Genomic DNA, 114551 nt, shown 5'->3' on the forward strand with positions numbered 1-114551 from the left:
CCCCCCCCCCCCCCCCCCCCCCCCCCCCCCCGCCCCCCCCCCCCCCCCCCCCCCCCCCCCCCCCCCCCCCCCCCCCCCCCCCCCCCCCCCCCCCCCCCCCCCCCCCCCCCCGAGCCCGAGATTGCGGATGTCCTTCACGAAGGGCGCATCGCGCAACGCGTGCGCGGCGCTTTCGAACTTTTCGGCCTTCGACGCCGCGCGCTCGAACAGCTTGTCGCGCCGATACAGATCGAGCGTCGCGATGGCCGCGGCAGTCGCAACCGGGTGCGCTGAATACGTATAGCCGTGGAACAGTTCGATGGCGTTAGCGGCGCCCGCGTTGACGACCGTGTCGTGCACGTTGCGATGCGCGGCCACAGCGCCCATCGGAATGGTCGCGTTGTTGATCGCCTTGGCCATCGTGATGAGATCGGGCGTCACGCCGAAGTACTCGCTCGCCGTCGCCTTGCCCAGACGCCCGAAGCCGGTGATGACCTCATCGAAAATCAGAAGAATGCCGTATTTCGTGCAGATCTCGCGCAGCTTCTGCAAGTAGCCCTGCGGCGGCACGAGCACGCCCGTGGAACCGGCGAGCGGCTCGACGATCACGGCCGCGATCGTCGACGGATCGTGCAGCGCGACGATGCGTTCCAGATCCTCGGCAAGATGCTCGCCCCATGTGGGCTGCCCTTTCGTGAACGCGTTGTGCGCGAGATCGTGTGTATGCGGCAGATGATCGACCGACGGCAACAGCGCGCCCGAGAACGTCTTGCGATTCGGCGCGATGCCGCCGACCGAAATCCCCCCGAAGCCGACGCCGTGATAGCCGCGTTCCCGGCCGATGAGTCGCGTGCGCTGGCCTTCGCCGCGCGCGCGATGATAGGCGAGCGCGATCTTGAGCGCCGTATCGACCGACTCCGAGCCCGAGTTGGTGAAGAAGATGCGGTCGAGTCCTTCGGGCATCAGATCGGCAACCCTGGTCGCGGCTTCGAATGCGAGCGGGTGACCCATCTGGAAGGTCGGCGCGAAGTCGAGCGTCGAAAGCGCCTTATGCACCGCATCGACGATCTCGTCCCGGCAATGGCCTGCGTTCACGCACCAGAGGCCCGCCGTGCCGTCGAGCACTTCGCGGCCGTCGGTCGAGCGGTAATACATGCCCTTCGCACTTTCGAGCAGGCGCGGCGCGGCCTTGAACTGGCGATTGGCGGTGAACGGCATCCAGAACGACGAAAGGTCATCGATGACGGGGCGAGCATTCATGGCGGGTCTCCTCCTCGGAAAGAACGGTCACTGCACTGTATTCCTCGGCAAAATTGCACGGCATAGACAGTTGAATCACTGCGCTGCCAACTGTGCTGGCAAAATGCTGCGGACTGTATTGGTTGGCGCGCGTCGGCCGCGCTATTCTCGAATCCATGATCGAACTCAAGCTGGAGCGCGGCACGCGGCAGGCGCCGACGCTCGTCGAACAACTTGTGCACGCGTTTTCCACGGCGATCGAAGAGCAGACGCTGCGCGCGGGCGCGCTCCTGCCGTCGGTGCGGCGTCTCGCCGAGGCTGAAAGCCTCAGCACGTTCACGGTGACGGAGGCGTACGGCAGGCTCGTATCGATGGGCCTCGTCACCGCGCGGCGCGGCTCGGGCTATCGCGTGGCCGCGCGCGGGCGCAGCGAACGCGTGCAGGCGGTCGCCTGGCAGCCGCCGAGCCTCACCGCGACGTGGCTTCTCTCGGACGTATTCGCCGATCATTCGGTGCCGATCAAATCAGGCTGCGGCTGGCTGCCTAACGAATGGGTCAACGAGAGCGGCCTGCAACATGCGCTGCGCGCGGTGAGTCGCGTGCCGGCGGCGCGCATCGCGGATTACGGGCATCCGTATGGCTTCGCACCGCTGCGCGAGCGGATCGCGGAGCAGATGGACCGTCACGGCCTGCCGGTCGATGCCGCGACGAACGTGCTGTTGACGGCGGGCGCGACGCAGGCGCTCGATCTCATCGTGCGCACGTTATTGCGTCCGGGCGATGCGGTCGTCGTCGAAGATCCGGGCTACTGCAATCTGCTGCAGATTCTGCGGCTCGCCGGTCTTAAGGTGCATGGCGTGCCGCGCACGGCCGCGGGCATCGATACAGACGTGTTCGAGCGCATCGTCGTCGAGCATCGGCCGAAAGCGGTGTTCCTCAACACGACCTTGCAGAATCCGACGGGCGCGACGTTCGGCATGGCGTCGGCGTTTCGTCTGATGCAGATCGCGGAACGCCACGGCCTGTGGGTCGTCGAGGACGATGTGAACCGCGAGCTCGCGCCGCCCGGCGCGCCCTTGCTCGCGGCGATGGAAGGGCTGAGCCGCGTGCTGTACGTCGGCGGTTTCGCGAAAACGATCACGCCCGCGCTGCGCTGCGGCTATGTCGTCGCTGAACGCGATGTGTTGCGCGAACTGGCGCGCACGAAGATGGCCGTGGGCCTGACGTCATCGGAGGCGACGGAGCGCATCGTCGAGAAAGTGCTGACGGAAGGGCGCTATGCGCGGCATGTGGAATTCGTCGTGGAAAAGCTGAAAGACGCGCATGCGCTCGTGGAGGAGCGCATGGACGCATTGGGCGTCGAGCTGTTCCGGCGTCCGCGTGCGGGACTTTTCGTGTGGGGTGCGTTGCCGATCGATCCCGCAGACGGAAGCGCAGTCGCAACGCGCGCGTTGCAGCACGGCATATGGCTCGCGCCCGGTTCTTATTTCCGTCCCGATGATGCAGAAAGCGCGTGCTTTCGTTTCAACGTCCCGTATTCTCTGGATGATGCGCTTTGGACTTTTCTGGATAAAGCGATTAAGGGTTTTTAGAAGCGGACACGGCGAATCGAATCATCATGTCCGCCCGATTGATCTTATTGCGCGGCTTGAGAAGAAGCCGATGCGGAAACCTGTCCCCGTTGAATCTGTGCGGTGCGTTCCGTATTGCCGAAATCACTGCGACCTTGCGCGGCTTCTTCCGCCGCGAACGTTTGCGCGCTGACGCCACGCTGTGAAGCAGGCGCGCCGGTATCGGGACGATAATGCGGCGCCGGGCCATAGCCGCTTGCGAATGCCGAACCGGCGAAAAGAGAACTCAATGCAATAGCAAAGCCCACTACGAGTCGCTTGTTCACGAGATTGCTCCGTCGAAAATAAGGATGCAGTTGTCTGACAGTAACAACTGCAATCGGAGAGGCGCGTTGTTCGCTACAAAACGCTCCCGACATGCGAACGGAGTGTAGAAGGACTGAGCTGTTTTTTAATCGCACGAAAAGCCAATTGAGTTTTCGCCGATCTCAAACAATGGGATTACGCGGCGGCCAAGCTATGCATTTGCCTGGCCCGCGACGCCGCAAGCTGCGCCCGCAAATGTTCGCAGACATCTTTTCGGCGCACTGCATTGAGCGGATCGCACAGTCGAATGGTGAGTGTCGACGCCTGCGGACGCAGCGCGGGCGGATCATCCGCGTCGGTGTCGGGGGCTTCCCACAGTACGACCGTGAAAGTGCCATCCGAGACTTGCACGACCTGAAAGCGCGCTATATCGATCTTCGTCAGTTCGTGCGATTCGATCGACTGATGCATGGCGTCCTCGGCATTGTCGGCGTGTGTATCTGGATAGACGCAAGCACCATGCCGACGCCAGAAACTTTATGGGCGCGCGGCGCTTGCCGCGCATCCTTCGATTCTTCCGCTCGTTCCTGAATAAAGCTCAAACCGATGACGAGACGCCCGACGCCGGCGCCGCGTCCGCATTGTCCTGCTCAGGCACGGTCGCGGCACTCGGTGCCGCTTTCGCAGCGCGTTTGCGCGGCGCGCTGCGCTTCGCGTCCGCGTTGGCCGCAGACGCTTTTTTCGCAGCAGGCGCCGCAGTTTTTTTCTTCGCCGCCGGCGTGCTCGTTTGCGCTGTCGTGGCTTTCTTCGCAGGCTTTTTAACCGCCGCTTTCTTGCTGGCCGCCTCGGGTTTGACCGGCTTCTCCGCGCCTTCCGCGTCGATCAGAAACTTGCTGCGATCCTTCACGCCGGCTATCCACGCAGGCGGGCGCGCCCAGCCGCTCCATGTTTCGCCCGTCTTCGGATTGCGGTACTTCGCGGGCAGCTTGCCTTTCTTTGCGAGCTTCGTCATCGCTTCGTGGCGACCCGCCGGCGCGGGTAAGGCCACGTGCGGCTTCGCGGCGCGTTTGACCTTCCTGCCGTGCCGGTCGATATCCGCGGTCGTGAGGCCGTGCCTGTCCATCATCGCGCGAATATCGTCGAGCACGGCTTGCGCGCGCTTCGCGATCAATTGCTCGGCCTGCGCCTGCAGCTTCTTCAGTTTCGCCTGCATCTGCTTGAGTGTCGCCATCGCTGTCTCCTCTTTCGTTGCTTGTGGGTTGTTGGGGAGGCGCTAATCGGCGCCCATTCTCGTTTCGTCGACGAACTTCTCGGTTGCATCGTCGATGCGGCGCGACCTGCGTCCCGCAGGACCGTGAACATAAACGGCCTTGACGTTCGCGGATGCGTCCGGCGCGGGCGGCGGCGTCATCAGGTAGCGAGCCTCGCGCGCATGATCGGCCAGTTGCAGGCGCGGATCGAATACCGAGTTGAAGCGCCACAGCATGCGCACGAAATTCGTCTGTCCATGCATCAGCAAGTGCATGGCCTGACCCGCCGCGCCGCGCAATGCGGCCCAGCCCATGTGCTTGCGATTGAGTACTTGCTGCGTGCGCACGAGCTCCGCATAGAACTCGGGCAATGGCAGGCGCGTCGGCAAGACCGAATGCTGAATGTCGTAGAGCCGGTAATCGAGGCTGGTGAGACGCCGCTGTTCGCGCAGCCAGATCTCCGTGCCGGGGTAGGGCGTGTTGACGCTGATGTTCACGATCTCAGGAATATCGAGGCACCATTGCCGCACGGTTTCGAAGCGTTCACGGTCCCATTCGGGATCGGCGATGAGATTGAGCGCGACGGTAATGCCCAGCGAGCGCGCGAATTCGAGCGCTTCGAAATTCTTGTCGAGCGTGATGCGCTTGCGAAACGCTTTCAGTCCTTCGGCGTCGATCGCTTCCATGCCGATAAACATGTACTGCAAACCGAGCGTGCGCCAGAAACGGAAGACGTCCTTGTTGCGCAGGAGCACGTCGCCGCGCGTTTCGAGGTAGTACTTCTTGCGGATGCCGTGCCGCTCGATTGCACGGCCGATCTCCATGCCGTGCTCCGCGTGCACGAACGCGACATCGTCGACGATGAACACGCCCGGCTCGCGTATCGACGCAAGTTCCTTTGCAATGATCTCGGGACTGCGCGAACGATAACTTCGGCCATAGAAAGTCCACGCGCTGCAGAAGGTGCAGTCCCACGGACAGCCGCGTGCGAATTCAATCGATGCGCACGGGTCCAGCGTGCCGATGAAATATTTGCGCCGATGCCGCAGCAGATCGCGCGCGGGCAGCACGTCGTCGAGGCTTTCGACGAAGCGCGGCGGCGGCCCCGAGCCGTCGGTCGTGACCGCGCCGGGAACCGCGAGCAGGTCGCTCTTCGTCGCGGCCGCCTGAAGCAGAGCATTCACCGATGCCTCGCCTTCGCCCTTGAGCACGCAATCGATCGCGCCTTCGGCATGACGCAGGATGTCGCTTGCGGTGAACGATGCGCTATGTCCCCCGACGAACACGAAACAATCGGGCAGCAGCGTCTTCACCGTCCTGGCGAGATCGATGATTTCGGGGATGTTGGCGAGATAGTTGCCGGAGAAGCAGAGCGCGTCGGGGCGCCATGCGCGCACGAGGCGGTCGAAGTCGCGGTGCGTTTCGACTTGCAGATCGATCAGGCGCACATCGTGTCCTGCCTGACGCACGGCCGCCGCCACGGTTTCGAGTCCGAGCGGCTCGAGTCGGAGGAACACGCGGGTGTACATCAGGCCGCTGGGATGAACGGCGAGCACTTTCATGGACTCTCCTCGCGGGAACGAATCACATCGTGCGGATCACATCTCCATTCGGGCGCGGCCTCGTTGTCGGTGTTGGGGCCGTTGTTCCATTCTCAGCCTTCGGAAAAGGAATGCGAAGGCGGTATTCATTCTACTGTCGGCTCGTGCGCAGTGCTCGCTTGCGTGCCGATGCTCATAACTTGATCGCAACGAACGCGGCGGTCTCGTAAGGCACGGTGACTTCATGCTTGCCGCTGAGCTCGGGTTGAGATTCGATCAGCTTGCGCACCGCTGCATCGATTTCGGCGCGCGCTGCTTCAGGCAGTGACGCAATGAAGCTCGTCGAGCGGACGCGACGCACGATCACATCTTCGGGCGAACCCGTATGGCCGAGCGAGAAATGCGTATCGACGAGCGGACCGAAGCCTTCATGCGGAAATGCGTTGCGCCATGCGCCCGTGTAATAGCGCGGGGCGTCGCCTTCGTATCGGTTGACGATGGCATCGAGCTTCGCGACCCACGGCACGCGCGCATCGCGCAGATTCCACACGAGGCCGAGGCGGCCGCCCGGCTTCAGCACGCGATGAATTTCGTCGAGCGCGGCGCGGCTTGCAAACCAGTGAAACGACTGCGCACACACGACCGCATCGACCGATGCGTTCCCGAGCGGCATCGATTGCGCGGTGCCGGCAAGCGCCTCGACATCGGGCAGCGCGGCCGCGAGCCTGACGCGCATCGAATCGACCGGTTCGACCGCGATCACGCGCGCGCCCGTCTGCAGGAGACGCGGCGTGAACTTTCCGGTGCCCGCGCCGAGATCGACGACGCTCGCGCCGGGTTTCAGCCCGAGCGTATCGGTGAGCCAGCCCGCGAGTGCCGGCGGATAGTCGGGCCGCCCGAGCACGTAGCTATCCGCGTTGGCCGTATAGCCTTGCACGGCTGCGCGATGCACAGTCGATCGATCGTTCGCGGGCTGCGTCATCGTCGTTAACTCACGTTATTCGCCGTAGATATCGAAGTCGAAGTACTTCCGCTCGATGCGCTTGTAGGTGCCGTCCTTGATCATCGCGGCGATGGCGCCGTCGAGCTTTTCCTTCAGGTCGGTGTCTTCCTTGCGCAAGCCGATGGCCGTGCCGGGCCCGAAGATCGCGCTGTCTTCCAGTGCGCCGCCCGCGAAGCCGTAGGGCTTGCCGCGCGGCGTCTCGAGAAAGCCGCGTTCGGCCTGTACGGCATTTTGCAGCGACGCGTCGAGGCGGCCGGCGAGCAGATCCTGATAGACCTGATCCTGATCCGCATAGGACACGACCTTCACGCCCTTCGCGCCCCAATGCGCCTTCGCGTACGTTTCCTGCATCGAGCCTTGCTCGACGCCGACCGTCTTGCCCGCAAGCGAATCCGCCGTCGGCTGGATGTTCGAATCGCGTCTGGCGACGAGGCGCGTGGGCACATGAAAGAGCTTGCTGGAGAACGCGATCTGCTTGACGCGCGCGGGTGTCATCGACATCGTGGAGAGCACGCCGTCGAACTTGCGCGATTTGAGGCCGGGAATCATGCCGTCGAATGCATTTTCGACCCACACGCATTTCGCGTTGAGACGCCGGCAGAGTTCATTGCCGACATCGATGTCGAAGCCGACCAGCGTGCCGTCTGGTGCTTTCGATTCGAAAGGCGGATAACTTGCATCGACACCGAAGCGGATAGTCGACCATTCTTTTGCATGCACTCCGATCGACACGGCCAGCATCGAACCCAACAACACCGTCAACAGCCTCTTCACGATAGTCCCTTCTTTCCATGAGTATTTGAGCGGAGGCGGCTTTAAGCCGCCGCTGACGATTATAGAGGCGTGCGTGCAGCGCAAAAAAGAAAAACGGCCGCGAAGAGGTCGCGGCCGTTCGAAGCGAAAGTTATAGCGTTGTTGTCAGCGCTTATCCTGCACGCACTTCGACGCGGCGCGGACGGGCTTCCTCGCGACGCGGAATCGTCAGCCTGAGGACGCCGTTGGTGAGATTCGCGTCGATCTTCGTCGTGTCGAAGTCGTCGCTCACCGTGAAGGCGCGTGCGAAACGCGGTGCGCGCAATTCAGCATGATGCACACGCACCGCGCCTTGCACGGGCAGCTCCGCTTCGGCTTCGATGGTGAGGCGGGCATCGTGCACCTTGACGTCGAGCTTCTCGCGCGACACGCCGGGAAGATCGGCCCAGAGCGTGATGCCGTGGCTATCCTCGACGATATCGACCGCCGGCGTCACCGTTGCGCGGCGCACCGCGTCTTCGTTCTTGCGCGCCACTTCGTTCGTGCCTTGCGGGGCGACTTGCGTATTATCGGTCATGATGTTTTCCCTCTTACTGAATGGTGATCGCGCGCGGCTTCGACGCTTCGCGCTTGCCGATGGTGATGGACAGCGTGCCGTTCTCATAGCGCGCTTCGACCTTGTCGGCGTCCGCATTTTGCGGCAACTCGATCACGCGGCGGAAACTGCCGTTGAAGCGTTCTTTTGCATAAGTGCGGGCGCCTTCCACTGTTGCTTGCGCCTTGCGCTCGCCACTGATGGTGAGCGTGCCTTTGTCGACGGTCACATCGAGCGAAGCGGGCTCGACGCCCGGCGCAAACGCGACGATGTGAATCGCATCATCCGTGCTGCCGATGTTCAGACGAGGGAAAGCATCCGCACGGCTCGAACGAATGCTGGAAGGAAGATTGCCGAAGAGCGAGGACACCTGCCGTTGCATGCGATCCAGCTCCGAAAAAACGTCGCCGCCAAAATAAAAGTCACTCATGGTCCAGTCTCCGATATGCGGCCCAACGTGGCCGGCAGCAGGAAGTTGAAACGACAGCGCGGTTATCGCTGCCTGTGCATTCAAAGTAGGAGCGAAGGCTATCGTTTCAATACCGGAGCGCTATGTTTCCAGTGCAATTTTTTTTCGCGTGGCGGCTCTTGAAAGGCGTCGAAGTGTTCTTATTTCGATCCGAATGCGCGCTTCAGTTTGACGCCAGATCGCCCTGGTAGTAGCCGGCGAAACGTGCGAACTGTCGTTCGGCATCAGTGATATCCACCCCTTCCTTGAGCACCGCGCTCGAAAACCCCGTCCGCTCCATTTGCACGAGTTGATCGATCAACACGTCGCCGGTTGCGCGCAAGTCCCCTTCGAAACCCAGACGCCGACGCAGCAGATAAGCCTGGCTATAAGCGCGCCCGTCGGTGAAGTGCGGAAAGTGCAGTTCGATGCGATCTATCTCCGCGAAACGATCTTTCAGCGATCGGGGATCGTCGTCGTTTGCGAGGATCGCGACACGTTCGTTCGTATCCGCGTCGCGATCCTGATGCGCGAGAATGCGCATGCGTCGAATGTCGTTCATGCCGTCTCCTCGTCGTTCGTTCGGGCTGCATGGGCTGCGGCCTTGAAGGGTTCGAGGCCTACTCGGCGCACGGTGTCGATGAAGCGCTCATGGCGCTCGCGCGTGTCGCGATAAGTCGTGAGAATCGCCTCGATCACATCCGGCACTTCGGCTGCGCTGAACGACGGGCCGATCACCTTGCCGGGCTGCGCCGTGCCGCTCGCCGCGCTGCCGTCCGATCCGCCGAGGGTGAGCTGATACCACTCGCGTCCGTCCTTGTCGACGCCGAGCACGCCGATATGCCCGCTGTGATGATGCCCGCACGAGTTGATGCAGCCGCTGATATGCAGATCGATTTCGCCGATATCGTCGAGCTCGTCGAGATCTTCATAGCGCTCGGTAATCGCCTGCGCGATCGGCAGTGAACGAGCATTCGCGAGCGCGCAGAAGTCGCCGCCGGGACACGCGATCATGTCGGTGAGAAGCTGCACGTTCGCGCTCGCCAAGCCCGCTTCGCGCGCGGCTTGCCATAGCGCGAATAGCTCGTTTGCACGCACCCAAGGCAGCACGACATTCTGCGTGTGCGTGACGCGCGCTTCGCCTGCCGAGAAGCGATCGGCGAGATTCGCGACGATGTCGAGCTGGTCCGCGCTCGCATCGCCCGGTGCTTGCAACAGCCGCTTGAACGACAGCGTCACGATGCGCAGCGCGGGGTCCTTATGCCGCGCCACGTTGCGTTGCAGCCAGCGCGCGAAGAGCGGATGGGCGTCCGGGTCGATGTCATCGAACGTTGTAAGCGGCGCATTCAACGCGGGCGGCACGAACGACGCACTCACGCGGTCGAGTTCCGTCTGCGAGATGAGATGCGGCGCGCCGTCGTGCTCGACGATCTGCCGGAACTCTTCGTCGACATCGTCGATATAGCGCTGGCCCTCGGCTTTCATCAGAATCTTGATCCGCGCCTTGTACTTGTTATCGCGGCGTCCGTAGCGGTTATACACGCGCACGATCGCCTCGATGTAGTTCATGATGTGCCGCCACGCCAGAAACTCCCGCATCAACGTGGCGATGACCGGCGTGCGCCCCATGCCGCCGCCCGCGCTCACGCGAAAGCCGAGCTCGCCGCTATCGTTGCGCACGAGTTGCAGGCCGACGTCGTGCCACGCGGTCGCCGCACGATCCTCGCTCGCACCCGTGATCGCAATCTTGAACTTGCGCGGCAGAAAGGCGAATTCGGGATGCAGCGTCGTCCATTGCCGCATGATCTCGGCGAACGGACGCGGATCGGCCACTTCGTCGGGCGCGACGCCCGCGCGTTCATCGCAGGAAATGTTGCGAATGCAATTACCGCTCGTCTGAATACCGTGCATGTCGACGGTGGCGAGCAGGTCCATCACGTCGGCGGATTTGTCGAGCGGGATCCAGTTGAATTGCACGTTGGTGCGCGTCGTGAAGTGCGCGCAATGCGTCGGCAGGCGTTCGGTCCCGAGCTTGCGCTGAGCCTCGCTGGCGGCGCGATAGACTTCGGGATCGGGATTGTCGTATTCGCGGGCGATGCGCGCGAGCATCCGCAATTGCGCGCTCGACAGCTCGCCGTAGGGCACGGCCACGCGCAGCATCGGCGCATGGCGCTGCACGTACCATCCGTTTTGCAGGCGCAGCGGACGGAACGCATCTTCGCTCAGACGGCCGTCCTGCCAGCGCTCGAGCTGATCGCGGAACTGCGAGGCGCGGCTCCTCACGAAGGATTTGTCGAACTCGGTGTATTGGTACATGGAAGCAGCGGCATGGCGGAAAGAAGGCCAACGATAGAGGGCGTCGCCGCATTCCGAAAGCAGCAGTTGCGATGAATTCGACGGTAGCAGTCAATGCCACGCGCCGTTCTGCTACCGCCGAATACACCGCATCTGCTGCTGTTTTTCACATGACGCGGCGCGCAACATCGATGCATGAAAGATCGATTCGGACCCACGTGAAGGAGCCGCTCATGGAACTCTTGAAGATGATGCGCATCGTGTTTTGGAGCTTTTTCGGCGTGCGCAAGCGCGCGTCGCACAACGCCGATTTCGCGCATGTGAAGCTGCCGCTCTTGCCGGTCATCGCCGTGATGCTCGCGGGCGCGTTCGGTTTGACGCTGCTGACGGTCGCGAAGCTCGCCACGGGCATCGCGCACTGATTGCGCGGCGCGCAGCGCGTCCCGCTCTTACAATGGCGATCGGATGATTGCCATGAGCGAGGATCGGGACCATGAAAGTATGCGTATATGGCGCGGGCGCCATCGGTGGATGGATCGGCGTGAAGCTCGCGCAGGCGGGCTGCGATGTCGGCGTGGTCGCACGCGGCGCGACGCTCGACGCGTTGAAGAAAGAAGGGCTGCGGCTCGTCGAGACCGATGCGACGCATACGGTGAAGGTCGCGGCAAGCGCCGAACCCACGGATCTCGGCGCGCAGGATCTCGTCATCGTGGCGGTGAAGGCGCCCGCGATGGAATCCGTCGCCATGCATATCGCGCCGCTGCTTTCAAGCGACACGACCGTGCTGACCGCGATGAACGGCGTGCCCTGGTGGTTCTGCGACGGTCTCGGCGAGCCTTTCGCGGGCAAGCGCCTCTCGTCGGTCGATCCGCACGGCACGATCGCCGCGGCGATTCCAGGCGCGCAGACGGTCGGCTGCGTCGTGCATGCTAGCTGCTTCGTCGAAGCGCCGGGCGTCATCCGGCATCGTCAGGGCAGAGGCCTGATTCTCGGCGAAGCGACGGGCGCGCCCACCGCACGCACCGAATCGCTCGTGTCGCTCTTCTCGAAGGCCGGCTTCGACGCCACGCTCTCCACGCAGATTCAACGCGACGTCTGGTTCAAGCTGTGGGGCAACATGACGATGAACCCCATCAGCGCGATCACCGGCGCGACCACCGACCGCATCCTGAGCGACGATCTCGTGCGCGGCTTCGTGACGAACGTCATGCTCGAAGCGAAGGAGATCGGCGCGCGCTTCGGCATTCCCATCGACCAGGATCCGGAAGATCGTCACGCCGTCACGCTCAAGCTCGGCGCGATGAAAACGTCGATGTTGCAGGACGTCGAGGCAGGCAAGGCGGTCGAGCTCGATGCGCTTGTCGCCTCGGTGCGCGAGCTGGGCGCGATAACCGGCGTGCAGACGCCGTTCACCGATGCCCTGCTGGGCCTCGCGCGCCTGCACGCGCGCACGCTGGGCCTCTATCCGGCGGCGTGAGCCTTTACGCCACGACGATACGCAGCGGGTCCGCGGCCGCGAACGCTTCGGCCCGCTCCGCGCTCGGCGGATAAATCCACTCGGTGTTGATGCGCGTCTTCAGTTCCTTTGCCTGCGCGCCAGACATCTTCACTTCACGCTCCCAGCCTTCCGTATAGACCGCGCCCCACGGTCCCAGATCGAGACACGTCACGTATTTCGGCTGGCTGTAGGGGATCGGCGCTTCGCCCAGCAGGTCCGCTGCAACATTGTGGCCCGCCGATCGGCCGAGGTTCATCGCGTGCTGACAGGACATCATCGCGTGATTGCCGTCGTCGTCGGTGGCGGCGTAGGCGACGTCGCCCGTGGCATAGACCGTGTCGACACCCAGCACGCGCAGATTGCGATCCACATGCAGACGCCCCAGCGCGTCGCGCTCGGCGGGAATGTGCGCGGTCAGCGCGCTCGCGCGCACGCCGGCGGTCCAGATCACCGTGCTCGCTTCGATGCGCTCGCCTTCGGACGTGATGAGGCCGTCCGCATCGACCGATGTCACCGCCGCGCCGAGCCGCCACTGCACGCCGAGCGCCTCGAGCGCCTCGACGATGACCGGACGCGGACCCGCGCCCAGGTCCGGACCGATTTCCTTGTCGCGCTCGACAATGATGACCCGCACCTTCGCGTTCTCGCCGAGCGCCGCGCGCAGGCGCGCGGGCATTTCCGCCGCCGTTTCGATGCCCGTGAAGCCGCCGCCGGCGACGACCACCGTGTTGCGCGCGAGCGTGTCGGGCTGCGTCGCGAGGGCCTTGATATGCGCTTCGAGCGCGGCGGCTTCATCGACCTGATCGACGCTGAACGCGTGCTTTGCAAGCCCCGGAATCTGCGGGCGGAACAGGCGGCTGCCCGTCGCCAGAACGAGTCGGTCGTAGTTTATCGACGACGGCGTGCCGTGCGCGCCGAGCACGTCGACTTCGGAGCGCTCGACGTGAATGCGCTCCACCGTACCCTGAATGAATCTCACGCCCGTGGACGCGAAAATGTCCAGAAGCGGCGCCTTCATGCCCGCTGCATTTTCTTCATACAGACGCGGACGCACGTGCAGATGCGGCTCCGGCGCGACCAGCACGACTTCGATATCTGTGCGGCCGTGCTGATCGATAAGGCGCGCGGCGGACAGGGCGCTCCACATGCCGGCGAAGCCGGCTCCGACTACCAGAATGCGCTTGGACATTTCGATGCTCCGTGGATTTCGATATTGGGGTCGTTCGACGGACGGTTATCGTCGTCATCGATTAACTGCGATTTTATGAGTCGTAGTTAATCGAGGCAAGAAAATTTTCCGGCGCGTGTCAAAATGTCTCAGGTTAGAGGATCGGAATTCGAGGTAAGCGAGTTCCAGACATCAGAACGTTGATCTGGGACAAGGCAAGGCGCAGTTGGAAAGCGGAAAAGCCGCGAAAGCCGAAGGAGTCCGCCGTCGCGCTAAGCTAAAGGCACGCAACGAAACGTCAGAGGAAGGTCATGGATCAGCACGACCAGCAAGAAGGCACAAGCGAACTCGTCCGGATGCGCGACATGCTGCGCGAGTTCGTCAGCGAGCGGGACTGGAGCCGCTTTCACTCGCCGAAAAACCTCGCGGCGGCGTTGTCCGTCGAGGCGAGCGAATTGCTTGAACCGTTCACGTGGCTCGCCAGCGGCGACAAGGCCGAGCTCGACGAAGCGAAGCTACGAGCGATCCGTCACGAAATGGCGGACGTGCTCGCTTATCTCGTGATGCTCGCGGACTCGCTCGATGTCGATTTGCATCGGGCGCTGATCGAGAAAATGGCGCTGAACCGGTCGAAGTATCCGGTACACAAAGTAAAGGGCGACGCGCGCAAATACACCGAGTACGACGAGTGAGCGGCCTTCGCGAAAGCTTCTGGCGCGCAACGCGCCCGGGCGGTTAAGCTTGGGTTCGCCCCGTTCCCCTGGAGGATTGTTGATGGACTTTTCGCTCTCGCCCGAACTCATCGATCTGCAGGCGCGCGTGCGCGCTTTCATCGCGGAAGAAATCATGCCCTTCGAGCGCGATCCGCGTTGCACGCCGCATGGCCCGAACGAGGCGCTGCGCGCCGAGCTGGTCGCGAAAGGGCGCAAGGCGGGGCTGTTGTCGAGTCACGTTTCGCCTGAATTCGGCGGCCTCGGCCTGAATCACGTCGCCAAGGCCATTCTGTTCGAAGAAGCGGGTTATTCGCCGCTCGGCCCTGTCGCACTGAACATTGCTGCGCCCGACGAAGGGAACATGCATCTGCTCGAGGCTATCGCCACGCCGCAGCAGAAGGAACGCTGGCTGCGTCCGCTGGCTGCGGGCGAGATCCGCTCGTGTTTCTGCATGACCGAACCGCCGCCGGGCGCGGGCGCCGATCCCGCGATGCTGCAGACCACGGCGGCGCAGGACGGCGACGAATACGTGATCGATGGACGAAAGTGGTTCATCACGGGCGCAGAAGGCGCGGCGGTCGCGATCATCATGGCGAAATTCGCCGACGGCCCAGCGACGATGTTCCTCGCCGATATGTCGAGCCCGGGCATCGTCATCGAACGTGCGATGGATTCGCTCGACACGTGCTTTCCCGGTGGCCACGGCGTCGTGCGCTTCGAGGGCTTGCGCGTGCCGAAAGCGAACGTACTGGGCGAGCCGGGTGAAGGGTTTCGTTATGCGCAAGTGCGGCTCTCGCCCGCGCGTCTCACGCACTGCATGCGCTGGCTCGGCGCCGCGCGGCGCGCGCACGATGTCGCGACGGCGTATGCGCGGCAGCGTCAGGCGTTCGGCCGTGTGTTGGGCGAGCACGAAGGCGTCGGCTTCATGCTCGCGGACAACGAAATGGATCTGCACGTGACGCGCCTCGCCATCTGGCACTGCGCATGGGTGCTCGATCAGGGCGTGCTCGGCAAGCACGAGTCGAGCATCGCGAAGGTGGTGTCATCGGAGGCGCTGTGGCGCGTCGTCGACCGCTCGGTGCAGGTGCTCGGCGGTCAGGGCGTCACGCATGAAACCGTCGTCGCGCGGATTTTCGCGGACATGCGCGCGTTCCGGATCTACGACGGTCCGTCGGAAGTGCATCGCTGGAGCATCGCGCGGCGCATTCTGCGCGGGCAAAAGCCGCGCCCCGAATCCGCCTGACGAATGCGGCTCACTGCACCGTGTTTTCGCCGCGAGCCTGGCGCTGCGCGATGATGCGGCTCGCGCGCAACGCATTGTCGGGATAATTCAGCCAGTCATTCGGATCGTAGCCGGCCGAGCGCCAGAGCAGGAAATCCTGCTGGACCTGCGCGCGGGTTTTCGGCGCGTTCGGATCACTGGTTTGCGCCTGCGGTTGCGCGAGCGCGGAGGCCGCGCAGCACAACGCTAGCGCGCCGACGATGAAACGGGGGATGGATGACATGACAGAACCCTCACACCGCATGACACGGCGATTTCATTCTAGGTGACACGACGCTAACGTGCAGGGCACCGTTCTGGTGACGCCCCATACATGACGGTTCGCGTACGGCTGCGTGATATCCGATATGTCGTGTATTGACGATGCGCCCTATACTCGATCTTTCCGGGCACGGACTTCCCGGCGCAAAAACCGAGCCGCCGCCCGAGCCGATTAATACAAGACGACAAGGCCGCAGTCATGAGCACTTCGAGCGTCGCCGTGACCAGCAGTTTTCCGGAGATGGATGAACTGAAGGCGATTCGCATCGCGGGCGGCGCGCGCTTCGCGTGGCGCACGATCGGCGAAGTGCAGGCGCGCCGTCAATCGTTTCCAATTTTGACCGCGTCGATCGGCTCGGACGATCCGCAAGCGCCCGCGATCGGCTTTTTCGGCGGCGTGCACGGGCTGGAATGCATCGGCACGCAGCTCGTCCTCGAATACATGCGTGCGCTTTTGCGCCGCCTCGAATGGGATGAGACGCTGCATCATCAGTTGCGCGCGATCCGTCTCGTCTTCATGCCGATCGTCAATCCCGGCGGCATGTTCGCGCGCACGCGCGCGAATCCGAACGGCGTCGACCTGATGCGCAACGCGCCGCAAAGCGCCGAGGGACGCGTGCCGTTTCTCGCGGGCGGCCAGCGCATCGGGCCGTGGCTGCCGTGGTATCGCGGGCCTCTCGACGGTCGCATGGAAGTGGAGAGCGCGGCGCTGCTTTCCGTCGTCGAGGAGCAACTGATGTCGCGGCCGCTCAGTTTCGCGCTCGATTGTCATTCGGGTTTCGGCTGGGACGACAGCATCTGGTTTCCCTACGCGCGCACCGAGCGCCAGATGGCGCATCTGCCGGAAATGTTCCTGCTGAAGACGATGTTCGAGGCGTCGTATCCGCATCACGGCTACGCATTCGAGCCGCAGAGCCATCAATACCTGTTGCACGGCGACCTGTGGGATTTCGCGTATGACCGCTCCCGCGCGCCCAGCATTTTTCTGCCGATGACGCTCGAACTCGGCTCGTGGCGCTGGATTCGCAAGAATCCGATGCAGCTGTTCTCGCGCCTCGGCATCTTCAATCCGATCAAGGCGCATCGCACGCGGCGCGTGCTGCGGCGCCATCCGAACTTCTTCGATTTCCTCACGCGCGCCGCGTTCTCGTCGCGGCGGTGGCTGCCGAGCGGCGAATGCCGCGAGGACGTGCTGCGGCGCGCGCGCGAGCACTGGCAGCGCACGGGCGCATCATGAGCGATTGGGTGCTCCTGCGCGGTCTCACGCGCGAAGCGCGTCACTGGGGCGCGTTCGATGAAGCGCTCGTCGCACATGGGGTCGTCGGCGCGGGCGAGCGTGTCGTGTGTGTCGATTTGCCGGGCAATGGCGCCGAACATGCACATACGGCGCCGGTTTCCGTCGTCGCGATGATGGACTTCGTGCGCGAGCGCGCCGTGGCGCTGAAGGTGCGCCTGCCGTGCCGCGTGCTCGCGATGTCGCTCGGCGGGATGGTCGCGACCGCGTGGGCCGAACGACATGCGGACGAGATCGAGCGGCTCGTGCTCATCAACACCAGCATGCGCCCGTTCGCGCGCCTGCCCGAACGCCTGCGTCCCGCCGCATGGCCGATGCTCGCCCGCATCGCGATCACATGGACGCAGCCCGAACGATGCGAGGCGATGATTCTCGTGCTCACATGCAATCGCAACGACATGCGCGACGCGGATATCGCGCGCTGGGCATGGCTGCGGCGCACGCATGGCGCGAGCGCGGCGGGCGCGCTGCGTCAACTTGCGGCGGCTGCGCGATTTCGCGCGGGTGACGAACGGCCGCAATGTCCGGTGCTGCTGCTGTCGTCGGCGGCTGACCGGCTCGTCGATCCGGTATGCTCTGCGCGCATCGCGAAACAATGGCGCGCGCCGCACCGGGTGCATCCGTGGGCCGGCCACGACCTGCCGCACGACGATGCCGACTGGACGTGCAACGCGATCGCCGTATGGCTCGGCGAGCATGAACGCACGCGTGACATTCGCGCGGCAAGCGCATGATTTCGACAATCAAGACCCCATGAAACCGCCCATCGTCAATCTCGATACGCTCGATCCTCAACCGCTGCCGCCCGAGTTCGCGCCGACCGGCGCCGCCGCCGAACGCTATGCGCCGCGCATCGCGCGTATCGGCGGCATGCTCGGCGCGAGGAAGCTCGGCTATAGCCTCATCGTGCTCGAACCGGGCAAGCGTGCGTTTCCGTTGCATCATCATCGCGTGAACGAGGAGATGTTTTTCGTCATCGAAGGCGAGGGCGAAGTGCGTGTCGGCCAAGAGACGCATGCGATTCGCGCGGGCGATGTCATCGCCTGTCCGCCGGGCGATTCCGAAACGGCGCATCAGATCGTCAACACGGGCGCGCAGGCGTTGCGCTACCTTGCGATCAGCACGATGCAATCGCCTGAAGTGGTCGAATATCCGGACACGGGCCGCCAGGCCGTGCTGGTCGCGGATGAACCCGGCGTGAAAGGCCTGCGCGCGGTTTTTCGCGCCAGCGATTCGCTCGGTTACTGGGACGGCGAGTGAATGCCGCATACGCCGCCTCCTCGATGAGTACTGCACGCAACGATCGGCACTTCCGCGCTAAATCCCGTTACTGCCTCTAAAGCATGTGCGATTCCGGCCACGCTTAGGGAAAGCTCGTGTTGCAACGCAGCATCGCATTGCGTATGCTGTTCCTGGCGGGGGCATGAGTCTCCGCTTTCATCGAGACATCGACACGAACAATCAAACGCCGGAAAACACAGAGCGTTCATCGGGCAGGACCGGTAAGCATTACGGATCTCCGCCTGAAGGAGCCGCACATATGGAACTGACCACATCGTCGAAACCGACTCTGCATATCTTCCAACAGGAAGGCGGGTGGCATTGGGGCATCACCGTCGAACGGGCGGCGGGAGGCGGAATGAAGGTCGTTGCGTATAGCGACGAAGGCTTCGATTCCGAGGAAGCAGCGCGCGAGGACGGCGAGCACGTCTTGCGCTCGGAAGACTGGCGTTCGCGCCAGAGTTTCAGCCGTAGCGAACGGCGTCAAGGGTGTACCTGATCGGGGCGAAACACGTTCGCCTCGATGTTCCCCCGCCGTTCTGTCCATCCCACGTTGTATCCATCCCTCGCTGCATCTTTCCCCTGCATCAGAAACGCGCGACACTGAATGCACCTGCATTTCGAGAAGACGTGCCATATGTCGTCCGTTCCCTGTCCGTCTCACGCCACGCCTGACGATCCTCGCTTCGCCATACGCCGCATGACAGCGCGCCATGCCGCCATCGCACTCGACTGGGCCGCGACCGAAGGATGGAATCCGGGCCTCGACGACGCCCGCGCTTTCTTCGCCGCCGACCCGCAGGGCTTCTTCGTGGGCACATGGGACGGCGTGCCGGTCGGCTGCATCTCCGCGGTCGCATACGGCGATGCCTTCGGTTTCATCGGCCTGTATATCGTGTGTCCGCAATGGCGCGGCAAGGGCTTCGGCATGCGCTTGTGGAACGAAGGCATGCGCTATCTCGGCGCGCGCAACATCGGGCTCGATGGCGTGCTCGCGCAGCAGCCGAACTATCGCAAATCAGGCTTCGTGCTCGCGTATCGCAACGTGCGCTACGAGGGCGTCGCGCCGGCGCATGAAGAGCCGGTCGATGGCGTGACGATCGTCGACGCGCCCGCCGTGCCTTTCGATAGCCTGCTCGACTACGACACGCGCATGTTTGCGTGCGAGCGTGCGGCGTTCCTGCGCGCGTGGCTGTCCCAGCCGAAAAAAGACGCACGCGCTCTCGTCGCGCTCGATGGCGACGCGATATGCGGGCTCGCCGTGATACGGCGTTGCGGCGCGGGGCACAAGATCGGTCCGCTCTTCGCCGACGATCTCACGACTGCGCGCGCGCTCTATCGCGCACTCGTGTCCGCGCTGCCGGGCGAAACCGTGTTTCTCGACGTGCCCGAGAGCAATCCTGCGGCGGTTGCGCTCGCCGTCGAGCACGACATGAAGAGCGTCTTCGAAACGGCGCGCATGTACACGCGCGCGGCCCCGAGCGTGCCGCTTGCGAATGTTTTCGGCGTGACGACTTTCGAACTCGGCTGAAAACCCGACGACCGCGATCAGGCAGGCGGCGTGCCCTCGTGGAAGAAGGTCTTCAACTGCGAACGCAGCTCGGGCGAGTCGGTGTGCTGATGCACGGCGACCGCGTGCTGCACGGCCGCTTCCATCAGTTCCTCCTCGGAGTCGGCGGAAAGAGCGATGCTGCACTTCACATCGCTCGGGCATTCGCGGCAATCGATGTACTTGCGTGTCATGGCATCCTCCTCGCATGAGACGCTGATCAAAGTATAGGCGGCGTGCCGGCGTTTGCACGCGCGCGCGCACTCCGGTAACGTGTGACGTCTGTGCCACTCGCGAGACCGCGCATGAGCCACGATCATCCTCATCATCACGAACACGAACCCCACGGCAGCGCGTTGCCGGAGATGGACTTGCGCGTGCGCGCGCTCGAATCGCTGCTGGTCGAGAAGGGCTATGTCGATCCGCAGGCGCTCGACGTCTTCGTCGAGACTTACGAGCACAAGGTCGGCCCGCGCAACGGCGCGCGCGTCGTTGCGAAGGCGTGGCGCGATCCGGCGTTTCGCACGTGGCTGCTCGACGACGCCACCGCCGCCATCGCGTCGCTTGGCTACACCGGGCGGCAAGGCGAGCACATGGTCGCGCTCGAGAACACGGAGAACGTACATAACATGGTGGTTTGCACGCTGTGCTCGTGCTATCCGTGGTCCGTGCTCGGGCTGCCGCCTGTCTGGTACAAGTCGGCGCCATATCGCTCGCGCGCGGTGATCGATCCGCGCGGCGTGCTGAAGGATTTCGGCGTCGAATTGCCTGAACATGTCGAGTTGCGCGTGTGGGATTCGACCGCCGAAGTGCGCTATCTCGTCGTGCCGATGCAACCCGCCGGCACGGATGATCTCGACGAAGACGCGCTCGCCGATCTCGTCACGCGCGATTCGATGATCGGCACGGGCCTCGCGCTTGCGCCATCGCGGGCAACGGGAGCATCGGCATGAACGCGGCGCACGATATGGGCGGCATGCAGGCGTTCGGTCCTGTTGAAATCGATGCCTGCGACGCGCCGGGCGCATCGCCTTTTCATGCGGAGTGGGAGCGGCGGGTTCTGGCCGTCACGCTCGCGATGGGCGCAACGGGCCAATGGAACATCGACACGTCGCGGGCCGCGCGCGAAAGCCTTCCGCCCGCGCAATATCTCGGCAGCAGCTATTACGAAATCTGGTTCGAGGGCTTGAAGAAGCTGCTGATGGCAAAAGGACTCGCGAGCGCGGACGAAATCGCGAGCGGCCGTTCGCACTGTGCCGCGAAGCCGAACGTGCGCGTGCTGAAGGCCGCGGACGTGAGCGCGGCGCTGTTGCGCGGCGCGCCGGTCGAGCGGCCGGCGACATCGCCCGCGCGCTTTGCCGTCGGCGATGAAGTTCGCACGAAGCTGATGAATCCGCCGACGCACACGCGTCTGCCGCGCTATTGCCGGGGCAAGCCCGGGCGCATCGTCGCGGTGCGCGGCACGCACGTCTTTCCCGATGAAAACGCGCTCGGCCACGGCGAGCATCCGCAGTGGCTCTATACCGTGCGTTTCGATGCGAAAGCATTGTGGGGACCGGACACGACTGCGTCCTCGGTGTGTGTCGATTGCTGGGAACCTTATCTCGATGCCGCGCGCGCGTGACATGACCTCGAACGAACCCAAGCTGCAGGCGTTGCGCGCCGTTTTGCCCGAATTGCCTTTCGATGACAACGGCCCGGTGTTTCGCGCACCGTGGGAAGCGCAGGCCTTCGCGATGACGCTCGCGCTGTACGAGCGCGGCGTGTTCACGTGGAAGGAGTGGGCGCACGCGTTGAGTGTCGCGATCAGGGACGCGCAGGCGGCGGGCGATCCCGACCACGGCGATACCTACTACACGCACTGGCTGAGCGCGCTCGAACGCCTCACGGCCGAGAAGGGCTGCGTGAGCGAGGAGACGCTCGCACGCCGGCGTGTCGAATGGGACGAGGCCGCGCGCGCGACGCCGCACGGCCAGCCGATCGTTCTGAAGCGCACGCAGGGACTGCCGCCCGCGACGCTCGACGCGTATCGCGCGGCGATCTATCGCATCGCAGTGCAGCCGGGCATCGACATGAAAGTCGGTGTCGCGAATGCAGGGGCGGCGTCGTTGCTGGCGAAACATGATGTCGCGAGCGCGGTGTTCGTCACGGCGTCCAATCCGTTCGGCCAGGTGCTCGCGCCCGAAGAAAACGCGGCGCGCCAGCGCAGGCTGATCGAGCGCGTCGGGCAGTCGAGGTTGCGCGCGCTGCCGGGCGAAGGCATCGATCCGACGAACGAGTGGGTGGCCGAATCGAGCCTCTTCGTGCTCGGCGCGACGCACGAGACCGCCGATGCGCTGATGACCGAGTTCGCGCAAAACGCCGTCGTGTACGTCGATCGCGCGGGCCTGCCGCAATTGCTGCTGCATCCGTACTTTCGCTGAAACCCATCCACGAGGAGAAACTCATGCCGCTCGTTCGCATCGATCTGCAAAAAGGCAAGGACAGCGCGTATCGCACCGCCATCGGCGACGTGGTGTACGACGCGATGCGCACGACGCTCGACGTGCCCGAGAACGATCGCTTTCAGATCGTCGCCGAGCATGGTGCGGGGGATTTCATCGTCGATCGCACGTATCTCGGCATCAGCCGCACCGATGATTGCGTCGTGATTCAGGTCACGCTCAACGAAGGGCGCGATGTCGTGAAGAAAAGCGCGTTTTACAAGGCCGTCGCCGATGGCCTGCACGAACGCCTGAAACTTCGGCGCGAGGACGTATTCATCAGTCTCGTCGAGGTGAAGAAGGAGAACTGGTCCTTCGGCAACGGCGAGGCGCAGTACGCACCGAAATGACCGAAGCGACGATTCCCTTCGGCATTGCGCCGGTGCCGCTTCCCGCCGACACGCCCGCGGACGTGCACGTGTGGCGGGTTCAGATCGACTTCTCGGTGCCGATCGACGGCGCGCCCTACGCCGTGATGAACGCGAGCGAGCGCGCTCGCGCCGCGCGCTTTTTGCGTCATGCGGATGCCGCGCGTTTCGGCGCGGTGCGCTGCGCGTTGCGGCATGTACTCGCCGCCGCAACGGGCGGGGATGCCGCAGGCCTCGTGTTCGACGCCGACGACCGGGGCCGCCCGTTTCTCGCGCAACCGGACGCACCGGATTTCAACGTGTCGCACTCGGGCGCGTATGGCCTGATCGCGGTATCGCGGGCAAGGCGGGTGGGCACCGACATCGAAGAAGCCCGCGCGACGTTTCAATGGCGCGAGCTGGCGCCCGCCGTGCTGGCGGATTCGGATCGCCGCGAAATCGACGCACTGCCCGACGAGTCCGCCCGAAGCGCTGCCTTCTTCGACTGCTGGACGGCCAAGGAGGCGGTGCTGAAGGCGCACGGCGACGGCATCGGCGGCGGGGCGATCGCGATGGACCGTTTCCCGGTGCTGCCGCGCGATGGCGTTCGCTATGCGCTCACGCGCGATGCGGGCGTGTTCGAAGCGGTTGCGCTGCATGCGCCTGCCGGGTACGCCGCCGCGCTCGCCTGGTCATATTGATGCGATGCAGCGATGCTCACGCCACTCTGGCGCGCGCGAGGTCGCGATGGGTGAGATAGAGCCGCAAGTCGAATTCAATCTGATGGTAGCCCGGCTGCATCAGCTCGCACAGCCGGTAGAAGGCCTTGTTGTGATCGCTTTCCTTCAGATGCGCGAGTTCATGCACGACGATCATCCGAAGAAACTCGGGCGCGGTGTCCCTGAAGAGCGATGCGATGCGGATTTCCTTTTTCGCCTTGAGCTTCGTGCCCTGCACACGCGAGATCGCGGTGTGCAGGCCGAGCGCGTGACGGAGCACGTCGAGCTTGCTGTCGTAGAAGACCTTGTCGATCGCGGGCGCGACGCGCAGAAATTCCTGCTTCAGGCCCGAGCAATACTCATACAGCGCGCGATCGGACTGCACCGCGTGCTTGTTCGGATAGCGCGCATCGAGATAAGCGCCCAGTTGTTGCTGGGCGATCAGTCGGCGCACCTTGTCCTGTAGCGTGTTCGGGTAGGCGCTCAGGTATTTCAGGTGTTGCATGACGGCCGGATTGGAATAGATACGTTCAATGCCTGATGCGCAGGCGGGCGTGGGACGCCTGGGGCACCGTCCGCAGCGTGATTGCGCAGCAATCTAGCAATCATTTTAGTCAACCCGGCGCCGCCTCGCCGCCGATGTGATCACAACCGTGTTTCGACGCGCGCAATTCCGTAAGTTTATGTTTCAGCCCGGCTCCGGATGCGCCCGCCGTGCGAACATGCGCGCTCTTTCGGTACGGGCGACAAAGGCAGGCTTTTTTCATGGCATCGAGCAAGGCGCATCACGCGACCGGATGGGCGGCGGGCATCATCGCGGCGGCGGTCGTGCTGCATCCGGCAAGAGCGGCAGCGGGCGCGCATATGGTGTCGGGCGTGCTTGCGCTGCTGGCCGGTGTCGTCGGCGCCACTGCGCCCGACTGGCTCGAAGTCGCATGGTGGACGCGCGCGCGCAAACTCTGGATCACGCATCGCACGCTCACGCACTGGGGCGTCGGCTGGGCCGCGCTTCTCGTGCTGTCCTATCACTTTCTCGGGCGGCATCCGGCCGCGCCCATCGCGTTCGGCTTCGCGTGCGGCGGCCTCATGCACCTCTTCGCGGACTGGCCGAATCCACTCGGCGTGCCGTGGATCGTCGCGCGCCATTCGCTCAATCTGTGGACGAGCGGGCATTGCGATCTGATCATCGTGGCGGGTGCGTGGGCTGCGGCGCTTTTTGTCGTCGACGATGTCTGGTTTGATCATGTCTATGGGCGCATGCTGTTGGACTATGGCCGCATGCTGCTGAATGCGCTGCATACCTGACACGACATCGCGAGGAGTCACATTCCCATGCAATCGAAATACACGCGCAATCGCTTCTTTCTCTTCTTCGTTGCGTTGATCGCGATGCTCGCGCTCGACGGCTGCGCGGGCTTTTTCAACCGCGACGCGATGCGCGTCTCCGTCGCGGGCATCGAGCCGCTCGAAGGCCAGGGACTCGAAATGCGCTTCGCCGTGAAGCTGCGCGTGCAGAACCCGAACGATGCGCCGATCGACTTCGACGGCGTCGCGCTCGATCTCGACCTCAACGGCCGCGCGTTCGCGAGCGGCGTGAGCGATCAGCGCGGAACGGTGCCGCGTTTCGGCGAGACGATCGTGTCTGTGCCGGTGACCGTTTCGGCGTTTTCGGTCGCGCGCCAGGCGTTCGGCTTCGCGAACGGCGACACGGTCAGCAAGGTTTCGTATGCGGTGCGCGGCAAGCTCGCGGGCGGCGCGTTCGGCGGCGCGCGCTTCGCCGACAGCGGCTACGTCGATCTTCCGGGACTGGGCGCGTCCGGCTACTAGGACGCCTGCGCTTCCCGCGGATCGTAGGGCACGACGCGATCCGCCTCGCTGGCATCGTTGCGGGCGATCACGGCGCGAGCAGGCTCGGTCGCACTCAGATTGACCGGCTGATGCGGCACGCCCGGCGGAATGAACACGAAGTCGCCCGGCTCGTTGATGACCGATTCCGCCAGTCCCGGCCCATAGCGCGTCTCGATGCGTCCTTCCAGTATGTAGATGCCCGTCTCGTAGCCCACGTGGACATGCGGCTCGCCACGGCCGCCCGGCGGTACGACGACGAGATGCATCGCGAGGCCGCGCGTGCCGGCCGTCGCCGCCGACAATCCGATGAAATAAGGCAGATGCTGAACCGTCGCGAGCTTTTCCTGCGGCCGCACCGTGACGACCGTTTGCTGTGCTGTCTCTTGCCTCGTGACCTGCATGGCGATTCCTCCGTCGGCTGATGCGCCGCTATCGACGATAGCCGAAAGCCGCTGTCGCGCAAAGATCATGCGGCGCGGCTAAGGTACGGCCATGCGCGCACCGTCTTTGTGCAACCGCACATGCCCGACCCGGGGCCAAAGGCGCCGGGCGGCGCATAATCTCCTTGATTGATTCGAAGAGCGTGCCGCAACCGCATCGCAACCGAAAGCCTCGGGAGGACACCATGCTGGTCAAGAACGAAGCGCGGGTCGAACAGCTCATCAACGATCTTCTGGACTTCGCGCGAGGACGATTGCCGGAGTCGTCCTTCAAGGTCATCGAGCCGCTGCTTCGCTATTACTACGAGCAGGTCGATGTCGAGGATATCGCGAGCCGCGACGTCGCCGATCTCTACGGCGCGGCGATGGCGCACTGGCAGACGGCGCAGAAGTTCGTGCCCGGGCGCGAGGTGCTGCGCGTCTACAACCCGAATCTGGAACAGCACGGCTGGCACTCGGACCACACGGTCGTCGAGATCGTCAACGACGACATGCCGTTTCTCGTCGACTCGGTGACGATGGAGCTCAACCGCCTCGGTCTCGCGCTGCATTCGGCGATTCATCCGGTGTTTCGCGTCTGGCGCTCCGGCAAGGGCGCGCATGCGGGCGATATCGAGCGCATCGGCCAGGGCCACGCCGAAGCGGGCGATGGCAATTCCGAGCTCGAATCGTTCATCCATTTCGAAGTGGACCGCTGCGGCGACGGCGAGCGTCTCGAGGAAGTGCGCGACAACATCGCGCGCGTGCTGGGCGATGTGCGCGCGGCGGTCGAGGACTGGCCGAAGGTGGTCGATGCGGCGCGCGTCGCGATCGGCGATCTGAAGATGCGCGACACGACGCCGGACGGCATCGAGTCCCGCGCATTCCTCGAATGGATGGTCGCGGATCATTTCACCTTCCTCGGCTGCCGCGATTACGAGCTTGTCGAGCACGAAGGCGGTCCCGCGTTGCGCGGCGTGGCGGGCTCCGGCCTGGGCATACTGCGCGAGACCTTGCGCGAGCCTTCGGCGGGCGACGTGACGCCGCTGCCGCCGGGCGCGGCCGCGATCATCGAAGGCGCGGCGCCGATCTTTCTGACAAAGGCCAATTCGCGCGCGACGGTGCATCGCCCGGGCTATCTCGACTATGTCGGCGTGAAGCGCACGTCGCCCGATGGCAAGGTGACCGGCGAGCGGCGGTTTCTCGGTTTGTATACGTCGACCGCGTATCTCGTGCCGACGTCCGAAATCCCGATCGTGCGCCGCAAATGCGCGAACATCGTGCGGCGCGCGGGCTTCCTCGAGAAAGGTCATCTGGCGAAGTCGCTCATTTCCGTGCTGGAGCAGTATCCGCGCGACGAGCTTTTCCAGGCCGATGAAGACGTGCTCTTCGATATCGCGATCGGCGTGCTGCGTTTGCAGGAACATCAGCGCACGCGCCTATTCGTGCGGCGCGACCGCTTCGACCGTTTCGTGTCGTGCCTCGTCTTCGTGCCGCGCGACAAGTTCAACACCGACTTGCGCCGCCGCATCAGCAAAGTGCTGCTGGAGGCGTTCAATGGCAAGAGCATCGAGTTCACGCCGCTTCTGTCCGAATCGCCGCTCGCGCGGATTCATATCGTCGTGCGCGCCGACCGGGGCGCGATGCCGGAAGTCGATACGCGCGAACTCGAAGCACGCATCGTGCAGGTCGCGCGCCGCTGGCAGGACGATCTCGCCGATGCGCTCATCGACAGTCACGGCGAGGAGGCGGGCAATCGTCTGTTGCAGCGCTATGCCGATTCGTTTCCCGCCGGTTATCGCGAGGACTATCCGGCGCGCACGGCGGTGCGCGACATCGAACTGATCGAGGCGACGCACACGCGGCCCGGCGGCTTGTCGATGAGTCTGTACCGGCCGATCGAAGCCGGGCGCCGCGCATTCCGTTTCAAGGTCTATCGCGTAGGCGACCCGATCGCGCTGTCGCACAGCCTGCCGATGCTCGAACATCTCGGCGTGCGTGTCGATGAAGAGCGTCCGTATCTGATCGAGCCGACCGGTGCGCCCCACGCATGGGTCCACGATTTCGGGCTCGAATTGCAGGACGACGTCGAGTTCGATATCGACCGTGTGAAGCCGCTCTTCGAAAACGCGTTCGCGAGTGTGTGGTCGGGCGAGATCGAGAACGACGACTACAACCGTCTCGTGCTGCGCGCGCAGTTCGGCGCGCGCGACGTGACCATCATGCGGGCGTATGCGAAGTATCTGCGGCAAGTCGGCTCGACTTTCAGCGATGCGTATATCGAGCGCGCGCTGATCGGCAATCCGTTGATCGCGAAGAAGCTGCTGCAACTTTTCATGGTGCGTTTCGATCCTGCGCGCGGCGGGTCGGCCGAGGATCGCGACAAGGCCGCGCAACGCGTGCTCGCCGATATCGAGGCGGCGCTCGACCAGGTGCCGAACCTCGATGAAGACCGCATCCTGCGTCAGTTCCTCGGCGTCATCACGGCGACGGTGCGCACGAACCACTTCCATCGCGATTCGAACGGCCAGCCGCGTCCGTATGTGTCGTTCAAGCTCGATCCGTCGAAGGTGCCGGGCCTGCCCGAGCCCAAGCCGATGTTCGAGATCTGGGTCTATGCGCCGCGCGTCGAGGGCGTGCATCTGCGCGGCGGACGCGTCGCGCGTGGCGGGCTGCGCTGGTCGGACAGGCGTGAGGACTTCCGCACAGAAGTGCTGGGCCTCATGAAAGCGCAGATGGTGAAGAACACGGTGATCGTGCCGGTCGGATCGAAAGGCGGCTTCGTCGTGAAGAATCCGCCGCCCGCGACGGACCGCGAAGCGTTTCTGAACGAGGGCGTCGCGTGCTATCAGATGTTCCTGCGCGGCCTGCTCGATGTGACCGACAACCGCACGCCCGATGGCGTCGTGCCGCCGCCGGACGTCGTGCGCCACGATCCCGACGATCCGTATCTCGTCGTCGCCGCGGACAAGGGCACGGCGACGTTCTCGGACTACGCGAACGCGATCGCGCGAGAATACGGCTTCTGGCTCGACGACGCGTTCGCGTCCGGCGGCTCGGTCGGTTACGACCACAAGAAAATGGGCATCACCGCGCGCGGCGCGTGGGAATCGGTGAAGCGCCATTTCCGCGAGATGAACTTCGATACCCAGTCGACGGATTTCACCGTGGTCGGCGTCGGCGACATGTCCGGCGACGTGTTCGGCAACGGCATGCTGCTGTCGCGTCATATCAGATTGATCGCGGCGTTCGATCATCGGCATGTGTTTCTCGATCCGACGCCCGATGCGGCGACGAGCTTCGAGGAGCGCGCGCGTCTTTTCGCGCTGCCGCGTTCCAGTTGGGCCGATTACGATGCCGCGCTGATCTCGACGGGCGGCGGCGTCTATCCGCGCACGGCGAAGTCGATTCCGATCTCGCCGCAAGTGCAGGCGGCGCTCGGCATCAGCGCATCGGTGCTCGCGCCGAACGAACTCATCCGCGCGATCCTGCTTGCCGAAGCGGATCTGCTCTACAACGGCGGCGTGGGCACGTATGTGAAATCGAGCGCGGAGACGCATCAGCAAGTCGGCGACCGCACCAATGACGCCGTGCGCGTGAACGGCGCGGAGCTGCGCGTGAAGGTCGTCGCGGAAGGCGGCAATCTCGGACTCACGCAACTGGGGCGCATCGAATTCGCGCAGCGCGGCGGGCGCATCAACACGGATGCGATCGACAATTCCGCCGGCGTCGATTGCTCGGATCACGAGGTCAACATCAAGATCCTGCTCGGCCTCGTCGTCGCGGATGGCGAGATGACCGAGAAGCAACGCAACGCGCTGCTCGCCGAGATGACCGATGAAGTCGGCCTGCTCGTGCTGAAGGACAACTACGCGCAGACGCAGGCGCTCTCGATCGCGAAGCGTCACGAAGCCGAGACGCTCGATGCCGAGGCGCGCATGATGCGCTTCCTCGAACGCGCGGGCCGCCTGAAGCGCAGGATCGAGTTCCTGCCTTCGGATGACGAAATCGCCGAGCGCGCTGCGGCGAAGTCGGGACTGACATCGCCCGAGCGCGCGGTGCTGCTCGCATACGGAAAGATGTGGCTCTACGACGAACTGCTCGAATCGAGCGTGCCGGAAGACGCGCTCGTCGCGGACATGCTGCCCGATTATTTCCCGAAGCCCCTGCAGCAGCGCTATAGCGAGACGATGCAGCGCCATCCGTTGAAGCGCGAAATCCTCGCGACGCATCTGACCAATGCGCTCGTCAATCGCGTGGGCTGCACGTTCGTGCATCGGCTGATGGAGGAGACCGATGCGTGCCCGAGCGATATCGTGCGCGCGGCATTGATGGTGCGTGACGTATTCGATCTCGACGATCTGTGGCGCAGCATCGACGGGCTCGACAATATCGTCGCGGACGAAGTGCAGGCACGCATGTTCGTGGATGTCGTGCGTCTGCTCGACGATACGTCGCTCTGGTTCCTGCGGCATCTGAAGCACAACGGGTCGGGCGCCCACGAAGCGCGAGGCCTGCTCGCGCGCTGCCGGGAGGCGGCGCAGCGGCTCGCGCCGCAACTGCCCGCGCTCCTGCCCGCGCCGCAGCTCGACGCGTGGTATGCGCGCCGGCGCGAACTGGAAGATGCGGGCGTCGAGAGCAGCCTCGCGGCGCGCGTGGCGAGCGGCGAGATCGCGACGGCGGTGCTCGACAGCGCCGAAGTGGCGGCGTGCTCGGAGCGCAGTCTCGAACTCGTCGCGAGCGTGTACTTCGGCATCGGCACGCTGCTCGACTATCGCGGCATCGCCGAACGGGCGATGGCGTTGCCGATCGCGACGCACTGGGACCTGCTCGCGCGCGCGGCGGCGCTGGAAGAGCTCGCGCGCCTGAAGCGCGCGCTGACCGTGAGCGCGCTCGAACAATCGCGCGGCATCGATGCGCCCGATGTGATCGTCGAGAGCTGGCGTGCGAAGCGGCAGGACGCGCTGGATCGCTATACGCGGCTGCTGGCGGAACTGCGCGCGAGCGGCGGGGCGAGTCTTTCGATGTTGCTGGTGGTGGTGCGGGAGATGGCGGTGCTGGAGCGGGCCTGACCCATGGCAGGCACGACGGCGATGGCGGCGCAATCGCCGCCATCGCCGCCATCGCCGCTCAGTTTTAGGAATTCTCTTTCTTTTCGAATGTCCGGAATTGCCAAATAATCACCGGTTTTTGAAATCGCCTGATCAAAGACAGGGGATTTCGATTTCCGACGTTGAAAAGGCAATTAATGAATTTCACAAAAGGACAATTGACGATCGTCATCGCGTCCGTTGCGGCGATATTGGGCGGATGCGCGAACGAAGCGTCGCGCACGCTGGCGGTACCCGAACTGGCGAGCGCCCAGAAGCCTTCGCAGGCAAAGCCGTTCCGGTGTCCATCGGCAAGTTCGACAATCAATCGAGCTACATGCGCGGCGTGTTCTCGGACGGCGTCGATCGCCTCGGGGGTCAGGCGAAGACCATTCTCGTCACTTCCTTGCAGCGCAGCCGCCGCTTTGCCGTGCTGGATCGCGACAATCTCGCCGAAACGAAACTGGAAGCCGGCTTCGCAAACAAGGCCCAGTCGATCCGGGGCGCGAACTATGTCATCACCGGCAACGTGACGGAGTTCGGCCGCAAGGAAGTCGGCGATCGCGAGTTGTTCGGTCTTCTCGGACAAGGAAAAACGCAGGTGGCCTATGCGAAGGTCAGTCTGAATATCGTCGATACGGCCACCTCCGAGGTGGTGACGTCGAGCCAGGGCGCGGGCGAGTACAGCCTGTCGACCCGTGAAGTGATCGGCTTCGGCGGAACCTCGAGTTACGACTCCACGCTGAGCGGCAAGGTGCTCGATCTCGCCATCGGCGAGGCGGTCAATCGTCTGGCCGAGCAAGTCGATGCGGGCGCGCTGCAAACCGCGAAGTAATCTCCTCACTCATATCCGAAGAACATGATCTCGAAGAACAACAAACTGACCGCGCTCGCGCTGCCGGTCGCGGCGGCGTGCGCGCTGCTGACGGGGTGCGCAACGCAGACCGCGCCGCTCTATCAATGGGACGGCTATCAGCCTCAAGTCTACGAATACTTCAAGGGGCAAAAGGGCGCGGCCGAACAGATCGCGGCGCTCGAGGCTTCGCGCGAGAAAACCCTGGCGCAGAACAAAGCGTTGCCGCCCGGCTTTCGCGCCCACCTGGGCATGCTGTACGCGAGCGTCGGCAAAGGCGCCGAGGCTCGCCAGCAATTGACGGAAGAAAAGGAACGCTTCCCCGAATCCTCCGCGTACATGGATTTCCTGTTGAGCAAACTTCAGTAAGCGCCCACTATGACCTTCCTTATTTCCCGCAAACTCGTCGCGGTCGTATCGGTATTGCTGATGCTGTCCGCGTGCGCTTCACATTCTCCGAGCCAGACCGACCACGCGGCATTTCGCAGCAACAAGCCGCGCTCGGTTCTCGTTCTGCCGCCGCTCAACGATACGAACGACGTCAACGCGACATACGGCATGTTGTCCCAGATGACGATGCCGCTCGCCGAAGGCGGTTACTACGTGGTGCCGGTCGCCGAAATGGAGGAAACCTTCAGGCGCAACGGCCTGACGACTGCCAACGACATTCAGAATGTCGCGCCCGAGAAGTTGCGCAGTATCTTCGGCGCGGACGCGGCGTTGTACACGAAGATCACCGATTACGGCTCGTCCTATCGGGTCATCGCGAACAGGACCGTGGTCGCGGCGCAAGCCAAACTGGTCGATCTGCGCTCGGGCGACCTGCTCTGGAGCGGCTCGGCGACGGCGAACGGCAGCGAGGTCGGCGGCGACTTCAGCGTAGGCTCGGGCCTCGTCGGCGCGCTCGTGCAGAACGCCGTCAAGCACGTCGTCAATGTCACCACCGACAAGGCATGGAGCGTCGCGGGACTGACCAGCCAGCGCCTGCTGGCAACGGGCGGAACGAACGGCATGCTGTATGGCCCGCGCTCGCCGAAGTACGATTCGAACTGATCGACACGTAATGGATGAGCGAAAACGCGCCGATTCGTCGGCGCGTTTTTTTTGGGCTGTTAAACCGTGGCTTCCTTAAAAATATCCTTAAATAAGGAATACACATAAAACGAATGAAGCGCTGCATTCGCTCTTCGATCTGATCGGCAACTTTGTCCGATACATGCTAGATCGCATGCATGAATTCACTGGTCGGGCACTTTACATTGCGTAACCCGAGGCATTAAATCAACGAGCGGTCGAAGCGTGCGCTTGCCGCGATCCATTCCCGTTCTCGTGGTCACCGGTGTGCAACCGATCGACACGCCACGCGCGATCCGATGGCGGGTTTCTTGCGCTTTCGCGTACCAACTGGCAGGGTCGGAAACGTCGCAGCGCTTTACTCAGCAGCGAGGTCTCACAATGGTCAACATCTCAGGCGAAGCGATCGATACCTTGAAGGCGTCGGTGAGAGGCAGGATCATCTCACCGGCCGAAGCCGACTACGACGAAGCACGCAAGGTCTGGAATGCAACGATCGACAGGCGTCCCGCGCTCATCATGCGTTGCGCGGGCACGGCCGACGTGATCGCCGCACTCTCGTTCGCGCGCGACAACGGCCTGCTGGTCTCGATTCGCGGCGGATCGCACAACATCGCGGGCAGCGCAGTCAGCGACGACGCCTTGATGATCGATCTCTCCGCGCTGAAATCCGTGCGTATCGATCCGCAAGCGAAACGCGCGTATGTCGAGCCGGGCGCGCTGCTCTCCGACTTCGATCACGAAGCACAGGCATTCGGTCTCGCGACGCCGCTCGGCATCAACTCGACGACGGGCGTCGCGGGTCTCACGCTCGGTGGCGGCTTCGGCTGGATCAGCCGCAAGTTCGGCGTGACGGTCGACAATCTCGTCGCGGCGGAGATCGTCACGGCGGACGGCACATGGCGGCGCGTGAGCGCGGACAGCGATCCCGATCTCTTCTGGGCATTGCGCGGCGGCGGCGGCAACTTCGGCGTCGTGACGCTGTTCGAATATCAGTTGCACGAAGTCGGTCCGCAGATTTACGGCGGCCTCGTCGTGTATCCGCTCGAACAGGCGGATCAAGTGCTGCCGAAGTATCGCGAGTTCGTGGCGCAGAGCCCCGACGACCTGACCGTGTGGGCCGTGCTGCGTCTCGCGCCGCCGTTGCCGTTCCTGCCCGAAGACGCGCATGGCAAACCGGTCGTCGTGCTGGCGAGTTGCTATGTCGGGCCGGTCGAAAACGGTGAAAGGGCGCTCGCGCCCGTGCGCAGCTTCGGCACGCCCTACGGCGAGCATCTCGGGGTCATGCCGTTCGCCGCATGGCAGAAGGCCTTCGATCCGCTGCTGACGCCCGGCGAGCGCAACTACTGGAAGTCACACAACTTCGCGAGCCTGAACGATGAAACGTTCGACATCCTGACGAATGCGGTGAAATCGCTTCCGTCGGGGCAATGCGAGGTTTTCATCGGTGCGATGGGCGGACAGACGAACCGCGTTCCCGTCGATGCAACGGCGTACGCGAATCGCGATTCGATCTATACCATCAACATTCACGGGCGCTGGAGCGATGCCGCCGACGACGAGAAGTGCACGAAATGGGCGCGCGACATGTTCGCGGCGATGACGCCGCACGCACTCGGCAGCGTCTACGTGAATTTCATGACGGGCGAAGAAGGCGATCGTGTAAAGGCGGCGTATGGCCCGAACTACGAGCGGCTTGCTGAAGTGAAGCGCCGTTACGATCCGGACAACGTGTTCCGCAGCAATCAGAACATCATGCCCGCGGCGTGACGCGCGGCGCGCCGTTTCTTTGCGGGAAACGGCGTGCCACGAGCAATGTTCAGGGCCGGTCCAGATGACGGCCGATACCGCGCGTGTCCGTGCCCGACACGTCGCTATTGACTTCCTCGTAGACGAGCTTGAGCGTTTCGCCGCTCAGATGGTTTCGCAACAAGCCGAGAAACCTCGGCTCGACCGCGAGGCGCAGGCGATCGAATCGTTGATGCAGGCGGCTTCGTTCGAGATACTCTGCGACGGTCCTCGCGAATTTTTCCCGGTCGCTTTCTGCCGTTTCCGCCACGCGCGCAGCCGTATTCCGGAGGTCCTCGACTTGCCGCAGGTCCAGCTTCAATCCTTGCGTCTCGAAGATCCGGGCCCGGCTGCCATCGGCGGCAAGAACCCAGGTGATGGCGGTCATGATGCTCCTCCTGTTCGCCAGCCCAAGCAGGCTCCCGCCATTGTGCGCCTAAACGCCGTGTAACGGCTTCGTTCTCGCGCCGCATTCGCTTTCGCGGCGCAGCATAACGTGCGCGACTACGCTTCAGCGCAGCATCGAACCGCTCGCCGCAAAGCGCGAGTGAAACGAAAATGCCTGGTCGAGACGATGCGGCGTGTGCCCACCGAGCGCTGCTGCATCGCGGTAATAGTCGCGCAACAGCTCGCGATAAAGCGGGTGCGCGCAGTTCTGGATCACGCTCATGGCGCGTTCGCGTGGCGCGAGGCCGGTGAGATTGGCAAGCCCGCGCTCGGTCACGACGATATCGACATCGTGCTCGTTGTGATCGCAATGGGGCACCATCGGCACGATGCTCGAAATGCGTCCGTCCTTCGCGACGGATTTCGTTGCGAACACGGCGTAGGCCGCATTGCGCGCGAAATCGCCCGAGCCGCCGATGCCGTTCATCATGTGCGTGCCGCCGACGTGCGTCGAATTCACGTTGCCGTAGATGTCGGCTTCGAGCGCCGTGTTGATCGCGATGAGACCGAGACGCCGGATGACTTCAGGATGATTGCTCACTTCCTGCGGCCGCAACACGAGCCGTTCGCGATAGCGTTCGATATCGCCGAACACCTTTTTCTGCCGCTCTGCGGACAGCGTGACCGACGCGCCCGATGCAAACGCGGCCTTGCCGGAATCGAGCAGATCGAAGGTCGAGTCCTGCAGCACTTCGGAATAGATCGTCAATGCTTCGAACGGCGACGCCGCGAATCCCGACAGCACCGCATTCGCGATCGTGCCGATGCCCGCCTGCAATGGCGGCAATTGTTTCGGCAAGCGCCCGCGCGAGACTTCATGCTGGACGAACTCGATCAGATGCCCGGCGATCAAAGCGGTGTCTTCGTCGGCGGGCAATACGGTGGACGCGCTGTCGGGCGTGTCGGTGATGACGATGGCGGCGATCTTGTCGAGTGGAATCTCGATGGCCGCGGCGCCGATTCTGTCCTGCGGGCTTACGATCGGAAGCGGCTCGCGCTGCGGCCGGCGCTCGGGAATCCAGATGTCGTGCAGGCCTTCGAGCGCGGCCGGCTGCGCCAGATTGATCTCGACGATCACGCGTTCGGCAAGAATTGCGAAGCTCGCGGAATTGCCGACGGAAGTCGTCGGCACGATGCCGCCCGTCTCCGTGATCGCGGCGGCTTCGATGATCGCGAGATCGAGCTTGCCGAGGCGATTCGCGCGCAGCAGCTCGACCGTTTCGGACAGGTGCTGGTCGACGAACATCACCTCGCCGCGGTTGATCGCGCGGCGCAACGTGGTATCGACCTGAAACGGCAGGCGGCGCGCGAGCACGCCGGCTTCGGTGAGGATGCGATCGGTGTCATGTCCGAGCGACGCGCCCGTCATGAGCGTGATGCGCAACGGTTCATTGTCCTCGCGCGCGCGCCGCGCGATTTCGAGCGGCACGGCCTTCGCGTCGCCTGCGCGCGTGAAGCCGCTTGCGCCGACGATCATGCCGTCGCGCACGAGTCGGGCCGCTTCGGCGGCCGAGGTGATCTTCCCGCGCAATGCGGCACAGCGAATACGGTCTTCGTACATCGACGTCTATCTTCCAGAGCTTCGTTTAACCGAAGGCGATTATAGGTAGCGCGCTTTACTGTTGAAATCGCAACGTTGAAAGACATTGTTCCAATGCCGTGTCACTTTGCGCTTGGTCTAGTCGGATGCACGTACGAGCGTTTCAACCCGCCGTAGCGGTGCGGCAAATCAGCGCGCCGACGTTGAACCGACTCCACTATAGGGCGCGCGATGCCGTGAATTAATCGCTTCGCCAGGAAGGCACCTTTTCATGCGATGGAACGAAAGGCGCATCGGAATCGACAAGCGCGGTGCGGATGAAGTGCAGGCACGCGAGCACGCGCTGCATGCCGTTGCGCGCATCGCGGTCGGCGCGCGCGAATTCGAGCATGCTCTGCGCGATCAGGATCGACGCTGCGACCGAACCGATCGCGCGACGCAGCGTCGCGCTGTCGGGCGTGCGAAACAGCACGGCGATATCGCGCAACACGCGCGCGAGCGAGGTGATCCACGCGATGCGCAGTGCATCGGGAAAACGCTGTGCATGCAGCGCACGCGCTTCGTGCCGCAAGTCGATCGTCGCTTGCCCGACTTCGAGCGTGACGAGCATCCATGAGAGCGCATGTCGATGCTCGCGCGAGCGCCGCGTGAGCACGCCGCGCAACTGCGACATCAGATCGTGCGTGCCCGAGTGAAAGCGCTCGGCGAGCCCCGCGAGCTTGCCTTCGCACGCGAGCGCGGCCTGCGCACGCAGCTCCGCGAGCGTCTTGCCGACGAGCCACGGCGTGCGCGGCGGCACGATGATCGCGCATGCGATGGCCGCCGCGAGCATCGCGACGAGCACCGCGAGGCCGTTGTTGAGCAGTAGTGCCGGATCGTAGACGATGCGGTTGTCGGGCGCGGCGAGCAGGCAGAAGAACACGCAAAAGCCGATGCCGTATCCGGCGGTGGCGGCGCGCATCGCGAGAAATGCGCCTGCCGCGAGCGGCGCCGCAAGCATCGCGCACAGAAGCGGGAAGCCATCGATGGCGGGGTACACGTGACATAGATACACGTAGCCCGTGACCATCGCGAGCGCCACGCCAGCGGCCATCTGCGCGATGAACTTCGACGGCCGCGCCGATGCCGACGACAATGCGCAGGCCAGCGTCGCACCGATCACGGCATAGCCGCCGCTCGGCCACGCCGTGACGATCCAGAACCACGCGGTCGCGGCGATCACGATGCCGGTGCGCATGAACGTCGCGGCAAGTACGAAGCCGTTGGTTTTTGCTTCATATCGCGAGGCGGAGCGATCTTTCAGGCGCTCGCCGTTTGCGATCGATACATAACGGATCGTATCGGCGATGAAGCGGTACAAAAGCTCCGCCGACGTCGTGAAGTCGAGTTGTGTCGCATCGTCGGTGTGTGCAAGGCGGCGCTGCGCATCGCGCAGGCGCGTCGGCAGCGTCGTCTTGTAGCGTTGCAGATGCACGTCCGGCGATGCGCGTTCGAAGAGGCGCGCGAGTTCTTCGAGGAAGGGCATGAGTGCGTCGTGTGCGCATCGCGTATCGTCGTTGGCGTGCAGGCGCCTGATCGACTGATCGAGTGCATGCAGGCGCGCGCACGCATCCATGAAGGCGCTGTTCAGTCGCGCGAGCTTGCCGTTGTGCTGGCGCATCGTAGGCGACTCGTATGCAGCGAAGCCGCGCGTCGCTTCGAAGCCTACGATCTCATCGACGAAATCCGCGAAACGGCGATCTCGCGCGCGGCGCGAGAGACGGCCGCACAGTACGTCGGCCGCGAATCGAGCGAACTGCGCGTGACGCGCATCGAGCGAGCGCATGAGCGTTGCGCTGGCATGGCGCGGAAAGACGAGCGCGCTCACCACGCTCGAACACACGATGCCGAGCATGACTTCCGCGCCGCGCGTGAGCGTCGCGATCAGCAGGCCGTTCGGATCGGTGACGGCGGGAACGCCGATCAGCGCGGCGGTATAGCCCGCGAGAACGAAGCCGTACCAGCGGAACTGGCGGTAGCGCACCGCGAGCGCGGTGCAGGACGCGGCCCATATCGTCAGCGCGAGCGCATAGAGTTCCGCCTGTTGCACGAACACCGCGCCCAGAACGAGTGCGGCGAGCATGCCGAGCATCGTGCCCGCGAAACGATAGACGCTCTTTGCGAGCACCATGCCGGAGAAGGGCTGCATCAACACGAAGGTAGTCGTCATCGCGACGCGCGGCTGCGCCAATTCCAGACGCATTGCGATGCCCATCGCAATGAACGCGGCAAGCAGCGTCTTCGCGAGATGCAGCCAGACATGTCCATCCGTAGCGAACCAGTCGCGCGTCGACAAGCGTGCTTCCAGAAACGACATGCGGTCCGCCGATATGCCCCTGCTCATGAAGGCGCCGATTGTAGGCAAGGTGCCTTGCCGGATTAATGTGGGAATCAGGGAACATTCTTTCCTGATTCGACAACAATCGTTCGCGCGCGAAGGCGGACAATAGCGCCTTCGATGTCATTGTTACGGTTTGATGGATACCCTACAGAACATGCGGGTCTTCACCCGCGTGATCGAAGCCGGCAGCTTTACGGCTGCCGCACAGTCGATGAACTCGACAACGGGCGCAATGTCACGCGCCGTCTCCGAACTCGAAGACCATTTGCGCACGCGCCTCATGAACCGCTCGACGCGGCGTCTCGCGCTCACGTCGGCGGGCGAGCGCTATCTGAAGCGCGTGCGGCAGATTCTCGCGGACATCGACGGCGCCGAAGAAGAAGCGAGCTGCGCGCATGAACATCCGTCGGGCACGCTGCGCATGTTCAGCTTCGCGAGCGTCGGACAGCATTACATCCTGCCTGCCATCGCCCGATATCGCGCGCTGTATCCCGATGTGAAAGTCGAGCTCACGCTGTCGCAGCGCATGCCTGATCTCTTCGAAGGCAGCAGCGACGTGGCCGTCGTGTCGGCGGGTGCGTTGTCGGACTCGGAAGTCATCTCGCACAAGCTGGGCGCGACCTTCAGCATTCTGTGCGCGTCGCCCGGCTATATCGCCTCGCGTGGCGCGCCGCAGGTATCGGCCGATCTCGCGCAGCACGATTGCCTCACCTTGCAGACGCCCGCGTTTCCCGCGCGCGAATGGACGCTCGAAGGGCCCGAGGGCCGCGAGACGTTGCAGATCAGCGGCACGGTGCAGGTGAACATCGCGGAATCGCTCGTGGTCGCGATCCGCGAAGGCATGGGCATCGGCATGTTGCCGCTCTATGCGGCGATCGAGGGCCTGCGCGATGGCTCGCTCGTGCGCGTGTTGCCGCATCACACGTTGCAGCGCACGAATCTCTATGCGCTCTATGCGTCGCGCAAGTTCGTCGATGCGAAGACGCGCACGTGGGTCGAGTTTCTGCGCGCGCATCTGCCGGACGTGATCGCGCGCGACGAAGCCTTGCTCGCGGAGGTCGGGCGGACGTCTTCGAACGTGCTGCGCGTGGCGTGATTCACGTATCGCTCCACATGCGCAGCAGGTTGTGATAGCAGCCGACGAGCGAGCGCTTGGCGGCTTCGTCGCCGTTGGTCGCGTTCAGGCGTTGAATGGAATTGTCGAGATCGAAGAGCAGCGCGCGTTGAGCGTCGTCGCGCACGAGGCTTTGCGCCCAGAAGAAGCTCGATACCCGCGCGCCCCGCGTGACGGGCCGCACCTGATGAAGACTCGTCGCGGGATAGACGATCGCATGGCCCGCGGGCAGCTTCACTTCCTGAACGCCATAGGTATCTTCGATGATGAGCTCGCCGCCGTCATACTCGTCGGGCGGCGTGAGAAACAGCGTGACGGACACATCGGTGCGCACGCGCGCGCCATGGCCGGGCACGATGCGGATCGCGCCATCGACATGACTGCCGAAATGCATGCCGCCTTCATAGCGATTGAAGAGCGGCGGATAAACGCGATTGGGCAGCACCGCGCTGATGAAAAGCGGATGGCGTTCGAGCGCGCCGACGATCGCATCGCCCATTTCGAGTGCGATCGGCGAGCCTTCCGCAATCTGCATGTTGCGCTTGACCGGCGCGCCCTGATAGCCCGCGGTCGCGCGGCCATCGACCCATGCGTCGCTGACTTCGAGGCGCGCGCGCATCGTGGCCGCGTCTTCAGGGCTCAGCACGTTCGGTATCGAGAGGATCATTGTTATTGCCTTCGCGACCGCGCGCCGCGTATCACGGCGCGCTCGCATTCACATCAACGGAAGCGGTAATTCAACGTCGCGATGAACGTGCGGCCAAGACCCGGCACCGCGCGTCCGCCGTCGGACGGAATCAGGGCGTCGTAGTACTTCTTGTCGAACATGTTCTGCACGTTGAACTGGATATCGTAGCGCTTCTGATGATACGCGGCCATCACGTCCCAGCGCACGTAGCCGCCCACCTGGACCAGATTGTTGTTTGCCGCATAGCGCGACGACACATACGACGGCCCGCCGCCCACCTGCCATGCGGGCGTGAAATCATACGTGGTCCACAGCGTGAGCATGTGATGCGGCGTGTTGGCGAGCTGGTTGCCCGTGGTGCCGTCGAAGGCCTTCTGCACCGTGCCGTCCATGTACGTGTAGCCGCCGAACATCTGCCATTGACGCGTGATGTGGCCCGCAACGCCCAGTTGATAACCCCGCACGCGCACGTCGCCGTCGAGCGTGTATTCGCCGGTCGATGTCAGCGTGCGCGCGTTGGTCTTGTCGATGTTGAAGAGCGATTGCGTGATCGACAGTCCGCCGTTCAACAGATCCCACTTCGAACCGATTTCATACGAGCGGTTGTGTTCCGGCGGCGTGTTCTGCTGGCCGTTGGTGAGCGTGAGCGCCTCCAGCGACGGATTGAACGACGTGCCGTACGACACGTAGTACGACTGCCAGTCCGTCGGCTGCCACACGACGCCGGTGCGCACGCCCGTGAAGTAGTTCGTCTGGGTCGCATAGCCCGGCGCGTTGATCGAGTTGTTGATGGCTGCTTCGTAGCGGTCCCAGCGCACGCCGCCGATCCACTTCCAGTGCTCGCCGATCGAGATCGTGTCGTTCAAATAGACGCCGATGCCGTTCGCGCTCGACTCCGCGAGATTGGTCGCCACCTCGCGATAGTTCGACGGACGCGGCACGTAGGCGGGATCGACGAGCGGCACGATCGCGAGCGTGTTCGACGGCAGGCCCGGCGTGGTCGCCGTGAAGCTCTGGTTGCTGTACGTTTCGTGGCTGAGATCGACGCCCGCGAGCATGTCGTGCTTGAGAAAGCCCGTCGCGAACTTGCCCTGGATGTCGGTCGTGTTGTAGACCGAGTGATCGTTGATGTTGCGGTCCTTGCCCTGCAATCGCACGAAGAGCGACGACAGCGGCAGCGTCGTGTAGTTGCCGTTCGAGAGCGCGGGCGATGTGCCAAGCGGCCCCGTCAGCACGGCCGCGGGATTGGTCGCGCGCGCCTCGGTGCTGTAGTGGCTGAACTGTGTCTGGTTGCGCAGCGTGAACATGTTGTCGAAGCGATGCTCCACGCGCGCGTTCACCGTCTGCACGTCCTGGATGGTGCGGTCGTCGGTGAAGCCGTAGAACGTCTTCGTGTCGACGGGCGCCGGGTGGCCGTTCAACGGCGGAATGCCGTAGTCGGGCTGATCGCGGTTGTGCTGGATCAGCGCGGAGAGCGTCACTTGCGTCGGCGTGCCGATACCGAACTTCACCTCGGGCGCGATGCCGAAGTCCTTGTTGATCATCTCGTCGCGCGTCGAGCCGAGCGACTGGCCGAACGCGTTGACGCGGAACGCGGAAGTGTCCGTCATCGGCTGGTTGATGTCGACCGTCGTGCGATAGCGATCATGCGTGCCCGCTTGCAGCGAGACATCGGCGCGCGGTTTCAGGTTCGGCTGCTTGCTGACCTGATTGATCACGCCGCCCGTCGAGCCGCGCCCGAAGTACAGCGACGACGGGCCGTACAGCACGTCGATCGATTCGAGGTTGAAGGTGTCGCGATAGTACTGGCCGCGATCGCGGAAACCGTCGAGATAAATGTCCGTGCGCGCCGAGAACCCGCGCAGATTGATGTTGTTGCCGATCTGACCGCCTTCGGCCGCGCCGAGCGTGACGCCCGGCACGTTGCGCAGCGCATCGGAGAACGAGCTGACCGCCTGCGAGTTCAGCACCGCCTTCGGCACCACGACGACGTCCTGCGGAATGTCGCGCAGCGCAGTCGGCACCTTGGCGCCGACGCTCGACATTTCCGGCTGAAAATCCGGCGTGTCGGCCTGGCCCGTTACTTTGACGGCCGGCAGGGCAGCGGTTTCAGGGGCGGTGACGGCCGAAGCGTCTTGGGGCGGTGCCGCTTGCGCGACTTGCGACGACGGAGCGTTCTGCGGTGCGGCTTGCGGTGCGGTTTGGGCGTACAGCGGCGCGGCCATGGGCGCCGCGACAATAGTTACCAATGCCGCGGCAAGCGGCGTCTTTCTCAACATGTCGTTTCCCCGATGCTTGTTAGTGATATCCGAATCGGCAGCGAAGCGGGTTTTCGCGTGCCGATGTTCGATCGAACCGAGATCGAAGCGCAGCGGCGAGGCCGGCGGGCAAGGACCGGCGCGCCCTGTGAACGCTGTCGCGACGGGCGTCATTGAATGTGCCGGACATCGCGATTCGGTTAAATGCGAATCAGTATCATTACACGTCTTAGAAACATTTGGAAAGAAACACTTATAGACAACAGGCTTTTTTGCCGGCGTCCGTGACGTTCCGACAACGAAAAAATGTGTGGAAGATGCCGGTTTTCGCGTTGAGTGATAAGCCTGCGAACGCCGGTGGATAAGGGTTTCGAGTAGAGAAGCGGGCGCGCATGGCGCCGGATTCGACCCAACCCGGTTGCGGGTAAAAGTGGCGGTGGCTTTTTTACCGTGCCGCGACGCTTAATGCATCGACAAGGCGATTCGCGTAAGCGTCAGAACCCCGGCGACGGCGGATGTGACGAGCGCGTAAGGACCATGCGTCAATTGCTGCTTCAGGAAGTCGATGCACACGCGGATCTTCGCGGAATGCGACGAGCGCGCCGACGTCACCGCCCACACATCCGCGCGCTGCCGGTAAGCCGGCAGGACGGGCACGAGCCTGCCGTCCTGCAGGCTGGCGGCGACGTCCCAGATCGAACCCATCACGATGCCGAAGCCGTCCTTGGCCCATTGCCGCACGATGTCGCTGTGGTTCGAGGCGATCGGCCCGGTCACCTTCACGCTTTCTTCGCCATTGGGTCCGGAAAGACGCCAGACGCCGAAGCGCTGATCGCGTCCGCGAAACAGCAGGCAGTCGTGCTGCGCGAGCTCGGCGAGCGTCTTCGGCGCGCCGCGCCGTTCGAGGTACGCGGGCGCGGCGGCGAGCACGCGAAAGCTGTCGACGATCTTGTGCGCGATGAGATGCGGCTCCACGACCTCGCCGACGCGAATGTCGATATCGAAGCTCTCGCCGATGAGATCGACGCGCCGGTCGAGCAGTTCCAGCCAGATCTCCAGCCCCGGATGACGCTGCCTGAGCAACGTAAGCGCAGGCGATACGTGCTCGCGTCCGAGCCGCAGACTCGTGCCGATGCGCAGCAGGCCGCGCGGATCGTCGAATCCGGCGAAGGCATCGGCCATGCCTTGCACGTCGTCGATGATCTTTTGCGCCCATTGAAAGGCCGCTTCGCCGTCGCTCGTGATCGAGACGCGGCGCGTCGTGCGCGTGAGGAGCCTGACGCCGAGGCTCGTCTCCAGCATCGCGATGCGCTTGCTGACGTGCGCGGGCGAGATGCCGGTCTCGGTGGCCGCGGCGATGAAACTCGAGCGGCGCGCGACGATGCAGAACAACTGCAGGTCGCGCAGAAACTGGTCGTTGTTCGCGATGAGGGCGCTTTGTGTTTTCATTCGGCTGATTCCGCTGGCGCGCTGCGCTTGCGGCAGCAGGTTCACGCCTGGACGCAAGCGCAGCGCGCGCAAGAACATCAGTTCGACAGCGACAGATACGGCGAGCTGAACGCCTGCGGCGGGAACGCCGGCTGCGCGACGCTCTGACGCGTGAAGCTGTAGCGCACATACACCGCGGCGAGCCACTCGCGATACTGATAGGCGTTGCCGAACGATGCCGTCGCCCCGAAAGCGAGTTGCGGCGCAAGCTGGTATTCGCCCGTCGCACTGAGCGAGTACGACACGCCCGTCTTGCTCTGGCCGGGATAGACCGCGAGCGCGTCCGGCGTGGCGCCCGAGCTTGCGGCGCGCGCCTGATACGTCGCGTTCGTCGGAAAATAGTTCGACTCGTCCTGACGATAATGCTGCACGCCGATCGAGCCCTTCAGATCGTAGGTGAAGAGCCCCGTACGCCCCGCGTATTCGACCGGGAAGTTCAGGATCACGTACTGCTGCGGGCTGAAGTAGCCGCCTTGCCCATACGTGAAGTACGACAGGTTCTTGTCGTAATGCATGAGCGTCGTGTTCGCGCCGACGGTCAGCGTCTGGTCCGCGTCCTTCAAAAGGCGCGTATAGATGCCGCCGCCGCCTTTCACCGCGTTGTTGGTCGCGACCTGGTTGCCGTCGAGAAACTGATACGCCGCGTTCAGATAGACGCCGCTCGTGCCGTCGTCCCAGCCGAGGTCGGCGCGTGCGCCCGTCGATGTCACGCCGCCCCATTCGAGGCCGGCGCCCTGATCGCGCGCGCCCGCGTAGGAGAGCAGGCTGTCGGTCACGGCGCGGCGGGCGACGGCGAGCGAGTACGACACCTTGTCGCTAATCGCGTTCTGATACTGCAGTCCGCCGACGACATTGGTCTCGCGAAAGCCGAGCGGCGTCGTGCCCACATCGCCCTTGAAGTTGCGATTCTCATAGCCGAGCGAGAGGCCGACGCCCGTCGCCGTCTGCGATCCGTAGTTGTTCGTCGGCGGATTGGCTGTCGCGCCCAGACCCGATCCGAAGCGCGCGAGGGTGTTCGGCTGGCTGCTCGCGGTGCCGGCATCCAGCGTGACGGGCGTTGCGCGCACGATCACGTGTCCGTTGCCCGCCTTGATGCGGCCTTCGATGGGCGCTTCGATATCGGTCAGATTGGAGAGGCCGTCCTCGCCGTCGCGGCTGCGGAAGATGAGACCGCCCGAGACCGTGCTCGCCTGCTCGCGGTTGATCTGCGCGAGTTCTTCGGCGACGCCCGCCGTCTGCGAATTCGCGAGCGGCACGGGAACGCCGCCCGCGCTCATCGTCGCGGCGGCGGCGGCGCGCTGTGCGGGCTGCGCCTGCGACGGGTAATACGGCTGCGCGTAGCCTGCCGGCGGCTGCGGGATATACGGCTGCTGCGCGTACTGTTGCGGCGGCGGCGCGTAATAGGGCTGCTGGCCATATGGCGCCTGCGCGTACTGTTGCGGCTGCGGCGGCGCGCCGTATGCGTAGGGATCGGCGGGACGCGCGGGCGTCGTCTTGCGCGATGACGTCTGCTTCTTCTTCGTCGTGCCGGCTGCGGCCGGCGGCGCGTAGGCGTTCGACTGCGCCTCGCGCGCGCCGGGCGACATCGGCCAGGGCGCCGTGTACGGGTCCTGGGCGGCGTAGGGCGCCTGCTGCGGATAAGGCTGCTGCTGCGAATACCCCGGCTGTTGATACGGCTGCTGCGGATACGGCTGATACGCAGGCCGCTCCTGATACCCCTGCGCCGGATACGCACCGGGCGTCCCCGCATCCTGTCCCGGATAAGGCTGCAACGGCGCGCCCGATTGCCCCGAGCCGTACATGTCCGGGCCGTATCCGCCGCTCGGCGCCGAACGCGGCACGGCATTGGGCATCGTCGCCGGAGCGGAGGAAGGTGCCATATAAGGTGTCGTATAAGGCGCGGGCTGAGGAGGCGGCAGATAGGTCGGCACGGGCTGCGAATAACTCTGAGGAAGGGCCTGACGATAAGACGCGCCCGATGCGAGCGCCGGATTCGACGCCGTATCGACGGCCGTCTTGCCTTCGAACGGGTTGGTGCCGGGCAGCGGATTCGAGCCGATGCGGCTCATCGCGGTTTCCCAGCCGGGCGGAACATTGCCGCGACCCTGAGCGGACGCGACCGGCGCCGGCGTATTGGCGGCGATGAGCGAACGCTGCAGGAACTGCGCGGCGAGATCGAGCTTGCCTTGCGCGCGATACATCCGGCCGATCGCGGCGAGCACGCCCGGATCGTTCGGCGCGGCCTGATACGCCTGGTTCGCGTAGGTCTCGGCCAGCTTGAAATCGCGCACGCCGCTCGCGGCGGACATCGCGGCCGTCTGCAGGCCGATATCCTCGGGACGGCGCGACAGCGCATTCTGATAACAGGAGAGCGCGTTGCGGTCATCGCCCGCCGACGTGTACATGCGTCCGAGCGCCGCTTGCAGATCGGCGTTGTCGGGCATCGCGGCGAGCCACGGCGCGATCACGTCGTAGGCGGCGGCGAGATCGCCTTGCCTGCGCACGGCATCCGCTTGCGCCACGACGATCCCCACGTTCAGATTGTTGAAGTCCGCGCGCTGCTGCGTGGTGAGCGGCATCGACTGAAGCCGGCGCATCACGGAGCCGAGTTCGGCTTGCTGCTGCGTCGCCGACAGGATCCCCGCGTATTGCAGCAACAGGCCGGTGTCGTTCGGCGCACTGGCCATTGCCCCGCGCACGAGCGAAAGCGCCCGCCCCGGATCGCCCGTCTTGACATACGCCGATGCCACCGCGCCCATCAGTTCGGCGTTGCCCGCCGCGACCGGCTCGGCATGGCGCAGGATCGCGAAGGCCTGCTGGCGCTGGCCCGCGGCGGCGGTGCGCGTCGCGAGTTCGGCTTGCTGTTGCACCCACAGGCGATGCTGCAACGCGGTCATCGCGGGCGTGCGCTGCGCGACGGGAATGCGGTCGAGTTGAGCGAGCCCGGCCGACCAGTCCTGCGTTTCGGCGGAGAGCAACGCGCTCGCGTAGAGCGCGTCGGTCATGTCGGGATGCGTGGCGAGCAGGCCGTCCATCATGCTGCGCGCATTGCCGAGCGCGCCCTGACGCACATAGATGCGCGCGAGGTCGAGCCGCAGCCAAGGATCGTCGGGATTGTTGAGCAGTGCGTCTTCGAAGAGGCTGCGCGCCGCCCCGAGATCGCCACGCGCTTCGGCGGCGCGCGCCTGCGCGGCCTGCGCTTCACCGCGCAGCTTGTTGATGCCGCCGGCCTTGGCCTGCTGCTCCGCGTTCAGGCGATTGGCGAATTCGAGCGCCTCATCGCCTCGACCTTGCGCGGCCAGTGCGCCGACGAGCCCGCGGATCGCATCGGGATTGTCGGCCTGACGGCGCAGCGCCATGCGATACGCCTGTTCCGCGCCACGCGGATCGCCGTTTGCGAGCAGCATTTCGCCGAGCAGCACCTGTGCGGTGACATCGGATGGATCGGCCGCGATCGCGCGCTCGAAGAGCGCCTTCGCCTGCGCGATCTGGCCGTTGCTGCGCGCGCCGATCGCATCGCTCGTATAGGTCCAGTAGGTCGCGCTCGTGAGCGCGTCCTTCCAGCGCGCCGGATTGCCGGCCCGCGACGCACGTTCGAGATACGTGCGCGCTTGCGCGAAACGTTCCTGCTTCAGGGCCGCGACGCCCATGCCGCCTAGCGCGTCGGCATCGTTCGGGTCGCTCGCGAGCACCGACGAAAAGCGTGCGCGCGCCGTCACGAGATCGCCGCGATCGAGCGCGGTAAAGCCCTCCGCGACGGTGCGCCCGCGCGCATCGACCGCGGCGCCCGCCTGCGCGCGCTCGCGGGCGGACTTGTCCTGCTGAACCATCGAATCGAAGCGCGCTTTCACGGCGGCGTCGTCCGGCGAGACTTGCAGATAAGCCTGATAAAGCGGTGCATCCGATGCGCGCGCGCCGAGCCACAGGAGCGCCTGCCGCCAGCTCTTTTTCGCCTCCGCGCCGACGGCGCTATCGCCCGACAGCTTCGCGAGCCGTGCGATGCCGTCGCGCCGCGTCGAATCGCGATAAGTCAGATGCTGCGCATACGCGAGCTGATAGCGCGGATCGTCGGGATTCTGGCGCGCCAGTTGTTCGAGGCCGCGGCGCGCTTCGTCCCAGCCTTGCGGCGTGGCGGCGAGCGCCTGGTAGTACTCGAGCTGAAGCTCGGGCGTCGCGGGCTTGCCTTCGATCGCGCGCTTGTATTCCTGCACGGCCGATGCGCTCTGTCCGCTCTGCGCGAGACGCCGCGCGTCGTTGACGGTCTGATCGCGCGAGCTGGTTTCGCCCAGACGTCGGCCGAGCTCGTCGATGTTCGGATAGTTCGGCGCGACCTGGCGCAACTGCGCGAGATACTGTTGCGCGCCGCTGCCGTCCTTGCGGTCGGCGAGCACCATGCCCATGCCGAAGAGCGCGTCGGGCTGTTTGGGATTGATGCGCAGCACCTTCTGCCACGCCTGCTCCGCGAGGTCGCCGCGCCGGTGCGCCTGCCAGTATTTGCCCTGATCGATGAGCACCGTGAGCGGATCGGTCGCGGCGGCCTGCGCGAAGGCCATCGACGGCGCGGCGCAAAGCAGCGCCGCGATGACGCGTTTTCGAGCCCGGATCAGCATGCGCTTCTCCAGTTCGGCAAGAGACGGCCGTTTTCATCGAAGCGGTAGCGCCCGTCGATGAACCCGCCGCCGAACAGACCGAGCACGCGGTCGTAATAGACCGGTTCGCGTCCCGCACCCGGCGGCGCGACCAGCGCGTCGAGATGAGTGCGCGCGAGGCCCAGACCGCGCTCGTCGTTCAATGCCTTGAAGTAAGGCGCGAGCGCGCCCCAGTACGACAGCGGACCTTCGTCGCTCGCCGCGCCGCTGATGGTCGATACTTTCTCCGGCGGGAAACCCGTCTGCGCGACGCTCTGGCGCATGCCGCCAAGCGCATCGAGCCATGGGCGCGCAAGCGGATCGCTCGCCGACGCCATGCCGGCCCACAGATAGACGCGGATCGCGTCGTAGCTGCCGACATCGCCGTTCTTCGGATCGACGACGAACTGGCCGTTCTGGTAAGCCGCCCAGTCCGGCGCGTAGCCCCGCGGCGACGTGACCCTGATCATCTTCGCGGCGTTTTGCGCGAGCTTCGTCCACGGGCCGTCGGGCATTTCATGCGCGAGGCCGCGCAAGAGCGGCAGCGGCAGATAGCTCGGATTCAGGCGCGTGACATCGCCGGTGCGAAAGCCTTGCGGCCCCGGCAGGAGCATCGGGCCGAGGCCGGGCAGATCGACGATCTCCTGCTTCACGATCTGCGTCGCGAGCGCATAGGCGAGCTTCGTGTACATCGGCTCCTTCCACAGCCGGCCGGCCTGGAAGAGGTCGTAGGCGATCCACAGATCCGAGTCGGAGGCCGGGTTCGGATCCATCACGCCGAACGAGCCGTCCTGTTTCTTGCCCCATTGCCAGGCGGGCAGGCGCAGGCTGTTGGAATCGAACTGATTGGCCGACAGATTCGTGCGCGTCCAGCCGAGCAGACGGTCGAAGGTCGCGCGGTCGTTCGCGACGAGCGCGAAGAACATCGCATACGACTGGCCTTCGGACGTGGTTTGCAGCGCACCGGTCGAGCGGTCGATCACGCGGCCATCGGCCTGCACGACACGCTCGACGAAGAGGCGATACGCGGGCCAGCCGCATTGCTGCGCCGCCTGCGTGCTTGCCGCGGACGCGGCGATGACTGCACCAGCGAAGAACCTGGCGGTGGATACCCGCATATCAATCCCTCAGGCGCCGTGCGGCGATCGAGCGCAACGCACGGTAGAACAGGGCGGCGATGATGAGCGCGGCCAACAGCCCGCCGAGCACCAGCAAAAGCGGATGCGACGACAACGCCCAGCGCATGTAGTGCATCGGCGAGAGATGACCGATGTAGTACGCCTCGCCGTTCGACGTGACCGTCACCGTGCGGCCGTGGATCACGGCCATCGCGCCCTGAATCGAAGGCAGCAGGTCGTTGTCGAGCAGGGCCGCGGATAGATCGGCATCGGACTGGCCGGCCGCGCTGATGAGCGCCACCGCGCTGCGCCCGCTTTTCAGGGGCGATTCGAAGCCGGTCAGGAGCGCGTCGCCGTTGGAACTCACGAGCGAGAGATCCGCGCGCGCGGGCGAGCGTTCCGGGCCTTGCTCGCCATGCCACCAGTCGACGAGCTTGAACGCGACATCGGAAAGCTGGAAGGTGCGCGCGTCGCCGTCACCGGAAAACGGCATCTGCCTGGCCCAGCGCTGCAGGAGCGGCTGGCGTCCCGGCGAGCCGAGGATCAGCAGATCCTTGTCGGCGAAACGGTCGACGTCGTTCGCGCTCGTCACGGTGACGCCCGTCACCGGATAGCCCGTCGATGCGCCCATGCGGCCCATCTCCAGCAGATACAGGCTGTAATCGGCCGAGTTCGGCTCGTTCGGCAGCACGACCGCCGTCTGCGAGAGATCGGCGAGGCGCGTGAACGGAAAGCCGCCGTTCGCGAACGCGGCGAGATCGGGCAGCGCCATGTAGTGCGGGAAGCCGGACAGATCGATGGTCGAATTCGGATCCACCGCGCCGACGACGTTATCCAGCACGCGCCCCTGGCATTCGCCGGTCTTCGGGATGTCGTAGTAGAAGTGCAGGCGCAGTTGCGCACGCGGCGTGATGAGCAGCGGCGGCAGATAGATGTCGCGGCGCGCGGCGACGGTCTTGTCGGGCAGCACGCGGCTGAAATACTGGCCGAGATCGAACGTCGATGTCGACACCGCCGGAATGCGCAGCGACTGCACGAAGCCATCGTTCACGCTGATATTGAGCGACGAGCGGTCCGGCGCCGGACGCACCGTGTAGCGATAGCCGAGCTCCACCGGCACGCCCTTCGTCTGCCACATGAAGAGATCGGGCGGCACGCGCAGGTTGATGCGCACCGCGTCCGCGTCGTAGCCGTGGGCGGTCAGGTCGCGCGCTTCCGCGAGCTCGCCGAAGCGCACCGGACGATCGGACGGCAGCCAGTTCGGCGCGTCGTACGGGCGGCGCGGTTGCAGGTCGTTGAACTGCGTGATCGTCGCGCTGGTGCCTGACAGCGTGTTCTGGCCGACGCCGAGCGCCTTGGCGGCCGTCTTCAGTTCGTTGTCGTCGCGCCCGAGCACGAGCAGGAGGCGGCCACGCGCGTTCGCGTCGCGCTCGACGAGCGCGATGGTCGGACCGGAGACCGGCGGAATATCGACGCCCGCGACTTTCGCATCGCCGACGGCGAAGACAACGGCATTGCCCGACAGCGGCACGTTGTCGGTCTGCGCCGGAAAGATCGCGCCGCGATAGCCCGCGAGCGAGCCGAAGTATGAGGCGACCATGCCGGCCGATTCCAGCGCGGCCAGACTCGGCTTGCCCGCGAAAACGAAGGGCAGTTCGAGGCGGCGCACGTCGCGGCGGTCGAAGAACGGTTGCGGCAGCGCGGCGAGATCGGGTTTGTTGGCGATCGACGCATACGTGAGATCGAGCGAGCTCGCGTTGCTCACCGTCGCCCAGAGCGTCGAGCTCGACGGGTCCTCGCACTGCTGCGTGTAGTGCCCGATCAACTGCACGTTGAGGTGATTGAACTCCGTGATGAAGCGCGGATCGATCGCCACGTCGCGCGCGACCAGCATGCCGGCCTGATCGCGCGGCACCGGCAGCGTCGCCGCCACTTCGCCGTTGATGAGCACCTTCAGTTGGGAGGTCGAGGGCAAGAGCGACGGCGAATAGCTGTAGATCAGATGCAGGATCGCGCCGGTCACGACTTCGTCGCCACGCACCGAGAACGCGATGCCGTTCTGGCCGTCGGTGCCGCGCAGCTGCAACGGATCGAGCGCGCCGTAATCAGCGAAGGTGAGCGTCTGGCGGCGTCCGCCGGGCACGAGCGTGCCGGGGTCGGCGGTCGTCGGGATGCGCGAGGTGAGCGGCTTGTCGGGCTTGCCGGAGAACGCGGGAACGGGCATCGCGAGCGCCGGCTGCTGGATCGCGGCGGGGTTGTACACCACCGCCGGACTCGGCGCGGGCACGGCGCCGACGCCGGTCGCCTGCTGCGTGGCCGGCGGGACGCTCCCGGAAGCCGCGTTCGGCGCGACCGCAGCCGACGCGACCGGGGCCGCGAATGCCGTCTGCAAGGCCATCAAAACGGCCAGTGCGCGGCCCAGCGGTTTTTCGCAAAAACGCGGCGCGCGCTCGCCCGTTTCGTTTTCAACGCGCAACTTCGACATGCCCGTGCCCATTATTGGTCTTTGGTTTTCAGCTTCTTCACATCGACCGGGCGCTTGTTCATCCAGGTACGAAGGTCGCTGTACAAATGCTCGAACAATCCCGCGATGCCGCGCGTGCCCACCAGCAGCACATGCGACAGGCCGCGCAGCGGCGTATCCGGGCGGCGTCCCTCGGACCAGCCGGTCCAGGCGTCCGCGCGCGCGAAAGTCGTCTTCACGAAGTCGTATTCCTGCTCGCGCGTGAGTTGCGAGAATCGCAGGCCGACGCGGCCCGGCTCCGTATAGCCGACCGTCGCCGGAAACGCGTACTCCTCGTCGCCGCGAAAGAGCGAGACGGTCACGCGCTCGTGCATCGGCACTTCGAGCTTGCTCGGCAGCGCGACGCCCACGCCGCCTTCCGAATAGTCGATCGTCTCGCACGCGAGCGTGCGGCCGGTCGAGAACTTGAGCATCACGGGCATCTTCATCGTCACGCGATGTGTCGCGCGCACCTGCTTGCGCTCGCTCGCCGCCGCCACCGACGCGCCGAGAATCAGCATGTTGTAGACCGTCCAGCAGAGGTTGAGGATGGTCGTGTTCACTTCGCTGCGGATGTGCCAGTACATGACGATATGCACGACGCCCGCGATGAAGCCGAGCAGGTTCAGCAGCAGCAGAAACAGGTACGGCCGCGAGATGTACCAGTCGAAGTAGTCCTTCGCGATCTGGCCGCCCTTGGCCGTCACGTTGAACTTGCCGAGCTTCGGGTTGATGACCGCGAGGAGCGTGGGCGCGGTGATGTACGACGCAAGCACCGACTCATACACTTCGGCCCAGAACGAGTGGCGGAAGCTGCGCTGCATGCGCGAATTGGTGATGCTCGCGTGCATCATGTGCGGCAGCGCGAAGATCGCAATGGTGCTCGCCGCCGCTTCGATCACGTGCGCGCCGAAGAACAGATACGACAAGGGCGCGGTGAGGAACACGAGACGCGGCACGCCGTAGAAGAAGTGCAGCATCCCGTTCAGATAACAGAGCCGCTGGCCGATCTTCAGGCCCTTGCCGGTGAGCGGATTGTCGATACGGAAGATCTGCGTCATGCCGCGCGCCCAGCGGATGCGCTGGCCGATATGTCCCGAGAGGCTTTCGGTCGCGAGCCCCGCGGCCTGGGGAATCGCGAGATAAGCGGTCGTATAGCCGAGCCGATGCAGCTTGAGCGCGGTATGCGCGTCCTCCGTTACGGTCTCGACCGCAATACCGCCGATCTCTTCCACCATCGAGCGGCGCAGCACGGCGCACGAGCCGCAGAAGAAGGTCGCGTTCCAGAGATCGTTGCCGTCCTGAACGAGGCCGTAGAACAGCTCGCCTTCGTTCGGCACCTTGCGGAACGTGCCGAGATTGCGCTCGAACGGATCGGGCGAGAAGAAGTGGTGCGGCGTCTGCAGCATCGACAGCAGCTTGTCGCGCAGAAACCAGCCGAGGCAGATCTGCAGGAAGGAGCGCGTCGGAATGTGGTCGCAGTCGAAGATCGCGAGGAATTCGCCCTTCGTGATCTTCAGCGCCTCGTTGATGTTGCCGGCCTTCGCATGACGATTGTGCGTGCGGATTGTCCAGTTGACGCCGACTTCCTCGCAGAACGTCTTGAACTCGGGACGGCGGCCGTCGTCGAGCACGTGGATCGCGAGCTTGTCCGACGGATAGTCGAGCGCGAGCGCCGCGTAGATCGTCGGCTTCACGACCGAGAGCGGCTCGTTGTAGGTCGGGATGAAGACATCGACGGTCGGCCACTGGCTGCGGTCCGCGGGCAGCGGCAGCGGCTTTCTCTTCAGCGGCCACGCGGTCTGGAAGTAGCCGAGCAGCAGCACGAGCGTCGCGTAGACTTCGGCCGCGACGAGCAAGAGGCCCCACGCGGCGTCGAGCGGGCGTTCCCAGTAGGTCGTTTCGGTGAGACGCCAGAACATGTAGCGGCCCGACGCGACGATCGACAGCATGATCATCACGAGCGTCGCGTACTGGCCTTGCAGGCGGCGAAAACCGAGCGCGCAAAGGAAGCAGATCGTGGCGAACGCAAGCTGCTGGCCGAACGCGAGCGGCACCGTGACGACGAAATACAGCGCGAACGCCGCGAAGACCGTGAGGAGAGTCACGACGATGCGGCTGCCCCAGATGCCCGCATCGACGAAACGTTCGAGGCGCGAGGTCGCGACGCTGACCTCGGTTTCGGGCGAGGGGATCTTGGCGGAACTCATGCGAGCTTCCTCGACGAGGCGGCCATCGCATCGATGGCGGAGAGAAGCCAGTCGCCGCACGCGCGCAGATCGGCGGCGGCCTGCGAAAGCGGATCGTAATGGATGAGCGTCGTGTCGCACGCGAGCGATTCCGAGACGCCTTCGTCCTGATGGATCACGCCTGGGAACATCTTCGTGCCGAGCATGTTGCGCAGCACCTTCAGCACGTCCTTGCTCAACTGGCGCGACTGATCGACCTGATTCACGACATAGCCCTGGCCGGCGAAATCCGGGCGCGGTGCGGCGTAGGCATCGACCATGCGCTCCATGCCGGGAATCGCGGCATAGGACGCGGCATCCGCGAGCACGACGTTCAGCGCGAAGTTCGCCGCTGTCAGCGCGGTGCGCGTATAGACCGACGAGCCCGGCGGCGTGTCGACGATCACGATGTCGCTGGCGTCGAGCGCGAGCGACTGCAGCGAGTGGGCGAGCCACGCGGGATCACTGTCGACGAGCGCCTCGAAGCGGCGGCGGTCGTCCTCGATCACGGCGCCGTAGGGCAGCACGGTCACGCCGTCGACGCCGTCGAACATCACCGTTTGCCACGGATCGCCGGCGAGCGTCGCGCGCGAAATGCCGTCGATGCTGTCGAGCGGAATGCCGAAATGCAGGCGCAGCGCGTTTTGCGGATCGAGATCGAGCACGATCACGCGGCGGTTGCGCGCGGCGAGCACCGAAGCGAGATTCGCGGCGAGCGTCGTTTTGCCGACGCCGCCCTTCGCGGAAACTACCGTGATGACTTTCATGAGCGTGAGTGGCGGCGTGCCTGAGCGGCGTGGCCGGTGCCTGCGCGCGTGTTCGAGGATTCTTCGCCCTGGGGACGGGCGCGGCGCAGACGCTCGAACACGGCGTCGAGCGAGCCCGCGGGCGCGCTCGGGACGTGCTGCGTCGGTTGCCCGAAGAGCTTGCCGAGGATCGAATGCGGCGCGGCGGGCGTGGGTTCGGGGGCGGGCACTGTCCGCGGAGAGGGCGTGCGGCGCGCGAGAAAGTTCGAGCCGAGCGTGGCGGACGCGCCCGGGCGTTCCGTCACGACCGTGCCGGCGTCATCCGCCACGGCCTTCGATTCGACAGGCGCGGCGAAAGTCTGTACGGGCGGCACGCTCGCTGCGGGTGCGTCCGCCGAATCCGCAATCGTTCCGGTTTCGTTCGACGCCGATTCGCCGGGCACCGAAAAACGCAACGCGCTCAGCGACTCGGCGGCGGGCGGATTGACGGGCGGAATCGTGCGGCGAAGGGGCCGCGTGAAGAGCGATTGCCTGCCCCGATGAATCGGCGTCGGCTTTTCGGCCGGCTCGACGGACGGTTCAGTCGCACGCGGCCGCGCAATGTTCGGTTGCGCGTCGCGGCGCGGCGCGATCTCGGGGATCGCCGGTTGCGCGAAGTCGAGCGTGGCGAGCAGCGGCCAGCGGGTGCGAGCCGTCCTGGCCTCGTTCTCTCGTCCGATTTCCTGGTAGTCGCCTGCATTGCCGCCGAAATGATCGAACAGCTTCTCGATGTCGCGCGAAGTATTCATGATGCCGCTTCCTCGTCGTGCCAATTCTTGATGCCTGGCCGATGCTGCTTGTCTGGAGCCGCCCGTTGGGCCGCTTGGTGCCGCCGCATCGAGGCGGCGGTCGGATTGCGCTGAAGACGTTTCAGGCCGCGACGCGCGCGAGCCTGAATTCGATGGCCGCGTCGTCGCCGAACTCGCTTGCCTGCCGGATCGCGAGTCCCTGCGCGCCGAGCGCGGCGAGCCACTGTTGATACGCTCCTTCGAGAAACGCGGGCGTCCACGCGAGCGCGCTTTCGCCGAAGGCAGGCAGCGGCGCGCAGTAATGGACGATGCTCAGATAGTCGCGTTCATCGGACAGTTCGACGAAGCCCCAGTCGGTGTCGTGCCACAGGGCGTTGAGCGTGTCGGCGAGCGCCGCTGTCGAATCGCAGGGCGGCAGCGGCCGCGCCTCGGCGAACCGGCTGCCCACGCGATGCATCAACTGACGCAATTCATTGCGCCCGATCTGCGCTTCGAATTCGTCTGCAAGGGCGGCCAGCAGGCCTCGCCATTGCCGGGAAATCTGACTGTCCAACAGGTAATCGAAAATAGCGGCCATGTTCTGGTTCGGCAGGGCGCGAGCCACAGCGCGTGATTGATCAGTCTTGTTTACACCCTCGCAAGCTATCCCATTAACCCGCGAGCATTGATCCGGACGCTTGTCCAGGCGCTATTACATGTCTGAACTTACTTCAATGCGATTGTTTTCGCCAGTGGAAAGACTAGCAGCGGATTGCTTCGTCGGATTGGGCGAACAGGACGTGGCGAAAGGCTCAAATCGGGCGTTCGGCGCGAGTGCGACTGGACGAAATATCGACACGTCTGCACGTCTCGTATTTCCGGGCTTGCCCCGCCCGCCACGGCGGAGGCGGCAGTGTACCATCTTGTTAATGCGATAAATTCACGCCCCGGGTCTGATTCGCACCGATTGACTTCTCGCGGAATCGCATGCGGGCGGCACCCGGCGGATTGATTTCTTGGTCGTCTTGAGTGCTCGCGAAGGGCCCGTGTCGGCCAAGGCATGCATTGCGCCCGATCATCCGCGCGCACGAAAAAAAGCGCCCCGAGTGGGGCGCTTTGCATGAAAAGCTTGAACGTTCAGGGATTCGCGCGTACCGCGTCTCTGACTGCGTCCATCACGATGCCGTAATTGAGCGGGATGTCCAGCGAATCGGAGTAACCGGGTTCGTCGTCGGACTCCTTTGAGACTGCGCGAACCGGAATCGGCTCATAGGCGGTTTCGCCTGCCGGATTGTCGCGTCCTTCGATGGCACCCTGCAATTGCGGATTCTTCACGATTAACTCCTGCGGTAATGGAGCGGCGAGGAACTGCAATATAAACCAACGTCATGACATTTTGGCGACTTCGTTTTGAGGACTCGCTTCGAAAGCGCTGCGCGCGGCGCGCCGGTAATCGCCGCTGTCGGGCGTTTCTAGAGAGTGCGGGGCCTCTAGTGTAACGGTGGTATGCACTTTCGAACGTGCAGTTCGATTATGACAATGGCGTGCCGATATTGTGTCCGGCGACCGAAATCGGCCCGGAAATTGCATGATATACCGCTATTACCTATGCTCTTAAAAATGACCGAGCGCCAATTGATTCTCCGATTTCGTCTGACCTGCAAAGAAACACAATCGAAAGCGGCCGCCGCGCGACGGTTTATTTCCCTTCAACAATACCGGCGGTTTCAACGACGCTGGTGCAAAGGCCGTAAAAGCAAAGGAGAACGTGGCATGAGCAAGATCGCGATCATCGGGGCGACAGGCAACGTCGGCAGCCGCCTGCTGGAAGAAGCGTTGCGGCGCGGACACACGGTCACCGCGATTGCGCGCGATACCTCCGCGCTCGAACAGCGGGACGGCGTCAGTGCGCACGACGTAGATGCGCGGGATGCCGACGCGCTCGCTCGCGTTCTCGCCGGACACGACGCGGCGTTCAGCGCGACGCGCTTTGCAACGATTTCCGAAAGCGCGATCGTCGAACCGGTGAAGCGCGCCGGCGTGCAGCGCCTTCTGGTCGTCGGCGGTGCGGGCAGCCTGTATGCGGCGCCAGGTCAGCGCGTGCTCGATTTGCCGGGTTTTCCCGCAGCGTACAAGCCGGAAGCAACGGCGGGCGCGGCTTTTCTGGATGCGCTGCGCCGCGAGCGCGACGTGGACTGGACCTTCGTTTCGCCATCGGCGGAATTCGTTCCGGGGCCGCGCACTCAGAAATTCCGGCTGGGCGTGGATGAACTGCTCGTCGACAGCAGCGGGCGCAGCTGGATTTCGTACGACGATTACGCAATCGCCTTCCTCGACGAATTCCAGCGTGGTGCTCATATCCGGCAGCGGATCACGGTGGGCTATTGAACACGCGCGGCGGAAGAACCGGCATCAACTGACGATGCCGGTTCTTCCGCCGGTTTCAATCCCCGTTGACCGTCAGCCTTGCAAATCGACTTCCATTTCCTCGGCGTTTTTAGGCATCGCGGCCGCGAGAATCATCGCCGAGGCATTCTGCGGCTTCGGATCGCGCTGCGACGGCCGATAGACCTGATCGCCCCGATGGATCGGCATTCCCGATAGCGAGCACACGCCTTCGGCCGTCGCAGTCGTGGCGCGCCAGCCCTGATAACCGTAGTGGCACGTGCCGGGATCGGACCAGTAGACGAGCGCCGTCGCGCTGCTCGGACGCTCGATTACGCGCACGATGGCCTGCGGGAACGGCAGGCGATCATCCGCACGATGTGGGTGCGCCCGATTCCAGTCGCGCGTCAGGCGTTCGAGGAACGCGCTTTCCGCGCGGGCGGATTTCTGGGATGGGGCAGTGCGAGCGATGTCCGTGGGCATCGCCTCGAGCAGGTGAACCGTCTGTGACCACGGGTCCGCTCTTTTCGAAAAAGCTGTCATGGCATTGTTCCAAGCTTTGACTCGACCTAGAACGTACGTCATTAAGCATATTCCGATAAATACCGCATCAGTGAATACACTATCCCGCTGTTACGAATAATCAGGCGGCGAAGCGCGAGGTCCCCCTTCGCGCCTTGACCGGCGGGCATTTCAGCCATTCGTAAGGTGCGTTGCGGACCGATATAGACGGCGCTTTAGGCCGCAATCACCCAATTTCGCGAGGGTCTTGTTCGATACGCGCGCGGATTGTTCCGCGAGACGAACCGGTCCAGATCTATCAGCGAACCGGCGATCCCACGCGGAGCCTCGCAGGCACGACGTGCCACGCAGTCTCGATGTCTCCCGCGGACCGACCCGTTAAGCGACTGCGCGCGCTGCCGCACGACCCCGCAACCACTCCAGCGCGAGCAACAGGCTCGTCGAGAACACGATGAGGATCGTCGCGAGCGCGGCGATCGTCGGACTGATGTTTTCGCGGATGCCGGTAAACATTTGCCGCGGCAGCGTCGTCTGATCGGCGCCGGCGAGAAAAAGCGTAACCACGACTTCATCGAACGAGGTGGCGAACGCGAACAGCGCGCCCGAGATCACGCCCGGCGCAATGACCGGCAGCGTCACGCGGAAGAACGTCTTCAACGGGCTCGCGCCCAGCGACTGACTCGCCCGCACGAGGTTGTAATTGAAGTTCTGCAGCGTCGCGCCGACGGTCGTCACGACGAACGGCACGCCGAGCGCCGCATGCGCCAGAATCAGCCCGAAATAGGTATTGGCGATGCCGAGCGGCGCGAAGAACAGATACATGCCAACGCCGACGACGATCACCGGCACGATCATCGGCGAAATGAGCACGGCCATGAGCAGGCTCTTGCCCATGAAATTGGCCTTCGTGAGCCCGACCGCGGCGAGCGTGCCGAGGATCGTCGCGACGAGCGTTGCCGAAGGCGCAACGATGAAGCTGTTCTTTGCGGCCATGCGCCACTCATCGGACATGACGAGGTTGTGATACCAGCGCATGGACCAGCCCGGGATCGGATAAACCAGGAACGTGCTCGATGAAAACGAAAGCGGCACGATCGCGAGCACAGGCAAAATCAGATAGAGCAGCGTCAGCACGCAAATGATGCGCAACGCGAAATACCAGATGCGCTCGATGGCGGACGTATGCGGCGCGAACATCGGTTTGGCGAGTTTCATCTTTTGTTACCCCAAGCTCACGTTGGCGCGCGTGAAGCGTCCGTAGACCACGTAGAGCAGCAGTGTCGCGGCGAGCAGCAGCGCGCCGAGCGCGCACGCCATGCCCCAGTTGATCGTTACGTTCGTGAAGTAAGCGATGTAATAGCTGACCATCTGATCGTTCGGCCCGCCGAGCAGCGCCGGTGTGATGTAGTAGCCGATGGCGAGAATGAACACGAGCAGCACGCCCGCGCCGATGCCCGGGTAAGTCTGCGGCACATAGACGCGCCAGAACGCGGCAAACGGATGACTGCCGAGCGAAACGGCCGCGCGCTGATAGGTCGGCGGCACCGACTTCATCACGCTGTAGAGCGGCAGGATCATGAAGGGCAGCAGGATGTGCGTCATCGAGATATAGACGCCGACGCGGTTGAAGAGCAGCGCCAGCGGCGAGCCGATCAGCCCGCTGCCGAGAAGTGCCGTGTTCACCAGCCCTTCGCTTTGCAGAAGCACGATCCACGCGGCGACGCGCACCAGCACGGACGTCCAGAACGGAATCAGCACGAGCACCATTACGAGGTTGGCGCGGCGCTCGGGCAGCGTCGAAATCCAGTAGGCCAGGGGATAACCCAGCAGCAGCGCGAACAGCGTCACGCCCACGCCGATCACGAAGGTGCGGCCGAAGACGTTGAGATAGATCGACTGATCCGGCTCCGCATGAACGATGTTGCCGAAGCCGTCCTGTTTGTGATCGAGCGACGCGAGCATGTAGAACGGCGAATAGCGGCCCGCGTTCTTCGCGATCGCCTGCCAGTACGCGGGGTCGTTCCAGCGCTCGTCGATCTCGAGGATCTTCGCCTTGATCTGCGCGGCGGGCAGGGCCTTGCCGTCGTCGCCGGTGAGCGGCATCGCGCGTGCGGTTTTCGCGACGAGCGAGCGATAGCCGGGGATTTCGGTATTCAGGCGCCGCGCGAGTGCGCCCATCGATTCGCCGTCCGAGATCGCGGTGAGATCCTGCGCTAGCGCGGCATAAGCTTCATCCGATGGCGGCGCCTTGCGGTCCCATTTCGCCAGCGCCGCGCCGGTGTGCGGCAGTGCGTTCGCCACTTCGGGGTTTTCGATCGCGCGCGTGAGCAGCGCGCCGATCGGCACGACGAAAATCAGGAACAGAAAAATGGCGAGTGGCGCGATGAGCATGAGCGCCATGGCGCGCTTTTTCGCATCTGCGATCTTCAATTCGCGCTTCAGACGCGCGCTTGATTCGCGCGATTCTTCGGCGGGGATCGTCATGGTGTTCACGCTTGAGTCTCCTTCTTTGCGGTCGCGCTTTCGAAAAGCGCGACCGTCTTGCTGCTTATGATGCGTTTACTTCGACGCCCACGCGGTGAAGCGCTGCTCGAGCTCGTCGCCGTGATCGGTCCAGAACGCCATGTCCTGCAGCACCGCGTTCTTCGCGTTCTCCGGCGAGTTCGGCATGTCGGCCTTCGTCTTCGTGTCGAGGGCGGAGATCGCCGCCTTGTTCACCGGGCCGTACGCGATGTTCTTCGCATAGACTTCCTGCGGCTTCTGCGACACCGAATATGCGATGAACTGCTGCGCGACGTCCTTGTTCGGCGAGCCCTTCGGAATCGCCCAGTAGTCGAGGTCGTAGATGCTGCCGTTCCACACGACCTTCAGGTTCTTGCCTTCCTTGCGCGCGGCGTCGATGCGGCCGTTATACGCGGTCGACATCACGACATCGCCCGCGACGAGGAACTGCGGCGGCTGTGCGCCTGCCTCCCACCATTGAATGGACGGCTTGAGTTCGTCGAGCTTCTTGAACGCGCGGTCCGCGCCGGCCTTCGTGCCGAGCACCTTGTAGACGTCCTTCGGCGCGACGCCGTCGGCCATCAGCGCGAATTCGAGGTTGTAGCGCGCGCCCTTGCGCATGCCGCGCTTGCCGGGGAATTTTTTCGTGTCCCAGAAGTCCGCCCAGCCTGCCGGCGCCGTCTTCAGCTTGTCGCCGTTGTAGGCGAGCGCCGTGGACCAGACGAAGAAGCCGACGCCGCAGGTTTGCGGCGATTCGGGCACGAGGTCCGACTTCTTGCCGATCTTCGACCAGTCCAGCTTTTCATAGAGCCCTTCGTCGCAGCCGCGGCCGAGATCGCCCGATTCGACTTCGACCACGTCCCAGTTGACGTGCTTCGCTTCGACCATTGCCTTGACCTTGGCCTGCTCGCCGTTGTATTCGACGGCCGTGACCTTGTTCTTCGTCGATTGCTCGAACGGCTGATTGAACGCGACCTTCTGCGCATCGCCGTTCGCGCCGCCGAAATTGACGACGGTGATTTCCGCCGCGCCCGACGCCGCCGACACGCACGCGAGCGCAGCCGCCATGGAACACAGTGCGAACTTCTTCATGATGGTTTCCTCTCTTCTTCGACTTGGTTTTGTCAGTGGACCTACGGGTGGGAAGCGCGACGCCTGATCGGGATTCAGGCGAACACACGCAAATGCTCGGGCGCGAATTCGAGCGCGACGGGCGCGCCGGGCGTGAAGCCGTCGAGCGCCGCGGTGCCGAGCGGTACCTTGACGAAGCATTCGTCCTGCTCGCGCACGCCGCAGCGCATGCGGACGTGATCGCCGAAATAGATGAGGCTCTTCGCTTCGCCCGCGAGCGCGTTGATGTTGCCGTTCGCATGGCCGTTGCCTTGCGTGAGCTTCATGCGCTCCGGCCGGATGCACGCAATGGCCGGCGCACCCGGCTTCGCGTTCGCGACGTTGAGTCCGGACACACGCGTGCCGTCGGCAAGACGAATGTCGCAGAAGTCGCCCTGAATCTGCTCGATGGTGCCGCGCAGGCGGTTACTGTCGCCGATGAAGTTCGCGACGAACTCGTTGCAGGGCGCTTCATACAGGTGATCGACCGTGTCGAGCTGTTGCACGATGCCCTTGTCGAACACCGCCACGCGGTCGGACATCGTGAGCGCTTCGCCCTGATCGTGCGTCACGTAGACGAAGGTGACGCCGAGCTTCTCGTGCAGCGCCTTGAGTTCGATTTGCATATGCTCGCGCAATTGCTTGTCGAGCGCGCCGAGCGGTTCGTCCATTAGCACGAGCTTGGGCTCGAACACGAGCGCGCGGGCCAGCGCGATGCGCTGCTGCTGGCCACCCGAAAGCTGCGCCGGGTAACGCTTCGCGAAGCTTTCCATGCGCACCATCTTGAGCGCGTTGTTCACGCGATGCGCGCGCTCTTCGGCGGACATCTTGCGCACCGTGAGCGGATACTCGACGTTCTGCTGCACCGACAGATGCGGAAAGAGCGCGTAGTTCTGGAACACCATGCCGATGTCGCGCTTGTGCGGCGGCACCTTGTTCAGGAGCTTGCCGTCGAGCCAGATTTCGCCGCCGGTGGGGAACTCGAAGCCCGCGAGCATCATGAGGCAAGTGGTCTTGCCGGAGCCGGACGGCCCGAGCAGCGTGAGAAATTCGCCCTGATAGATGTCGAGATCGAGCGATTTGACGACGAGCGTTTCACCGTCGTACGTCTTTCGCACACCGCGAAAGCTGACGATCACCTGATCGGATTTCATCTTCCGTGTCTCCTTCGGAAAACCCTGATACTGCCGACCGCCTTCGGCGCCCGGAAATTATTTCCACTGCTTGCGATAACTATAGCCCGTTACGGTTCTACAATGGGGAGCCATTTCAATATTCAAAATAGAACCACTTGAGCGCGCCGGCCAAGCGGCTCCGAGCGGTGGGAGACTTCATGGATACGATCATCCTGGCCGACTGGCTGAGCGCCCGGCTCGACCGGTCGGCCACCGAGCCGATGTACCGGCAAGTGCTCGAACTCATGCAGCAGGCCATCCTGACGGGCCAACTCGCGCCGGGCACGAAGCTGCCGAGTTCACGCACGCTGGCGACCGATCTCGGCATCGCCCGCAATACGGTGCTGCATGTCTACGATCAGCTCACGGCCGAAGGCTACGTGACCTCGACGACCGGCAGCGGCACCTATGTCGCCGACACCGCGCCGCGCGATGGCGTCGCCGGCAAGAAAGCGCGCGCCGAGGAAACGAAGGCGCCGTGCACGATCTCGCGCCGCGGCGAGCGTCTGATCGCGCAGGCGGGCGTGTCGCCGAAGCAGTGGGGCGCATTCATGCCGGGCGTGCCGGACGTCGCGGAATTCCCGGCGCGCACGTGGAGCCGCTTGCAGGCGCGCCTGTGGAAACGCGCGAGCCCCGAACTGCTCACCTACGCGCCCGGCGGCGGCTATCGGCCGCTGCGGCGCGCACTGTCCGATTATTTGCGCGTCGCGCGCTCGGTGAAGTGTCACCCGGACCAGATCATCATCACGACGGGCATTCACCAGTCCATCGATCTCGCCATGCGCCTGCTCACCGATTTCGGCGATCGCGCGTGGGTCGAGGAACCCTGCTACTGGGGCGTGCGCAGCGTGCTGCAGTCGTCGGGGCTGACGCTCGTGCCGATTCCCGTCGACGACGAAGGGCTCAATCCCGCCGCGCGCGACATGGCCGAGCCGCCGCGCATCGCGCTCGTCACGCCATCGCATCAATATCCGCTCGGCATGGTGATGAGTCTCGCGCGGCGCCGCGCATTGCTCGAGTTCGCGCGCCAGCACAAGGTTTGGATCATCGAGGACGATTACGACAGCGAGTTCCGCTATGGCAGCCGGCCCTTGTCATCGCTGCAAGGGCTCGACGACGCGGGGCAGGTGATCTATGTCGGAAGTCTCGGCAAGATGCTCTATCCGGGCTTGCGCATGGGCTATATGGTGGTGCCGGACAATCTCGTCGATTCCTTTCGCACCGGCGTGGCCGAACTCTACCGCGAGGGGCAGCTGATGCAGCAGGCCGTGCTCACCGAGTTCATTCTGGATGGCCATCTGACCTCGCATGTGCGACGCATGCGCGGTCTGTACGGCGAGCGGCGCGAACTGCTGATCAACGCGATCCGCGCCCGCTTCGGCGATTCGCTGCCGGTGCGCGGCGATGAAGCCGGTCTGCACTTCGTGCTCGATCTGCCCGATTTCGCCGACGACCGGACGATCGCCGCCACCGCACTGTCCGCCGGTGTCGTGACGCGGCCGCTCGACAACTATTACCTGAACCGGCTCGCGGCGAGAAAGGGGTTGATGCTCGGTTACGCGTGCGTGCCCAACGATCAGATCGCACCTCAGTTCGCAAGGCTCGCGGGTGTCGTTGAGCAGGCGCTATCGTCAGTCACGTCGAAGCCGGCTGTTACGCCCATCGAAAGCGCAATGACGAAGTAACGCCAGTCGGTTACTGGATGCTTCGTTGCGCCGCCGCGATCGCGCGCACCACGCGCGCAAGCGCCTTCAACGCATCCGCGGGCGAGTCGGCGAATTGCGCGGCGACGATCGCGCCGTCCACCGCCAGTGCAAGCGCTTGCGCATCTGCTTTGGCCGTTCGCGAAGCCGGCATCAGCGTGCGGATCGCCGCGGTCATGTCGCGTTTGTGACGGCGCGAAATATCGACTGCTTGCGGCAACGTCGCCCCGACTTCGACGACCGAATTAATGAACGCACAACCCCGGTAATTCTCGCTGCCGAACCATTCCGCCAGCGCGGGAACGAGGGCGTTGAGCTTTCCGCCGTGGCGCGCGAGCGCATCGCGGAACCACGTGATCCAGTTATCGTGACGAAAATCCAGGAACGCGACGATCAGGTCGTCCTTGCTTGGAAAGTAGCGATAGAACGTCTTTTTCGCGACGCCAGATTCGGCGATCACGCGATCGACGCCCGTTGCGCGAATGCCGTCGCGATAAAAGAGACCGTGCGCGGTATGCAGAATGCGCGCGTCCGGGGCGAGCTCGGAGACATCGATGGGCGAAACTGAAGTATTCATGCAGTCGATTGTAGACAGGTTCGTCTACCTGCGCTAGAGTGCGCTCAGTAGACAGACCTGTCTACCTATCGCATCGCTTGACAAGGAAGAGGACTCGCCATGGAATCCAAGCCGCCGTTTCCCCCGTTCGATGAAGAATCTGCCAAGCTCAAAGTCCGTCTCGCCGAAGATGCCTGGAACACGCGCGAGCCCGAGCGCGTCTCGCTCGCGTACAGCGTGGACACGCGCTGGCGCAATCGCGCGGAGTTCGCGAACGGGCGCGAAGAAGTGGTCGCGTTCCTGCGGCGCAAGTGGGCGCGCGAACTCGACTATCGCCTGATCAAGGAGTTGTGGGCGTACAAGGGTAACCGCATTGCGGTGCGCTTCGCCTATGAATGGCATGACGATGCCAATAACTGGTATCGCAGCTTCGGCAACGAGAACTGGGAATTCAACGAAGCGGGACTGATGACGCATCGCCATGCCTCGATCAACGATTTGCCGATCAAGGAAGCGGATCGCAAATATCACTGGCCGCTCGGCCGCCGGCCCGACGAGCATCCGAGCCTGAGCGACCTGGGCTTCTGACGTGCAGCAAGCGGCGTGGCGGTTACTTCTTGATGCGCCGTACGGCATCGGCTGCCGCGCCGAGCTTTGCCTGCACCTTGCCCGCCATCTTTTCGGCGGTGCCGCGCATTTGCGTGCTGCGGCTTCCGGTTGCCTTGCCGACGGCTTCGCGAACGATGCCCTTCATCTGACGAGCCGTGCCTTCGATGCGGTTCTTGTCCATGATGTCCTCCGACGTTTTACGAGGTATGCGCCTCCATCGGAAAGACATTGCATCGATCGTGCCTGGCCGTTGTGCTACATATCGCGGCGGCGGCGGAACGCCCACCATCCGGCGAGCACGGTGAACGTCGCGACGATCGCGACCAGCAGCCAGAAGCCGTGATGATTCTCCGCGAGCGGAATGCCGCCCACGTTCATGCCGAAGAAGCCCGCGACGATGTTGATCGGCAAGGCGAGCACGGTGACGAGCGTGAGCGTGAAGAGCGTGCGGTTGCTTTGCTCGTCCATGCGCGTCGCGACCTCTTCCTGCAGGAGCTTGATGCGCTCGACGAGTCCGGCGAGATCGTTGAGCACGAGCGAGAACTCTTCGGTCGCGTCACGCAGGTCCTGAATGTCCTGCGAGTGCAGCCAGCGCGGTGGCCGCGCGAGCAGGCGGAACACGGAGCCGGGCTCGGGGGCGAGCAGACGCTGCAGCCGCACGAGCACGCGCCGCAGGCCGCCGAGATCGGTGCGGGTCGCCGCGCCGCGCATCGAAAGAAAACGATCCTCGATGCCATCGACCTCGACGCTCGTGCGCCGCACGATATGCACGAGCAGATCCGCCTGATCGCGCAGCAGATGCGCGAGGAGTTCGGCGGGCGAGCGAAAAAGCTCGCCGCGCCTCACCGACTCGCGCAGCGAGTCGACCGAACGCAATGGCTTGAGGCGCGCCGTGACGAGCAGCTTCTGATGCGTATAGACCCACAGCGTCGCGATCTCCGAGGGCGTCAGCTCGAAGTTGAACATCACATCGTTGATGACGGCCAACAGCGCGCCTTCCTGATGTTCGATGCGCGTCGAGTGCGAGCCTTCGTTGAGCGTCTCGAAGAATGCGTCGGGCAGACCGAGGCGTCCGCGCATCCAGCGCTCGCACGCACTGTTCGCGAGATCGAAGTGCAGCCAGACGAATTCCCGGGTGGTGTCGTCGCGGGCGAGCCATTGGCTCGCGGCTTCGGCATCGATCGGCTCGCCGGGGCGATCGACATGAAACCGGAAGCCGCAGACGAGCCCGGAAAAATCGGAGCCGTAGGGCGGTCTTTGCAGGGTAGCGGGATTCATGCGGGCATTCGGTTGCATTCTGGGGATGCGGCGCGTCCGCTGACGATGCGGCCTCGACGCTCTGCATATGCGCGGCGCCACGCGCTAGTGTGCCATTGGTCGCGCCCCGGATCGCGATCGTAATGCGCAAACCAGGAGTGAAACAATCGCCACCGGCACCTCGGTTCGTGCAAATATGGCTGTCATTTTGTCGGCGTATCATCGCGCCACGCAAGAGGGGCGCTCGCGCGGCGCCTCGCATCGAGTCGGCCGCGCGCGCGGGCTCGCGTGCCCACCTGAGGAGAAGGCAGTGGAAGACCGTGACGATCTGGACGGAGCAACGCAAACCACGGCGGGCGGGCTCGTCCGGCTCGCGTCGTTGATTGCGGGGCTCGCGCGCGAGGGCGTGATCGATACCCGCTTCGGCGCCAAGCTTCTGAAGCGCCTCGACAAGGAAGCGCAGCGAGTAGCCGGACCGGGCGCAGCGCCGCTCGACGAAGCGGAGCAGGCGGCGCTTTTCGGCGCGCTCGGCGAAGTCGATCTCGCGTTGCGTCAGTGCGACGCCGCATCGCTCGTCGAGGCGAATGCCCGGCTGCGCGAGTCAGAAGCGACGACGTCGGGAAAGCGTCGCAAAAGCAAAAAGGAGAGCGACGCGTGAGCTTTGCGGCGGGCGGGCGCGAAACCTGCGTCAGAGCCAGCATGTCGCTTTCGTGCCATGCCCATGCCCGTCTCCCTGCATTCCCCTCATTGCTCTCTGTGGACGGACCGTAGTGTCGACGTAGACCGCGATCCGTGGCGCATTCTCGTCGTCGACGACAACGCCTACAGCGCCGAAGCCCTTTCCGCCGCGCTGGAATCGGACGGCTTCGACACCCGCTTCGCACTCTCTGGCGTCGACGCGCTGCACGCGGTCAACGGCTGGGTGCCGCACGTCGTCATTCTCGATATCACGATGCCCGAGCACGACGGCTACGCGACCGCGCGCGTGCTGCGCCGGATCGCCGGTACGCGCGACGCGGTGATCATCGCGTTTACGGCACTGGGCGAGGAATTGGTGCGGCCCGAGGGCGTCCACTCGGGCTTCGACGGGTACTGCCAGAAGGGCAATCCGCCGGCCGAACTGGTTCGTCTGATCGGGCGGCTCGTCCACTGAAATCAAGCCGTTTATCGAACGCTAGTTCGATAATTAAATTGTTTCGTCCCTTGCAAACGACGCGCGATACCAACCTACGGCGCAAGGTCTTCGCTCCCATGTCCCACGGGCATCTGCGCGAGATTCGCACGCTCGTGCGGCCACGCATTGTTGGCCAAGAGCGAAAACTGTATTGAAATTTATGGGGATAAAAAAGCGATAGTAGGGGTATACACTGCATTCCATCGACGTAGCAGACAGTTTCTCGCAAGACCGCTGCGGCGCTTTCTGATTGAACGTCAACCGTCTTTGGAGCACACCATGAAACGCAACCTCATCGCTACCCTCCTGATCGCCGCTTCCGCCACGCTCGCCGCACCCGCTTTCGCAAGCGGCTATGGCCCGGCTCCGTTCTACCGTCCGGCCGTCGGCGCGCCGACGTCGCAACAAGGCCCGAGCGCACAAGCGATCGCCGCTGAAGAAAACGCCAACGGCGTGAACACTACCGCTTTCGGCGGCTCGCGTGACACGCTGGCGCAATCGGGCAACCGTGCGGCGCAATCGAGCAACAACCCGCAATCGGTCTTCTTCGGTCACTAATCGAATCGGCCGGCCCGGCTTATCCGCCGGGCGTATCGGCTGAAGGACTGCTTCGGCGCCCGCCGACGCGGACTCAAAAGGTCCGTGTTGCGCGGGCGCCGATCGTTTTTCAGGCGGCGTGCGCGAGCGCGCCGCGCATCACGTTGGCGAGTTCCGACGCCTCGAACTTCGACACATACGCGTTTGCGCCGACCTTGCGCACATGCTGCTCGTTCGCCGATCCCGACAGCGACGAGTGAATCACCACCGGAATGTGCATCAGCCCCGTTTCCGCCTTGATGCGGCGCGTGAGCGTGAAGCCGTCCATCTCGGGCATCTCCAGATCCGTGAGCACGAGCGCGATGTGATCCGCGACCTCGGTGCCTTCCTTCTGCGCTTTTCTGAGCGCGGCTTCCAGCACGTTCCACGCTTCCTGTCCCGTCTTGGTCATCACGAAGGGCACGCCCATCGCGGTGAGGCTTTGCTCGATGAGCGCCCGCGCGACGCCCGAATCGTCCGCCGCTAGCACGCGCGCGCCCGGTCTGAGCGTGAGCCGCCCGGTATTTTCCTCGGTGATATCGGTTTCCTTCGACGGCAGCACGTCGCGCACGATGCGCTCGACGTCGAGCACCTGCGCGAGCCGCGAGCCGTCGACGTTGCCATCCAGCCGGGCGAAGCTCGTCACGGTCTTGCCGCCCGAGTGCGATTCGGCAGACAGCACCTGATTCCATTCGAGCCGCACGATATCGTCGACTTCCTCGACTGCGAAGCCTTGCGTCGTGCGTGCGAACTCGGTGACGAGCAGGATCTTCAGCCCGTTCTTCGGCCGGCAGCCGGTGATGCGCGCGAGATCGATCACAGGAATGATCTGTCCGCGAATATCCGCGACGCCGAGAATGTCCCCGCTCGATCCGGCCACGGCCGTGATCGTCGGCATCGCGAGAATCTCGCGCACCTTGAACACGTTGATGCCGTAAAGCTCGCGCTGTTCCGAGCCCGGCGCCTCACCGAGCCTGAACAGAAGCAATTCGAACATGTTGCTGCCCGCGAGCCGCACGCGCTGCTCGATATCCTGCTGTGAACTGCTCACCTCGTTCTCCCTCTAAGCGGTGCATCGCGCCGCGTTGCCGTCGTGTATGTGATTAGCGGCATTTGGCGACGAAACTGAAGCGGAAACAGAAGTCGAATCAGGCGGCACGCAGACTGATTCGCGCGGCACGCCGCACCTTCCACGTCGCGTCGTTGATCTATACTTTTTCGAATGGTCGGGTTAATGCCTATGAAGGCATGGCGCGCGAGGCTTTACGCTCACAAAGGCGCAAGACAACCCGTCGCCCAGGCGCAACAACGTTCCCCGCTCATAACGGAGGCGCTCGATGGCAACAGTCGCACAGGTTCTGAATTCGAAACCCGACCAGACGGTCTATACGATTGCCGCAACGGCATCGGTCTTCGATGCGATCAAGATGATGGCCGACAAGCATATCGGCGCGGTGATCGTCACAGAGGGCGATGAAATCGTCGGCATCATGACCGAGCGCGACTATGCGCGCAAAGTCGTCCTGATGGACCGCGCGTCGAAGCAGACGCCCGTGCGCGACATCATGACCTCGCAGGTGCGCTACGTGCGCCCCGATCAGACCACCGACGACTGCATGGCGCTCATGACCGACAAGCGCATGCGCCACTTGCCGGTGATCGATAACGGCAAGCTCGTCGGCATGATCTCCATCGGGGATCTGGTGAAGAACATCATTTCGGAGCAGCAGTTCACCATTCAGCAGCTCGAGTTCTACATTCGCGGCGAGCACACGTAAGCGCGGGCGGTCCGGCTGTAAGCCTTTCGTTATAATCGGCAGGCTCTGCGCGCACGCACGGAGCTTGTTTTGCCGTGCACGTCTCGCGCGGATAACGAAGGAGCGCCGCCCATGACTCCCACCGCCGCATCCGCCGAAAGAGAAAAGACGCTCGCCGCCGACGCGCCGTTCTTCATCGTGATGAACGCGGGCTCGGGCCGCCACCAGGCCGACGCCACACGCACCGTGCTCGAGCGCGAACTCGGCGCGGCGGGGCGGCGCTTCGAATTGCGCGTCGTCGACGATCCGCGCCGCCTCGCGAGCATCGCGCGCGAAGCCGCCGCGGCGGCGTGCGAGCAGGACGGCGTGCTCGTCGGCGCGGGCGGCGACGGCACGCTCTGCACGGTCGCGCACGCGGCGCACGACGCCGGTTGTCCGTTCGCCGTGCTGCCGCGCGGCACGTTCAACTACTTCAGCCGCGACCACGGCATTCCCGCCGACCTCGAACAATCGACGCAACTTCTGCTCGATGCGCGCGCTTATCCGGTGCAGGTCGGCTTTGTCAACGGACGCATGTTTCTCGTCAACGCGAGTCTCGGGCTCTATCCGCGGCTGCTCGAGGATCGCGAAATCTACAAGCGGCAATTCGGCCGAAGCCGACTGGTCGCGCTGTGGTCGGCGCTCCTGACGATGCTGAAGCCGCATCGGCATTTGCGTTTGAATATCGATCACGAAGGCAAGACCACCGAAATTCGCTCGTCGACGCTCTTCGTCGGCAACAACCGGCTGCAGATGGAGCAGATCGGCATGCCGGACGCAGCGCGCGCGCTGGAACAGGGCTTGCTCGTCGCGATTGCGCCGCGCCCAGTGGGACGGCTCATGCATCTGTGGCTGTCGCTGCATGGCGCGGCGGGGCGTCTGTCCGATTCGGATCATGTCGTGAGCTTGACGTTCGAGCGCATCACGGTGACGCATCCGTCGAAGCGGCGCCGGCCGATCAAGATCGCGATGGACGGCGAGATTGCGAAGCTGCAGATGCCGCTGGAGTTCCGCGTCTCCGACAAGCCTCTTTTTCTGCTCAAGCCCGAACCGACGGTGGCCGAAGCGAATCGCTCATGACCTTGCTGTTGCAGATTTCCGATACGCATTTCGGCACCGAGCGGCCTCAGGTCGTCACGGCGCTGCTGCGTCTCGCCGATGCGCTGTCGCCCGATCTGGTCGTGCTGTCGGGCGACATCACGCAGCGCGCCCGCAGGCACCAGTTCGATGCGGCGCGCGCGTTCGTCGATACGCTCGGCGCGACGCCGACGCTCGTCGTCCCCGGCAATCACGACATTCCGCTCTTCGATCCGCTCGCGCGGCTCTGTTATCCGTATGCGAATCATCAGCGCGTGTTCGGCGCCGATCTCGAGCCGAGCTTTCAATCGCCCGAACTGCTCGTGCTCGGCGTGAACACGACGCGCGCCTACCGTCACAAGGACGGCGAGGTGTCGATGCAGCAGATCAGGCGCGTCGCCGCACGTCTCGAGACGGCGAGCGCGGCGCAGTTGCGCATCGTGGTCACGCATCAGCCGGTGGCCGTCACGCGCGCGCAGGACGAAAAAAACCTGCTGCACGGACGCGAGCGCGCGGTGCAGCGCTGGGCGCGCGCGGGCGCGGACCTGATTCTCGGCGGGCATATCCATCTGCCTTACGTGCTGCCGCTGCACGATACCTTCGCGGGTCTTTCGCGCCGCATGTGGGCGGTGCAGGCGGGCACGGCGCTGTCGTGGCGCACGCGCGGCACGATCGACAATTCCGTGAACGTGATTCGCCACGACGCGCGAGCGGGCGACGGCGGCGCGCGCCAAACCACGGTCGAGCGCTGGGATTATTCGGAGACGAGCGAAGCATTCGAGATGATTGCGCGCCACGATCTCGCGCTCGACGGCGCGAAACCCGCGGTCGCTGTCACGCTGCCCGGATGACGAGCTCCGCGAAGCCCGTCGCGGCGTCGTGCTCGCGCGTGTAACGTTCGCCCGGCAGGTTCGCGACGACGATCTCCGCCGTCGTGCGCACGATGCAGCCCGGCGTGACGTGGCCGCCGCACACGCGGCCGTCGGCGTCGGACACGCTCATGTGCAGGTGCGGACCTTGCGCCGATAAAGTCCCGGCGAGCGACAGGATTTCGAAATCGCCATGCAGTTCTGCGGCTTCGTCGCGGCCCGCATAGCGTAAGCGGGCGACGCTCAGGCTGCCGATTCCCTGAAGCACGAAAGCCGCCGAGAGCGCGCGGGTGCGGAATGCGTGGTCGAGCGCGGCGCGCAGGTCGTCGCCGGGGGACAGACGAAGGGTCATCGCGTGCATGAATGAAAGACTCCGGCCGGATCGCACTCAAGACTACACGCTTGCGGATCGTGATGGCATCATGGGCGCGACCCGTCCCGGCTATTTCTCATTCGTGGAGACGCCATGAGTTTCGAACTGAAGATGCTGGCCTGGACGCTCGTGCTCGCGCTGGTGCAGGTATTGCTCCCGGCCGTGGTGCGCAATCGCGAAGTCGGCATCAAATATCAGACTGGCCCGCGCGATGCCGCCACGCCGCCGCCCGGCCGGCTTTCCGGCCGGCTGATGCGCGCACAGTCGAACTTGTTCGAAACGCTGCCGATTTTTGCGGTCGCGGTGCTGATCGTGCACGTGACGGGGCGCGAGAACGCGCTCACGCATTACGGCGCGCTCGCGTACTTCGTCGCGCGCCTCGTCTACGTTCCGCTTTACGCGGCGGGCGTGCCGTTCGTGCGTTCGCTGGTGTGGCTGGTGTCGGTCGTCGGCATCGTGCAGATTCTCGTTCCCATCATCTGACGAGAGGAGTGAAGGGCAATGACCGATCAACCTTCGACCATCGAGATCGAAACCGCGCCGAATCCCGCATTCGCCGTCATCCTGATGCACGGCCTCGGCGCCGACGCCAATGATTTCGTGCCGCTCGTGCCCGAACTGCGTCTGGCCGATGCGCCCGCTGTCCGCTTCGTGTTTCCGAACGCGCCGGAGATCGCCGTCACCGCCAACAACGGCTACGTGATGCGCGCGTGGTATGACATCCTCTCGTTCGAGGGCATCAACCGGCGCGTGGACGAGGCGGGCATCGTGCAATCGGTGGCGCGCGTGCGGGCGCTCATCGAAGAGCAGAACGCGCGGGGCATTCCGAGCGAGCGCATTTTCATCGCGGGCTTCTCGCAGGGCGGCGCGATGACTTATCACGCGGGCCTGACACACCCGGAGAAGCTCGCGGGGCTGATCGTGCTGTCGGGCTACATTGCGTCGGAAGGGCTGATCGATGAATCGCTCTCCGAGGCGAATCGCTCGATTTCCATTTTCGCCGCGCACGGCAGTTTCGACGATGTGCTCAATGTGAGCCTCGGCGAGCAGGCGTGCGAATTTGCGCGCGCGCAGGGTTGCGATGTTGAATGGCATGCTTATCCGATGCCGCATTCTGTTTGCATGGAGGAGGTTGAGGCGCTGCGGGGGTGGTTTGGGGCGCGGTTGGCGGTTTAGGCTTTCGCCGGATCCCGTTTTCGTATTGGTTTATTAGCACTGCCCCTGTGCGGGGCGGCAGTCACTTTCTTTGCTGCTGCAAAGAAAGTAACCAAAGAAAGCAGCTTGCTAGGCCCGCGGTCACACGCAGTTTGGCCATGCTTGCCAGCCCATCGTGGGCTCAGTAGCGAGTGCCCTCATAGGCCCCATCGGGCGTGGATCGCGCACGGTCTGTCGCCTCGCACCGCTTCACTCACTGGCTCAGCACCAAATGGCTCCGGCCCGCTTCGCGGCCGTTGGGTCGATCGGGTCCGCCCGTACGTCCTTGCTTTCATCTCACCGCATGGGTCATTCGCTGGTTTCCCTTGCGGACCCGACGGCAACGCGTAGCGCTGTGCCGGAGCTGTTTCGTGCTGAACCTGTGTCCTTGTAGCACGGAGCGACTGCCGCCCCCGCACGGGGCAATGCTAATCAACCGGCACGAGCATTCTGTACCTCGTCATGCCGTCTCGTTGCAAACGCCACCGATCAACGCGAGCATCCCGCGCCGCAATTCCGCCGGACTGACCGGCTTCGAAAGCACATCCTGCTCACAGGCAAGCGGCACGATACTCGCCGCCGGTTCACCGGTCACGACAAGACACGGACACGGCCGCCCGAGCCGCGCCGCCCCGAGCATCGCCACTTCGCGGGCGGTCTTGGCATCGCGCAGCCGGAAGTCGGTGATGATGAGATCGGGGAACCGCTCGACGTCGCCGAGTATCGACTCGAACTCCTCGAAGCTCCCGGCGGAGTCGTAAAGCACGCCCCATTGCGACAGAAGCGCTTCGGTGGAGGCGCGCACGAGACCATCGTCTTCGACCAGCAACACGTAGCGGCCGTTGAGCTGCGCCGTTTCGTCCGCTTCGGAGCGCGCCGGCGCGCGCGCCGATGGCTTGTCGGGCGACGGCCCGCACAGCGGCATTTCGAGGGAAAAGCGCGAGCCGCGCCCTTCGGTGGACTTCAGTTCGATACGATGCTGGTCGAGCATCGACATCACCGCATTGACGATCGACAGCCCGAGGCCCAGCCCCTTGTCGCGGTCCTGTTCGGGATTATCGACCTGGAAGAACGGCTGGAAGATCGCGTCGAAATAATCCGCCGGAATGCCGATGCCGTTATCCAGCACGTCGATGCGCGCGCGCGTCGCGGAGCGCACCACGCCGACGATCACCGTCGGCTTCGACGATTTGTTCTGGTCCGCATACTTGATGCCGTTCGACACGAGATTCGCGACCGCGCGCCCGAGCCAGTGCGCGTCGCTGCGCACGCAGACCACGTCTTCCTTCGGCAGCCGCAACCTCAGTTCGACGCCCCGGCTCATCGCGAACGGGCGCAACTGCTCGGCGGCCTCCTCGACCGTCTGCCGCACGTCGAACACGTGATAGCGCGGCACGACGCGGCCCGATTCCAGCCGCGACAGATCGAGCACCGCGTTCAGGAGCCGCGCGAGGATCACGGACGAGCGCCCGCATTCGTTGATGAGCCGCTCGGCCTGATCGAATTCCCCATTGCGGATGGCTTCGGCGGCCGCTTGCAGAAACAGATTGAGCGCGTGCATCGGCTGACGCAGGTCGTGCGTCGCGGCGGCGAGGAAGTTGGACTTTTCGCGGCTCGCCGTCTGCGCGGCGATCATCTGCTGCTCGCGCAGCGCGAGCAGCGCGTTGGTCTTGTTCTCCTGATCCTTCTTCGAGACTTCGAGCTCGCGGTTCTTGCGCCCGAGCGACACGTTGGCCGTGCGCAATTCGTCATTGAGCGACGCGAGCGCGCGCTCCGAGCTGTAACGCTCGCGCGACACGCGTTCGGCGTGCGTGCAGACGCCATGCCCCACGACCACGACGTTGAACATATAGAACAGCCCGGCGAAGAAATCCTCGGGGTTGAGCAGATGAATGGTGATCTGCAGGACGACGATCGACGCGAGCGTGATGATGCCGGCCGTCAGCGCGACGCGTGAGCGCAGATAGAAAAAGCTGAACTGGAAGAACAGCGCGAGACACAGCCCGATGAAGTGCTGCGTGTAGTTGTAGGGCGCGGGCGTGATCGCCACCATCGCGAGGATCAGGCACAGCAGGCCGTAGATGCCCGTGAGAATGATGCGCTGCGAGCTCGCGTGCGAGCGGAACGACGGCCGCAGCACCAGCACGCCGACGAAGAACAGCAGCGCGATGCCCGCGAAGCGCAGCGCGAGGATATCGGCGAGGCGCGAATCGAGCGCCTGGTTGCCGCGGGCGAAGCTGAAGTCCCACCAGAGAAAGCATGTCCAGATGGCGAGCGCGAGCAGGGTCGACGCACGCCGGAACGCGCAGAAGCGCTGGCTGTGGTCTTCCAGAAACTGCGCCTCCAGCACGGGGTCGGTAAACGGCGCCGGAATCGAAAGATTGCGTACCAGGCTCGCGCCGGCCTCACGGGCTGCCGCGAGAAGAATTCCTGGATTGCGCACGCCGGCGGCGCGTTGGGGGACGGCCATCTTCATGCTCGCTCACGGAATCGGGATATCTACTTTAGGCCAATGCGGTCATACAAATACGCCTTTTTTTAGCAATCAGCCGATAAAGCCGGAAAATATTGCGTCTTTTTGAGGCGTGTTCTGGCGAAGGGGGAGGAGGAGGAGAGATGGGCAGCGTCGGTCTCGAGAGCCGATCGGCGAGCGTCCGATTCTCGCCCGCCGATTCGAAGGACAGCCACATCAAATGCCCCCCGCACGATGACGAGGGCGGGACTTCGGATAGCCGCTCAGCTTTTTGGCTTGGCCTTGGTCGTGCGCTTCGTGACCTGCATTTCCTTCGTGCCTGCGGCCTTCGCGGGCGATGCCTTGCTGCCGGCCGTTTTCTTGCGGCTCGACATTTCAGTTTCAGCGGGTTGGCTCGCTTGAGCCTTGCGTGGGGATGGCATGCTGACCTCCTTCAGTGTGTGTCCATATCGACACATTGATAACCATAGGATGCGGTCAGCCGGTATTCAAGACCCGGCGGGGCTTGCGCGTGACGTACCGGCCAAAAAAAGCTTCTGAGGACGAAGCATTTCGATGCGATGCGCGGCGCGTCCCGTGCTCAACGGATGAGCTTCAACCCCGCGGGCAACGTTTCGCCGAAGACGCGCCCTTCGTCCGCGCGATCGAGTTCGACGGTCTCGCGGACCATCGAGACCCACGCCTGCGCCGCGCCCATCGCTTCGAGGCGTTGCACGACGGCCGCGCGCGCTTCGTCTGGCAGGTCGCGCGAGCGGTCGCCGGTCATGCGGGCGATCTGCACGGCGGCGAACGCGGCGGGGTCGATCTTCTTCCAGTCGAGCGCGAGGATGGCGTCGAGCCAGGCGACGGCGACATCCGGCGGCACGACGCCGTGCGCGCTGCCATAGAAGGGCGCGCGCGCACCGATGCGGCCGACCGCCCACCAGCTCTGCACGTTCTCCGAAGGCTTTTTCAGGCGCGTGAGCAGCCACTCGCCGACCTCGATCTTGCGCTCGACGGGCACGCGTTCGAGCGATGCCGCGAGCCGCACCATGTCTTCGTAGCCCGCGCGCGCCGCACCCGCAGCCTTGCGATAACGGCTCGTGCCGGGCGGCTGAAGCACGAAGGCCATGTCGTCCAGAAGCCTCAACTGCGCCGCTTCGGGAAGTCCGCCGGCGGTGCGGCGCCAGAGCGTCCACCATTCGGACCAGATCTGGCTTTCGTTGCTGTACTGGATGCCCTGATCGAAGAGCGTCCACAGTTGCTCGACGCGCCACTCGTCGAGCGGGTGCCCGAAGCCCGGACGCATGCAGTAGCCCGTGAGATTGAGCCACAGGCGCTCGTGATCGGCGCTGCGGCGGCGCTTCTTCGCGCGCTCGAACAAAGCGCCGAAGAGCTCGCGCAGGAGCGCGATGTCCCAGGTGTCGCGCGCGCCGAGCGTCTGTTCGAGTTGCGCGCGCAGGCGCTTGACTTCCTTCGGGCCGACGTCGTGCGACTTCGCGCCGAACGTGCGGTCGATCAGCTCGATGGCCTTCGGCAGCGCCGGATGGGGTTCGCTCGCGGCGTCATCGGTCTGCGGCGCTTCGCGGCGCAGCTGAAATTCGAGCAGCCAGCGTTTCGCGGGATCGTCGACGGCGGTGCAGTGCATCTCCAGCGTGCCGACTTCCGTGAGCGATGTCGTCAGCTGGACCGGCGTTTCGCGCGCCCGGCCGTCGTTCGCGGCGCGCGGGTCGACGACCGTCGCGATCGGCGGCAGGCGCACGAAATCGCCCGATGCGGCCGCGAGGTCCGCGAGTTCACCCGCCGTGTACGCCGTCTCCGCCACCGACGACGCCAGGTGAAAGCGCACCGGCGCGCCGAGCGTGAGCGCGAAGGTCCGGCCGGCGAGATGGATCGGCTGGCCTTCTTCCGTGCCGCGCGGCAGGACGCAGACGCCGCGCATCGCGTTGGCGTCGTCTTCGAGCAGCAGGAAGAAACTGCGCGCCGAGCCGCCGCCGATCTTCGGCGCATGACCCCCGCGCGCGAGCGCATAAGCGACCGCGCCACGCGCGACCGCGACATCGGGATCGTGGTTCGCGAGCACGTTGACCGGTTCGCCGCGCCAGCCGGAAAGCGTATCGGCGATGCGGCGCGCGAGCGGACCGGCCCGAAACACGCCTCCGTTCAGCAGCAAGGTATCGGGAACGGCGAGCGTTTCGGCGGGGACGCCGAGCGCCTTGCGCGCCTCGCCCGCGTGCTGGCCGAGAAAGGCCGCGATATGCCGCGTGATGGCCGGATCGCTCGCATACGGCAACCCGAACTCGACGATGCCGCCGCGTGAGCGGCCGGGACGATCGTCCACGGACACCTTCGGAAAAAAGCCTTCGACGATGATCTGCTCGATCTCGTCGCGCGTGATATCCGTCGAACGCGCGCCGCCGATGAGTTTCGCGCCCGCGCCGAGCAGCGTGATCGACGCGGAATCAGGCGCTTCGTCGCCGAGCAACTGCTCCTTCGCGGCGCGGCAGCGTTCGACGAGTTGCGAGAGACGCGCGGCGGACAGGCGCGCGTCGCTGCCCGCGAGACGCCGCTCGGCGAGATGCGCGAGGGCGAGATCCATGTTGTCGCCGCCGAGCATCAGATGGTTGCCCACGCCGATGCGCGTGAGCACCGGCTCGCCGTTTTCCATCGCGACCTGAATGAGCGTGAGGTCGGTCGTGCCGCCGCCGACATCCACGATCATCACGAGCCGCGTGGCGGCGAGTTCGCCGGCGAGCGTCTCGCGATGATGAAACAGCCAGTCGTAGAACGCCGCCTGCGGCTCTTCCAGCAGCCGCAGCGTCTCCAATCCCGCCATGCGCGCCGCTTCGAGCGTGAGGGCGCGCGCGCCTTCATCGAACGAGGCGGGCACCGTCAGCACGACGTCTTGCGCGTCGAGCGGCGCATCCGGAAAGCGCTCGTTCCACGCCGCATGCACGTGCGCCAGATAGCTCGCGCTTGCAATGACGGGCGAGATTTTTTCGACGTCGTCGCCCGCGCCCCACGGGAGAATCGGCGCGAGGCGGTCGACCGCTGCGTGGGACAACCAGCTCTTCGCGCTCGACACGAGCCGTCCGGGCACCTGCGCGCCGAGCGTCCTCGCGAATCTGCCGATCACGGCGGGCGCTTCCATCTCGCCCCACGGCAGTTGCAGATCCTCGGACTTGAGCTCGCCCGGCGCATAGTGATAGCGCAATGACGGCAGAAGCGGTTGCGCGGCCACTTCGCCGGGACCGACGAGCTGCTCGATCTCGAACACGCGGATATCGTTCGATCCGGCCGGCGCATAGGCGACGACGGTATTGCTCGTGCCCAGATCGATGCCGACGCTGTACCGCGCGCCCGAGGCCTTTTTCTTGCGCGGGGACACTTACAGGCCCATGCCCTGATCCGCGCGCATGTCGCCACTCAGGCCGCCGCGCACATCGAACTCGACCTTCCAGCGCTCGGACGAACCGCGCGGAATCGCTTCGAGTTCGAGCGTGCCCGCTTCGGTCACGCGCGCATGCAGCTTGACCGGCACGACTTCGCCGGGCGTGCGGCCTTCGGGCGGCAACGACGCCTCGATCTCCTCGAGCTCCTGCAACTCGTCCGGTTGCCAGTATTCGAGCAGCGTGCCGACCTGATCCTGCCGGCGGACCGACGAGCCGAAAAAGCGGAAATGCACCGGCTCTCCGACGACGAGCCCGAACTCCTGCGCGGGCAACTCGGCGTCGGTGCCTTCCTCCATGCCGAACGGCGCGACACACAGCGCCTGCACGGGCGGCTCCAGCCCGGGCACGGCCGGCATCGCCGATTCGACCGCGACGTAGTACGCGCGCGCCGTGCCGCCACGGATGCGCACGCCCTTGCCGCGCCGCACGTAGCCGTAATAGGCCGCGCCGCGCGCGACCGCGAGATCGAGGTCCGCGCCTTCGAGCAGACGCGCGGGCGGCGCGCTTTCGGCGGCGAGCCAGGCATTGAGCGTCGTCATCACGCGCTCGACGAGCAGCGGCGACTTGAACACGCCGCCGTTGAAGAGCACGACGCTCGGATGCAGCAGCGTCGCGCCTTGCGGTGCCTGATGCCGGAGGCCTTCGACTTCGGCCAGCGCGTTGACCTGACGGCCGAGGAACGCGGCGAGATGGCGCGTGACGGCGGCGTCCTGCGCGTAAGGCAGACCGAGTTGCGTGAGACCGACGCGCGCGCGCGACACGGGCCGCGCGGATGCGTCGACTTGCGGGAAAAAGCCTTCGAGCAGGATCTGCGTGAGTTCCGCGCGCGTGAGTTCGGTGCGCAGCGATCCGCCGATCAGCTTCGAGCCGCGGCTCGGCACGACGAGCGGCACAGCTTCGACCGTCGGATCGGAAAGCAGCGTTTCCTTCGCCGAGCGGCATGCGTAGGTGAGGGCGCGCAACTGCCACGGATCGGGCTGCGTGCCGAGCGCTGCGAGCTTGCGCGCGACCGTGTGCGCGAGCGCGAGGTCCATGTTGTCGCCGCCGAGCAGGATATGTTCGCCGACCGCGACGCGATGCAGTTCGAGATTCCCTTCGCGCTCGACGACTGCGATCAGCGAGAGGTCGGTCGTGCCGCCGCCGACATCGACGACGAGAATCACATCGCCCACCTTGACCTGCTTGCGCCAGCCGCCGGCCGACTTCTGGATCCAGCTATAGAGCGCGGCTTGCGGCTCTTCGAGCAGCGTCATGCGCGAATAGCCGGCGGCCGCGGCGGCTTCGGCGGTGAGTTCGCGGGCGGCGGGATCGAAGGACGCGGGAATTGTCACGGTGACGTCCTGCCGGTCGAACGGCGCGTCCGGATGCGCGTGATTCCACGCCTCGCGCAAGTGCGTCAGATAGCGCACCGAGCTTTCCATCGGCGATACGCGCTCGACTTCCTCGGGTGCATCGGACGGCAGGATAGCCGCGCGGCGATCGACGCCCGGATGGCACAGCCAGCTTTTCGCGCTGGAGACGAGGCGGATCGGCGTGCCCGCGCCGCGGCTCCTCGCCAGTTCGCCGACGATGAACGTGCGCTCCTGCGTCCACGGCAGCGTGAGATCGCCGGGCGCGAGCTCGTTTTCGTGCGGCAGATAGAGGAAAGAGGGCAGCAGATCGCGCTCTTCGGCGGCGCCGGGCGCGGTCAGTTGCGAGATCGGCAGCACGCCCTGCGCGGTTTTCTCGCCGTCGCTCGCGCTCATGTCTACATAGGAGAGCGCGCAATGCGTCGTGCCGAGATCGACGCCGATCGAATAGCGCGCCTGATTCTCGTTGCTGTCGATATCGCTCACAGTTCCACCTCCGCCGGCGCGACGATGCTTGCATCATGGGAGGGCGCGAGCTTCGGCAGGCGCGTGTCTTCGACCTTCCAGCCGCGATGGCTCACCTGGCCGTTGAATGGCGCCTTGCCGACGACATTGCCGGTCAGACGCACCGCGGCCGCATCGAACCCTTCCTGCAGCGTGACGCGGCTGCCTTCGGCTTCGGTGCGCACGGGCTTGATCGTGAAGTGCTCGCGCAGCACCGCGCGGCAGCCGTCGTGCACGAGGCGGGCGGCCGCGCCGATATCGGCGTCGCTGTAATTGACGATGTCCTCTTCGACGAAATCGATGAAACGCGCATCGCGTTGCAAAAGGCCGAGCAACTGAAGCGCGGCGACCGGGCTTGCTTCCTTCAGCACGGACGGCGCGGGCTGCGCGGGTGCGGGCGCCGGCGCGGCGGCCACGGGCGCGGCGGCGGGCCTGGGCGCTTCGGCTGCGAAATCGGGCGCTTCGGGCGCTTCGGGCGCTTCGCGCAGGCGCTGCACGCGGCCCGCGAACGCTGCATTGCCCAGAATGCCGAAGAAGGCGCCGAAGGCAATGCCTATCCTGCCGAAAAAGCCTGGATTCATGTCGGTCATGTGATGCTCCTGTAGGCCGCGCGAGGACGACCCTATCCTCGGGCGGCGCGGGTGGCCGGTGTTCGGTGCCGTATCGGCGGGGGTGATGCCGGGATGCTGCCGGTGCGCGCGGCCCTCGGGCCGCGTCGTCCGCGAAAGCGCGGCAAAGCATGAAAAGCGCTTCGGCGTTTATACCGTATCCCGGTATTTTCCATGATGTCGCGCGTCGGCCGGAAAAAAGCGCGGGCGAGGCGCGCGGCGGCGGGCCTCATTCTCGCGATTTGCGCGGTCAAGTCAAGGCGCGGCGCGGGTTTCCGGCGTTTCGGGCGTTTCGGGCGCGATTCAGGCCTTGTAGCCGATCTTGCGCAGCAGGTCCTTGCGCCACTGGACGTCTTCGGCCGTCTCGACGCCGAGGGGCGGCAGCCCATCCACGACGCCGACGATTCCGCGTCCCTGATCCGTCTGAGCGACGAGCACCTGCGTCGGATTGGCGGTCGCGCAGAAGATGCGGCAGACCTCCGGCACGGTCTTCACCGTATTGAGCACGTTGACGGGAAAGAAGCCGTCGCCGAGCACGATGATGAAGCTGTGTCCCGCGCCGATGGTCTGCGCATTGCGCGCGGCCAGCTCGACGAGCTTTTCGTCCGTACCCGACGTGCGCACGAGCCGCTTGCCCGACGCCTCGCAGAACGCGAGCCCGAAGCGAATGCCCGGCACCGCGCCGACGAGCGCCTCGTGCAGATCCTCGACCGTCTTGATGAAATGAGACTGGCCGAGGATGAAGTTGGTGTCCTCGGGCTTGTCGATGGCAATGGCGAGCAGTTCCATGGCGGATCTCCGTTGCGCGCTGGAAATTCCATGGTAGGCGCTTTTCACGCGCGCATTTCGAACCCCGCGAGATACCCCGCCGCGTCGCCGCCGTCCCAAACCCGGCGATCGCAGAGGGTGGCCGCGCGCCGCTCCTCGGGCAGCGCAATCCCCGACGCCCGCGCCGCGTCGCGATAAAGCGCGGTCTGATTGACGCTCGCCGCGACGGCTGCGTCGTCGATATCGGCATCGAGCATGCCCCAGCGCCGATACTGCGTGATGAACCACAGCCCGTCCGATACGCGCGGATAGTTGACCGCGCCGCCATCGAAGAATCGCACCGGCAGCGCGCGCGCATCGCCGCCGTCCGTGGCGACGAGGCGCGGCTCGATCAGCGCGCGCGGCACGCCGAGCAGTTCAGCCGACGCCAGCGCCTGCGCGATCTCCTTACGATGGTCGCTCGAATCGAGCCATGCGCAGGCGTCGAGCATCGTGCGCACGAGCGCGCGCGCCGTCGCCGGGTAGAGCGCCGCGAAATCGCGCCGGCAGGCGAGCACCTTCTCCGGATGATCCGGCCAGATCTCGCTCGTGTACGCGACCGTTTTGCCCGCATTGCGCGCCTCGGCCACCGCGTGCCACGGCTCACCCGCACAGAAGCCGTCGAGCGCGCCTTCGACGAGCGCATCGGCCATGCGCGGCGGCGGAATCACGACGCTCTGGACATCGCGCAAGGGATGCACGCCGTGCGCCGCGAGCCAGTAGTAAAGCCACATCGCGTGCGTGCCGGTCGGAAACGTCTGCGCGATGACGGGCCGCCGCCCGAGCGAGGCCAGCGCGTCCTTCACGCTCGCGCCGTGCTCGATCGCATCGGCGAGCGGACGCGACAGCGTGATCGCCTGGCCGTTGCGGTTGAGGACCATCAGCACCGCCATGTCCGCCCGCGGCCCGCCGATGCCCAGTTGCACGCCGTACACGAGTCCATAGAGCGCATGTGCGGCGTCGATTTCGCCGGATAGCAGCTTGTCGCGCACGGCGGCCCACGAAGGCTGACGGCACAACTCGATCTTGATGCCGTGCCGCGCGCCGAGTTCGCGCAATGCCGCGACGGCGAGCGGCGCGGCATCGGAAAGGGCGACGAAGCCGAGCCGCAGATGCGTGCGTTCGGGCGCGGGAGAAGTCGTGTCGGGGGAGTTCATAGGTGTCGGTGGCGCTAGAACAGGTCGGACAGCGCGAGCAGTTGACGCGCGATCTCCGCGACCTTCACGCCCTGATCCATCGCGCGCTTGCGAAGTGCCGCATAGGCATCGTGTTCGGACATGCCGCGCTTGTCCATCAACAGACGTTTCGCGCGGTCGATGACCTTGCGCTGCTCCAGTTCATCCTCGACTTTGGCGAGACGCTGGCGCAATTGCGCTTCATGCGCGAAGCGCGCGAGTGCGACGTCGATGATCGGTGCGAGCCGCGCGGGCGCGAGCCCTTCGACGGAATACGCGGTGACGCCCGCGCCGACCGCCGCACGAATGAATTGCTGGTCCGCGTCGTTGCTGAACATCAGCACGGGGCGCGGCGCGGCCTTGTTCATCACGGCGAGCTGTTCGAGCGTATCGCGCGAGGGCGATTCGGTGTCGATGATGACGACATCGGGCTTCTGACTCTCGACGGCCTTGTGCAAGGCCGACGGCGCGGCGACTTCGGCGAGCATGTCATAGCCCATGCGGGCGAGTTGCTCGCGCAAATCGCCGATGGGCTTGTCGGTGTCGGTGACGAGAAGAACGCGAAGCATGCGGGACGCGGAGGAGGTCATGCGAAGAACGGCAAAAGCGGCTCATATGACTTTAGCGCGCCGCCTGCCGTTTGAGAACCCGCTTCAGGCTGCATGGGCCAGGCCGTTCGCGCTCGCGGCGTGCGTCGTGAATTCAGCCGCTTCTCCAATCGCACCGCCGATGAGGATCACCGCGGGACTGCCGAGACCGGCCGCCGAGGCTTCTTCTGCGAGACGGCCGAGCGTCGTGACGAGACGCCTTTCCTTCGACGATCCCGCGTTCTGCACGACGGCCGCGGGCGTATTCGAAGGAAGCGCTTCCATCAACGATGCCGTGATGCTCGCGATGCGGCTCATGCCCATATAGATCGCGAGTGTGGTGCCGGTGGCGGCGAGGGCGGCCCAATCCGGCTGACTGTGATCCTGCATGTGCGCGGTGACGAAGGTCACGCCCTGGCAATGATCGCGATGCGTGAGCGAGATGCCGAGTCCCGCCGCCGCCGCGAAGCCCGACGACACACCGTTGACGATATCGACCGGAATATGCGCTTCACGCAGCGCCGCGATCTCCTCGCCGGCGCGGCCGAAGAGCAAAGCGTCGCCGCCCTTCACGCGCACCACATGCAATCCCTTCCTCGCATAGCGCTGCATGAGGCGCTGAATGAACGCTTGCGGCGTCGACTTGCAGCCGCCGCGCTTGCCGACGCGAATCACGCGCGCATGCGGCGCGAGCGTGACGATGTCCGCGTTGGCCAGATCGTCGACGAGCAGGATGTCGGCGGCGGCGAGCGCCTTCGCGGCGCGCAGGGTCAGCAGGTCGAGATCGCCGGGACCTGCGCTTAACAGAGTGACTTTGCCTTGGATGGTGCTCATCGTTGCTTACCTGTTCTGCGTACGTGCGTATGTGCGTATGTGGGGCGCATCGGCGCGGCAAACGCCAATAGCGTCCGCTCGTGTCGCTGCACGATGGGGACGCCTTTGTCCTTGCTCTTTTGCTTCGAGATGCCGCGAGCGCCGTTGCCCGCAGTGGTTTTCTCGATGCAATAAGCGGGCCATTGCGCGAAACAAGGACTGGGTCGCGCTCGCCGCACTGTGCTTGTGCGCGCTCGACACACGCGGCACCGCTTCGGCGCGAATGTGCTTCGTTCCAGTGACTGAACGGACGAACCGGTTGGTACAAAATCCGGCGCGAAGAACGAGGTCGATGTTCGCGCGTTCGCACGTCATCAGTGCTGCGTCGCACCATCGCTGTGCCCGCCTGCATCGAAACGCGCCGTGAAGCGCGTGCGCCCCGGCAGTGCATGCGTTGCGCAAAGCCGTATGCAGCAAGCCTCTTCGGCCGATGCGTCGCGCATGGCATAGCCCTTGCCTTATGTCTTGCCATCGGATCAACGGCGATCCGTCCTGAATACAGCGCCCGACAGGTGAAGAACGTGCGGGCATCGGACAACGGCGTCCCCCGCATCGGCTTCCCGGTCGATGCGCGGGACGCCTTTCTTTTTTTGCGGAAAGACGATGGACAAAGCCACCCGGATCGATCTCTTCAGCATGCGCAGCGCGCCGATGCGCGCCTTCCATCTCACGTGGATGGCCTTCTTCGTGTGCTTTTTCGCGTGGTTCGCCTGCGCGCCGCTGATGCCGCTCATCAAGCGCGAGTACGGCCTCACGGCGGATCAGGTCGCGAACATCAACATCGCGGCCGTGGCCGTGACGATTCTGGTGCGCCTCGTCGTCGGGCCGATGTGCGATCGCTTCGGGCCGCGCAAGGTGTATAGCGCGCTGCTGCTCGCGGGTGCGGTGCCGGTGCTCGGCGCGGCGCTGTCCACGGGCTACGACAGCTTCCTGTGGTGCCGTCTTGCGATCGGCGCAATCGGCGCGAGCTTCGTCATCACGCAGTACCACACGTCGGTGATGTTCGCGCCGAACGTCGTCGGCACCGCGAACGCGACCACGGCAGGCTGGGGCAATGCGGGTGCGGGCGCGGCACAGGCGGTCATTCCGCTCTTCGTCGCGGCCGCTATCGCGCTCGGTACGGGTGAAGCATCGGCATGGCGCGTCGCGCTGATCGTGCCGGGCATCGCGATGCCGGTGATGGCCTTCTTCTACTGGCGCTACACGCAGGACTGTCCGCAAGGCGATTTCGCGACGCTGCGCCGTGCGGGCATCGCCATCGACGGCGGCAAGAAGGGCGGCTGGCAGAGCTTCCTCGCCGCCTGCTCGAACTATCGCGTGTGGATGTTGTTCGTGACCTATGGTGCGTGCTTCGGCGTGGAAGTGTTCATCCACAACATGGCGGCGGTGTATTACGTCGATCGCTTCAATCTCACGCTCGGTCAGGCGGGCATGGCGGCGGGCAGCTTCGGCCTGCTCGCGCTCTTCGCCCGCGCGCTCGGCGGCTGGCTCTCCGATAAAGCCGCAGCAAAGAAAGGCCTCGATATCCGCGCGACGCTGCTCTTCGCATTGATCGCGGGCGAAGGCCTCGGTCTCTATGCATTCGCGCATGCGCCGAGCGTCGTGCTCGCGGTCGTTTCGATGCTCGCGTTCGGTCTCTTCACGCACATGGCGTGCGGTGCGACTTACGCGCTCGTGCCCTTCATCGACCGAAAGGCACTCGGCGGCGTGGCCGGCGTCATCGGCGCGGGCGGTAACGTCGGCGCCGTCGCGGCGGGCTTCCTGATGAAGGGGCTCGGCAACGCGCAGGCGACGCTCTCGATGCTCGGCGTGGTCGTCGCGGGCACGGCGTTGTGCGCGCTCGCGGTGCGTTTCTCTCCCGAACACAAGGCACGCGAAGCGGCACTGCGCGAAAGCGCCCTCGCAGCCAACAACGTCATTGCCAACTGAGAGGGCCCGTCATGAAAATCGTCGTCATCGGCCACGGCATGGTCGGCCACAAGTTCCTCGAATGTCTCGCCGATAGCGGCAATGACGCGCTGCACGTGACGGTGCTGTGCGAAGAGCCGCGCGCCGCGTATGACCGCGTGCATCTGACCGAATTTTTCTCGGGCAGGAGCGCGGCTGATCTGTCGCTCGTCGAAGCGGGCTTTTTCGAGCGTTCGGGCTATGCGCTGAAATTGAACGCGCGCGCGGTCGCCATCGATCGCGCGGCGCGCACGGTCACGGCTTCGACCGGCGAAGTGCTGCCGTACGACAAGCTCGTGCTCGCGACCGGCTCATACCCGTTCGTGCCGCCGGTCGAGGGCAAGGACCGCGACGGCTGCTTCGTGTATCGCACGATCGAGGACCTCGAAGCGATGCAGTCGTTCGGCGCGCGCTCGAAGACGGGCACGGTGGTCGGCGGCGGCCTGCTCGGTCTCGAAGCAGCGAAGGCGCTGCGCGACATGGGGCTCGAAACGCACGTGATCGAGTTCGCGCCGCGTTTGATGGCGGTGCAAGTCGACGATGGCGGCGGTCGCGTATTGCGCGCGAAGATCGAGGAGCTCGGCGTCACGGTGCATACGGGCAAGAACACGCTCGCGATCGTCGATGGCGCAGGCGCGGTGAACCGCATGAATTTCGCCGATGACACGCATCTCGACACCGACATGATCGTGTTCTCCGCGGGCATTCGTCCGCGTGACGACATCGCCCGCGCCGCGGGTCTCACGATCGGCCCGCGTGGCGGCATCGTGATCGACGACACCTGCCGCACGAGCGATGCCGATATCTTCGCCATCGGCGAATGCGCGTTGTGGAAAGGCCAGTTGTTCGGCCTCGTCGCGCCCGGGTACGACATGGCGCGCATCGTCGCGAAGCAGATCATCGGCGAGGACGCGGCGTTCGCGGGCGCGGACATGAGCACGAAGCTCAAGCTGATGGGCGTGGATGTGGCGAGCATCGGCGATGCGCACGGCAAGACGGCCGGCTGCCGCACGTATCAGTACAGCGACGAGCGCAAGCAGGTCTACAAGAAGATCGTCGTGTCCGAATGCGGCAAGTTTCTTCTGGGCGGCGTGATGGTCGGCGATGCGGCCGAATACGGCACGCTCCTGCAGATGATGCTGAACAAGATCGAGCTGCCCGAAGCGCCCGAGTTCCTGATCCTCCCGCAAAGCGATGGTAAGGCGAAGCCCGCGCTCGGCGTCGAAGCATTGCCCGATGGCGCGCAGATCTGTTCATGCAACAACGTGAGCAAGGCGGAAATCTGCGCGGCGGTCTGCGCCGGCGCGACGAGCATCGGCGCGATCAAGTCGTCGTGCAAGGCGGGCGCGTCGTGCGGCGGCTGCGTGCCGCTCGTCACGCAGGTAATGAAGTCGGAGATGAAGCGGCAAGGTCTCGCGGTGAACAATCATCTCTGCGAGCACTTTCCGTATTCGCGTCAGGAGCTGTATCACATCGCGCGCGTGGAAGGGCATCGCACGTTCGGCGCGCTGCTCGCGAAACATGGCAAGGGGCGCGGCTGCGATATCTGCAAGCCGGCGGTCGCGAGCATTCTCGCATCGTGCTGGAACGAGTTCGTGCTGAAGAAGGAGCACGCGAGCCTGCAGGACTCGAACGATTACTACCTCGCGAATATTCAACGCGACGGCACGTATAGCGTCGTGCCCCGCATGCCGGGCGGCGAAGTGACGCCCGATGGCCTGATCGCGGTCGGGCAGGTCGCGAAGAAGTACGGCCTTTATACGAAGATCACCGGCGGCCAGCGTGTGGACATGTTCGGCGCGCGTGTCGAGCAGTTGCCGTTCATCTGGGAAGAGCTGATCGCGGCGGGCTTCGAATCGGGTCATGCCTATGGCAAGGCGCTGCGCACGGTGAAGTCGTGCGTCGGCTCGACGTGGTGCCGCTATGGCGTCGGCGATTCGGTCGGTCTCGCGATCGAACTGGAGAACCGGTACAAGGGCCTGCGCACGCCGCACAAGATCAAGTTCGGCGTATCGGGCTGCACGCGCGAATGCGCCGAGGCGCAAGGCAAGGACGTCGGCGTCATCGCGACGGAAAAGGGCTGGAACCTCTACGTCTGTGGCAACGGCGGCATGAAGCCGCGCCACGCCGAACTCATTGCGTCCGATCTCGATCACGACACGCTCGTACGCTATATCGACCGCTTCCTGATGTTCTACGTGCGCACGGCCGATCGCCTGCAGCGCACGAGCGTGTGGCGCGACAACCTCGAAGGCGGCCTCGATTATCTGATCGACGTGGTCATCAACGACAAGCTGTCCATCGCCGCCGAACTCGAAGCGGAGATGCAACTCGTCGTCGATACGTACGAGGACGAGTGGAAGAAGGCCGTCACGGACCCGCATACACGTAAGCGCTTCCGTCACTTCGTCAACAGCGAACAGGGCGATGCGAACGTGACCTTCGTGGAAGAGCGCGGCCAGATTCGCCCCGCGACGCTCGAAGAGCGCAAGTCGAAGCTCGCTGACATTGCTGTCGTAGTCGAAACCGCCTGAACCCTGGAGAAATGATCATGAACGACCGTATCGAACAGGACTGGACCGCCGTGTGTGAACTCGACGACATCGTGCCGGATACCGGCGTCTGCGCGCTCGTGAAGGGCACGCAGGTCGCGGTGTTCCATCTCGCGGGCGAGGACGCGGCCGTCTACGCGATCGACAACTACGATCCGCATTCGCAAGCCGCGGTGCTGTCGCGGGGCATCGTGGGGAGTCTGGGCGAGCGCATCGTCGTCGCATCGCCGATCTACAAGCAGCACTTCGATCTGCGCACCGGCGAATGCCTCGAAGCGCCGGAGCTATCGGTCAGCGCGTATCGCGTGAAGGTCGCGGGCGGCAAGGTGTGGGTCGCGGCATGAAGACCGAATATGCGGTTGCGGGCATGGCGTCGTTGCGCGATACCGCGTCGCGCCAGCGGCTCGTCGTCATCGGCAACGGCATGGCGGGCATGCGCACGGTCGAGGAACTGCTGAAGATCGCGCCCGGGCTGTACGACATCACCGTGTTCGGCGCCGAGCCGTACGGCAATTACAACCGCATTCTGTTGTCGCCGATGCTCGCGGGCGAAAAGACTGTCGATGACATCATCCTCAACACGCGCGAGTGGTACGACGCGAACGGCATCACGCTGCATGCGGGCGATGCGGTCATCGGCATCGATCGGGCGCGGCGCATCGTGCGTTCGCAGAAGGGCGTCGAGGCGCGTTACGACCGCTTGCTGATTGCGACCGGATCGAAGCCTTTCATCATTCCGGTGCCCGGATGCGATCTTCCCGGCGTGATCGCGTTTCGTGACATACACGATGTCGAAACGATGCTGGATGCGGCGCGCGATCATCGTCATGCGGTGGTCATCGGCGGCGGCTTGCTCGGGCTCGAAGCGGCGAACGGTTTGCAACGGCGAGGCATGACCGTGACGGTCGTGCATGCGGGCGAAAGCCTGATGGATCGTCAGCTCGATGCAAGCGCGTCCGCGTTGCTCAGGCGTTCTCTCGAAGCAAAAGGCCTGCGCTTCGTGATGGCCGCTCAGACCACCGAAATCATCGGTGAAAGCCGCGTGCGCGCCGTGCGTTTCGCGGACGGCACGCAGATCGACGCGGACCTCGTCGTGATGACGGCAGGCGTGCGGCCCAACATCGCGCTCGCGCAAGAGGCCGGACTGCATTGCGAGCGTGCGATCGTCGTGGACGACACGCTGCAGACTTTCGACCCGCGCGTGTACGCAGTGGGCGAATGCGTGCAGCATCGCTCGGCGACCTTCGGTCTCGTCGCGCCGATCTGGGATCAGGCGCGCGTGGCGGGCGCGCATCTCGCGGGCGCGGGGCATCGCCGCTATGTGCAGCGCGCGACCGCGACCAAGCTGAAGGTGACGGGCGTCGATCTGTACTCGGCCGGCGATTTCATCGGCGGCGACGACAGCGAGGATCTCGTGCTGCGCGATCCCCGGCGCGGCGTCTACAAGCGTCTCGTGTTGAACGCGGGACGTCTGATCGGCGCGGTGCTGTATGGCGACGTGAAGGACGGCGGCTGGTACTTCGATCTGATTCAGAACCGCACGGACGTATCGCATCTGCGCGGCAGGCTTCTCTTCGGCAAGACCCTTTGCGAAGCGGGCGCATCAGCATAAGCAGGAGAGACCTTGAGCGTGACCAAGCCCATCATCCCGATTCAATCGGCCTCCGTCAAAACCACGTGCCCGTATTGCGGCGTCGGCTGCGGTGTGGAGGCGTCGCCGAAGAGCGCGACCGAAGTAACGATCGCGGGCGACGAAGCGCATCCGTCGAACTTCGGCCGTCTGTGCGTGAAGGGCTCGGCGCTCGGCGACACGATCGGACTCGAAGGGCGCCTGCTCAGCCCGAAGCTGCGCGGCCGGCATACCGGATCGCTCTCCGAGGTGTCGTGGGACGACGCGCTCGGCACGGTTGCGAGCGGCTTTGCGCGCATCATCGAACAGCATGGTCCGGATGCGGTCGCGTTCTATGTATCGGGCCAGTTGCTCACCGAGGATTACTACGTCGCCAACAAGCTGATGAAGGGCTATATCGGCAGCGCGAACATCGACACGAATTCGCGGCTGTGCATGTCGTCGTCGGTAGCGGGGCACAAGCGTGCATTCGGCGAAGACCTCGTGCCCCTGAACTACGAGGACCTCGAACTCGCGGACCTCGTCGTGCTGGTCGGCTCGAACACGGCATGGTGCCATCCGATTCTCTTTCAGCGCATCGTGAAGATGAAGGAGAAACGGCCGGAGATGAAGATCGTCGTGATCGATCCGCGCCATACCGCAACGTGCGAAATGGCCGATCTGCACCTGCCGCTCAAGCCCGGCAGCGACGTTCCGCTCTTCAACGGCCTGCTCGCATTCCTCGCGGAACATGGCGCGACGGATGCGACCTTCGTCGATGCGCATACCCGCGGCTTCGATGCCGCGCTCGCCGCGGCTGGACCTTCCGATCTCGCGCAAACGGCGAAGGACTGCAAGCTCGACCAACACGACCTGATGACGTTTTATCGGCTGTTCGCATGCACGGAACGTGTGGTGACGGTCTATTCGCAGGGCGTGAATCAGTCGAGCGCGGGGACGGATAAAGTCAATGGCATCATCAACTGTCATCTGGCGACGGGACGTATCGGCAAGCCGGGCATGGGGCCGTTTTCTTTCACCGGCCAGCCCAACGCGATGGGCGGCCGCGAAGTCGGCGGCCTCGCGAATACGCTTGCCGCGCACCTCGAGTTCGGCGATCCGCTGCATGGCGAGATCGTGCAGACGTTCTGGAATTCGCCTGTGATCGCGGAGCGCGCCGGATTGAAGGCCGTCGAATTGTTCGATGCAATCGAAGCCGGCCGCGTGAAAGCGGTATGGGTGATGGGCACCAATCCTGTCGTGAGCCTGCCCGACGGCGATCGCGTGAAGCGGGCACTCGAACAGTGCGAGCTCGTGGTGAGCTCGGACATCGTCGAGAAGACGGATACCAACGCGTTCGCCGATGTGCTGCTGCCCGCGCTCGGCTGGGGCGAGAAAGACGGCACCGTGACGAACTCGGAGCGGCGCATCTCGCGTCAACGCGCGTTCATTCCGGCGCCGGGCGAGGCGCGCGCGGACTGGCGAATCATGTGCGACGTCGCGCGTCGCATGGGCTTCGACGGCTTCGACTTCGCGGGGCCGCATGAGATTTTCGACGAGCACGCGCGGCTCTCGGCATATCGCAACGATGCGGCGACGGGCGTGCATCGCGCGTTCGACATCGGCGGTTTGACGGGCCTCGATCGCGCGCAATACGACGCCTTGCAGCCGACGCAATGGCCGCTGCGCTCCGTGGAAGAAGGCAGCGTTACGAGGCTCTTCGAAGATCAGCGCTTCAGTCACGCGGACGGTTGCGCGCGCTTCGTCCCGACGCCGCCGCGCCATCCCGTCAACGCGCCCGACGAAGACTATCCGCTCGTGCTCAACACCGGCCGCGTGCGCGATCAATGGCACACGATGACGCGCACCGGCCGATCCGCGAAGCTCGCGGGACACATCAGCGAATCGTTCATCGACATGCATCCGCAAGACGCGCTCGCATGCGGCGTGCGCGAAGGCGAGCTTGCGCGCGTGTCGAGCCGTTGGGGTTCGATGATCGCGCGCGTGCAACACGGCGGCGGCATGCCGCGCGGCAGCGTGTTCGTGCCGATTCACTGGAACGATCAGGTCGCCTCGGACGCGCGCGTCGGCGCGGTGGTCAATCCCGTCGTCGATCCTGTTTCGGGCGAGCCTGAATTCAAGCACACGCCTGTCGCGATCGAGAAATTTCACGTCACGTGGCACGGCTTTTCGCTCTCGCGCACCGCGCCCGATCTCGACATGGTCACGCACTGGACGCGCGTGCACGGCGCGCGACACGTGCGCTACGAGATGGCGGGCCGTAATCGCTTCGATGCATCGCATGGCGATCATCACGACTGGGCGCGTGCGCTCTTTCATATCGACGATCGACACGCGGACTGGATCGAATACGAGGACAAGAGCGCGGGCGTGTATCGCGCGGCGCATGTGGTGGATGAGCGCATCGAGAGCTGCGTGTTCATCTCCGAACGGCCCGATCTGCCCGCGCGGGAATGGCTCGCGACGCTCTTCGAGAAGGACCGGCTCGACGACGACGACCGCGCGAGCCTCCTGCTCGGCCAGCCTTCGGTCAAGGGCGAGGACACGGGGCCGACCGTGTGCTCGTGCTTCGGCGTCGGACGCAATACCATCTGCAACGCGATCCGCGACAAGGGACTGAAAACCGCCGCGCAGATCACGTCCTGCGTGAAGGCCGGCGGCAACTGCGGGTCGTGTGTGCCGGAGTTGAAGAAACTCATCGTCGAGACAGAGATGGCGCGTCTGAGCGCGGTCTGAGTTGCGCGTGTCCACCTTTCAAAATCGGACGCAGGTCGCCCGCCTTCTGCGTCGGTAACACTCCCACTATGCGGGTGAACCTTTGGAGACCCCCGTAAACAGGGCGTTTCAGGGGTGTGGCCCCGCCGAATGAGCGGTGGCCAACCAAGATTTCTCACGAATTGTTACGACGTGAAATGTAATGTTGGCTCGCCCACGCTTCGTCCGATTCATCTTCCGTACAGTCACATCAAAACGCAGGCAATTGAAAGACCAAAGCCTGCAGACAAACACAAGAAGTGATACGGGGATTGCGATGAAGAAGAACGCAAAACAAATAGACCATGCGGAAGGCCTACGCGCCACGATCCGCTCGACGGCAGCCAAGAGCCCGTCACAACTACACGTTGACCTGTTGCACGAACGGCGGCTTCAGTTGAACGAAGTCCGCAACGTTCGCACCTTGCACCGCTCCTGACCGGTTAGCCCGCGCCCAAAACGCGCCCTGCTTCCCAACGCTCGCTGATTTTCACGCTGGTTCATCGACGTGGAGTTGAAGCGGGCCTTGGAGATAGGAATGCTAAATAAATGATTTCGCTGTGCCAGCTACATACCGGCGTCGATGTAGCTGGAATTGACTGTGCGCCTACACCTGGAGACTTCACCATGCAACGCAAACTGATCGCAGCAGCAGCCGTTCTCTCCCTCGTTTCCGCCGCTGCTTTCGCCACGGGCACCTCGTCCAGCTCGAGCTCGACTTCGGGCGGCAACACCGCGGCAGCCGTGTTCGGCTACGGCTCGTTCACCGCAACCAACGCCGGCATCGCCAACGGTCACGCATCGTCGACGGCCGGCCAGGGCTTCGGCGTGACGGGCAACACGACCAACGCGACGACCGGCCACATCAACACGTCGTCGGTGGGCGGCAAGGGCTTCGGCGGTTCGACGGCAACGGGCACCTCGGGCGCCGACGCTGCTGCGAACGCCTGGAGCAAGCTGGGCGGCGGCTGGCGCTAAGCACGCGGCGACGGAGGGCGGACTTCGCCGCAACGGGGTTCGCTTATCCGCAACCGACGTGACCGTAGTTCGAAGAACAAAAAACAAAATCCAATCTTACTTGTTCGATAAGGAATGCAAATCATGAAACGCACTCTGATCGCTGCCGCACTGCTCTCGTTCGTCTCCGTCGCCGCAATGGCCACGACCACGAACTCCAGCTCCTCCTCGACCTCGGGCGGCTCGACGGCCGCGTCGGTCTCGGGTTTCGGCCATTTCACCGCCAGCAACTACGGCACGGCCAACGGCAACGCGCAATCGATCGCCGGCAACGCGTTCGGCGTGACGGGCAACGCGACCAACGCCACGACGAGCCACACCAACACGTCGAACGTGGGCGGTTTCGGTCACGGCAACGCGCAAGCGGGCGGCACCTCGGGCGCGGACGCAGCGGCCAACGCATGGAGCAAGCTGGGCGGCGGCTGGCGCTAAGCCGGCCTGAGCGCCCCAAGGCAGAGGCGGCGTCATGACGAGCGAGCGCTTGCGGGACTCCGCCTTTGCCGAACCTATAAAAAAACTCTAAGTCGTCCGGGACCGTCATGCGCCGTGGCGTCCCCTTTCTTCCGGAGCACCAAATGAACAAGACCACTTTGCAGTTGGCATGCGCGGTTCTGTTTTGCGCCGCGCAACTGGCCCACGCCGACACCACGGCCAATTCCTCGTCCGGCTCGGTTTCGGGTTCGACGTCCACGGGTATCGGCCAGGGCGGCGGTTCGAGCCTGAACAACATCGGCACGTCGGCGAACTCGACGGCCAACACCAGTTCCAATTCCTCGTCGGTGGGCGGCCTCGGCGTCGCGACGGCCAGCGGTGGCCGTTCGTCGGCACAGGGCGGCTCGTCGAACGTGAACATCTCGCTGTCGATGCCGCAGCTCACGAATTCGGGCACGGATGCGAGCGGCACCGACGCGACCGGCAAGGCGGCGAGCGGCCCCGGTTCGAGCGCGTTCGACACGCGCACGACGGTCGATTACAACCAGAGCTCGTACTCGGTGCGCACGACGCCGTCGATCGCGGCGCCCGCGCTCACGACGACGCTCTCCGACACCTGCATGGGCTCCGCCAGCTTCGGCCTGTCGATCACGGGCTTCGGCGCGACCGGCGGCACGACCCTCGTCGATCAGGCATGCGTACGTCGTCTCGATGCACGCGAATTCCGCGCGATGGGCCTGACCGATGTCGCGCTGGCGCTCCTGTGCCAGAGCGACGCGAACCGCCGCGCAGTCGAAGCGACGGGCCATCTGTGCCCGGGCACAACCACGCCGCTCGCGAAGTCGGGTGCTGACGCCGTGCTGTCGGACGATGAAAAGTATCGCGACCCGCTGGTCCGCGCGCGCCTCGGCTTGCCGGTGACCGCCGCGAACAATCCGGAAGTCAACATGAAGACGCAGGACGACGCGAAGCAGGCTCAGCCGGCGCCCGCGAAGCGGGTCGCGCAGCCCACGCCCGTCGCGGCCCGCGTGTACGATCAGACTGACGGCGCGAACGGCGTCGAAGTCGCGAGCGCGCCGATCGGCGAGAAGATCGAAGTCTCGCTGGTGAAGTGACGAAGCACCAGGTCCAATGGCGGAGTGGCGCCGTTAAACAGAAGAGACGCGCCTGTGACAACAGGCCGTCTCTCCCTTTGAAGGGTTGGCTCTGAAAGACTGGTCCCGGAGAGTCAACCCTCGTTTTCCCGCTGAGGCATGCGATGAAGAGTCACACGAAAATGGCGGCCATCGCGCTCGCGGCGAGTGCGGCAGTCTGGATGATGCCGATGAGCGCGCACGCCGATGCGAACGCCGGCGTGATCTGGGCCGCGAATCCGGTCGGTGTGCAGCCGATGCCCGATGCGCACGCGCTCGCGCTCTTGCCTTCGAGCGGCTATGTGCCCTTGCAGAGCTCGGGCGGAAAGTGCCTGCTCGTCGCGCGGCGCGGCACGCAGATCGTCGCGGTGGAATTGTCGCCGCTCTCGGTCGGCGCGAAAATCGTCGGCTGGAAGCCGCAGGAGATCGACATGAGCACGCTCACGTCGAAGTGGGGCTACCAGCCTCCGAAATCGTCGATCGATACGAAGAGTTTCGGCAATCCCGTCACGAACACGATCGCGGAACAGGGCAAGACCGATACGTCGAAGGGCGGATCGTATGCGCGCGCGAGCAGCTGGAGCAACAACAACGTCGAGGCGCATAGCAGCGCGATCGCGTCGAGTTCGGGCGAGACCGAAGCTGCCGAGTCCGTGACGGTGAACGGCAAGACGTACCGCAAGTACAGTCATTTCAAGCCGGCGACGGCTGAAGCGCCGGTGGCCGCATCGGACGAATACTTCTGTCAGTGACGCGCGCGCGTCATGTCGTGGCCGACTTGGCTTCGACGACCGGCGGCACGGGCAAGCCCGGATCCTGCGCGGCACGCGCTTCATTGCCGAAGCGCGCGACCGAGAACGAGAACGTGTTGATGCCGTGCTCGCTCGTCGCCGACACCGTGCCGCGATGCATTTCCGCCACCGCCTTCACGATGGCGAGGCCGAGGCCGTGATTTTCACGGCTGTTCGTGCGTGAGCTTTCCGCGCGGTAGAAGCGGTCGAAGAGATGCTCCTTGACATGCGGCTGGATCAGCTCGCCCGGATTGGCCACCGCGATGCGGATGCGTCCATGTTCGCGCGTGATCGAGACGGAAATGGTCGCACCCGGCGCGCAATGCTGGATCGCGTTCATCACGAGATTGGACAGCGCGCGTCCGAACAGAGACGTGTTGACGAAAGCGCGTGCATCGCCGGTTGCGACCGCGCGGACCTGCGCTTCTTCCAGCGGAATTTCCAGAAACTCGAGCGTGCGGTTGACCTCGGCCGCAAGCGACACTTCGACGAGGCCCGTCGCGCGCTCGCCCTGATCGGCGCGCGCCAGGAACAGCATGTCGTTGATGATCGCGCGCACGCGCTCGAACTCTTCAAGATTCGATTGCAGCGTGTGACGCAACTCGTCGATCGAGCGGTCGCGCGTCAGCGCCACTTCGGTCTGACCGATGAGAATGGTGACCGGCGTGCGCAGCTCGTGCGCGACATCCGCGTTGAAGGATTCGAGCCGGCCGTATGCGTGATCGAGCCGTTCCAGCGCGCCGTTGAAGGACTTCGCGAGATCCTCCAGTTCCATCGGCAGCGCGTGCGTGTTGAGGCGTTGCGAGCGATTGTTCGGGCTCAGCTTCGATGCGTCGCGTGTGAGGCGGGCAAGCGGTGCGAGCCCGAGGCGCGCGACCGAATAGCTCAACAGCAGCACCGCGACGGTCGACAACGCCATGAACGCCGCGAGCGCGAGACCGAAGGCGCGCATCGTGTGGACGTTGGGGGAACAGTCGATCGCGACGAAGAGTTGCAAGGGCGGCCTGTCCGCGTTGGGCGGAATCGTCAGCGTGGTCATCAGCATGTCGTAGGCGCGGCCTTCGGGACGGAAGCGCGCATAGCCGCCCATCACACGTTTGATGACGTGGCCCGCGGGCGGCGAGCCGTATTCGAAGCGCGGATCGTTGCTGGAGACGGCGAAGAGCGTGGAGCCATCGCGCGGCGTGATGTCGGCGAGTTTCTCCTTCGCGATCTTCCATTTATCCGGGTTCGATACGTGCGTGACGATGAGCCGCGCAACTTCCGCGCGATTGTCGAGCGAGTCGCGCAGATGCTGCTCCAGTTGCACGCGCAGCACCAGGAAAAGCCCTGAGCCGACGAGCGAAAAAACGAACAACGCGACGAGCGCGAACATCACGGCGAGGCGCCGCGCTATGGAGCGCTGCGTGCGTGGTTCGTCCGGTGCCGATGCCCGCTGCGTATTCATGATGGTCTCGCGTCTTCCCTTGTTTCGCGCGTGTCGCGGGCTTCGCGCACTTCGAGCACGTAGCCCATGCCTCGCACGGTATGCAGCAGTTTCGTGCGGAACGGTCCGTCGAGTTTCGCGCGCAGCCGCTTGATCGCCGTCTCGACGACGTTCGTGTGGCTTTCGAAATCGACTTCCCAGACGAGCTCGGTGATCGCGGTCTTCGAGAGAATGTCGCCGTGGCGGCGTGCGAGCACGGAGAGCAACTGGAACTCCTTTGCGGTGAGATCGAGCCGCACGCCATCGCGTGTCGCACGGCGGCCGATCAGATCGACATACAGATCGCCGACGGAAATGAGCGTCGATTCCTGCGCGCGCGTGCGGCGTGCGAGCGCATGCAAACGTTCGACGAGCTCGAGGAACGAGAACGGCTTCGTCAGATAGTCGTCCGCGCCTTCACGCAACCCGCGCACGCGATCGTTGATGTGATCGCGCGCGGTGAGCATGATGACCGGCGTCGATTTCTGCAGTCGCAGCGCTTTCAATACCGCGAAGCCGTCGCGTCTTGGCAGCATCACGTCGAGCACGATCACGTCGTAGTCGTATTCGATGGCGAGATGCGTGCCTTCCTCGCCATCCATTGCGATATCGACGACCCAGCCTTGCTCGGTCAACCCCGAGCGCAGGTAATCCACCACTTTGTGTTCGTCTTCGACTATCAGGACTTTCATGCCTGGCACCTGTGCGCGTTCAGTGTGTGCTTACCGTGTTGTTCAACTGCTTACTATACGAGTCTCGCGGGCATCCTGCTTACGTTTTCTTCGCATCAGCGCGCGGGCGTCTTGTCCGTGGCGCTTGCCACGTCCTCGTCTTCGTGCGCCGCGTCATTCGCGTTCCACCCGCCGCCCAGTGCCTTCACGAGCGCCACCGACACGGTGCGCTGCTGCCCGTGAATCTGCACATCCTGACGCTCGCTCGTGAGCAATTGCTGCTGCGCGGTGATCACGTCGAGATAAGCGACGAGGCCGCCCGAATAGCGATCGTTCGCGAGGGACAGCAATCGTTGCGCATCGACGACGGCCGCGTGCGATTGCTTCTGCGCGCCGTCCAGCACCGACAATCCGACGATGCCATCCTGCACTTGCTGAAACGCGCCGAGCACGGTCTGCCGATAGTTCGCGACGGCCGCGACATAGCCCTGGTTCGCGAAGTCGACCGCGGCCGAGCGCCGTCCGCCATCGAAGACGACCTGGCTCGCCATCGTGCCGATGGTCCACAGAAGACTCGGCGCGGAAATCAGGCTGGAGAGCGCCGTGCTTTCCCAGCCGATGGTCCCGTTCAACGTGAGGCTCGGGAAGAACGCCGCCTTCGCGACGCCGATCTGCGCATTGGCGGCAGCCATCGCGCGTTCGGCGGAGGCGACGTCGGGCCTGCGCTGCAACACGTCGCTCGGCACGCCGAGCGGAAGGGGCGGAAGCGGCCGCTCGGTCAGCGCGGGCGCGATCGAAAACTGCGGCGCGGGCGTGCCGACGAGCGCGGCGATGGCATGCTCGAATTGCGCGCGCTGATTCAGAAGCAGTTGCGCCTGCACGCGCGTCTGGTCGAGCTGCGCCTGTTGCTGCAAGACGTCAAGGCCGGATACTGCGCCCAGATCGTGTTGCGCTTGCACGTAGTCGAGCGCTTTCTTCTGAAGATCGACGGAGCGGTTCAGCACATCGATTTCGGCGTCGAGCTCGCGCATCGAGAAGTAGTCGCTGGCGAGGTCGGTGGTCAGCACGAGGCGCGCGTTCGCGAGATCGTCGCCCGACTGGTCCGCCGACGCGCGGGCGCCTTCCACCTCGCGCCGAATGCGGCCGAAGAGGTCGATGTCGTAATCGACCGAGGGCGCGAGCTTCAGATCGTTTTGCACGGTGGAGCTGTTCGGCGTCGCGTAGTTGTTGACGGGCCGGTTCCTCGAGATGCGCGAGCGCGACGCGTTCGCGCCGAGATCGATCTCGGGCAGCGCGAGCGCCGACGTCTGCGCAAGCGTCGCGCGTGCCTGGGCGTAGTGCGCGCTCGCGGCGGCGAGTGTCTGGTTTTGGGCGAGCGCCTGCGTTTCGAGGCCGTTCAACGTGACGTCGTCGAATGCCTGCCACCAGTCGAGCGCGAGCGGCGCATGCGAGGGCTCGCCCACGCGCCAGTATGAATCCGTCTTCCATCTCGGCGGCGTGTCGGCGACCGGCCGGCGATAGTCAGGCCCGACGGTGCACGCGGCGAGCATCGAAACGAGCGTGATGCACAGCGCGGCTTTCATGATGCGGCCTTGTTGCCCGAAGCGGGCTGCTGTTGCTTCTGCTGCGGCGCGATCACGACATGATCGCCGTCCGCGACCGAATCGCTCGGGTTGATGATGACCTTGTCCGTCGCCTCGATGCCGCTCTCGATTTCGAGCGATTGCCCGAGATCCTGTGCGATCACGATCTTGTGCAGACGCACGTGCCCATTTGCATCGACGACCGCGAGGCGCGGGCCTTCCGAGCGAAACAGCAGCGCATTGCCCGGCACCAGCAGGCGCGCGTGCGCGGTCGCGGGCAGCGCGACCTGCACATACGCGCCGGGACGCAGACGGCCATCGGGATTCGGCAGCGTCACTTCGATCTGCAGCGAGCGCGTGGGCACGTCGATCGCGCCGGAGATGTGCGTGATCCTGCCGTGAAACTGCTGGCCGGGCAGTTCCGCCTGCGTGACCGTCACGTCCTGTCCGACCGAGACATTCTGCGCATACGCCTGCGGCAACTGCACGAAGACGCGCAACGGATCGGACTGCGCGAGCGCGAAGAGCGCGCGGCTCGTGCCGCTGCCCGCATCGATGAGATCACCGACATCGACGTTGCGTTGCGTGACGACGCCCGCGAACGGCGCGACGATGCGCTTGAACGATTCGAGCTGACGCAGGCGCTTCACGTTTGCATCCGCTGCGGCGAGGTTGGCGACGTCCTGGTTGTAGGTGCTTTGCCGTTCGTCGAGTTCCTGTTGAGACACTGCATCGCGCTGACGCAACTGCTGCCAGCGTTCGAGCGAGCTCTTCGCGAGGCCGAGGCTCGATGCCGTCTGATCGCGTTGCGCGACCGCTTGCGCCAGCTCCTGATCGATCTCGGGCGTGTCGAGATCGGCGAGCAACTGGCCTTGTTTCACGCGCGTGCCGATATCGACATACCAGTGCAGCAGATAACCTGTTGCGCGGGCGTAGATCGGCGATTCCACGAAGCCGCGCAGCGTGCCGGGCAAGGTCGTTTCACCGCCGCCGTCGGTTTGCGTCGGCAACACGACATTCACATACTGCTGTGCGTTCTGTTGCGTGCGCGAGGCAATCGAGCGGCTGTGCAGCACATCGGTGACGACGGTGCGCGCCGCGCCGATCGCGAGCAACGCGAGCACGATGACGAGCGCGATCTTCGCGCGCTTCCATTCGACATGGCGCGGCGGCAGCGCGGGCCCTTCGTTCGGGTCGCGAGCGGGAATCGCAAGCGATGCGTGGTTCTTTTCGGTCATGTTCGTCGGGATGCTGTGATGTCAGTGTTGGCCGCTGCCGTCTTCATGCTGCCCGGGGCCCTTGCGCGCGGCGCGGCGCGCGAGGCGCGCATGGATGCCCGCGAAGACGAGCGGCACGAAAAAGAGTGTGGAAACCGTTGCGAAGAGCAGCCCGCCGATCACGGCGCGGCCGAGCGGCGCGTTCTGCTCCGCGCCTTCGCCGAGACCGAGCGCCATCGGAATCATGCCGATGATCATCGCGAAGGCGGTCATCAGCACGGGGCGTATGCGGCTCGCGCCCGCTTCCAGCGCGGCGGTGAGCGCCGGCATGCCGGCGTTCAGACGCTGACGCGCGAACGAGACCATCAGAATGCTGTTCGCGGTCGCGACGCCCATCGTCATGATCGCGCCGGTGAGCGCCGGCACGCTCAGATGCGTGCCGGTGAGGAAGAGCATCCAGACGATGCCCGCGAGCGCGGCGGGCAACGCACTCACGATGATGAGCGGATCGATCCACGACTGGAAGTTCACGACGATCAGCAGATACACGAGCACGATCGCCATCGCGACGCCCAGCCCGAGACCGAAGAACGACGTGCGCATCGTCTCGACCTGGCCGCGCACGACGATCTGGCTGCCGCGCGGAAGCGTCTTGCGCGCTTCATCGACGAGAGAATTTACCTGGCGCGCGACGCCGCCGAGATCGCGCCCTTCGACGCTCACGAAGAGATCGATCACGGGCCGGATGTTGTAGTGCGTGACCACCGCGAACTGATTCTCCGGCGAGATGCGCACGAGATTGCCGAGCAGTTGCGTCGGGCCGTTGATCGATGCGGACACGGGCGTGCGCAGCAGCTCGTCGATCGACGAGACCTGATACTGGGGCGTCTGCACCGCGAGGTTGTACTCGACGCCATTGCGTGGATTGAACCAGAAGCCGGGCGCCGTCTGCGAGCTTCCCGACAGCGAGACGAGCACGTTCTGCGCGACGTTGCTTGCGGAGAGATTCAGTTGTTGCAGGCGCGTGCGATCCATCTGCAGGTTGATCGCGGGTTCGTCGAGCTTCTGCTGGATGTGCGTGTCGACATTGCCGGGAATCATGCGGACCTGCTTCATCAGCTTGCTTGCGACTTCGAAGTTCGCTTGAGCGTTCTGCCCTTGAATCTGCACGTCGATGGCGGCGGGCAGACCGAAGTTCAGGATCTGCGTCACGATGTCCGCCGGCTGAAAGAAGAACTCGACGCCGGGAAAGCGGCGCGGCAGGAGCGCGCGCAGTTGGTCGATGTATTTCTGCGTCGGCGCGTGATCGGGATTGAGCGCGACCTGGATTTCGCCGTCGAGCGTGCCGATGGTTCCCGCATTGCTGTACGAGAGATTGATGCCGCTATAAGGCAGGCCGAGGTTATCGAGTATCGTGGCGAGTTCGTCCTGGGGCACGATCTGGCGCACGACCTTTTCGACTTCGTCCGCGAGGCGCGCGGTTTCCTCGATGCGCGTGCCGGTCGGCGCGCGCATGTGCATGCGGATATCGCCCGCATCGACGCTCGGGAAGAAGTCCTCGCCGAGCACGAACACGAGCGCCGTCGAGAGCAGGCAAAAGCCGAGAAAGAGCGTGGCGAACAGGCGCCTTTTCACGAGCAGCGTCGACAGAATGACGATGTACGCGCCGCGCATGCGCTCGAAGCCGCGGTCGAAACGACGATGCATGCGCATGAAAAGATTCGGCTTCGCTTTCGCATCGGGCGCGTGGGCGTGTCCCATCAAAAGCATTGCCAGCGTCGGAACCAGCGTGCGCGACAGGATGTACGACGCGATCATCGCGAACACGACGGCTTCCGCGAGCGGCACGAACAGGAACTTGGCGACGCCGGTGAGAAAGAACATCGGCACGAACACGATGCAGATGCACAGCGTCGAAACGAGCGCGGGCACCGCGATTTCACCCGCGCCTTCGAGAATCGCGTCGTGCAGATTCGTGCCCAGATGCAGATGGCGTTCGATGTTCTCGATGGTCACCGTCGCGTCGTCGACGAGAATGCCGACGGCGAGCGCGAGGCCGCCGAGCGTCATGATGTTGATGGTCTGCCCGAGCGCATGCAGCACGATCAGCGACGAAAGAATCGAGAGCGGGATCGAGATCGCGATGATGCAGGTGCTGCGCCAGTTGCCGAGAAAGAGCAGGATCATCGCGGCGGTAAGCGCGGCGGCGATCAGCGCCTCGCGCACCACGCCCTGCACGGCGGCCTTCACGAATACGGACTGATCGAAGAGCGCGCTGATCTTCAGATCCGGCGGCAACGATGCGCGCGCTTGCGGCAAGAGGTCTTGCAGCGTGTTGACGATGGACAGCGTCGACGCGTTGCCGTTTTTCAGCACCGAGATCAGCACGCCGCGATGCCCGTCCTGCCGCACGATATTGGTTTGCGGCGAGAAGCCGTCGCGCACGTGCGCGACTTCGCGCAGATAAGTCGTCGCGCCGTTGAGGGTGCGCACGGGAATGTCGTTCAGGCCCGCGACGGTCGCGGGGGAACCGTTCATGTTGATCGTGTATTCCCTCGGGCCGATCTTCGCGGTGCCGGTCGGCAGGATCAGATTCTGCGCGTTGACGGCCTGCACGACATCGGTCGGCGTCAGGCCCTTGGCGAGCAGTGCGCGCGTGTCGAGATCGACGGAGATGAGACGCGTCTTGCCGCCATACGGATAAGGCACGGCCGCGCCGGGAATCGTCACGAGTTGCGGGCGCAGGAAATTGAGCGCGGTGTCGTTCAGATCCTGCTCGGACTGCTTCGGGCTGGAAAGGCCGAGCTGGATCACCGGAATGCTCGACGCCGAATAGCTGATGACGAGCGGCGGCGTCGCGCCCGGCGGCATCTGCTTCAATTGCGCCTGCTCGACGGCGACGGTCTGGGCGATCGCGGTCTGGATGTTCGCCGTCGGTTGCAGAAAGAGCTTGATGATCGCGATGCCGGGCAGCGATTGCGACTCGATATGCTCGATGTTGTTCACGGTGGTCGTGAGACTGCGCTCGTTGACCGACGCGATGCGATTGGCCATGTCCTGGGAGGACAGACCCGTGTAGTTCCAGATGATGCTGACGACGGGAATATCGATTTCGGGGAGCACGTCCACCGGCGTCGTCACGAGGACGAAGGGCGTCGCCAGCAGAATCATGATGGCCATCACGATGAACGTGTAGGGCCGTTTAAGCGCAACGTTGACTATCCACATTGAGTCGTTCGGAAGATGCTGGGGAAGGGCGCTGCGAAAGAGGCAAGTGCGGCGAGCGAGGCGTGCGGTTCGCCATGCGTGTCGCTATGGTAGTGGCCGGGTGCCAACGACAATATGACTTGAATATGGCGCGTCTGTCAGATTAGGCGAATTGAAAGCAAGCTTGCGAAAGCGCGCGGAAGGGTCGGGCGCCTGCTTGAAAATGATGGGAATAGCGGGGGCTGAGCGCAGGTAACGCTCTATGTCGCGTAGCGAGACGGCGCGGGATCATTCGCGGTCGATGGAAGCCGCGCGTGTCTCTTCTTGATGGGAATGACCGTCCGCTTACTGCGGCGTCTGTCCGAGCGGTGTCGTCGACATCGTGCGTCCTGAAGACGAGCTACCCTCCGTGGATGCGCCATAAGCGCCAAGCGAGCCGACCTTCGCTTCCGCTGCCTGGATGTCGGCCGGATAGAAGGCGTCGCGTTCGGACGGGTTATAGCCGGCTTGCTCGACGCGTTGCAGATCCTCTTTGACCTGTGCGCGTGTCAGGCCGTCGGACTGTGCGAGCGCGGCAAGCGGTGCGGCAGCGAGCGCGACGATGGCGATGCGTGTGACCAGTTTCATGGCGTACTCCTCATGCGAGTGAAGGATGAACGCGGCGTGCGGTTGCGCGATGTGCAGCGTCGGCACGCTTACCACAGCCACCACTGGATTCTATGTGCGTCACGGTGACGACATGCTGGCGAACGAATGGCGTTTTCGTCAGATTGGAGCGCACGCTGCACACGTCTGTGATTGCGTGCAGCCGATGATAGACTCGCCCGCGTGAGGCGGTTTGTAAGCCACTTAGAAGCACATCGTTCGCAGCTTGTCCGCGTACGTGATGTTGTCCCCAATATCGCATCAGGAACCGATAAATTGCCTTTCAATCTGCCGACCACCGCCACCGCGCCGTTTTGTCCATCGGAAGTCAAAGGCTCGGTGGCCGTTTCGCCGGGCGCGCCGCTCTGGAAGAAGCTCTTGCAATTCGCGGGGCCGGGCTTGCTCATCTCCATCGGCTATATGGACCCGGGCAACTGGGCGACGGATATCGAAGCCGGATCGCGTTACGGCTATAGCCTGCTCTTCGTGGTCATGCTGTCGAGCATCGCGGCGATGGTGCTGCAATGTCTCTCGATGCGGCTCGGCATCGTCACGGGAAAAGATCTTGCACAGTTGTCACGCGAGCGCTATGCGAAACCAGTCGCGAATGCGCAATGGATGCTGGCGGAGTTGTCGATCATCGCGTGCGATCTCGCGGAGGTGCTGGGCGGCGCGCTCGCGTTTCATCTGCTGTTCGGGGTTTCGCTGATATGGGGCGTGGTGCTCACCGCGTTCGATACGCTCATCGTGCTCGGCCTGAAGGGCAAGAACTTTCGCGATCTCGAAGCGATCATGCTCGGGCTCATTGCAACGATCGGCGTGGGTTATGTCGTCGAGCTCGTGCTCGTCAAGCCGCACTGGCCATCGGTCGCTGCGGGGCTCGTGCCTTCGATTCACGCGTTGAGCGAGCGCGAGCCGCTCTATCTCGCGATTGGGATTCTCGGTGCGACCGTGATGCCGCATAACCTGTATCTGCATTCGTCGATCGTGCAGACGCGCGTCGTGAATCGCGATGCGAAGAGCCTTGCTTCGGCGATCACGCTGTCGCGGCTCGACACCATCGTGTCGCTCATGCTTGCGCTGCTCATCAATGCGGCGATCCTGATACTCGCGGCATCGGCGTTTCATGCGACCGGGCATATACAAGTCACGGAAATCGAGGATGCGTACAAGTTGCTCGCACCGATCGTCGGAACGGGGCTTGCCGCGATTCTCTTCGCGGTGACGCTGTTTGCTTCGGGACAAAGCTCCACGTTCACCGGGACCATCGCGGGGCAGGTGATCATGGAAGGGTTCCTGCGCCTGAAGATTCCTTGCTATCAGCGAAGGTTCATCACGCGTGCGCTCGCACTTGTGCCGGCGTTGATCGGCGTCTATGTGATGGGCAACGGGGCAGTCGGGAAGCTGCTCGTCGCGAGTCAGGTCGTGCTCAGCCTGCAGTTGCCGTTCGCGCTCTATCCGCTCATCAGGATGACGAGCGATCGAAGCCTGATGGGGACGTTCGCGAACAAGCCGCATATGAAGCTCGTCGCGTGGCTGCTGTTTGCCGTGATCAGTGCGGCGAATCTCTGGCTGGTCGTGCAGACGGCTGCGGAGTGGATCGGCTGAACGAAAAAGCGCCATGCACTCGTCGAGTACATGGCGCTTTGACCGAAGCCTTATTTCACGATCACCGCCGGCGCATTCGACCTCGCTGCCACTGCCGCCGGAATCGCCGCATCGACAGGGCGCGTTTCATCCACCGTAGTGCGTCCGCCATCGCGGAAGAACGCCTGCTCGGCCGCCTTGTTCAGAACGAGAATACTGATGCGCCGATTCGTAGGCTCATCGACGACATCCTTGTTGAGCGGCAGCACGTCGGCCAGCCCGCGCACCTGCAATACCTTGCTTTCCTTCATGCCCCCCGCAACGAGCGCGCGCCTTGCGGCATTGGCGCGCTCGCTCGACAGCTCCCAGTTCGAATAACCGGCCTGACCGCCCGAATAGGCGACCGCATCCGTATGCCCCGCGATCGACACGCGGTTATCGACATCATTCAGCGACGCGCCGATGTTGGTCAGAATCGTCGTCACATAGCCTTCGAGCTTCGAGCTGCCGGAAGCGAACATCGGCCGCTTGAGCGAATCGACGATCTCGATGCGCAATCCCTCGCTCGTGATGGCGATGCGAATCTGATCCTTGAACGCGCGCAACGCGGGCATCTGCTCGATGAGCGCCATCAGCTTCTGCTTGAGCTGCTGCAGCTTCTGCAGGTCGTCCTTCGCGACGGCCGCGCGTGCGATCGATTGCGGCACGGGCTGCGGCTGACTCTTGTTGCCTTCGCCCGGACGCGAGCTCGACAGATCCTTGCCGCCGCCCGTGATGACGCTCGTATGCGCCGAGGCGCCGCCATCGTTGCCGAACAACGCGGAGAGCGGCGTATTGAAGTACTGCTCGATGCCTTCCTTGTCGTACTTCGAGGTCGAGCCGAGCAGCCACATCAGCAGAAAGAACGCCATCATCGCGGTGACGAAGTCGGCGTAGGCGATTTTCCACGCGCCGCCATGATGCCCGTGGCCGTGCGCCTTCTTCTTGCGCTTCACGACGACGGTAGGCGCGAGCACCGATTGCAGCGGATCGCGTGATGGTTTCTCAGCCATGATGTCTATGCCGTGACGTTACGAAGCCGACTTCGGCATCTTGGTTGCGCGCACCGCGTCGTCGAGTTCCTTGAAGCTCGGACGGTCGGCGGTGAAGAGCACCTTGCGGCCGAACTCGACAGCTATCGTCGGCGCATAGCCGTTCATCGATGCGAGCAGCACGGACTTCACGCACTGGAACGGCTTCGCTTCAGCCGCGCCCTTGGCGTTGAGCAGATCCGCGAGCGGGCCGATGAAGCCATAGGCCAGCAGAATGCCGAGGAACGTGCCGACGAGCGCGCCCGCGATCATCTCGCCGAGCACCGCGGGCGCGGCGCCGACCGAGCCCATCGTGTGCACGACGCCCATCACCGCCGCGACGATGCCGAACGCAGGCAGGCCGTCCGCCATCTTCTGGATAGCATTGGCCGCGACCGAGCTTTCCGTGTGATGCGTTTCCAGCTCCTCGTCCATCAGATCCTGCATTTCGAGCGCGTTGACGTTGCCCGCCGACATCATGCGCAGATAGTCGACGATGAAGTCGAGAAGATGATGATCGGCCATCACGTGCTCATACTTCTGAAAGAGCGGGCTGGACTCGGGCGCGTCGACATCGGCTTCGAGCGCCATCATTCCTTCCTTGCGCGCCTTTTGGAGCAGCTCGTAAAGCAGCGCGATCAGGGCGAGGTATTTCTCCTTGGTGTATCCGCCGCCCTTGAAGGCCTTCGGGATGGCTTGCAGGGTCTTCTTGAGCGTGGCCGTCGGATTCGATACGACGAACGCGCCGATGGCCGCGCCGAAAATACACAGCAGCTCGAACGGTTGCACGAGGGCGGCGAGGTGACCGCCCACGCCGATAAAACTCCCGATCACCGAGCCGATGACCAGGACCCATCCGATGATGACAAACATGATTTCTCCGCAGATGTCCGGCGCCGCGGGCCGTGCGTGCCCGGATCGAGGCGCGCACGGCTCGCGACGCATTGTTCGCTTGTTGAGGAGCTTATCGGCTTTTATTAGCAAGACATTAAGGGGAGGCGCGCAATTTCTTCTGCGCAAATGTTTGCGCAGTAAAACTTGCGCTCGTTCGTCTGCGGACAGAAACCGAACATCGCGATTACGCCGCAGGTAATGGATTCGATGCACGCGCTTCGTCTAACATCGGCGACATGAACTCGACCCTCGCACGCGCCGACGTCCAATCGAGCGTCGGCACACTGTTGCGCGAATGGCGGCAGCGCCGACGCATGAGCCAGCTCGATCTCGCGGGCGTCGCCGATGTGTCCACGCGCCATCTGAGCTTCGTCGAATCGGGCCGCTCGCTGCCGAGCCGCGAAATGCTCATGCGCCTCGCCGAGCGACTGGACGTGCCGCTGCGCGCGCGCAACACGCTGCTCGTCGCGGCCGGTTATGCGCCGTTGTATCGCGAGCGCGCGCTGGCCGATCCGCAACTCGCCGCCGCGCGGCGCGCGGTCGATCTCGTGTTGAAGGGGCACGAGCCGTATCCGGCGCTCGCCGTCGATCGTCACTGGACGATGGTCGCGGCCAACGCGGCTTTCGCACCGCTCGTCGCATCGGCGCATGCGCAACGGCTCGCGCCGCCGGTGAACGTGCTTCGCCTGTCGATGCATCCGCAAGGCCTTGCCGATGTCATCGACAACTGGCACGAGTGGCGTGCGCATCTGCTCGCCCGGTTGCGCCGGCAGATCGACGTCTCGGGCGATGCGACGCTTGCCGCGCTCTTCGCGGAACTCGAGGCGTATCCCGCGCCTGCCCATGCCGGGCACGCGGCGCGGGCGGAAACCGACCCGGTCGTCGTGCCGTTGCGCATGCGTACGCAATACGGCGTGCTGTCGTTCTTCAGCACGACGACGGTCTTCGGCACGCCGGTCGATATCACGCTGTCCGAGTTGGCGATCGAGGCATTCTTTCCCGCCGACGACGCCACCGCCGCCGTCCTTCGAAAACTCGATGATGCAAGACGCTGAACTTGCGCCGCCGTCCGCATGCTTACAGAATTGAACCTAGTGAACGTGCGCGGATCAATGAAAAGGCAGGCTGCGCGCCGCACGGTGCGCAGCCTGTGTCAGCTTTTGTCCAACCAACGCGGAAGGCAGCGATGATTCAAACATTCGAGCAGGTAATCGGCGGGCAAAAGATGCAGTTCTGCGCGAGCATCGCGGAAGGCGGCGGACCGGCGCGCGTCATCATCAGCCGCGCGGATTCGGCGGAGTCGCTCGTGATCGTCGAAGCTGAAGGCATCATCGGCGCGATCAAGGCGGAAGTCGAAGCGCCCGATACGCTCGTCGCCGATGCCGTGCGCAAGGCGCAGCAGGAAGCGCTGATCGAGCGCGCGCTGGAAACCGGCACCGTGCAGACGACGAGCCTGTAGCGTTTCAGCCCAGTCCACAGAAGAATGCCCGCGCGGCTTTTGCGGCCGCGCGGGCATTGCTTCGTGTGCGCGCCCATTGGCTGTTGAGCGGCTCACATGCGCGGCTCGCCGTTCTTCGGATCGGCGGGCACCATCGGCGTGGCGGAATCGGGTCCATCGGGCATGTCCGGGTCGTCGGGGTTCGGCGGGGCGTCCGGGTCGAGCAGCTTGTCCGGGTCCGGTTCGAGCGGCTCTTCGGGGGAGCGAGGCATCGTCGACATGGTGATCTCCTGAATCTTCCTTCGAGTGATGGATCGGCGCGCGCTCTCGGTTTTTCAGCGTGCTTCGGCCGAAGTTCGCAACGGACGTACCTGCCGCCGCCCGTCCTCATTCCGCCTCTTCGGGAAGCGCACCGCACGCGGGTGTCGCGGCTTCCCGTTTCGCGCTCGCCGGATTGTTCACATGACGCGCGATCAGCGCCGCGCCCAGCAGGAGCGCCACGGAAATCCACGCCGACGAGCGCACCGCATCGACGATATGTTGCGCGTTCGCCGCGCCGTCGCCGTGCGCCGCGAGCGCGCCGAACGCCGCGACGCCGATCGAGCCCGCCGCCTGCCGCGCCGTGTTGAGGACCGCCGACGCCGTGCCGGCGCGCTCGTGGCCGACGGTGCCGAGCAACGCGGTCGTCATCGCCGGGACCGCGAGGCCCATGCCGGACGGAATCAGCAGGAACGGCACGAAGAGCGCGGCCGTGGGCGTCGTCGCATCGACGAAGGCGAGCGCGGCGAAGCCCGCGGCGTCCAGAAGCGCGCCGCCGATCATCGGACCGCGCGAGCCGAAGCGCGCGACCACGGGGCCGCTCGCCAGGTTCGAGATCAGGAAGCCGCCCGTCAGCGGTAGGAACGCGAGACCGGTTTGCAAGGGCGTGTGCCCGAGCACGCGCTGCAAGTACAGGCTCAAAACGAACACCATTCCATAATAGGTAAGATTCACGCCGATACCGAAGACGACGGCCGCGCTGAACGTGCGCTCGGCGAAGAGCGAGAGCGGCAGCATCGGCGCGCGGCTTCTGCGTTCGACCGCGATGAACCCGCCGCCCGCCGCCAGGGCGAGCACGAGTCCGCCGGTCACGAGCGGATGCGCCGCGCCGAGCGGACGCAGTTCGATCACCGCGCCGACGAGCGCCGCAAGCGCGACGATCGCGAGCGCCTGGCCGGGCAGATCGACGCCGCGCGCATGCCAGGCATCTTTCGCGCGCGTCTTCCCGACCCACGCGAGCGT

General features: G+C 64.5%; 105 protein-coding genes and 1 pseudogene (1 of these 106 running past the window's edge). 47 read left to right on the forward strand and 59 right to left on the reverse strand.

Annotated features, from left to right (window positions below; genetic code table 11):
* Positions 1-1239, reverse strand: a 1239-nt coding sequence (locus tag NCT32_RS15990) for an aspartate aminotransferase family protein (protein ID WP_250490437.1), incomplete at its 3' end; no start/stop codon positions are given.
* Positions 1240-1394: 155 nt separating this feature from the next.
* Between NCT32_RS15990 and NCT32_RS15995 the strand changes: the two genes are divergently transcribed.
* A complete protein-coding gene (locus tag NCT32_RS15995) occupies positions 1395-2810 on the forward strand; it encodes a PLP-dependent aminotransferase family protein (RefSeq protein ID WP_061116126.1) in 1416 nt (471 codons plus the stop codon).
* 44 nt (positions 2811-2854) lie between these two features.
* Here NCT32_RS15995 and NCT32_RS16000 read toward each other — a convergent pair whose 3' ends face one another.
* The 10 genes from NCT32_RS16000 to NCT32_RS16045 all read right to left on the reverse strand — a co-directional run bounded on the left by NCT32_RS16000 (position 2855) and on the right by NCT32_RS16045 (position 11001).
* The gene (locus tag NCT32_RS16000; protein WP_061116032.1) at positions 2855-3115 is read right to left on the reverse strand and encodes a hypothetical protein; all 261 of its coding nucleotides are present in this window, start codon (positions 3113-3115) and stop codon (positions 2855-2857) included.
* A 175-nt stretch (positions 3116-3290) separates the two neighbouring features.
* Positions 3291-3566 carry a hypothetical protein gene (locus NCT32_RS16005; protein ID WP_061116031.1) on the reverse strand — a complete coding sequence of 92 codons (276 nt, stop codon included), beginning with the start codon at positions 3564-3566 and terminating at the stop codon, positions 3291-3293.
* 127 nt (positions 3567-3693) lie between these two features.
* Entirely contained in the window at positions 3694-4326 is a 633-nt protein-coding gene (locus NCT32_RS16010) for an H-NS histone family protein (protein ID WP_061116030.1), read from the reverse strand.
* Between the two features lie 42 nt (positions 4327-4368).
* A complete protein-coding gene (gene hpnR, locus NCT32_RS16015) occupies positions 4369-5907 on the reverse strand; it encodes a hopanoid C-3 methylase HpnR (RefSeq protein WP_061116029.1) in 1539 nt (512 codons plus the stop codon).
* 172 nt (positions 5908-6079) lie between these two features.
* Entirely contained in the window at positions 6080-6868 is a 789-nt protein-coding gene (locus NCT32_RS16020) for a class I SAM-dependent methyltransferase (protein WP_250490438.1), read from the reverse strand.
* A gap of 15 nt (positions 6869-6883) precedes the next feature.
* Positions 6884-7663 carry an ABC transporter substrate-binding protein gene (locus tag NCT32_RS16025; protein WP_061116027.1) on the reverse strand — a complete coding sequence of 260 codons (780 nt, stop codon included), beginning with the start codon at positions 7661-7663 and terminating at the stop codon, positions 6884-6886.
* Between the two features lie 151 nt (positions 7664-7814).
* The gene (locus tag NCT32_RS16030; RefSeq protein ID WP_250477340.1) at positions 7815-8219 is read right to left on the reverse strand and encodes an Hsp20/alpha crystallin family protein; all 405 of its coding nucleotides are present in this window, start codon (positions 8217-8219) and stop codon (positions 7815-7817) included.
* Between the two features lie 13 nt (positions 8220-8232).
* Positions 8233-8667: an Hsp20/alpha crystallin family protein gene (locus NCT32_RS16035; RefSeq protein ID WP_061116025.1), complete on the reverse strand. Its 435-nt coding sequence runs from the start codon at positions 8665-8667 to the stop codon at positions 8233-8235.
* Between the two features lie 202 nt (positions 8668-8869).
* Positions 8870-9247: a DUF934 domain-containing protein gene (locus NCT32_RS16040; protein ID WP_061116024.1), complete on the reverse strand. Its 378-nt coding sequence runs from the start codon at positions 9245-9247 to the stop codon at positions 8870-8872.
* A complete protein-coding gene (locus NCT32_RS16045) occupies positions 9244-11001 on the reverse strand; it encodes a nitrite/sulfite reductase (RefSeq protein ID WP_250490439.1) in 1758 nt (585 codons plus the stop codon). Before NCT32_RS16045 ends, NCT32_RS16040 begins: the two co-directional genes overlap by 4 nt.
* 212 nt (positions 11002-11213) lie before the next feature.
* Between NCT32_RS16045 and NCT32_RS16050 the strand changes: the two genes are divergently transcribed.
* Positions 11214-11402 (forward strand): DUF2970 domain-containing protein, encoded by a 189-nt coding sequence (locus tag NCT32_RS16050; RefSeq protein WP_061116125.1) that lies wholly within the window; start codon positions 11214-11216, stop codon positions 11400-11402.
* A 71-nt stretch (positions 11403-11473) separates the two neighbouring features.
* Entirely contained in the window at positions 11474-12457 is a 984-nt protein-coding gene (locus NCT32_RS16055; protein WP_061116022.1) for a 2-dehydropantoate 2-reductase, read from the forward strand.
* A gap of 4 nt (positions 12458-12461) precedes the next feature.
* Here the strand turns inward: NCT32_RS16055 and NCT32_RS16060 are convergent, their stop codons facing one another.
* Entirely contained in the window at positions 12462-13667 is a 1206-nt protein-coding gene (locus tag NCT32_RS16060; RefSeq protein WP_061116021.1) for an NAD(P)/FAD-dependent oxidoreductase, read from the reverse strand.
* A 290-nt stretch (positions 13668-13957) separates the two neighbouring features.
* On the opposite strand from NCT32_RS16060, the gene NCT32_RS16065 reads away from it, so the two are divergent.
* Both NCT32_RS16065 and NCT32_RS16070 read left to right on the forward strand, forming a co-directional pair.
* The gene (locus NCT32_RS16065; protein ID WP_061116020.1) at positions 13958-14338 is read left to right on the forward strand and encodes a nucleotide pyrophosphohydrolase; all 381 of its coding nucleotides are present in this window, start codon (positions 13958-13960) and stop codon (positions 14336-14338) included.
* An 82-nt stretch (positions 14339-14420) separates the two neighbouring features.
* A complete protein-coding gene (locus NCT32_RS16070; RefSeq protein WP_061116019.1) occupies positions 14421-15602 on the forward strand; it encodes an acyl-CoA dehydrogenase family protein in 1182 nt (393 codons plus the stop codon).
* Between the two features lie 10 nt (positions 15603-15612).
* Here NCT32_RS16070 and NCT32_RS16075 read toward each other — a convergent pair whose 3' ends face one another.
* Positions 15613-15864 (reverse strand): DUF4148 domain-containing protein, encoded by a 252-nt coding sequence (locus NCT32_RS16075; RefSeq protein WP_061116018.1) that lies wholly within the window; start codon positions 15862-15864, stop codon positions 15613-15615.
* A 237-nt stretch (positions 15865-16101) separates the two neighbouring features.
* On the opposite strand from NCT32_RS16075, the gene NCT32_RS16080 reads away from it, so the two are divergent.
* The 5 genes from NCT32_RS16080 (at position 16102) to NCT32_RS16100 (ending at position 20008) form a co-directional block, all read left to right on the forward strand.
* Positions 16102-17139, forward strand: coding sequence for a M14 family zinc carboxypeptidase (locus NCT32_RS16080; protein ID WP_061116017.1), 1038 nt, complete (start codon positions 16102-16104; stop codon positions 17137-17139).
* Complete coding sequence (locus tag NCT32_RS16085) at positions 17136-17930, forward strand: alpha/beta fold hydrolase (protein ID WP_250490440.1); 795 nt, start codon at positions 17136-17138, stop codon at positions 17928-17930. Before NCT32_RS16080 ends, NCT32_RS16085 begins: the two co-directional genes overlap by 4 nt.
* 19 nt (positions 17931-17949) lie before the next feature.
* A complete protein-coding gene (locus NCT32_RS16090) occupies positions 17950-18456 on the forward strand; it encodes a cupin domain-containing protein (protein ID WP_061116123.1) in 507 nt (168 codons plus the stop codon).
* A gap of 280 nt (positions 18457-18736) precedes the next feature.
* Complete coding sequence (locus tag NCT32_RS16095; protein ID WP_061116016.1) at positions 18737-18976, forward strand: hypothetical protein; 240 nt, start codon at positions 18737-18739, stop codon at positions 18974-18976.
* 201 nt (positions 18977-19177) lie between these two features.
* Positions 19178-20008 (forward strand): GNAT family N-acetyltransferase, encoded by an 831-nt coding sequence (locus NCT32_RS16100; protein ID WP_250477342.1) that lies wholly within the window; start codon positions 19178-19180, stop codon positions 20006-20008.
* Positions 20009-20025: 17 nt separating this feature from the next.
* On the opposite strand, the gene NCT32_RS16105 is transcribed toward NCT32_RS16100, so the two are convergent.
* Positions 20026-20220, reverse strand: coding sequence for a DUF1059 domain-containing protein (locus NCT32_RS16105; RefSeq protein WP_061116015.1), 195 nt, complete (start codon positions 20218-20220; stop codon positions 20026-20028).
* 111 nt (positions 20221-20331) lie between these two features.
* Here NCT32_RS16105 and nthA point away from each other — a divergent pair, with 111 nt between their 5' ends.
* From nthA to NCT32_RS16130, 5 genes are read left to right on the forward strand one after another with little or no spacing between them, the layout of a single operon-like run.
* Complete coding sequence (gene nthA, locus NCT32_RS16110) at positions 20332-20979, forward strand: nitrile hydratase subunit alpha (protein ID WP_061116014.1); 648 nt, start codon at positions 20332-20334, stop codon at positions 20977-20979.
* On the forward strand, positions 20976-21650 hold the full coding sequence (gene nthB / locus NCT32_RS16115) for a nitrile hydratase subunit beta (protein WP_061116013.1): 675 nt from the start codon (positions 20976-20978) through the stop codon (positions 21648-21650). Before nthA ends, nthB begins: the two co-directional genes overlap by 4 nt.
* A gap of 1 nt (position 21651) precedes the next feature.
* Positions 21652-22449 carry a nitrile hydratase accessory protein gene (locus NCT32_RS16120; protein ID WP_061116121.1) on the forward strand — a complete coding sequence of 266 codons (798 nt, stop codon included), beginning with the start codon at positions 21652-21654 and terminating at the stop codon, positions 22447-22449.
* A 23-nt stretch (positions 22450-22472) separates the two neighbouring features.
* Entirely contained in the window at positions 22473-22859 is a 387-nt protein-coding gene (locus NCT32_RS16125; RefSeq protein WP_061116012.1) for a tautomerase family protein, read from the forward strand.
* Positions 22856-23557, forward strand: coding sequence for a 4'-phosphopantetheinyl transferase superfamily protein (locus tag NCT32_RS16130; protein WP_061116011.1), 702 nt, complete (start codon positions 22856-22858; stop codon positions 23555-23557). The genes NCT32_RS16125 and NCT32_RS16130 overlap by 4 nt, the downstream gene beginning before the upstream one ends.
* Positions 23558-23573: 16 nt before the next feature.
* On the opposite strand, the gene NCT32_RS16135 is transcribed toward NCT32_RS16130, so the two are convergent.
* A complete protein-coding gene (locus tag NCT32_RS16135) occupies positions 23574-24080 on the reverse strand; it encodes a M48 family metallopeptidase (protein ID WP_061116010.1) in 507 nt (168 codons plus the stop codon).
* Positions 24081-24340: 260 nt separating this feature from the next.
* Here NCT32_RS16135 and NCT32_RS16140 point away from each other — a divergent pair, with 260 nt between their 5' ends.
* A complete protein-coding gene (locus tag NCT32_RS16140; protein WP_061116009.1) occupies positions 24341-24880 on the forward strand; it encodes a metal-dependent hydrolase in 540 nt (179 codons plus the stop codon).
* A gap of 27 nt (positions 24881-24907) precedes the next feature.
* The gene (locus tag NCT32_RS16145) at positions 24908-25402 is read left to right on the forward strand and encodes an LEA type 2 family protein (RefSeq protein WP_061116008.1); all 495 of its coding nucleotides are present in this window, start codon (positions 24908-24910) and stop codon (positions 25400-25402) included.
* Here NCT32_RS16145 and NCT32_RS16150 read toward each other — a convergent pair.
* The gene (locus tag NCT32_RS16150) at positions 25399-25824 is read right to left on the reverse strand and encodes a cupin domain-containing protein (RefSeq protein WP_061116007.1); all 426 of its coding nucleotides are present in this window, start codon (positions 25822-25824) and stop codon (positions 25399-25401) included. The two genes, NCT32_RS16145 and NCT32_RS16150, sit on opposite strands and share 4 nt — an antisense overlap.
* A 224-nt stretch (positions 25825-26048) precedes the next feature.
* On the opposite strand from NCT32_RS16150, the gene NCT32_RS16155 reads away from it, so the two are divergent.
* From NCT32_RS16155 to NCT32_RS16175, 5 genes and pseudogenes are all read left to right on the forward strand, one after another.
* Entirely contained in the window at positions 26049-30914 is a 4866-nt protein-coding gene (locus tag NCT32_RS16155) for an NAD-glutamate dehydrogenase (protein ID WP_061116006.1), read from the forward strand.
* A 176-nt stretch (positions 30915-31090) separates the two neighbouring features.
* Positions 31091-31767: pseudogene (locus NCT32_RS16160) on the forward strand (CsgG/HfaB family protein).
* Between the two features lie 24 nt (positions 31768-31791).
* Positions 31792-32154 (forward strand): DUF4810 domain-containing protein, encoded by a 363-nt coding sequence (locus NCT32_RS16165; RefSeq protein WP_061116004.1) that lies wholly within the window; start codon positions 31792-31794, stop codon positions 32152-32154.
* Positions 32155-32163: 9 nt separating this feature from the next.
* Positions 32164-32838 (forward strand): DUF799 domain-containing protein, encoded by a 675-nt coding sequence (locus tag NCT32_RS16170; RefSeq protein WP_061116003.1) that lies wholly within the window; start codon positions 32164-32166, stop codon positions 32836-32838.
* A 402-nt stretch (positions 32839-33240) separates the two neighbouring features.
* Positions 33241-34629 carry an FAD-binding oxidoreductase gene (locus tag NCT32_RS16175; protein WP_061116002.1) on the forward strand — a complete coding sequence of 463 codons (1389 nt, stop codon included), beginning with the start codon at positions 33241-33243 and terminating at the stop codon, positions 34627-34629.
* A 49-nt stretch (positions 34630-34678) separates the two neighbouring features.
* Here the strand turns inward: NCT32_RS16175 and NCT32_RS16180 are convergent, their stop codons facing one another.
* The 3 genes from NCT32_RS16180 to NCT32_RS16190 all read right to left on the reverse strand — a co-directional run bounded on the left by NCT32_RS16180 (position 34679) and on the right by NCT32_RS16190 (position 39017).
* Positions 34679-35035 carry a host attachment protein gene (locus NCT32_RS16180; RefSeq protein WP_061116001.1) on the reverse strand — a complete coding sequence of 119 codons (357 nt, stop codon included), beginning with the start codon at positions 35033-35035 and terminating at the stop codon, positions 34679-34681.
* A gap of 123 nt (positions 35036-35158) precedes the next feature.
* Positions 35159-36655, reverse strand: coding sequence for an acetyl-CoA hydrolase/transferase family protein (locus NCT32_RS16185; RefSeq protein ID WP_061116000.1), 1497 nt, complete (start codon positions 36653-36655; stop codon positions 35159-35161).
* Between the two features lie 220 nt (positions 36656-36875).
* A complete protein-coding gene (locus NCT32_RS16190; protein WP_250477343.1) occupies positions 36876-39017 on the reverse strand; it encodes an FUSC family protein in 2142 nt (713 codons plus the stop codon).
* 133 nt (positions 39018-39150) lie between these two features.
* On the opposite strand from NCT32_RS16190, the gene NCT32_RS16195 reads away from it, so the two are divergent.
* Positions 39151-40110, forward strand: a complete 960-nt coding sequence (locus NCT32_RS16195) for a LysR family transcriptional regulator (RefSeq protein ID WP_061115998.1) — start codon at positions 39151-39153, stop codon at positions 40108-40110.
* A gap of 1 nt (position 40111) precedes the next feature.
* On the opposite strand, the gene NCT32_RS16200 is transcribed toward NCT32_RS16195, so the two are convergent.
* The 11 genes from NCT32_RS16200 to NCT32_RS16250 form a co-directional block, all read right to left on the reverse strand.
* A complete protein-coding gene (locus NCT32_RS16200; RefSeq protein WP_061115997.1) occupies positions 40112-40795 on the reverse strand; it encodes a Fe2+-dependent dioxygenase in 684 nt (227 codons plus the stop codon).
* A gap of 53 nt (positions 40796-40848) precedes the next feature.
* Entirely contained in the window at positions 40849-43095 is a 2247-nt protein-coding gene (locus NCT32_RS16205; RefSeq protein WP_250490441.1) for a TonB-dependent siderophore receptor, read from the reverse strand.
* Positions 43096-43536: 441 nt separating this feature from the next.
* A complete protein-coding gene (locus tag NCT32_RS16210; protein WP_061116119.1) occupies positions 43537-44523 on the reverse strand; it encodes a LysR family transcriptional regulator in 987 nt (328 codons plus the stop codon).
* A gap of 77 nt (positions 44524-44600) precedes the next feature.
* A complete protein-coding gene (locus NCT32_RS16215; protein WP_061115996.1) occupies positions 44601-49172 on the reverse strand; it encodes a cellulose biosynthesis protein BcsC in 4572 nt (1523 codons plus the stop codon).
* Positions 49166-50308: a cellulose synthase complex periplasmic endoglucanase BcsZ gene (bcsZ, locus tag NCT32_RS16220; RefSeq protein ID WP_061115995.1), complete on the reverse strand. Its 1143-nt coding sequence runs from the start codon at positions 50306-50308 to the stop codon at positions 49166-49168. The genes NCT32_RS16215 and bcsZ overlap by 7 nt, the downstream gene beginning before the upstream one ends.
* Before the next feature lies 1 nt (position 50309).
* A complete protein-coding gene (bcsB, locus tag NCT32_RS16225; RefSeq protein WP_096031941.1) occupies positions 50310-52805 on the reverse strand; it encodes a cellulose biosynthesis cyclic di-GMP-binding regulatory protein BcsB in 2496 nt (831 codons plus the stop codon).
* Positions 52805-55021: a UDP-forming cellulose synthase catalytic subunit gene (gene bcsA, locus NCT32_RS16230; RefSeq protein ID WP_061115994.1), complete on the reverse strand. Its 2217-nt coding sequence runs from the start codon at positions 55019-55021 to the stop codon at positions 52805-52807. Before bcsA ends, bcsB begins: the two co-directional genes overlap by 1 nt.
* Positions 55018-55806, reverse strand: coding sequence for a cellulose biosynthesis protein BcsQ (bcsQ, locus tag NCT32_RS16235; protein WP_061115993.1), 789 nt, complete (start codon positions 55804-55806; stop codon positions 55018-55020). Before bcsQ ends, bcsA begins: the two co-directional genes overlap by 4 nt.
* Complete coding sequence (gene bcsP / locus NCT32_RS16240) at positions 55803-56573, reverse strand: cellulose biosynthesis protein BcsP (protein WP_061115992.1); 771 nt, start codon at positions 56571-56573, stop codon at positions 55803-55805. Before bcsP ends, bcsQ begins: the two co-directional genes overlap by 4 nt.
* 121 nt (positions 56574-56694) lie before the next feature.
* The gene (gene bcsD, locus NCT32_RS16245) at positions 56695-57150 is read right to left on the reverse strand and encodes a cellulose biosynthesis protein BcsD (RefSeq protein WP_061115991.1); all 456 of its coding nucleotides are present in this window, start codon (positions 57148-57150) and stop codon (positions 56695-56697) included.
* Between the two features lie 539 nt (positions 57151-57689).
* Positions 57690-57887 (reverse strand): hypothetical protein, encoded by a 198-nt coding sequence (locus NCT32_RS16250; RefSeq protein ID WP_061115990.1) that lies wholly within the window; start codon positions 57885-57887, stop codon positions 57690-57692.
* A gap of 438 nt (positions 57888-58325) precedes the next feature.
* Between NCT32_RS16250 and NCT32_RS16255 the strand changes: the two genes are divergently transcribed.
* Positions 58326-58940, forward strand: a complete 615-nt coding sequence (locus tag NCT32_RS16255) for an NAD(P)-dependent oxidoreductase (RefSeq protein WP_061115989.1) — start codon at positions 58326-58328, stop codon at positions 58938-58940.
* 72 nt (positions 58941-59012) lie between these two features.
* Here NCT32_RS16255 and NCT32_RS16260 read toward each other — a convergent pair whose 3' ends face one another.
* The 5 genes from NCT32_RS16260 to NCT32_RS16280 form a co-directional block, all read right to left on the reverse strand.
* Entirely contained in the window at positions 59013-59480 is a 468-nt protein-coding gene (locus NCT32_RS16260; RefSeq protein WP_250477345.1) for a DUF3331 domain-containing protein, read from the reverse strand.
* A 357-nt stretch (positions 59481-59837) separates the two neighbouring features.
* Positions 59838-60674, reverse strand: coding sequence for an ABC transporter permease (locus NCT32_RS16265; RefSeq protein ID WP_061115987.1), 837 nt, complete (start codon positions 60672-60674; stop codon positions 59838-59840).
* Between the two features lie 6 nt (positions 60675-60680).
* A complete protein-coding gene (locus NCT32_RS16270) occupies positions 60681-61952 on the reverse strand; it encodes an ABC transporter permease (RefSeq protein WP_061115986.1) in 1272 nt (423 codons plus the stop codon).
* A gap of 66 nt (positions 61953-62018) precedes the next feature.
* Positions 62019-63053 (reverse strand): ABC transporter substrate-binding protein, encoded by a 1035-nt coding sequence (locus tag NCT32_RS16275; protein WP_061115985.1) that lies wholly within the window; start codon positions 63051-63053, stop codon positions 62019-62021.
* A gap of 74 nt (positions 63054-63127) precedes the next feature.
* Positions 63128-64225, reverse strand: a complete 1098-nt coding sequence (locus tag NCT32_RS16280; protein WP_061115984.1) for an ABC transporter ATP-binding protein — start codon at positions 64223-64225, stop codon at positions 63128-63130.
* A gap of 179 nt (positions 64226-64404) precedes the next feature.
* On the opposite strand from NCT32_RS16280, the gene NCT32_RS16285 reads away from it, so the two are divergent.
* Positions 64405-65931, forward strand: coding sequence for a PLP-dependent aminotransferase family protein (locus NCT32_RS16285; RefSeq protein ID WP_061116117.1), 1527 nt, complete (start codon positions 64405-64407; stop codon positions 65929-65931).
* 10 nt (positions 65932-65941) lie between these two features.
* Here NCT32_RS16285 and NCT32_RS16290 read toward each other — a convergent pair whose 3' ends face one another.
* A complete protein-coding gene (locus NCT32_RS16290) occupies positions 65942-66526 on the reverse strand; it encodes a TetR/AcrR family transcriptional regulator (RefSeq protein ID WP_061115983.1) in 585 nt (194 codons plus the stop codon).
* Between the two features lie 99 nt (positions 66527-66625).
* Here NCT32_RS16290 and NCT32_RS16295 point away from each other — a divergent pair, with 99 nt between their 5' ends.
* Complete coding sequence (locus tag NCT32_RS16295; RefSeq protein WP_061115982.1) at positions 66626-67093, forward strand: nuclear transport factor 2 family protein; 468 nt, start codon at positions 66626-66628, stop codon at positions 67091-67093.
* A gap of 22 nt (positions 67094-67115) precedes the next feature.
* On the opposite strand, the gene NCT32_RS16300 is transcribed toward NCT32_RS16295, so the two are convergent.
* Together NCT32_RS16300 and NCT32_RS16305 are read right to left on the reverse strand one after the other, a co-directional pair.
* Positions 67116-67295 carry a CsbD family protein gene (locus NCT32_RS16300; protein ID WP_061115981.1) on the reverse strand — a complete coding sequence of 60 codons (180 nt, stop codon included), beginning with the start codon at positions 67293-67295 and terminating at the stop codon, positions 67116-67118.
* Between the two features lie 74 nt (positions 67296-67369).
* Positions 67370-68392 (reverse strand): transporter, encoded by a 1023-nt coding sequence (locus NCT32_RS16305; RefSeq protein WP_096031943.1) that lies wholly within the window; start codon positions 68390-68392, stop codon positions 67370-67372.
* A gap of 289 nt (positions 68393-68681) precedes the next feature.
* Between NCT32_RS16305 and NCT32_RS16310 the strand changes: the two genes are divergently transcribed.
* The 3 genes from NCT32_RS16310 (at position 68682) to NCT32_RS16320 (ending at position 70103) form a co-directional block, all read left to right on the forward strand.
* Positions 68682-69029, forward strand: a complete 348-nt coding sequence (locus tag NCT32_RS16310; protein WP_061116116.1) for a hypothetical protein — start codon at positions 68682-68684, stop codon at positions 69027-69029.
* A gap of 63 nt (positions 69030-69092) precedes the next feature.
* The gene (locus tag NCT32_RS16315; protein ID WP_061115979.1) at positions 69093-69524 is read left to right on the forward strand and encodes a response regulator; all 432 of its coding nucleotides are present in this window, start codon (positions 69093-69095) and stop codon (positions 69522-69524) included.
* A gap of 300 nt (positions 69525-69824) precedes the next feature.
* Complete coding sequence (locus NCT32_RS16320) at positions 69825-70103, forward strand: hypothetical protein (RefSeq protein WP_061115978.1); 279 nt, start codon at positions 69825-69827, stop codon at positions 70101-70103.
* 109 nt (positions 70104-70212) lie between these two features.
* On the opposite strand, the gene NCT32_RS16325 is transcribed toward NCT32_RS16320, so the two are convergent.
* Positions 70213-71172, reverse strand: a complete 960-nt coding sequence (locus tag NCT32_RS16325; RefSeq protein WP_061115977.1) for a chemotaxis protein — start codon at positions 71170-71172, stop codon at positions 70213-70215.
* A 286-nt stretch (positions 71173-71458) separates the two neighbouring features.
* On the opposite strand from NCT32_RS16325, the gene NCT32_RS16330 reads away from it, so the two are divergent.
* The 3 genes from NCT32_RS16330 (at position 71459) to NCT32_RS16340 (ending at position 73845) form a co-directional block, all read left to right on the forward strand.
* On the forward strand, positions 71459-71899 hold the full coding sequence (locus NCT32_RS16330; RefSeq protein WP_061115976.1) for a CBS domain-containing protein: 441 nt from the start codon (positions 71459-71461) through the stop codon (positions 71897-71899).
* A gap of 111 nt (positions 71900-72010) precedes the next feature.
* On the forward strand, positions 72011-72997 hold the full coding sequence (locus NCT32_RS16335; RefSeq protein ID WP_061115975.1) for a diacylglycerol kinase family protein: 987 nt from the start codon (positions 72011-72013) through the stop codon (positions 72995-72997).
* Positions 72994-73845, forward strand: a complete 852-nt coding sequence (locus tag NCT32_RS16340) for a metallophosphoesterase (RefSeq protein ID WP_061115974.1) — start codon at positions 72994-72996, stop codon at positions 73843-73845. Before NCT32_RS16335 ends, NCT32_RS16340 begins: the two co-directional genes overlap by 4 nt.
* Here the strand turns inward: NCT32_RS16340 and NCT32_RS16345 are convergent.
* Positions 73829-74224: a PPC domain-containing DNA-binding protein gene (locus tag NCT32_RS16345; RefSeq protein WP_061115973.1), complete on the reverse strand. Its 396-nt coding sequence runs from the start codon at positions 74222-74224 to the stop codon at positions 73829-73831. The two genes, NCT32_RS16340 and NCT32_RS16345, sit on opposite strands and share 17 nt — an antisense overlap.
* Before the next feature lie 105 nt (positions 74225-74329).
* Here NCT32_RS16345 and NCT32_RS16350 point away from each other — a divergent pair, with 105 nt between their 5' ends.
* Positions 74330-74719, forward strand: coding sequence for an MAPEG family protein (locus NCT32_RS16350; RefSeq protein ID WP_061115972.1), 390 nt, complete (start codon positions 74330-74332; stop codon positions 74717-74719).
* 18 nt (positions 74720-74737) lie between these two features.
* Positions 74738-75412 carry an alpha/beta hydrolase gene (locus NCT32_RS16355; RefSeq protein WP_061115971.1) on the forward strand — a complete coding sequence of 225 codons (675 nt, stop codon included), beginning with the start codon at positions 74738-74740 and terminating at the stop codon, positions 75410-75412.
* 478 nt (positions 75413-75890) lie between these two features.
* Here the strand turns inward: NCT32_RS16355 and NCT32_RS16360 are convergent, their stop codons facing one another.
* The 9 genes from NCT32_RS16360 to cobA form a co-directional block, all read right to left on the reverse strand.
* On the reverse strand, positions 75891-77900 hold the full coding sequence (locus NCT32_RS16360; protein ID WP_061116115.1) for a hybrid sensor histidine kinase/response regulator: 2010 nt from the start codon (positions 77898-77900) through the stop codon (positions 75891-75893).
* Between the two features lie 266 nt (positions 77901-78166).
* Complete coding sequence (locus NCT32_RS16365) at positions 78167-78325, reverse strand: hypothetical protein (protein ID WP_157697443.1); 159 nt, start codon at positions 78323-78325, stop codon at positions 78167-78169.
* 158 nt (positions 78326-78483) lie between these two features.
* The gene (locus tag NCT32_RS16370) at positions 78484-81270 is read right to left on the reverse strand and encodes an Hsp70 family protein (RefSeq protein ID WP_061115970.1); all 2787 of its coding nucleotides are present in this window, start codon (positions 81268-81270) and stop codon (positions 78484-78486) included.
* Positions 81271-83169 (reverse strand): Hsp70 family protein, encoded by a 1899-nt coding sequence (locus NCT32_RS16375; RefSeq protein ID WP_250477347.1) that lies wholly within the window; start codon positions 83167-83169, stop codon positions 81271-81273. It lies immediately after the preceding gene.
* Positions 83166-83777: a DUF2760 domain-containing protein gene (locus tag NCT32_RS16380; protein ID WP_061115969.1), complete on the reverse strand. Its 612-nt coding sequence runs from the start codon at positions 83775-83777 to the stop codon at positions 83166-83168. The genes NCT32_RS16375 and NCT32_RS16380 overlap by 4 nt, the downstream gene beginning before the upstream one ends.
* A gap of 321 nt (positions 83778-84098) precedes the next feature.
* On the reverse strand, positions 84099-84584 hold the full coding sequence (locus NCT32_RS16385) for an adenosine-specific kinase (RefSeq protein WP_061115968.1): 486 nt from the start codon (positions 84582-84584) through the stop codon (positions 84099-84101).
* 44 nt (positions 84585-84628) lie between these two features.
* Positions 84629-85759 (reverse strand): CmpA/NrtA family ABC transporter substrate-binding protein, encoded by a 1131-nt coding sequence (locus NCT32_RS16390; protein ID WP_250477348.1) that lies wholly within the window; start codon positions 85757-85759, stop codon positions 84629-84631.
* Positions 85760-85773: 14 nt separating this feature from the next.
* The gene (locus tag NCT32_RS16395) at positions 85774-86346 is read right to left on the reverse strand and encodes an ANTAR domain-containing response regulator (RefSeq protein ID WP_061115966.1); all 573 of its coding nucleotides are present in this window, start codon (positions 86344-86346) and stop codon (positions 85774-85776) included.
* An 84-nt stretch (positions 86347-86430) separates the two neighbouring features.
* Positions 86431-87198 (reverse strand): uroporphyrinogen-III C-methyltransferase, encoded by a 768-nt coding sequence (gene cobA, locus NCT32_RS16400; protein WP_250477349.1) that lies wholly within the window; start codon positions 87196-87198, stop codon positions 86431-86433.
* Between the two features lie 642 nt (positions 87199-87840).
* Here cobA and NCT32_RS16405 point away from each other — a divergent pair.
* The 10 genes from NCT32_RS16405 to NCT32_RS16450 all read left to right on the forward strand — a co-directional run bounded on the left by NCT32_RS16405 (position 87841) and on the right by NCT32_RS16450 (position 99454).
* Positions 87841-89166: an MFS transporter gene (locus NCT32_RS16405; protein WP_061115964.1), complete on the forward strand. Its 1326-nt coding sequence runs from the start codon at positions 87841-87843 to the stop codon at positions 89164-89166.
* 11 nt (positions 89167-89177) lie between these two features.
* Positions 89178-91718 (forward strand): nitrite reductase large subunit NirB, encoded by a 2541-nt coding sequence (gene nirB / locus NCT32_RS16410; RefSeq protein ID WP_250477350.1) that lies wholly within the window; start codon positions 89178-89180, stop codon positions 91716-91718.
* 17 nt (positions 91719-91735) lie between these two features.
* Positions 91736-92080 carry a nitrite reductase small subunit NirD gene (nirD, locus tag NCT32_RS16415; RefSeq protein WP_061116113.1) on the forward strand — a complete coding sequence of 115 codons (345 nt, stop codon included), beginning with the start codon at positions 91736-91738 and terminating at the stop codon, positions 92078-92080.
* The gene (locus tag NCT32_RS16420; RefSeq protein WP_086960676.1) at positions 92077-93348 is read left to right on the forward strand and encodes an NAD(P)/FAD-dependent oxidoreductase; all 1272 of its coding nucleotides are present in this window, start codon (positions 92077-92079) and stop codon (positions 93346-93348) included. Before nirD ends, NCT32_RS16420 begins: the two co-directional genes overlap by 4 nt.
* Positions 93349-93366: 18 nt before the next feature.
* Positions 93367-96102, forward strand: coding sequence for a nitrate reductase (locus tag NCT32_RS16425; protein WP_061116112.1), 2736 nt, complete (start codon positions 93367-93369; stop codon positions 96100-96102).
* A gap of 295 nt (positions 96103-96397) precedes the next feature.
* Positions 96398-96559, forward strand: a complete 162-nt coding sequence (locus NCT32_RS16430; protein ID WP_250490442.1) for a hypothetical protein — start codon at positions 96398-96400, stop codon at positions 96557-96559.
* Between the two features lie 188 nt (positions 96560-96747).
* Positions 96748-97098 (forward strand): hypothetical protein, encoded by a 351-nt coding sequence (locus NCT32_RS16435; protein ID WP_061115961.1) that lies wholly within the window; start codon positions 96748-96750, stop codon positions 97096-97098.
* A 123-nt stretch (positions 97099-97221) separates the two neighbouring features.
* On the forward strand, positions 97222-97569 hold the full coding sequence (locus tag NCT32_RS16440; RefSeq protein WP_061116111.1) for a hypothetical protein: 348 nt from the start codon (positions 97222-97224) through the stop codon (positions 97567-97569).
* Positions 97570-97712: 143 nt separating this feature from the next.
* Positions 97713-98684, forward strand: a complete 972-nt coding sequence (locus tag NCT32_RS16445; RefSeq protein ID WP_061115960.1) for a hypothetical protein — start codon at positions 97713-97715, stop codon at positions 98682-98684.
* 143 nt (positions 98685-98827) lie between these two features.
* Positions 98828-99454, forward strand: coding sequence for a hypothetical protein (locus NCT32_RS16450; protein WP_250477351.1), 627 nt, complete (start codon positions 98828-98830; stop codon positions 99452-99454).
* Positions 99455-99464: 10 nt separating this feature from the next.
* Here the strand turns inward: NCT32_RS16450 and NCT32_RS16455 are convergent, their stop codons facing one another.
* The 6 genes from NCT32_RS16455 to NCT32_RS16480 form a co-directional block, all read right to left on the reverse strand.
* Positions 99465-100940, reverse strand: coding sequence for a heavy metal sensor histidine kinase (locus NCT32_RS16455; RefSeq protein ID WP_061115958.1), 1476 nt, complete (start codon positions 100938-100940; stop codon positions 99465-99467).
* Entirely contained in the window at positions 100937-101650 is a 714-nt protein-coding gene (locus tag NCT32_RS16460) for a heavy metal response regulator transcription factor (RefSeq protein WP_061115957.1), read from the reverse strand. Before NCT32_RS16460 ends, NCT32_RS16455 begins: the two co-directional genes overlap by 4 nt.
* A gap of 95 nt (positions 101651-101745) precedes the next feature.
* The gene (locus NCT32_RS16465; protein WP_061115956.1) at positions 101746-103212 is read right to left on the reverse strand and encodes an efflux transporter outer membrane subunit; all 1467 of its coding nucleotides are present in this window, start codon (positions 103210-103212) and stop codon (positions 101746-101748) included.
* Positions 103209-104450: an efflux RND transporter periplasmic adaptor subunit gene (locus NCT32_RS16470; RefSeq protein WP_061115955.1), complete on the reverse strand. Its 1242-nt coding sequence runs from the start codon at positions 104448-104450 to the stop codon at positions 103209-103211. The genes NCT32_RS16465 and NCT32_RS16470 overlap by 4 nt, the downstream gene beginning before the upstream one ends.
* Positions 104451-104471: 21 nt before the next feature.
* Complete coding sequence (locus NCT32_RS16475; RefSeq protein WP_061115954.1) at positions 104472-107657, reverse strand: efflux RND transporter permease subunit; 3186 nt, start codon at positions 107655-107657, stop codon at positions 104472-104474.
* A 324-nt stretch (positions 107658-107981) separates the two neighbouring features.
* Positions 107982-108263 carry a DUF4148 domain-containing protein gene (locus NCT32_RS16480; RefSeq protein WP_061116110.1) on the reverse strand — a complete coding sequence of 94 codons (282 nt, stop codon included), beginning with the start codon at positions 108261-108263 and terminating at the stop codon, positions 107982-107984.
* Between the two features lie 294 nt (positions 108264-108557).
* Between NCT32_RS16480 and NCT32_RS16485 the strand changes: the two genes are divergently transcribed.
* Positions 108558-109889, forward strand: coding sequence for an Nramp family divalent metal transporter (locus NCT32_RS16485; RefSeq protein ID WP_250490443.1), 1332 nt, complete (start codon positions 108558-108560; stop codon positions 109887-109889).
* A 50-nt stretch (positions 109890-109939) separates the two neighbouring features.
* Here the strand turns inward: NCT32_RS16485 and motB are convergent, their stop codons facing one another.
* Positions 109940-110920 (reverse strand): flagellar motor protein MotB, encoded by a 981-nt coding sequence (motB, locus tag NCT32_RS16490; RefSeq protein ID WP_061115952.1) that lies wholly within the window; start codon positions 110918-110920, stop codon positions 109940-109942.
* 18 nt (positions 110921-110938) lie between these two features.
* On the reverse strand, positions 110939-111811 hold the full coding sequence (gene motA / locus NCT32_RS16495) for a flagellar motor stator protein MotA (protein WP_061115951.1): 873 nt from the start codon (positions 111809-111811) through the stop codon (positions 110939-110941).
* 257 nt (positions 111812-112068) lie between these two features.
* On the opposite strand from motA, the gene NCT32_RS16500 reads away from it, so the two are divergent.
* Positions 112069-112887 (forward strand): helix-turn-helix domain-containing protein, encoded by an 819-nt coding sequence (locus NCT32_RS16500; RefSeq protein WP_250477354.1) that lies wholly within the window; start codon positions 112069-112071, stop codon positions 112885-112887.
* A gap of 131 nt (positions 112888-113018) precedes the next feature.
* On the forward strand, positions 113019-113291 hold the full coding sequence (locus NCT32_RS16505) for a hypothetical protein (protein ID WP_061115950.1): 273 nt from the start codon (positions 113019-113021) through the stop codon (positions 113289-113291).
* Positions 113292-113383: 92 nt separating this feature from the next.
* Here NCT32_RS16505 and NCT32_RS16510 read toward each other — a convergent pair whose 3' ends face one another.
* Positions 113384-113551, reverse strand: a complete 168-nt coding sequence (locus tag NCT32_RS16510) for a hypothetical protein (RefSeq protein ID WP_156903131.1) — start codon at positions 113549-113551, stop codon at positions 113384-113386.
* Positions 113552-113657: 106 nt separating this feature from the next.
* Positions 113658-114551: the 3' portion of an MFS transporter gene (locus NCT32_RS16515; protein ID WP_061115949.1), read on the reverse strand. The gene runs 570 nt beyond the window's last position; 894 of the gene's 1464 nt are visible here — the last part of the coding sequence; the start codon falls outside the window, past its right edge — the gene reads right to left on this strand; the stop codon is at positions 113658-113660.

It is taken from the genome of Caballeronia sp. INML2, from assembly GCF_023631365.1.
Taxonomy (GTDB): domain Bacteria; phylum Pseudomonadota; class Gammaproteobacteria; order Burkholderiales; family Burkholderiaceae; genus Caballeronia; species Caballeronia turbans.

Bases quoted from the DNA above. Each gene is read 5' to 3' on its own strand.
- NCT32_RS15995 (WP_061116126.1), top strand. From the start codon at position 1,395: ATGATCGAACTCAAGCTGGAGCGCGGCACGCGGCAGGCGCCGACGCTC.
- NCT32_RS16005 (WP_061116031.1), bottom strand. From the start codon at position 3,566: ATGCATCAGTCGATCGAATCGCACGAACTGACGAAGATCGATATAGCG.
- NCT32_RS16010 (WP_061116030.1), bottom strand. From the start codon at position 4,326: ATGGCGACACTCAAGCAGATGCAGGCGAAACTGAAGAAGCTGCAGGCG.
- hpnR (WP_061116029.1), bottom strand. From the start codon at position 5,907: ATGAAAGTGCTCGCCGTTCATCCCAGCGGCCTGATGTACACCCGCGTG.
- NCT32_RS16020 (WP_250490438.1), bottom strand. From the start codon at position 6,868: ATGACGCAGCCCGCGAACGATCGATCGACTGTGCATCGCGCAGCCGTG.
- NCT32_RS16030 (WP_250477340.1), bottom strand. From the start codon at position 8,219: ATGACCGATAATACGCAAGTCGCCCCGCAAGGCACGAACGAAGTGGCG.
- NCT32_RS16035 (WP_061116025.1), bottom strand. From the start codon at position 8,667: ATGAGTGACTTTTATTTTGGCGGCGACGTTTTTTCGGAGCTGGATCGC.
- NCT32_RS16040 (WP_061116024.1), bottom strand. From the start codon at position 9,247: ATGAACGACATTCGACGCATGCGCATTCTCGCGCATCAGGATCGCGAC.
- NCT32_RS16045 (WP_250490439.1), bottom strand. From the start codon at position 11,001: ATGTACCAATACACCGAGTTCGACAAATCCTTCGTGAGGAGCCGCGCC.
- NCT32_RS16050 (WP_061116125.1), top strand. From the start codon at position 11,214: ATGGAACTCTTGAAGATGATGCGCATCGTGTTTTGGAGCTTTTTCGGC.
- NCT32_RS16055 (WP_061116022.1), top strand. From the start codon at position 11,474: ATGAAAGTATGCGTATATGGCGCGGGCGCCATCGGTGGATGGATCGGC.
- NCT32_RS16060 (WP_061116021.1), bottom strand. From the start codon at position 13,667: ATGTCCAAGCGCATTCTGGTAGTCGGAGCCGGCTTCGCCGGCATGTGG.
- NCT32_RS16065 (WP_061116020.1), top strand. From the start codon at position 13,958: ATGGATCAGCACGACCAGCAAGAAGGCACAAGCGAACTCGTCCGGATG.
- NCT32_RS16070 (WP_061116019.1), top strand. From the start codon at position 14,421: ATGGACTTTTCGCTCTCGCCCGAACTCATCGATCTGCAGGCGCGCGTG.
- NCT32_RS16075 (WP_061116018.1), bottom strand. From the start codon at position 15,864: ATGTCATCCATCCCCCGTTTCATCGTCGGCGCGCTAGCGTTGTGCTGC.
- NCT32_RS16080 (WP_061116017.1), top strand. From the start codon at position 16,102: ATGAGCACTTCGAGCGTCGCCGTGACCAGCAGTTTTCCGGAGATGGAT.
- NCT32_RS16085 (WP_250490440.1), top strand. From the start codon at position 17,136: ATGAGCGATTGGGTGCTCCTGCGCGGTCTCACGCGCGAAGCGCGTCAC.
- NCT32_RS16090 (WP_061116123.1), top strand. From the start codon at position 17,950: ATGAAACCGCCCATCGTCAATCTCGATACGCTCGATCCTCAACCGCTG.
- NCT32_RS16095 (WP_061116016.1), top strand. From the start codon at position 18,737: ATGGAACTGACCACATCGTCGAAACCGACTCTGCATATCTTCCAACAG.
- NCT32_RS16100 (WP_250477342.1), top strand. From the start codon at position 19,178: ATGACAGCGCGCCATGCCGCCATCGCACTCGACTGGGCCGCGACCGAA.
- NCT32_RS16105 (WP_061116015.1), bottom strand. From the start codon at position 20,220: ATGACACGCAAGTACATCGATTGCCGCGAATGCCCGAGCGATGTGAAG.
- nthA (WP_061116014.1), top strand. From the start codon at position 20,332: ATGAGCCACGATCATCCTCATCATCACGAACACGAACCCCACGGCAGC.
- nthB (WP_061116013.1), top strand. From the start codon at position 20,976: ATGAACGCGGCGCACGATATGGGCGGCATGCAGGCGTTCGGTCCTGTT.
- NCT32_RS16120 (WP_061116121.1), top strand. From the start codon at position 21,652: ATGACCTCGAACGAACCCAAGCTGCAGGCGTTGCGCGCCGTTTTGCCC.
- NCT32_RS16125 (WP_061116012.1), top strand. From the start codon at position 22,473: ATGCCGCTCGTTCGCATCGATCTGCAAAAAGGCAAGGACAGCGCGTAT.
- NCT32_RS16130 (WP_061116011.1), top strand. From the start codon at position 22,856: ATGACCGAAGCGACGATTCCCTTCGGCATTGCGCCGGTGCCGCTTCCC.
- NCT32_RS16135 (WP_061116010.1), bottom strand. From the start codon at position 24,080: ATGCAACACCTGAAATACCTGAGCGCCTACCCGAACACGCTACAGGAC.
- NCT32_RS16140 (WP_061116009.1), top strand. From the start codon at position 24,341: ATGGCATCGAGCAAGGCGCATCACGCGACCGGATGGGCGGCGGGCATC.
- NCT32_RS16145 (WP_061116008.1), top strand. From the start codon at position 24,908: ATGCAATCGAAATACACGCGCAATCGCTTCTTTCTCTTCTTCGTTGCG.
- NCT32_RS16150 (WP_061116007.1), bottom strand. From the start codon at position 25,824: ATGCAGGTCACGAGGCAAGAGACAGCACAGCAAACGGTCGTCACGGTG.
- NCT32_RS16155 (WP_061116006.1), top strand. From the start codon at position 26,049: ATGCTGGTCAAGAACGAAGCGCGGGTCGAACAGCTCATCAACGATCTT.
- NCT32_RS16165 (WP_061116004.1), top strand. From the start codon at position 31,792: ATGATCTCGAAGAACAACAAACTGACCGCGCTCGCGCTGCCGGTCGCG.
- NCT32_RS16170 (WP_061116003.1), top strand. From the start codon at position 32,164: ATGACCTTCCTTATTTCCCGCAAACTCGTCGCGGTCGTATCGGTATTG.
- NCT32_RS16175 (WP_061116002.1), top strand. From the start codon at position 33,241: ATGGTCAACATCTCAGGCGAAGCGATCGATACCTTGAAGGCGTCGGTG.
- NCT32_RS16180 (WP_061116001.1), bottom strand. From the start codon at position 35,035: ATGACCGCCATCACCTGGGTTCTTGCCGCCGATGGCAGCCGGGCCCGG.
- NCT32_RS16185 (WP_061116000.1), bottom strand. From the start codon at position 36,655: ATGTACGAAGACCGTATTCGCTGTGCCGCATTGCGCGGGAAGATCACC.
- NCT32_RS16190 (WP_250477343.1), bottom strand. From the start codon at position 39,017: ATGAGCAGGGGCATATCGGCGGACCGCATGTCGTTTCTGGAAGCACGC.
- NCT32_RS16195 (WP_061115998.1), top strand. From the start codon at position 39,151: ATGGATACCCTACAGAACATGCGGGTCTTCACCCGCGTGATCGAAGCC.
- NCT32_RS16200 (WP_061115997.1), bottom strand. From the start codon at position 40,795: ATGATCCTCTCGATACCGAACGTGCTGAGCCCTGAAGACGCGGCCACG.
- NCT32_RS16205 (WP_250490441.1), bottom strand. From the start codon at position 43,095: ATGTTGAGAAAGACGCCGCTTGCCGCGGCATTGGTAACTATTGTCGCG.
- NCT32_RS16210 (WP_061116119.1), bottom strand. From the start codon at position 44,523: ATGAAAACACAAAGCGCCCTCATCGCGAACAACGACCAGTTTCTGCGC.
- NCT32_RS16215 (WP_061115996.1), bottom strand. From the start codon at position 49,172: ATGCTGATCCGGGCTCGAAAACGCGTCATCGCGGCGCTGCTTTGCGCC.
- bcsZ (WP_061115995.1), bottom strand. From the start codon at position 50,308: ATGCGGGTATCCACCGCCAGGTTCTTCGCTGGTGCAGTCATCGCCGCG.
- bcsB (WP_096031941.1), bottom strand. From the start codon at position 52,805: ATGGGCACGGGCATGTCGAAGTTGCGCGTTGAAAACGAAACGGGCGAG.
- bcsA (WP_061115994.1), bottom strand. From the start codon at position 55,021: ATGAGTTCCGCCAAGATCCCCTCGCCCGAAACCGAGGTCAGCGTCGCG.
- bcsQ (WP_061115993.1), bottom strand. From the start codon at position 55,806: ATGAAAGTCATCACGGTAGTTTCCGCGAAGGGCGGCGTCGGCAAAACG.
- bcsP (WP_061115992.1), bottom strand. From the start codon at position 56,573: ATGAATACTTCGCGCGACATCGAGAAGCTGTTCGATCATTTCGGCGGC.
- bcsD (WP_061115991.1), bottom strand. From the start codon at position 57,150: ATGGCCGCTATTTTCGATTACCTGTTGGACAGTCAGATTTCCCGGCAA.
- NCT32_RS16255 (WP_061115989.1), top strand. From the start codon at position 58,326: ATGAGCAAGATCGCGATCATCGGGGCGACAGGCAACGTCGGCAGCCGC.
- NCT32_RS16260 (WP_250477345.1), bottom strand. From the start codon at position 59,480: ATGACAGCTTTTTCGAAAAGAGCGGACCCGTGGTCACAGACGGTTCAC.
- NCT32_RS16265 (WP_061115987.1), bottom strand. From the start codon at position 60,674: ATGAAACTCGCCAAACCGATGTTCGCGCCGCATACGTCCGCCATCGAG.
- NCT32_RS16275 (WP_061115985.1), bottom strand. From the start codon at position 63,053: ATGAAGAAGTTCGCACTGTGTTCCATGGCGGCTGCGCTCGCGTGCGTG.
- NCT32_RS16280 (WP_061115984.1), bottom strand. From the start codon at position 64,225: ATGAAATCCGATCAGGTGATCGTCAGCTTTCGCGGTGTGCGAAAGACG.
- NCT32_RS16285 (WP_061116117.1), top strand. From the start codon at position 64,405: ATGGATACGATCATCCTGGCCGACTGGCTGAGCGCCCGGCTCGACCGG.
- NCT32_RS16290 (WP_061115983.1), bottom strand. From the start codon at position 66,526: ATGAATACTTCAGTTTCGCCCATCGATGTCTCCGAGCTCGCCCCGGAC.
- NCT32_RS16295 (WP_061115982.1), top strand. From the start codon at position 66,626: ATGGAATCCAAGCCGCCGTTTCCCCCGTTCGATGAAGAATCTGCCAAG.
- NCT32_RS16300 (WP_061115981.1), bottom strand. From the start codon at position 67,295: ATGGACAAGAACCGCATCGAAGGCACGGCTCGTCAGATGAAGGGCATC.
- NCT32_RS16305 (WP_096031943.1), bottom strand. From the start codon at position 68,392: ATGAATCCCGCTACCCTGCAAAGACCGCCCTACGGCTCCGATTTTTCC.
- NCT32_RS16315 (WP_061115979.1), top strand. From the start codon at position 69,093: ATGCCCGTCTCCCTGCATTCCCCTCATTGCTCTCTGTGGACGGACCGT.
- NCT32_RS16320 (WP_061115978.1), top strand. From the start codon at position 69,825: ATGAAACGCAACCTCATCGCTACCCTCCTGATCGCCGCTTCCGCCACG.
- NCT32_RS16330 (WP_061115976.1), top strand. From the start codon at position 71,459: ATGGCAACAGTCGCACAGGTTCTGAATTCGAAACCCGACCAGACGGTC.
- NCT32_RS16335 (WP_061115975.1), top strand. From the start codon at position 72,011: ATGACTCCCACCGCCGCATCCGCCGAAAGAGAAAAGACGCTCGCCGCC.
- NCT32_RS16340 (WP_061115974.1), top strand. From the start codon at position 72,994: ATGACCTTGCTGTTGCAGATTTCCGATACGCATTTCGGCACCGAGCGG.
- NCT32_RS16345 (WP_061115973.1), bottom strand. From the start codon at position 74,224: ATGCACGCGATGACCCTTCGTCTGTCCCCCGGCGACGACCTGCGCGCC.
- NCT32_RS16350 (WP_061115972.1), top strand. From the start codon at position 74,330: ATGAGTTTCGAACTGAAGATGCTGGCCTGGACGCTCGTGCTCGCGCTG.
- NCT32_RS16355 (WP_061115971.1), top strand. From the start codon at position 74,738: ATGACCGATCAACCTTCGACCATCGAGATCGAAACCGCGCCGAATCCC.
- NCT32_RS16360 (WP_061116115.1), bottom strand. From the start codon at position 77,900: ATGGCCGTCCCCCAACGCGCCGCCGGCGTGCGCAATCCAGGAATTCTT.
- NCT32_RS16365 (WP_157697443.1), bottom strand. From the start codon at position 78,325: ATGCCATCCCCACGCAAGGCTCAAGCGAGCCAACCCGCTGAAACTGAA.
- NCT32_RS16380 (WP_061115969.1), bottom strand. From the start codon at position 83,777: ATGACCGACATGAATCCAGGCTTTTTCGGCAGGATAGGCATTGCCTTC.
- NCT32_RS16385 (WP_061115968.1), bottom strand. From the start codon at position 84,584: ATGGAACTGCTCGCCATTGCCATCGACAAGCCCGAGGACACCAACTTC.
- NCT32_RS16390 (WP_250477348.1), bottom strand. From the start codon at position 85,759: ATGAACTCCCCCGACACGACTTCTCCCGCGCCCGAACGCACGCATCTG.
- NCT32_RS16395 (WP_061115966.1), bottom strand. From the start codon at position 86,346: ATGCTTCGCGTTCTTCTCGTCACCGACACCGACAAGCCCATCGGCGAT.
- cobA (WP_250477349.1), bottom strand. From the start codon at position 87,198: ATGAGCACCATCCAAGGCAAAGTCACTCTGTTAAGCGCAGGTCCCGGC.
- NCT32_RS16405 (WP_061115964.1), top strand. From the start codon at position 87,841: ATGGACAAAGCCACCCGGATCGATCTCTTCAGCATGCGCAGCGCGCCG.
- nirB (WP_250477350.1), top strand. From the start codon at position 89,178: ATGAAAATCGTCGTCATCGGCCACGGCATGGTCGGCCACAAGTTCCTC.
- nirD (WP_061116113.1), top strand. From the start codon at position 91,736: ATGAACGACCGTATCGAACAGGACTGGACCGCCGTGTGTGAACTCGAC.
- NCT32_RS16420 (WP_086960676.1), top strand. From the start codon at position 92,077: ATGAAGACCGAATATGCGGTTGCGGGCATGGCGTCGTTGCGCGATACC.
- NCT32_RS16430 (WP_250490442.1), top strand. From the start codon at position 96,398: ATGAAGAAGAACGCAAAACAAATAGACCATGCGGAAGGCCTACGCGCC.
- NCT32_RS16435 (WP_061115961.1), top strand. From the start codon at position 96,748: ATGCAACGCAAACTGATCGCAGCAGCAGCCGTTCTCTCCCTCGTTTCC.
- NCT32_RS16440 (WP_061116111.1), top strand. From the start codon at position 97,222: ATGAAACGCACTCTGATCGCTGCCGCACTGCTCTCGTTCGTCTCCGTC.
- NCT32_RS16445 (WP_061115960.1), top strand. From the start codon at position 97,713: ATGAACAAGACCACTTTGCAGTTGGCATGCGCGGTTCTGTTTTGCGCC.
- NCT32_RS16450 (WP_250477351.1), top strand. From the start codon at position 98,828: ATGAAGAGTCACACGAAAATGGCGGCCATCGCGCTCGCGGCGAGTGCG.
- NCT32_RS16455 (WP_061115958.1), bottom strand. From the start codon at position 100,940: ATGAATACGCAGCGGGCATCGGCACCGGACGAACCACGCACGCAGCGC.
- NCT32_RS16460 (WP_061115957.1), bottom strand. From the start codon at position 101,650: ATGAAAGTCCTGATAGTCGAAGACGAACACAAAGTGGTGGATTACCTG.
- NCT32_RS16465 (WP_061115956.1), bottom strand. From the start codon at position 103,212: ATGAAAGCCGCGCTGTGCATCACGCTCGTTTCGATGCTCGCCGCGTGC.
- NCT32_RS16470 (WP_061115955.1), bottom strand. From the start codon at position 104,450: ATGACCGAAAAGAACCACGCATCGCTTGCGATTCCCGCTCGCGACCCG.
- NCT32_RS16475 (WP_061115954.1), bottom strand. From the start codon at position 107,657: ATGTGGATAGTCAACGTTGCGCTTAAACGGCCCTACACGTTCATCGTG.
- NCT32_RS16480 (WP_061116110.1), bottom strand. From the start codon at position 108,263: ATGAAACTGGTCACACGCATCGCCATCGTCGCGCTCGCTGCCGCACCG.
- motB (WP_061115952.1), bottom strand. From the start codon at position 110,920: ATGGCTGAGAAACCATCACGCGATCCGCTGCAATCGGTGCTCGCGCCT.
- motA (WP_061115951.1), bottom strand. From the start codon at position 111,811: ATGTTTGTCATCATCGGATGGGTCCTGGTCATCGGCTCGGTGATCGGG.
- NCT32_RS16500 (WP_250477354.1), top strand. From the start codon at position 112,069: ATGAACTCGACCCTCGCACGCGCCGACGTCCAATCGAGCGTCGGCACA.
- NCT32_RS16505 (WP_061115950.1), top strand. From the start codon at position 113,019: ATGATTCAAACATTCGAGCAGGTAATCGGCGGGCAAAAGATGCAGTTC.
- NCT32_RS16510 (WP_156903131.1), bottom strand. From the start codon at position 113,551: ATGTCGACGATGCCTCGCTCCCCCGAAGAGCCGCTCGAACCGGACCCG.